Annotated in this window: 100 protein-coding genes and 2 pseudogenes; 53 read left to right on the top strand and 49 right to left on the bottom strand. The window is 64.5% G+C overall.

Annotated features, from left to right (window positions below; genetic code table 11):
* Positions 1-97: 97 nt before the first annotated feature.
* Positions 98-844 carry a carbonic anhydrase gene (locus AC0L3C_RS18875; protein ID WP_473408677.1) on the bottom strand — a complete coding sequence of 249 codons (747 nt, stop codon included), beginning with the start codon at positions 842-844 and terminating at the stop codon, positions 98-100.
* Between the two features lie 93 nt (positions 845-937).
* Positions 938-1591: a S24 family peptidase gene (locus AC0L3C_RS18880; RefSeq protein ID WP_473408678.1), complete on the bottom strand. Its 654-nt coding sequence runs from the start codon at positions 1589-1591 to the stop codon at positions 938-940.
* Between the two features lie 289 nt (positions 1592-1880).
* Here AC0L3C_RS18880 and AC0L3C_RS18885 point away from each other — a divergent pair, with 289 nt between their 5' ends.
* Both AC0L3C_RS18885 and AC0L3C_RS18890 read left to right on the top strand, forming a co-directional pair.
* Positions 1881-2225: a DUF952 domain-containing protein gene (locus AC0L3C_RS18885; protein WP_473261135.1), complete on the top strand. Its 345-nt coding sequence runs from the start codon at positions 1881-1883 to the stop codon at positions 2223-2225.
* Positions 2222-3319 carry a quinone-dependent dihydroorotate dehydrogenase gene (locus AC0L3C_RS18890; protein WP_473261133.1) on the top strand — a complete coding sequence of 366 codons (1098 nt, stop codon included), beginning with the start codon at positions 2222-2224 and terminating at the stop codon, positions 3317-3319. The genes AC0L3C_RS18885 and AC0L3C_RS18890 overlap by 4 nt, the downstream gene beginning before the upstream one ends.
* 91 nt (positions 3320-3410) lie before the next feature.
* Here the strand turns inward: AC0L3C_RS18890 and AC0L3C_RS18895 are convergent, their stop codons facing one another.
* From AC0L3C_RS18895 to AC0L3C_RS18915, 5 genes are all read right to left on the bottom strand, one after another.
* A complete protein-coding gene (locus AC0L3C_RS18895) occupies positions 3411-4793 on the bottom strand; it encodes an MATE family efflux transporter (RefSeq protein WP_473408679.1) in 1383 nt (460 codons plus the stop codon).
* 1 nt (position 4794) lies between these two features.
* On the bottom strand, positions 4795-5529 hold the full coding sequence (locus AC0L3C_RS18900; RefSeq protein ID WP_473261129.1) for an MBL fold metallo-hydrolase: 735 nt from the start codon (positions 5527-5529) through the stop codon (positions 4795-4797).
* Between the two features lie 22 nt (positions 5530-5551).
* Entirely contained in the window at positions 5552-5854 is a 303-nt protein-coding gene (locus tag AC0L3C_RS18905; RefSeq protein ID WP_473261127.1) for a DUF6460 domain-containing protein, read from the bottom strand.
* Between the two features lie 151 nt (positions 5855-6005).
* The gene (locus AC0L3C_RS18910) at positions 6006-7883 is read right to left on the bottom strand and encodes an ATP-dependent DNA ligase (RefSeq protein WP_473408680.1); all 1878 of its coding nucleotides are present in this window, start codon (positions 7881-7883) and stop codon (positions 6006-6008) included.
* A complete protein-coding gene (locus tag AC0L3C_RS18915) occupies positions 7880-8917 on the bottom strand; it encodes a ligase-associated DNA damage response exonuclease (RefSeq protein WP_473408681.1) in 1038 nt (345 codons plus the stop codon). Before AC0L3C_RS18915 ends, AC0L3C_RS18910 begins: the two co-directional genes overlap by 4 nt.
* Before the next feature lie 65 nt (positions 8918-8982).
* Between AC0L3C_RS18915 and AC0L3C_RS18920 the strand changes: the two genes are divergently transcribed.
* From AC0L3C_RS18920 to pdeM, 4 genes are all read left to right on the top strand, one after another.
* Entirely contained in the window at positions 8983-9909 is a 927-nt protein-coding gene (locus AC0L3C_RS18920; protein ID WP_473261121.1) for a class I SAM-dependent DNA methyltransferase, read from the top strand.
* A gap of 114 nt (positions 9910-10023) precedes the next feature.
* Positions 10024-11253: an ABC transporter substrate-binding protein gene (locus tag AC0L3C_RS18925; protein ID WP_473408682.1), complete on the top strand. Its 1230-nt coding sequence runs from the start codon at positions 10024-10026 to the stop codon at positions 11251-11253.
* 95 nt (positions 11254-11348) lie between these two features.
* On the top strand, positions 11349-13925 hold the full coding sequence (locus tag AC0L3C_RS18930; RefSeq protein ID WP_473408683.1) for a ligase-associated DNA damage response DEXH box helicase: 2577 nt from the start codon (positions 11349-11351) through the stop codon (positions 13923-13925).
* Positions 13926-13978: 53 nt separating this feature from the next.
* On the top strand, positions 13979-14650 hold the full coding sequence (gene pdeM / locus AC0L3C_RS18935) for a ligase-associated DNA damage response endonuclease PdeM (protein ID WP_473408684.1): 672 nt from the start codon (positions 13979-13981) through the stop codon (positions 14648-14650).
* Positions 14651-14891: 241 nt separating this feature from the next.
* Here pdeM and AC0L3C_RS18940 read toward each other — a convergent pair whose 3' ends face one another.
* On the bottom strand, positions 14892-15755 hold the full coding sequence (locus tag AC0L3C_RS18940; protein WP_473408743.1) for a LysR family transcriptional regulator: 864 nt from the start codon (positions 15753-15755) through the stop codon (positions 14892-14894).
* Between the two features lie 95 nt (positions 15756-15850).
* Here AC0L3C_RS18940 and AC0L3C_RS18945 point away from each other — a divergent pair, with 95 nt between their 5' ends.
* Together AC0L3C_RS18945 and AC0L3C_RS18950 are read left to right on the top strand one after the other, a co-directional pair.
* The gene (locus AC0L3C_RS18945; RefSeq protein ID WP_473408685.1) at positions 15851-16762 is read left to right on the top strand and encodes a DMT family transporter; all 912 of its coding nucleotides are present in this window, start codon (positions 15851-15853) and stop codon (positions 16760-16762) included.
* A 12-nt stretch (positions 16763-16774) separates the two neighbouring features.
* Positions 16775-17548, top strand: a complete 774-nt coding sequence (locus AC0L3C_RS18950; RefSeq protein ID WP_473408686.1) for an MBL fold metallo-hydrolase — start codon at positions 16775-16777, stop codon at positions 17546-17548.
* A gap of 174 nt (positions 17549-17722) precedes the next feature.
* Here AC0L3C_RS18950 and AC0L3C_RS18955 read toward each other — a convergent pair whose 3' ends face one another.
* The 3 genes from AC0L3C_RS18955 to AC0L3C_RS18965 all read right to left on the bottom strand — a co-directional run bounded on the left by AC0L3C_RS18955 (position 17723) and on the right by AC0L3C_RS18965 (position 23174).
* Positions 17723-18493 carry a TIGR02186 family protein gene (locus AC0L3C_RS18955; protein WP_473408687.1) on the bottom strand — a complete coding sequence of 257 codons (771 nt, stop codon included), beginning with the start codon at positions 18491-18493 and terminating at the stop codon, positions 17723-17725.
* Entirely contained in the window at positions 18490-19407 is a 918-nt protein-coding gene (locus AC0L3C_RS18960; protein WP_063994557.1) for a sulfite exporter TauE/SafE family protein, read from the bottom strand. The genes AC0L3C_RS18955 and AC0L3C_RS18960 overlap by 4 nt, the downstream gene beginning before the upstream one ends.
* Positions 19408-19742: 335 nt before the next feature.
* On the bottom strand, positions 19743-23174 hold the full coding sequence (locus AC0L3C_RS18965) for a tetratricopeptide repeat protein (protein ID WP_473408688.1): 3432 nt from the start codon (positions 23172-23174) through the stop codon (positions 19743-19745).
* Positions 23175-23810: 636 nt separating this feature from the next.
* Between AC0L3C_RS18965 and AC0L3C_RS18970 the strand changes: the two genes are divergently transcribed.
* From AC0L3C_RS18970 to AC0L3C_RS18980, 3 genes are all read left to right on the top strand, one after another.
* Positions 23811-24251, top strand: coding sequence for a winged helix-turn-helix transcriptional regulator (locus tag AC0L3C_RS18970; RefSeq protein WP_456766484.1), 441 nt, complete (start codon positions 23811-23813; stop codon positions 24249-24251).
* A 182-nt stretch (positions 24252-24433) separates the two neighbouring features.
* Positions 24434-25426: an NADP-dependent oxidoreductase gene (locus tag AC0L3C_RS18975; RefSeq protein ID WP_473408689.1), complete on the top strand. Its 993-nt coding sequence runs from the start codon at positions 24434-24436 to the stop codon at positions 25424-25426.
* A gap of 40 nt (positions 25427-25466) precedes the next feature.
* Positions 25467-26270, top strand: coding sequence for an enoyl-CoA hydratase/isomerase family protein (locus AC0L3C_RS18980; protein ID WP_456766482.1), 804 nt, complete (start codon positions 25467-25469; stop codon positions 26268-26270).
* Between the two features lie 12 nt (positions 26271-26282).
* Here AC0L3C_RS18980 and AC0L3C_RS18985 read toward each other — a convergent pair whose 3' ends face one another.
* Positions 26283-26873, bottom strand: coding sequence for a PadR family transcriptional regulator (locus tag AC0L3C_RS18985; RefSeq protein ID WP_007605045.1), 591 nt, complete (start codon positions 26871-26873; stop codon positions 26283-26285).
* Between the two features lie 215 nt (positions 26874-27088).
* Here AC0L3C_RS18985 and AC0L3C_RS18990 point away from each other — a divergent pair, with 215 nt between their 5' ends.
* From AC0L3C_RS18990 to AC0L3C_RS19010, 5 genes and pseudogenes are all read left to right on the top strand, one after another.
* Positions 27089-27475: a nuclear transport factor 2-like protein gene (locus AC0L3C_RS18990; protein WP_473261097.1), complete on the top strand. Its 387-nt coding sequence runs from the start codon at positions 27089-27091 to the stop codon at positions 27473-27475.
* A gap of 38 nt (positions 27476-27513) precedes the next feature.
* On the top strand, positions 27514-29304 hold the full coding sequence (locus AC0L3C_RS18995) for an acyl-CoA dehydrogenase C-terminal domain-containing protein (protein ID WP_473261094.1): 1791 nt from the start codon (positions 27514-27516) through the stop codon (positions 29302-29304).
* Positions 29305-29372: 68 nt separating this feature from the next.
* A complete protein-coding gene (locus AC0L3C_RS19000; protein ID WP_473408690.1) occupies positions 29373-30581 on the top strand; it encodes an acetyl-CoA C-acetyltransferase in 1209 nt (402 codons plus the stop codon).
* Between the two features lie 18 nt (positions 30582-30599).
* A pseudogene (locus tag AC0L3C_RS19005) lies at positions 30600-31076 on the top strand (enoyl-CoA hydratase/isomerase family protein); the annotation flags it as partial.
* A gap of 186 nt (positions 31077-31262) precedes the next feature.
* Positions 31263-32999, top strand: a pseudogene (locus AC0L3C_RS19010) (FAD-dependent oxidoreductase); the annotation flags it as partial.
* 70 nt (positions 33000-33069) lie between these two features.
* Here the strand turns inward: AC0L3C_RS19010 and gstA are convergent.
* Positions 33070-33684, bottom strand: a complete 615-nt coding sequence (gstA, locus tag AC0L3C_RS19015) for a glutathione transferase GstA (protein ID WP_473408691.1) — start codon at positions 33682-33684, stop codon at positions 33070-33072.
* A 126-nt stretch (positions 33685-33810) separates the two neighbouring features.
* Between gstA and AC0L3C_RS19020 the strand changes: the two genes are divergently transcribed.
* From AC0L3C_RS19020 to AC0L3C_RS19030, 3 genes are all read left to right on the top strand, one after another.
* On the top strand, positions 33811-34305 hold the full coding sequence (locus tag AC0L3C_RS19020) for a MarR family winged helix-turn-helix transcriptional regulator (RefSeq protein WP_007599417.1): 495 nt from the start codon (positions 33811-33813) through the stop codon (positions 34303-34305).
* 99 nt (positions 34306-34404) lie between these two features.
* Positions 34405-35775, top strand: a complete 1371-nt coding sequence (locus tag AC0L3C_RS19025) for a glutamate--cysteine ligase (RefSeq protein ID WP_473408692.1) — start codon at positions 34405-34407, stop codon at positions 35773-35775.
* Between the two features lie 111 nt (positions 35776-35886).
* Positions 35887-36471: a PAN domain-containing protein gene (locus AC0L3C_RS19030; protein WP_473261083.1), complete on the top strand. Its 585-nt coding sequence runs from the start codon at positions 35887-35889 to the stop codon at positions 36469-36471.
* Between the two features lie 41 nt (positions 36472-36512).
* On the opposite strand, the gene AC0L3C_RS19035 is transcribed toward AC0L3C_RS19030, so the two are convergent.
* The 4 genes from AC0L3C_RS19035 to AC0L3C_RS19050 all read right to left on the bottom strand — a co-directional run bounded on the left by AC0L3C_RS19035 (position 36513) and on the right by AC0L3C_RS19050 (position 39984).
* A complete protein-coding gene (locus AC0L3C_RS19035; RefSeq protein ID WP_473408744.1) occupies positions 36513-37070 on the bottom strand; it encodes a nucleotidyltransferase family protein in 558 nt (185 codons plus the stop codon).
* Between the two features lie 53 nt (positions 37071-37123).
* Positions 37124-37900 carry a signal peptidase I gene (gene lepB, locus AC0L3C_RS19040; protein WP_027515268.1) on the bottom strand — a complete coding sequence of 259 codons (777 nt, stop codon included), beginning with the start codon at positions 37898-37900 and terminating at the stop codon, positions 37124-37126.
* A complete protein-coding gene (gene tldD, locus AC0L3C_RS19045; RefSeq protein WP_473283159.1) occupies positions 37897-39324 on the bottom strand; it encodes a metalloprotease TldD in 1428 nt (475 codons plus the stop codon). Before tldD ends, lepB begins: the two co-directional genes overlap by 4 nt.
* A 114-nt stretch (positions 39325-39438) precedes the next feature.
* On the bottom strand, positions 39439-39984 hold the full coding sequence (locus AC0L3C_RS19050) for an invasion associated locus B family protein (RefSeq protein WP_473261073.1): 546 nt from the start codon (positions 39982-39984) through the stop codon (positions 39439-39441).
* Between the two features lie 448 nt (positions 39985-40432).
* On the opposite strand from AC0L3C_RS19050, the gene coxB reads away from it, so the two are divergent.
* The 9 genes from coxB (at position 40433) to AC0L3C_RS19095 (ending at position 47522) form a co-directional block, all read left to right on the top strand.
* Positions 40433-41272, top strand: a complete 840-nt coding sequence (gene coxB, locus AC0L3C_RS19055; protein ID WP_473261071.1) for a cytochrome c oxidase subunit II — start codon at positions 40433-40435, stop codon at positions 41270-41272.
* An 88-nt stretch (positions 41273-41360) separates the two neighbouring features.
* Entirely contained in the window at positions 41361-42986 is a 1626-nt protein-coding gene (gene ctaD / locus AC0L3C_RS19060; protein ID WP_007605061.1) for a cytochrome c oxidase subunit I, read from the top strand.
* A gap of 60 nt (positions 42987-43046) precedes the next feature.
* On the top strand, positions 43047-43991 hold the full coding sequence (locus AC0L3C_RS19065; protein ID WP_473261069.1) for a heme o synthase: 945 nt from the start codon (positions 43047-43049) through the stop codon (positions 43989-43991).
* Positions 43988-44164 (top strand): hypothetical protein, encoded by a 177-nt coding sequence (locus AC0L3C_RS19070; RefSeq protein ID WP_007599435.1) that lies wholly within the window; start codon positions 43988-43990, stop codon positions 44162-44164. Before AC0L3C_RS19065 ends, AC0L3C_RS19070 begins: the two co-directional genes overlap by 4 nt.
* Positions 44165-44169: 5 nt before the next feature.
* Positions 44170-44820: a cytochrome c oxidase assembly protein gene (locus tag AC0L3C_RS19075; protein ID WP_473261067.1), complete on the top strand. Its 651-nt coding sequence runs from the start codon at positions 44170-44172 to the stop codon at positions 44818-44820.
* Positions 44821-44898: 78 nt separating this feature from the next.
* A complete protein-coding gene (locus AC0L3C_RS19080; RefSeq protein ID WP_007599437.1) occupies positions 44899-45795 on the top strand; it encodes a cytochrome c oxidase subunit 3 in 897 nt (298 codons plus the stop codon).
* A 97-nt stretch (positions 45796-45892) separates the two neighbouring features.
* Complete coding sequence (locus tag AC0L3C_RS19085) at positions 45893-46294, top strand: DUF983 domain-containing protein (RefSeq protein ID WP_473283157.1); 402 nt, start codon at positions 45893-45895, stop codon at positions 46292-46294.
* Positions 46291-47043 carry an SURF1 family protein gene (locus AC0L3C_RS19090; RefSeq protein ID WP_473408693.1) on the top strand — a complete coding sequence of 251 codons (753 nt, stop codon included), beginning with the start codon at positions 46291-46293 and terminating at the stop codon, positions 47041-47043. Before AC0L3C_RS19085 ends, AC0L3C_RS19090 begins: the two co-directional genes overlap by 4 nt.
* A gap of 113 nt (positions 47044-47156) precedes the next feature.
* On the top strand, positions 47157-47522 hold the full coding sequence (locus AC0L3C_RS19095; protein ID WP_473261059.1) for a nuclear transport factor 2 family protein: 366 nt from the start codon (positions 47157-47159) through the stop codon (positions 47520-47522).
* Between the two features lie 94 nt (positions 47523-47616).
* On the opposite strand, the gene AC0L3C_RS19100 is transcribed toward AC0L3C_RS19095, so the two are convergent.
* Positions 47617-48957 carry a histidine kinase gene (locus AC0L3C_RS19100; RefSeq protein ID WP_473408745.1) on the bottom strand — a complete coding sequence of 447 codons (1341 nt, stop codon included), beginning with the start codon at positions 48955-48957 and terminating at the stop codon, positions 47617-47619.
* Between the two features lie 85 nt (positions 48958-49042).
* Between AC0L3C_RS19100 and AC0L3C_RS19105 the strand changes: the two genes are divergently transcribed.
* From AC0L3C_RS19105 to AC0L3C_RS19125, 5 genes are all read left to right on the top strand, one after another.
* On the top strand, positions 49043-49687 hold the full coding sequence (locus AC0L3C_RS19105; RefSeq protein WP_473261057.1) for a response regulator transcription factor: 645 nt from the start codon (positions 49043-49045) through the stop codon (positions 49685-49687).
* A 556-nt stretch (positions 49688-50243) separates the two neighbouring features.
* Positions 50244-51662 (top strand): threonine synthase, encoded by a 1419-nt coding sequence (gene thrC / locus AC0L3C_RS19110; RefSeq protein WP_473261054.1) that lies wholly within the window; start codon positions 50244-50246, stop codon positions 51660-51662.
* The gene (locus AC0L3C_RS19115) at positions 51659-52948 is read left to right on the top strand and encodes a M16 family metallopeptidase (RefSeq protein ID WP_473408694.1); all 1290 of its coding nucleotides are present in this window, start codon (positions 51659-51661) and stop codon (positions 52946-52948) included. Before thrC ends, AC0L3C_RS19115 begins: the two co-directional genes overlap by 4 nt.
* 41 nt (positions 52949-52989) lie before the next feature.
* Positions 52990-53577 (top strand): GNAT family N-acetyltransferase, encoded by a 588-nt coding sequence (locus tag AC0L3C_RS19120; protein WP_007605081.1) that lies wholly within the window; start codon positions 52990-52992, stop codon positions 53575-53577.
* Positions 53578-53702: 125 nt separating this feature from the next.
* A complete protein-coding gene (locus AC0L3C_RS19125) occupies positions 53703-54356 on the top strand; it encodes a hypothetical protein (protein WP_473408695.1) in 654 nt (217 codons plus the stop codon).
* A gap of 200 nt (positions 54357-54556) precedes the next feature.
* Here the strand turns inward: AC0L3C_RS19125 and AC0L3C_RS19130 are convergent, their stop codons facing one another.
* The 5 genes from AC0L3C_RS19130 to AC0L3C_RS19150 all read right to left on the bottom strand — a co-directional run bounded on the left by AC0L3C_RS19130 (position 54557) and on the right by AC0L3C_RS19150 (position 57196).
* On the bottom strand, positions 54557-55042 hold the full coding sequence (locus AC0L3C_RS19130; protein ID WP_473261048.1) for a F0F1 ATP synthase subunit B family protein: 486 nt from the start codon (positions 55040-55042) through the stop codon (positions 54557-54559).
* Between the two features lie 5 nt (positions 55043-55047).
* A complete protein-coding gene (locus tag AC0L3C_RS19135) occupies positions 55048-55614 on the bottom strand; it encodes a F0F1 ATP synthase subunit B family protein (protein ID WP_473261045.1) in 567 nt (188 codons plus the stop codon).
* A 60-nt stretch (positions 55615-55674) separates the two neighbouring features.
* Complete coding sequence (locus AC0L3C_RS19140; RefSeq protein ID WP_007599451.1) at positions 55675-55905, bottom strand: F0F1 ATP synthase subunit C; 231 nt, start codon at positions 55903-55905, stop codon at positions 55675-55677.
* A 53-nt stretch (positions 55906-55958) separates the two neighbouring features.
* On the bottom strand, positions 55959-56708 hold the full coding sequence (locus tag AC0L3C_RS19145) for a F0F1 ATP synthase subunit A (RefSeq protein WP_007605089.1): 750 nt from the start codon (positions 56706-56708) through the stop codon (positions 55959-55961).
* Positions 56709-56821: 113 nt separating this feature from the next.
* Complete coding sequence (locus AC0L3C_RS19150) at positions 56822-57196, bottom strand: AtpZ/AtpI family protein (protein WP_007599457.1); 375 nt, start codon at positions 57194-57196, stop codon at positions 56822-56824.
* 391 nt (positions 57197-57587) lie between these two features.
* On the opposite strand from AC0L3C_RS19150, the gene AC0L3C_RS19155 reads away from it, so the two are divergent.
* Both AC0L3C_RS19155 and AC0L3C_RS19160 read left to right on the top strand, forming a co-directional pair.
* Entirely contained in the window at positions 57588-58124 is a 537-nt protein-coding gene (locus tag AC0L3C_RS19155) for a hypothetical protein (RefSeq protein ID WP_473408696.1), read from the top strand.
* A 150-nt stretch (positions 58125-58274) separates the two neighbouring features.
* On the top strand, positions 58275-58754 hold the full coding sequence (locus tag AC0L3C_RS19160) for a secondary thiamine-phosphate synthase enzyme YjbQ (protein WP_473261041.1): 480 nt from the start codon (positions 58275-58277) through the stop codon (positions 58752-58754).
* A gap of 127 nt (positions 58755-58881) precedes the next feature.
* Here the strand turns inward: AC0L3C_RS19160 and AC0L3C_RS19165 are convergent, their stop codons facing one another.
* On the bottom strand, positions 58882-60507 hold the full coding sequence (locus tag AC0L3C_RS19165; RefSeq protein ID WP_473261039.1) for an MFS transporter: 1626 nt from the start codon (positions 60505-60507) through the stop codon (positions 58882-58884).
* A gap of 343 nt (positions 60508-60850) precedes the next feature.
* On the opposite strand from AC0L3C_RS19165, the gene AC0L3C_RS19170 reads away from it, so the two are divergent.
* On the top strand, positions 60851-61522 hold the full coding sequence (locus AC0L3C_RS19170; protein WP_473261036.1) for a response regulator: 672 nt from the start codon (positions 60851-60853) through the stop codon (positions 61520-61522).
* Between the two features lie 1076 nt (positions 61523-62598).
* Positions 62599-63630 (top strand): alpha/beta fold hydrolase, encoded by a 1032-nt coding sequence (locus AC0L3C_RS19175; RefSeq protein ID WP_473408697.1) that lies wholly within the window; start codon positions 62599-62601, stop codon positions 63628-63630.
* A gap of 4 nt (positions 63631-63634) precedes the next feature.
* Here the strand turns inward: AC0L3C_RS19175 and AC0L3C_RS19180 are convergent, their stop codons facing one another.
* The 6 genes from AC0L3C_RS19180 to AC0L3C_RS19205 all read right to left on the bottom strand — a co-directional run bounded on the left by AC0L3C_RS19180 (position 63635) and on the right by AC0L3C_RS19205 (position 73625).
* On the bottom strand, positions 63635-67144 hold the full coding sequence (locus AC0L3C_RS19180; RefSeq protein WP_473284251.1) for a PAS domain-containing hybrid sensor histidine kinase/response regulator: 3510 nt from the start codon (positions 67142-67144) through the stop codon (positions 63635-63637).
* Between the two features lie 305 nt (positions 67145-67449).
* The gene (gene hemA, locus AC0L3C_RS19185) at positions 67450-68679 is read right to left on the bottom strand and encodes a 5-aminolevulinate synthase (RefSeq protein WP_007599472.1); all 1230 of its coding nucleotides are present in this window, start codon (positions 68677-68679) and stop codon (positions 67450-67452) included.
* A gap of 201 nt (positions 68680-68880) precedes the next feature.
* A complete protein-coding gene (locus AC0L3C_RS19190) occupies positions 68881-69942 on the bottom strand; it encodes an MBL fold metallo-hydrolase (protein ID WP_473261028.1) in 1062 nt (353 codons plus the stop codon).
* A 95-nt stretch (positions 69943-70037) separates the two neighbouring features.
* The gene (locus AC0L3C_RS19195; protein WP_473261026.1) at positions 70038-72191 is read right to left on the bottom strand and encodes a methyl-accepting chemotaxis protein; all 2154 of its coding nucleotides are present in this window, start codon (positions 72189-72191) and stop codon (positions 70038-70040) included.
* 164 nt (positions 72192-72355) lie between these two features.
* Positions 72356-73081, bottom strand: coding sequence for an outer membrane protein (locus AC0L3C_RS19200; RefSeq protein WP_473261024.1), 726 nt, complete (start codon positions 73079-73081; stop codon positions 72356-72358).
* 223 nt (positions 73082-73304) lie between these two features.
* Complete coding sequence (locus tag AC0L3C_RS19205) at positions 73305-73625, bottom strand: hypothetical protein (protein ID WP_007599476.1); 321 nt, start codon at positions 73623-73625, stop codon at positions 73305-73307.
* Positions 73626-73760: 135 nt separating this feature from the next.
* Between AC0L3C_RS19205 and AC0L3C_RS19210 the strand changes: the two genes are divergently transcribed.
* Both AC0L3C_RS19210 and AC0L3C_RS19215 read left to right on the top strand, forming a co-directional pair.
* A complete protein-coding gene (locus tag AC0L3C_RS19210; protein WP_473261022.1) occupies positions 73761-74108 on the top strand; it encodes a hypothetical protein in 348 nt (115 codons plus the stop codon).
* A gap of 125 nt (positions 74109-74233) precedes the next feature.
* Entirely contained in the window at positions 74234-74527 is a 294-nt protein-coding gene (locus AC0L3C_RS19215) for a hypothetical protein (RefSeq protein WP_473408698.1), read from the top strand.
* A gap of 133 nt (positions 74528-74660) precedes the next feature.
* On the opposite strand, the gene AC0L3C_RS19220 is transcribed toward AC0L3C_RS19215, so the two are convergent.
* Together AC0L3C_RS19220 and AC0L3C_RS19225 are read right to left on the bottom strand one after the other, a co-directional pair.
* Positions 74661-74870 (bottom strand): hypothetical protein, encoded by a 210-nt coding sequence (locus AC0L3C_RS19220; RefSeq protein ID WP_007605116.1) that lies wholly within the window; start codon positions 74868-74870, stop codon positions 74661-74663.
* Entirely contained in the window at positions 74867-75031 is a 165-nt protein-coding gene (locus tag AC0L3C_RS19225) for a hypothetical protein (protein ID WP_473261015.1), read from the bottom strand. Before AC0L3C_RS19225 ends, AC0L3C_RS19220 begins: the two co-directional genes overlap by 4 nt.
* A 348-nt stretch (positions 75032-75379) precedes the next feature.
* Here AC0L3C_RS19225 and AC0L3C_RS19230 point away from each other — a divergent pair, with 348 nt between their 5' ends.
* Entirely contained in the window at positions 75380-75649 is a 270-nt protein-coding gene (locus AC0L3C_RS19230; protein WP_473261013.1) for a hypothetical protein, read from the top strand.
* 18 nt (positions 75650-75667) lie between these two features.
* Here AC0L3C_RS19230 and AC0L3C_RS19235 read toward each other — a convergent pair whose 3' ends face one another.
* From AC0L3C_RS19235 to AC0L3C_RS19255, 5 genes are all read right to left on the bottom strand, one after another.
* On the bottom strand, positions 75668-77287 hold the full coding sequence (locus tag AC0L3C_RS19235) for an ABC transporter ATP-binding protein (protein WP_473408699.1): 1620 nt from the start codon (positions 77285-77287) through the stop codon (positions 75668-75670).
* Positions 77288-77289: 2 nt separating this feature from the next.
* The gene (locus AC0L3C_RS19240) at positions 77290-78129 is read right to left on the bottom strand and encodes an ABC transporter permease (protein ID WP_473261009.1); all 840 of its coding nucleotides are present in this window, start codon (positions 78127-78129) and stop codon (positions 77290-77292) included.
* The gene (locus tag AC0L3C_RS19245; protein ID WP_473261007.1) at positions 78126-79097 is read right to left on the bottom strand and encodes an ABC transporter permease; all 972 of its coding nucleotides are present in this window, start codon (positions 79095-79097) and stop codon (positions 78126-78128) included. The genes AC0L3C_RS19240 and AC0L3C_RS19245 overlap by 4 nt, the downstream gene beginning before the upstream one ends.
* A 198-nt stretch (positions 79098-79295) precedes the next feature.
* A complete protein-coding gene (locus tag AC0L3C_RS19250; RefSeq protein WP_473408700.1) occupies positions 79296-80846 on the bottom strand; it encodes an ABC transporter substrate-binding protein in 1551 nt (516 codons plus the stop codon).
* Positions 80847-81064: 218 nt separating this feature from the next.
* Entirely contained in the window at positions 81065-81376 is a 312-nt protein-coding gene (locus AC0L3C_RS19255) for a hypothetical protein (protein WP_007599501.1), read from the bottom strand.
* 177 nt (positions 81377-81553) lie between these two features.
* Between AC0L3C_RS19255 and irr the strand changes: the two genes are divergently transcribed.
* The gene (gene irr / locus AC0L3C_RS19260; protein ID WP_473284243.1) at positions 81554-82036 is read left to right on the top strand and encodes a Fur family transcriptional regulator Irr; all 483 of its coding nucleotides are present in this window, start codon (positions 81554-81556) and stop codon (positions 82034-82036) included.
* A 7-nt stretch (positions 82037-82043) separates the two neighbouring features.
* Here irr and AC0L3C_RS19265 read toward each other — a convergent pair whose 3' ends face one another.
* A complete protein-coding gene (locus AC0L3C_RS19265) occupies positions 82044-83594 on the bottom strand; it encodes a winged helix-turn-helix domain-containing protein (RefSeq protein ID WP_473408701.1) in 1551 nt (516 codons plus the stop codon).
* 134 nt (positions 83595-83728) lie between these two features.
* Between AC0L3C_RS19265 and mddA the strand changes: the two genes are divergently transcribed.
* Both mddA and AC0L3C_RS19275 read left to right on the top strand, forming a co-directional pair.
* Entirely contained in the window at positions 83729-84514 is a 786-nt protein-coding gene (gene mddA, locus AC0L3C_RS19270) for a methanethiol S-methyltransferase (protein WP_473260999.1), read from the top strand.
* 229 nt (positions 84515-84743) lie between these two features.
* Positions 84744-85166, top strand: coding sequence for a GFA family protein (locus AC0L3C_RS19275; RefSeq protein WP_027515305.1), 423 nt, complete (start codon positions 84744-84746; stop codon positions 85164-85166).
* 43 nt (positions 85167-85209) lie between these two features.
* Here the strand turns inward: AC0L3C_RS19275 and AC0L3C_RS19280 are convergent, their stop codons facing one another.
* The gene (locus AC0L3C_RS19280; RefSeq protein ID WP_473408702.1) at positions 85210-86769 is read right to left on the bottom strand and encodes a winged helix-turn-helix domain-containing tetratricopeptide repeat protein; all 1560 of its coding nucleotides are present in this window, start codon (positions 86767-86769) and stop codon (positions 85210-85212) included.
* Positions 86770-87196: 427 nt separating this feature from the next.
* Between AC0L3C_RS19280 and AC0L3C_RS19285 the strand changes: the two genes are divergently transcribed.
* Both AC0L3C_RS19285 and AC0L3C_RS19290 read left to right on the top strand, forming a co-directional pair.
* Positions 87197-88558, top strand: coding sequence for a class-II fumarase/aspartase family protein (locus tag AC0L3C_RS19285; protein WP_473408703.1), 1362 nt, complete (start codon positions 87197-87199; stop codon positions 88556-88558).
* Between the two features lie 113 nt (positions 88559-88671).
* Complete coding sequence (locus AC0L3C_RS19290; RefSeq protein ID WP_473260991.1) at positions 88672-89928, top strand: aminopeptidase; 1257 nt, start codon at positions 88672-88674, stop codon at positions 89926-89928.
* Here AC0L3C_RS19290 and AC0L3C_RS19295 read toward each other — a convergent pair whose 3' ends face one another.
* Entirely contained in the window at positions 89929-90483 is a 555-nt protein-coding gene (locus tag AC0L3C_RS19295; RefSeq protein ID WP_473260989.1) for a hypothetical protein, read from the bottom strand.
* A gap of 235 nt (positions 90484-90718) precedes the next feature.
* Between AC0L3C_RS19295 and AC0L3C_RS19300 the strand changes: the two genes are divergently transcribed.
* Positions 90719-91174 carry a cupin domain-containing protein gene (locus AC0L3C_RS19300; protein ID WP_247432216.1) on the top strand — a complete coding sequence of 152 codons (456 nt, stop codon included), beginning with the start codon at positions 90719-90721 and terminating at the stop codon, positions 91172-91174.
* Positions 91175-91270: 96 nt separating this feature from the next.
* Here the strand turns inward: AC0L3C_RS19300 and AC0L3C_RS19305 are convergent, their stop codons facing one another.
* From AC0L3C_RS19305 to AC0L3C_RS19335, 7 genes are all read right to left on the bottom strand, one after another.
* On the bottom strand, positions 91271-92320 hold the full coding sequence (locus AC0L3C_RS19305) for an amidohydrolase family protein (protein WP_473408704.1): 1050 nt from the start codon (positions 92318-92320) through the stop codon (positions 91271-91273).
* Positions 92321-92438: 118 nt separating this feature from the next.
* Positions 92439-92960 carry a hypothetical protein gene (locus AC0L3C_RS19310; RefSeq protein WP_473408705.1) on the bottom strand — a complete coding sequence of 174 codons (522 nt, stop codon included), beginning with the start codon at positions 92958-92960 and terminating at the stop codon, positions 92439-92441.
* Positions 92961-93025: 65 nt separating this feature from the next.
* On the bottom strand, positions 93026-93841 hold the full coding sequence (locus AC0L3C_RS19315) for an MBL fold metallo-hydrolase (RefSeq protein WP_473284231.1): 816 nt from the start codon (positions 93839-93841) through the stop codon (positions 93026-93028).
* 71 nt (positions 93842-93912) lie between these two features.
* The gene (locus tag AC0L3C_RS19320; RefSeq protein ID WP_473284230.1) at positions 93913-94308 is read right to left on the bottom strand and encodes a type II toxin-antitoxin system VapC family toxin; all 396 of its coding nucleotides are present in this window, start codon (positions 94306-94308) and stop codon (positions 93913-93915) included.
* A complete protein-coding gene (locus AC0L3C_RS19325) occupies positions 94305-94559 on the bottom strand; it encodes an AbrB/MazE/SpoVT family DNA-binding domain-containing protein (RefSeq protein WP_473284228.1) in 255 nt (84 codons plus the stop codon). The genes AC0L3C_RS19320 and AC0L3C_RS19325 overlap by 4 nt, the downstream gene beginning before the upstream one ends.
* Positions 94560-94636: 77 nt before the next feature.
* Positions 94637-96163 carry a permease gene (locus AC0L3C_RS19330; protein ID WP_473408706.1) on the bottom strand — a complete coding sequence of 509 codons (1527 nt, stop codon included), beginning with the start codon at positions 96161-96163 and terminating at the stop codon, positions 94637-94639.
* Positions 96160-96909 (bottom strand): ABC transporter ATP-binding protein, encoded by a 750-nt coding sequence (locus tag AC0L3C_RS19335; RefSeq protein WP_063996784.1) that lies wholly within the window; start codon positions 96907-96909, stop codon positions 96160-96162. The genes AC0L3C_RS19330 and AC0L3C_RS19335 overlap by 4 nt, the downstream gene beginning before the upstream one ends.
* Before the next feature lie 263 nt (positions 96910-97172).
* On the opposite strand from AC0L3C_RS19335, the gene AC0L3C_RS19340 reads away from it, so the two are divergent.
* The 6 genes from AC0L3C_RS19340 (at position 97173) to AC0L3C_RS19365 (ending at position 104001) form a co-directional block, all read left to right on the top strand.
* Positions 97173-98048 carry a branched-chain amino acid ABC transporter permease gene (locus AC0L3C_RS19340; RefSeq protein ID WP_027570079.1) on the top strand — a complete coding sequence of 292 codons (876 nt, stop codon included), beginning with the start codon at positions 97173-97175 and terminating at the stop codon, positions 98046-98048.
* Between the two features lie 4 nt (positions 98049-98052).
* On the top strand, positions 98053-99204 hold the full coding sequence (locus tag AC0L3C_RS19345) for a branched-chain amino acid ABC transporter permease (protein ID WP_247283228.1): 1152 nt from the start codon (positions 98053-98055) through the stop codon (positions 99202-99204).
* Positions 99201-99959 carry an ABC transporter ATP-binding protein gene (locus tag AC0L3C_RS19350; protein WP_456766432.1) on the top strand — a complete coding sequence of 253 codons (759 nt, stop codon included), beginning with the start codon at positions 99201-99203 and terminating at the stop codon, positions 99957-99959. Before AC0L3C_RS19345 ends, AC0L3C_RS19350 begins: the two co-directional genes overlap by 4 nt.
* A 4-nt stretch (positions 99960-99963) precedes the next feature.
* Positions 99964-100752 carry an ABC transporter ATP-binding protein gene (locus AC0L3C_RS19355; protein ID WP_473261148.1) on the top strand — a complete coding sequence of 263 codons (789 nt, stop codon included), beginning with the start codon at positions 99964-99966 and terminating at the stop codon, positions 100750-100752.
* Positions 100753-100883: 131 nt separating this feature from the next.
* A complete protein-coding gene (locus AC0L3C_RS19360) occupies positions 100884-102722 on the top strand; it encodes an AMP-dependent synthetase/ligase (protein WP_473260972.1) in 1839 nt (612 codons plus the stop codon).
* A gap of 79 nt (positions 102723-102801) precedes the next feature.
* Complete coding sequence (locus AC0L3C_RS19365) at positions 102802-104001, top strand: ABC transporter substrate-binding protein (RefSeq protein WP_473408707.1); 1200 nt, start codon at positions 102802-102804, stop codon at positions 103999-104001.
* A 184-nt stretch (positions 104002-104185) separates the two neighbouring features.
* Here AC0L3C_RS19365 and AC0L3C_RS19370 read toward each other — a convergent pair whose 3' ends face one another.
* Both AC0L3C_RS19370 and AC0L3C_RS19375 read right to left on the bottom strand, forming a co-directional pair.
* Positions 104186-105310, bottom strand: coding sequence for a lysozyme inhibitor LprI family protein (locus AC0L3C_RS19370; RefSeq protein WP_473408708.1), 1125 nt, complete (start codon positions 105308-105310; stop codon positions 104186-104188).
* A gap of 96 nt (positions 105311-105406) precedes the next feature.
* A complete protein-coding gene (locus AC0L3C_RS19375; RefSeq protein WP_473408709.1) occupies positions 105407-106138 on the bottom strand; it encodes a transglutaminase-like cysteine peptidase in 732 nt (243 codons plus the stop codon).
* Between the two features lie 620 nt (positions 106139-106758).
* On the opposite strand from AC0L3C_RS19375, the gene AC0L3C_RS19380 reads away from it, so the two are divergent.
* On the top strand, positions 106759-109748 hold a 2990-nt coding region (locus tag AC0L3C_RS19380), incomplete at its 3' end, for a FecR domain-containing protein (RefSeq protein ID WP_473408710.1).

Raw genomic sequence — 109748 nt, forward strand, 5'->3', positions numbered from 1 at the left:
TCGAATACTTCCACGCCGTTGCAGCAGGATGGAGCCTTAGAGATATGTGCATGCCCTAGGGCCTTCGCCGGGACGACGGTGTTGATGGAGCCGCAGCTCAGATCGACCGCAGCACGTAGCGCCGGTTGTCCTTCTGCACCGGGCGCGCGTTCATCGGATAGAGCTTGGCGAATGCGGCGACGTCGGTGGCCGACACCTGGATCGGGTCGGTCAGCAGCAGCCATTCGACCACTTCCGAGCAGGGCGGCGTCGTCAGCGAGCCGGGATAGCGGAAGTAGCTGAGCCTCGTGGGCAGCATGGCGTGAGGATCGATGGCCGCGTCAGCTTTCACGGCGGGGCCTTCCGCGGCCGGCATCGTCTTGACGATCTTGCCGAAGGCCGGGTTCGGTTTGCCCTCGGCCATCAGCACGCCGACCACGGCGAGCCCGCCGGCGTCGTTGCGGTGGACGAAATGCGCCTCCATCGGAAAATTCTTGCCGCCGATCATGTGCTCGCTCGGCCGGTGGAAATGCACCTGGAGCAGCTTGTATTTGACGTGGCCGAGCGTGAGCGTGCTGCCCTCGGTGAAGTTGAGCTGGATCGTGTGCCCGTTGTTGACGATGGTGTCGGCGCTCTTGCCCCAGTTCAGCTTCAGCGCGGGCAGTTGCGATTTGACCGTTGCCTCGATGTCGATCGGCGATTGCTGCAGGCCGACCGCGCAGGCCTTGTTGGCCGCGTCGAGATCGCCCCATTTGGCGCCGGCGCCTTCATAGCTCCAATGCGTACCTTGGGCGGCGAAGGCCGGCTTGCAGAGCGGACAAAGCGCAAGGCCCGCGAGCGCCTTCAATGCGTGACGGCGATCCATCGTATTCCCCCTAACATGAATTTGCTCGGCAATGAGTGGCGGCAACCTATGCGAGAGAGATGCTGAGTCGCAAGGCTGGCAGGCGAGACGCGATCACTGGCTTGCCCACACGATCCGCGCGATCCAGCCGACCTCACTCGCCGCCATCCTGCGCTCGGCCTGGGAGGCATCGAGCGGCTGCAAGTCCAGAGTCTTTGCGGTGCGGCGCAGCAGCGTCGCCACCGTCACCTCGCCCGCCTTGGTCTTCACCACCACGCGATCCCCTTTGCGGATCGGCGCGCCGGGCGTGACCAGGATGATGTCGCCGTCGCGATAGGCGGGCGCAAGCGCTTCACCGGAAATCTGCAGCGCGAAGCTGTTGTTGTCCTCGGCGGCGGGAAGGGCAAATTCGGTCCAGCTCTTGCCGATGGGAAAGCCGGACTCGTCAAAGGCGCCGCTCGCGCCTGCCAGCGCGAAGCGGAGCAGCGGTACCGAGCGGCCGCCGTCTGCCTCGCCGCCGACCAGCCTGGCAAAAATGTCGATCGAGGAATCTGCCGCTGCCAGCGCTTTCGCGATCGATTCGGTCGAAGGCCAGCGCTCGCGGCCGTCGGAGGTGACGCGCTTGGACTTGTTGAAGGTGGTGGGATCGAGCCCGGCGCGCTTGGCGAGGCCCGACGGCGACAAGCCGGCGCGCGCCGCCAGCCGATCCAGCGCGCCCCAGATCTGGTCGTGAGTGAGCATCCTCTGCGCTTTGGCTTGCCTGACCATGGAAGGTCCAGCCCGTCGCAACTCAGGAAAACTATCCTCGAATCAACCGGTTTTCCGCTTTTTGCGCAAGGGGCGCGGTGAGCGTGTTTTCAAGCGAACCGGCTACCGGTTCGCGCCAGGAAATGCGTCAAAACAGGAATTTCGAACTCGCTTCGATTTCATCGGCACGGAAATGGCTCTAAGTCTTGAGTTCGGAGGGGGCGGCCATTACGGTCGCGCCCGGGTTTCAGGGACCCGCACGACCCAAAAACCCCAAAAGACTCAACGAGCAAACAGGGCTGCGTAAGCGGTGGTCAAGATCTACAAAATCTGTCCGGCCTCGGCCTGGCGCGAGGCGGAACGGCAGGGCGTCTACCGCGGCAGCGCGGACGATTCGCGCGACGGATTCATCCATTTCTCGACCGCGGCCCAGGTTCCCGGAACTCTGCAGAAGCATTATGTTGGGCAGCGCGCGCTGTTCCTGGTCGAGGTCGACGGCGATGCGCTCGGCAGCGCATTGCGCTGGGAGCGTTCGCGCAATGAGGAGCTGTTTCCGCATCTCTATGGCGAGCTCGATCTCGGCGCGGTGATGGCCGTGATCAACCTCAACACGCGCTCTGACGGCGGCCACGACGTTCCGGAGCTTGCCCCGTGATCCGCGCTTTTGACGCTCTCTCGCTGCCGGTGTTGCGCTGGCTCGATCCGGAAGATGCGCATCGCCTCGCGATCCAGGGCCTGCGCTTCCTGCCGCCGGGCAAGCCGCACGCTGACGATCCCAAGCTTGCGGTGCGTGCGTTCGGGCTCAACTTCCCCAATCCGATCGGCATGGCAGCGGGTTTCGACAAGAGTGCCGAAGTGCCGGATGCGCTGCTGCGGCTCGGCTTCGGCTTTGTCGAGATCGGCTCGGTGACGCCGAAACCGCAAAGCGGCAATCCGCGGCCGCGGCTGTTTCGTCTGGAGCGCGACGAGGCCGTGATCAACCGCATGGGCTTCAACAATGACGGCGCGGAGACAGCCCTGCGCCGGCTTGCGGCGCGCGCGCAGCACGGCGGCATCGTCGGCGTCAATGTCGGCGCCAACAAGGATTCGCCTGATCGCGTCAACGACTACGTCAAGCTGATCGAGACCTTTGCGCCGGTCGCGAGCTATTTCACCGTCAACGTCTCCTCGCCGAACACGCCGGGCCTGCGCAATCTGCAGGAAGGCGCGCTGCTCGACGATCTCCTCGCCAGGGTGATCGACGCGCGCCAGCGGGTGCGCGCGAGCGCCGGCGACACGCCGGTGCTGCTCAAGATCGCGCCAGATTTGAGCCTCGCCCAACTCGACGACGTCGTGCAGGTCGCGCGCTCGCGCCGGGTCGACGGCATGATCGTGTCCAACACCACGATCGCGCGGCCGAGCACGCTGCGCGAGGAGATGCGCGCCAAGGAGCAGGGCGGCCTGTCCGGCCGGCCGCTGTTCCGGTTGTCGACGCGGATGGTTGCGGAGACCTATGTGCGCGTCGAGGGCGCATTCCCCCTGATCGGCGTCGGCGGCGTGGACTCGGGCGGCGCCGCGCTGACGAAGATCCGCGCCGGCGCGAGTCTGATCCAGCTCTATTCGTCGCTGGTCTACAAGGGCCTCGGCCTCGTCGACGAAATCAAGCGCGACCTCACCTCGACCCTATTGCGCACCGGGCGGGATTCTCTCTCCGAGATCGTCGGCTCCGACGCCGCGACGCTGACGGCGGAAGACTGGCCGGGGATGTAGAGTTTTCTTCACCTCGCCCCGCTTGCGGGGCGAGGTCGGATTGCATCGAAGATGCAATCCGGGTGAGGGGGACTCTCCGCGAGTCCCACTCTCACCGTTCCTGCCGAGACTCCCCCTCATCCCGACCTTCTCCCCGCAAGCGGGGAGAAGGAGAAGAAAGAAACGTCTTCCTGTACAGCGCCGGATAGCGCGCGGCCTGCAAGCCGCCGCGCGAGACGTAGGAGGCGATCAGCGCGCTCCACAGTCCGGCATTGCCGAACGATTGCAGCGCCCACCATGTGGCGAGGAAGATCGCGAGCGAGGCCAGCATCAGATTGCGCATCTCGCGCGCCCAGGTCGCGCCGATATAGATGCCGTCGAAGCCGAAGGCGAACACGCCGGGAATCGGCGCAAGCACGACGAACGGCAGGAATTCCCGCGCGCCGCGACGGACGGCTTCGCTCGCCGTCATGAAATCGATCAAGTTCGGCCCAAACAGCGCGAACAGCGCGGACACGACCAGCGCGAAGCCGAGCCCCCATAGCAGCACCAGCCGGGTCGAATCCGCAAATCCCCTGGCGTCGCGTGCGCCGAGCGTACGGCCGCAAAGCTGCTGGGCTGCGTTGGCAAGACCATCGAGGAAGAAGGCGCTGACCAGCAGAAAGTTGTTGAGCACGGAATTGGCGGCCAGCGTGACGTCACCAGCCCGCGCGCCTTTGGCGGTGAAAAACAGAAACACGGCGATCAGCGCCGCGGTGCGGATCAGGATGTCGGAGTTCACCGCCAGCAGCCGCATCAGCTTGGCCCGGTCGAACAGCTCCGCGTACGGCACCGCGAACCCGCCCACCGCATAGCGGCGGCAGACGATCATGCCGAGCCCGAATCCGGCCGCTTCAGACAGCAGCGCCGCGATCGCAGCACCCGCGATGCCGGTGTCGTAGACCAGCACCAGCAGGATCGTCGCCGCCGCGTTGACGAGATTGATGACAACCTGGAGCGCGAGCGCCGGATTGGCGCGAGCCTGGCCGACCAGCCAGCCGAGGATGACGTAATTGGCGAGCGCCAGCGGCGCTGACCAGATCCGGATCACGAAGTAGGTTTTAGCCGCGCGCGTGACGCCTTCGCTGCCGCCCATCAGGTCGAGCAGCACGGCGGCCAGCGGCAGTTGCAGCGCGATCAGGGCGATGCCGATCAGGCCCGCGACGATGAAGCCGCGCACCAGGATCGCGGTCAGCTCGCGCGTCTCGCCGGCGCCGAGCGCCTGCGCCGTGAAGGCGAGCGTGCTCATGCGCAGGAAGCCGAATAGCCAGAACAGGCAATCGAAGATGACGGACGCGATGGCGACGCCGCCGAGCAGCGCGGCGTCGTCCAGCCGTCCGATCGCGGTGGTCGAGACCACCCCGATCAGCGGCGTGGTGAGATTCGCGACCATCGCGGGGCCCGCGATGGCGAAGACCTGACGGGAACCGATCTTCAAGTGAACGGGTGCGTGCATGTCAGAACACGAGCACCATGCCGTCTTCGGCGGCGAGGTGGGCGATGTCGTCGAGGCGCGACAGCACGTCGTCGCTCATATGGGTGAGCACGAGGCGTTTTGCGCCGATTTCGGGCAGGTGCTGTTCCAAGGTCTTCAGGCTGAGGTGATTCTTGACCACCTTCTCGTACATATAGGCTTCGGCAATGAAAAGGTCGGCGCCATGCGCCAGCGGAATGAGCGTCTCCGTCCATTCGGTATCGGCGCTGTAGGCCAGCGTGCGGCCTTCCGCTTCGACGCGATAGGCGAGGAACGGTCCGCCGGATTCGCCGTGCACGACCGGGTAGGGCGTCACCGTCACCGCGCCGAAACTTTGGCTTTGCTCGGGCGCGAGCTCGACGACGGACAGCTCGAAGCGCTGTTTCGTCTTGGAGGAGTGCTCGAACAGAGCCTCCATCACCGCACGCAGCCGCGTCTCGATGCCTTTGGGGCCGGCGATCGTGAGCGGCCGCGTCCGCCGCGAGAATTGTGCGTCGAGCAGGACAAACGGCAGCCCGGCAAAATGGTCGCCGTGGAAATGCGTGATCAGGATGAGATCGATCTCATTGCAGTCGATCTCGAGCCGCTTCAGCGCCGGCAGAGCCGACGCGCCGCAATCGATCAGGAAGTTGGCCTCGCGCCCCGAGACGTGGAAGCAGGTGTTGAGCCTGCCGCCGGATCCGAAGGCGTCGCCGCAGCCGACAAAACGCAATTGCATCGGCCGCGAACTCCCAAAATCCTTATCTGCGCGGCGTGCCGAAAACGCGCATCAGCAGCCAGATCGGGATCACGATGACAGCGCCGAGCAGGAAGTAGCGCCACAGCCAGTTCACGGTATCGAAGCCGAGATCCCACAACCGCTGGAACAGGAGACGAATGCTGTAGAGAATATTCCAGGGATCGAAGCCGATCGCCGCCAGCACGACGCCGACGAGGATCGAGAGCAGCACCAGGCGAAACGCGACCGCCAGCGGCGAGCCGCCGAGAAAGCGGTTCAGGCCATCACTGCGGCCGGCCGGCAAATCTCTGACGTCTTGGACCATCTCAAACTCCTCAGCGGATTCGACCCCATTATAGGGCACGGCGAGGCACATGGGGAACCCGCAACGGGCCGTCAATCAGCTTACGGGACTTTAATTCGGGCAATCACGTGCCGCGCGCCACCGTCTTGACTGCGCGCGGGCAATAATCCGGCTAGGCCTCAATCTCCGCCGCCTCCGCTTTCAGCATCTTTTCCAGCGTTTCCAGCCGGTCGGCCTCGCGCGGCGGCTTGTCCCAGCGCAGCCGGCTGATGCGGGGGAAGCGCATCGCGACGCCGGATTTGTGCCGCGGCGAACGCTGCAGCCCCTCGAAGGCGACCTCCAGCACCAAGCCCTTGTCGGGCTCGTGCACGACGTGGCGGACGGGGCCGAATTTTTCGGTGGTATTGCGACGCACGAAGCGGTCGATCTGGAGCAGCTCCTCGTCAGTGAAGCCGAAATAGGCTTTTCCGACCGGCACCAGCTCGTCACTGCCCGCGCCTGCGGTCCAGACGCCGAAGGTGTAATCGGAATAGTAGGACGAGCGCTTGCCGTGGCCGCGCTGCGCATACATCAGCACGGCGTCGATGATGTGCGGATCGCGCTTCCACTTCCACCATTGGCCCTTCGGCCGTCCCGGCAGATAGGGTGCATCGCGCCTTTTCAGCATCACGCCCTCGACGGCGTCCGCGTCTTCGCCCGCCCCGGCGCTCGCTGGATCGGCGCGTGCTGCGGTCAGTGCCTCCCAGCTTGCGAAGGGCACGGTGGGCGAGAGATCGATGCGGGGATCGTCAAGCTTGCCGATGAAGGTCTCCAGCCGCTCGCGGCGCTCCGCGAACGGCAGCTCGCGCAAATCGTTCTCGTCGTCGCCGAGCAGATCGTAGGCGCGCAGATGGATCGGAAACTCCTTGATCAGCTTCGGAGACACGACCTTGCGGTTGAGCCGCTGTTGCAGAACGTTGAAACTCTGCACGCGCCTTTCGCGCAGGATCAGAAGCTCGCCGTCGATGGCGCCGGGTAGCCGCAGCGACGGCACGAGGTCAGGAAAGCTGCCCGTGATGTCCTCGCCGGTGCGCGAATAGAGCCGCGCGGTGATGTGGCCGTGCTCGTCGCGGCCGGCGACCGCCTGCACGCGGATGCCGTCCCATTTCCATTCGGCGATGTAGTCGGCGGGATCGAGCGCGGCGAAATCGGTGTCCTCGATCGCATGCGCCAGCATCACGGGACGGAACGGCGCGGGATCACGATTGACCGGCTTGTCGCCGCGGCCTTCCAGCCAGGCGAACAGGTCGAGATAAGGCGGCGCGAGACCGGGCCAGATCAGCTCGACGTCATGCGGGTCCTTGTCGCCGAGCGCCGCGGCCGCAGTCTTGGCCAGGCGCGCGGAGATACCGATGCGCAGAGCGCCGGTGACGAGCTTCAACAACGCCCAGCGGCCGGTCTCATCGAGTTCGTCGAGCCAGCGTTCGAGCTGCTTCGGCAGCTCGGTCTTGCCGAGCGTGCGCAGCGTGGTGACGACCTCGGTCAGCGTCGGCGGCGGCGGGTTGTTGTGGTTGCGCGGGCGGAAGGACTCTCCAGCATCTCGCCCGGAGTACCCCCCTCCCTGACCCTCCCCCACAAGGGGGGAGGGAACGGAGAGAGCCGTGCGTCCATCACTTTGGGAATGGTTGTCAGTTGTCGCGCTCACTGACAGCGGCGCGCGCAACTGCGCTCCCTCCCCCCTTGTGGGGGAGGGCGGGGGAGAGGGGTGGCTCGGAAAAGACTCGCCGTTGTTTGCGCTGCGCTTCGGCCACATCAGCGCGATCGTCTCGGAGAGATCGCCCACATAGTCCCAGGATAGACCGAACAAGACCGGGTCAGTTCGCTGGGCGATAAGATCGCGCAGCAGAGAAGGTTTGGCGTGTTTGAAGCTGAGCGCGCCGGTCAGCGCCGCCAGGGCATAGCCGCGGTCGGGATCGGCGACCTCGCGAAAATAGCTGGTGATCAGCCGCAGCTTGTTGTTGCGGCCGGGCTCGTAGGCGAGGCGGTCGAGAAGCTCGGCGAAGCGGTTCATGCTTCGGCCTCGTCAGCGAGCGGCGTCTCGGTCTCCTCCTCGTCGCCATAGCCGACGAGATCGAGCGGTCGCGCCCGCAAACCCCTGCTTTGGCACCAATGCACCAGCGCGTCTTCCTGGCCGTGGGTGACCCAGATCTCGCCGGCGCCGGTCGCTGCGATCGTGGCGGTGAGGCCGTCCCAATCGGCGTGATCCGAGATCACCAGCGGCAGCTCGATGCCGCGTTGCCGCGCGCGGGCGCGCACCCGCATCCAGCCGGAGGCGAATGCCGTGACGGGATCGGGAAACCGGCGGGTCCAGAGATCGGATGTCGCAGAGGGCGGCGCCAGCGTGATGGTGCCGGCGAGCGCCGCCTTCTTCACCCCCTTCACCGGCCGCAGCTCGCCGAGCTCGATTCCGCGGCTCTGATAGTAATGCGTGATCTTCTCCATCGCGCCATGCAGATAGATCGGCGCGTCGTAACCCGCTTGGCGCAGCAGCGCGATCACGCGCTGGGCTTTGCCGAGCGAATAGGCGCCGACGAGATGCGCGCGCTCGGGAAACAGCGCCACCGACCCCAGCAGCTTCTTGACCTCGTCGGCCGCATCGCCATGGCGAAACACCGGCAGGCCGAACGTCGCCTCGGTGATGAAGACGTCGCATGGCACCAGCTCGAACGGCGTGCAGGTCGGGTCTGGCGCGTCCTTGTAGTCGCCGGAGGCGACGATGCAGGTGTCCTTGCAGCTGACCGCGACCTGCGCCGAGCCGAGCACATGACCGGCCGGATGAAACTTCACGCTGACATCGCCGAGCCGGATCTCCTCGCCATAGCGGATCGCCTGCGTCGAGCCGGCGAAATTCTCGCCATAGCGCAGCCGCATCATGTCCAGGGTTTCCTGCGTCGCCAGCACCGCGCCGTGGCCGGCGCGGGCGTGGTCGGAATGGCCGTGGGTGATCACGGCCCGCTCCACCGGCCGGACAGGGTCGACATGGAAGCCGCCGGGCTTGCAGCATAGGCCGGCGGCAACTGGCAGCAGGATGTCTTGCGGACGCATGCCTGTTATATAGGTTGCGACCCCGCATCTTCGAGTCATCACCGCTTCGTTCCCTGGTTCCCCCAATGCCCCTGCGCCTGTTCCTGACCTCCGGCGACCTCATGGCCGACCGCCGCTTCGAGTTCGCGCGCGATCTCCAGCTCAAGGGCGATCTGGCGGCCGCCGCCGACCTGCTGGAGCAGACCATCGAGCTTGCGCCGAATTTCACCTCGGCCTGGTTCACGCTCGGCGAAATCCGCGCGCAACTCGGCGAGCGCGACAAGGCCATTGCGGCCTTTCGCAAATCGCGCGAGTCCGATCCGAGCGATCAGCACGGCGCTCATCTGCATCTGATGCGCCTCGGCGACGCGCAATTGTCCGAGATGCCCAAGGCCTATGTGCAGGCCTTGTTCGATCAATACGCGCCGCGCTTCGAGCAAGTGCTGATCAACGATCTCGGCTATCGCGCCCCGTCGCTGATCTTCAAAGCCGTGGTGGCTGCCCGCGTCGCCGCGAAGAAGCCCGCCCTGTTCAAGCGCGGCATCGATCTCGGCTGCGGGACGGGGCTTGCGGCCGCCGCCTTCGCAAAACAGGTCGACCAGTTCATCGGCATCGATCTGTCGCCCGGCATGGTCAGGGAGGCGCGAGCCACCGGCCTCTATGCCGAGCTCGAAGTTGCCGACATGATCGAAGGCTTGCGCGGCAAGGGCGATGCGAGCGCGAACCTCGTCGTCGCCGCCGATGCGTTCGTCTATCTCCCCGATCTCGCGCCGGTGCTCAGTGAGGCCAGGCGCGTGCTCGCGCCCGGTGGCGTGCTTGCGTTCACGCTGGAGACCCATGACGGCAGCGGCATCGTTCTCGGCGAAGGCCTGCGCTATGCCCATTCGGCGGAATATGTGCGCGATGCGATGGCGCTGGCCGGCCTCAAGCTCCTCACGTTGGAGCGGGCCTCGCCACGCATCGAGAACAACGAGCCGGTGCGCGGCCTTGTCGTGGTCGCCGAGAAAACTTGAGTCTAGGCGCTATACGCGAGGCTTTAAGCGTCATTGCGTCGCAAAGCCGTGACTTCCCACTTGCGACACCTGCCGCGATGCCAGCACAATGTCCTGGCTAGGGAGAAACAAACAATGACGAAGAATCCATCGCGGCGCGATTTCAGCGCCGCCGCGCTCGCGACCATCGCGGCATCCACCTTGCCCGCGCCCTCCGTCTGGGCCGCGGAGAAGAAATACGATGCCGGCGCCAGCGACACCGAGATCAAGATCGGGCAGACCGTGCCGCATTCCGGCCCCGGCTCGCTCTACGGCGTGCTCGGGCGCATCGGCGAAGCCTATTTCCAGATGCTGAACGAGAAGGGCGGCATCAACGGACGCAAGGTTAAATTCCTCACCATGGACGATGCCTACAGCGCGCCGAAATGCGTCGAGGCGACGCGGCGCCTGGTCGAGCAGGAAGAGGTGCTCGCGCTCTACGGCTCGCTCGGCACCGCCCCGCAGACCGCCGTGCACAAATACCTGAACTCGAAGGGCGTGCCGCAGCTGCTGCTGAACACCGGCGCGTCGAAGTGGAATAACCCGAAAGAGTTCAAATGGACCATGGCGGGCCTGCCGCTCTATCCGACCGAGGCGCGCATCCTGGCGCGGCACGTCGTCAGCGTGAAGCCGAATGCCAAGGTCGGCATCCTCTACCAGAACGACGATTTCGGCCGCGACTTCCTCGGCCCCTTCAAGAAGGTCTTGGAAGACGCCGGCGGCACCGCCAAGGTGATCATGGAGCAGACCTACGATCTGACCGATCCGACGGTCGATTCCCAGCTCATCAACCTCTCGAAATCGGGTGCGGACGTCTTCTACAACATCTCCACCGGCAAGGCGTCGTCGCAGTCGATCCGGAAAGTGGCCGAGCTCGGCTGGAAGCCGTTGCAGCTGTTGTCGGCCGGCTCGACCGGCCGCTCGATCCTCAATGCCGCGGGCCTGGAGAACGCCGCCGGCATCGTCGCCATCCGCTACAACAAGGAGGTCGGCCTGCCCAAATGGGAGAAGGACCCCGACGTGATGGCGTTCGAGGAGCTGCGCAAGAAGTACACGCCGGCGATCGATCAGGACAACACCATCGCCTTCGCCGGCTACGGCCAGGCCGTCACCATGGGTGAGATCCTGCGCCGCTGCGGCGACGAGCTCACCCGCGCCAACGTGCTGAAGCAGGCCTCGACCCTCGCGGGCTTCCACTCGCCCTATTTCCTCGACGGCGTCACCTACAGCTACACGCCGGAGAACTACACGCCGATGAAGACGCTCTTCATCTCCACCTTCACCGGCAAGGACTGGGACATCTCCGACAAGCCGATGTCGGAGTAGGGGGGCGCACCGCTGTCTCTTCCCCTCTCCCCGGGCGGGGAGAGGGGAAGTACACCCCCTCGACGAACCCACCCCCACGGCTTACCTGTGCTGCCGTGCCGCCCCGCATCCGCAAAATCCCGGCCGAGCCTGCCGCGCTATTGCCCGACCGCTTCAAGGCGTGGTTCGCGGCCCGCGGCTGGTCGCCGCGCGCGCATCAATTGGCGCTGCTGGAGAAGGCGCGCGAGGACCGTTCCGCATTGCTGATCGCTCCCACCGGCGCCGGCAAGACGCTGGCGGGGTTTTTGCCGACGCTGGTGGAGCTGAGCTCTGCGCCCAAAGCTTCGGCGAAATCGGTGATCTCCACCGGCCGCACCCTGCAACGCACCGGCGGCCTGCACACGCTCTACATCTCGCCGCTCAAGGCGCTCGCGGTCGATATCGCACGCAACCTCGAGCGTCCGGTCGCCGAGATGGCGCTGCCGATCAAGATCGAGACCCGCACCGGCGACACGCCGACGTCCCGGCGGCAGCGGCAGCGGCGCTATCCGCCTGACATATTGCTGACGACGCCGGAACAGCTCGCACTGCTGCTGTCCTCCGACGACGCGCCATTCCTGTTCTCCTCGCTGAAGCGCATCGTGCTCGACGAGCTGCATGCGCTGGTGACGTCCAAGCGCGGCGATCTGCTGTCGCTCGGGCTCGCGCGGTTGTGGCGATTGGCACCGCAGATGCGCGCGATCGGCCTGTCGGCGACCGTGGCCGAGCCGGAATCGCTGGCGCGCTTCCTGGTGCCGCAGCTCGGCGGCAAGGAAGCGGCGGCCGACATCGTCCTTGCCGGCGGCGCGGCACCGCCGCTGGTCCAGATGATGGACACGCGCGAGCGCCTTCCCTGGGCCGGCCACAGCGCGCGCCATGCGCTTCCCGAGATCTACGAGCTGATCAAGGCCAACAAGACCACACTGGTTTTCGTCAACACCCGCAGCCAGGCCGAGATGCTGTTCCAGAACCTCTGGAGCATGAACGACGACAACCTTGCCATCGCGCTGCATCACGGCTCGCTCGACGTTGCCCAGCGCCGCAAGGTCGAGGATGCGATGTCGGCGGGCAGACTGCGTGGCGTGGTCTGCACCTCCTCGCTCGATCTCGGCGTCGACTGGGGCGACGTCGACCTCGTCGTCAATATCGGCGCGCCCAAGGGCTCCTCGCGCCTGATGCAGCGCATCGGCCGCGCCAACCACCGGCTCGACGAAGCCTCGCGCGCGGTGCTGGTGCCGGCGAACCGCTTCGAGGTGCTGGAGTGCCGCGTCGCGATCGACGCCATCGCCGAGAATGCGCAGGACACGCCGCCGCTCCGGATCGGGGCACTCGACGTGCTGGCCCAGCACGTGCTCGGCTGCGCTTGCGGCGAGCCGTTTTTCTCGGACGAGCTCTACGACGAGGTGCGCACCGCCGCGCCCTATGCCGATCTCACGCGGCAGGATTTCGACGACGTGGTCGATTTCGTCGCCTCCGGCGGCTACGCGCTGAAGACCTATGAGCGCTTCGCCCGCATCAAGCAGGACAAGGAGGGCCGCTGGCGCGTCGCCAATCCCAAGGTGCGGCAGAGCTACCGCATGAATGTCGGCACCATCGTCGAGGACGACATGCTGAAGGTGCGCCTGGTGCGCTCGCGCGGTGGAGGTCAAGGAAAAGCAGGCGGGTCGACAGGCGTGATCGCGCGCGGCGGCAGGTTGCTCGGCGAGATCGAGGAAGCCTTCATCGAGGGCCTCTCGCCCGGCGACACCTTCGTGTTCTCGGGCGAGGTGGTGCGCTACGAGACGCTGGTCGAGGACCAGGTCTATGTCTCGCGTGCCAACGACAAGGACCCGAAAGTGCCGTCCTATATGGGCGGCAAGTTTCCGCTCTCGACCTATCTTGCCGAACGGGTTCGCCGGCTGCTCGATGACGGGCGCGCGTGGGGCGCCTTGCCGGAGCAGGTGCGCGACTGGCTGTCGCTGCAAAAGGATGTCTCGCGCGTACCGGCGGTGCGCGAGCTGCTGGTCGAGAGTTTTCCCCGCGCCAACAAGCATTACATCGTCTGCTACCCCTTCGAGGGCCGTCTCGCGCACCAGACGCTCGGCATGCTGTTGACGCGCCGGCTGGAGCGTGCCCGCGCCAGGCCGCTCGGCTTCGTCGCCAACGAATATGCGATCGCGGTCTGGGCGCTCGGCGACATGTCCTCCATGATCCGGGACGGCAGGATCGACCTGGACGCGCTGTTCGACCCTGACATGCTCGGCGACGACCTCGAAGCCTGGCTTGCCGAATCCGCGCTCATGAAGCGCACGTTCCGCAATTGTGCGATCATCTCCGGCCTGATCGCGCGCCGTCATACCGGCGAGGAGAAGAGCCGCCGCCAGGTGCTGTTCTCGACCGATCTCGTCTACGACGTCTTGCGCAAGCACCAGGCCGATCACGTGCTGCTGCGTGCCGCCCGCGCCGATGCCGCCACCGGCCTGCTCGATCTGCGCCGACTCAGCGACATGCTCACCCGCATCCAGGGCCGCATCACGCACCGGGAACTCGACCGTGTCTCGCCGCTCGCCGTCCCCGTGATGCTGGAAATCGGCCGCGAGTCAGTCTATGGCGAAGCTGGAGACGAGCTCCTGGCCGAAGCCGCCGACGAGCTCGTCAAAGAGGCGATGGGATAACAGCAGGTTTTGACGTGACGGCAGGCGCGCTGGTTTCAGAGGATATCGAGGACATGCGCGTTTCGAATGTCTGCATCAGCAGCGTGACGTTCGCGGCCGATCTTTCCGGCGCGCTGTTCTGGGAAGAGCAGCGCCTGCTCGTCATCTCCGATCTGCATCTGGAAAAAGGTTCCAGCTTCGCCATGCGCGGCGTGCTGCTGCCGCCTTACGACACCATCGCGACGCTTGGCCGGCTCGCTGCTGTCATCTCCCGCCATAATCCGCGCGTGGTCATCGCGCTCGGTGACAGTTTTCACGATCGCACCGCGCATGGACGGCTGTCGGCGGAGGATCGCGACGCGGTCGCCGCCTTGCAGGCTGGTCGCGACTGGATCTGGATCTCGGGCAATCACGATCCGGCGCTGCCGCGTGATCTCGGCGGCACCGTCGCCGACGAAGTCGCGATCGGCCCGATCACCTTCCGCCACGAACCGACCGGCGCGAGCGGCGAGATCGCCGGCCATCTCCATCCCAAGGCTCGCGTCTCCGCGCGTGGCCGTTCGATGGAGCGGCGTTGTTTTGCCTGTGACGGGATGCGCGCCGTGATGCCTGCCTTCGGCGCCTATGCCGGCGGCCTCAGCATCCGCGACGCGGCGTTTGCAAAAATATTTCCGAAGAACGGTTTTGTCGCGCATTTGCTCGGCGACCGCCGCGTCCACGCGATTGCCGCGTCACGGTGTTATTGATTAGCTATCGCTTCAATCGGGGCTGAACACACTCTCACCACGCGCACGCTGCGCTCCCTCCCCCTTGTGGGGGAGGGCGGGGGAGGGGGGGTAGCCCAGGAAAAGGTCTATCCATCTGCGCTCGTGCGGCGCGCGCTCCTCGAGGGAGCCCCCGTGTGGTACCCCTCTCCCTAACCCTCCCCCACAAGGGGGGAGGGAACATGCCGGTCTCGCGGCCGCAGATCGCGACTATCGCAACGATTTACGCCGCCTTCGCCTGCACGTCGTCGCAGAACTCCGCCAGCCGATCGGCGAGCCGCAGGGTCGCGGGGCTCGCGCCCGGCGCGGCCATCAGCGCCACCTCGGTTCGGTTGATTGGCGCGAAGCCGTCCTTTGCGGTCAGCACGCGGTGGTCGGACTGGATCGCCATCTCCGACAGGATGCTCAAGCCCATGCCGGCGGCGACCGCAGCCTGGATGCCGGCGAGGCTCGATGACGTATAGGACATGTGCCAGGGCCGGCCCGCACTTTCCAGCGCGTGGATGGCGCCGGCGCGGTAGAGGCAGCCGAGCGGAAAGCCGATCAGCGGCACGGAGGCAACGTCGGCGTGGATCGGATGGCTCTTGCTGGTCACCCAGTGCACCTGCTCCGGCCATACCGCGATCGCGCCCTTCGCGCCGGCCTCGCGCTTGAACAGCGCGAGGTCGAGCTCGCCGCGATCGAGGTCGCGGGCGAGATTCTTGCTCTGGTCGGCGCGCACATCGAGCCGCAGGCCCGGATGCGAACGCGAGAACGTCCCCAGCAGCTTTGCCAGTTGATACGCCGCAAAATCCTCGGGAATGCCGAGCCGGATTGCGCCTTCGCCGTCCGGCTGGCGCAGCACGTCGCGCGCCTCTTCCGCAAGCGACAACAGCCGCCGCGCATAGGACAGCAGCCGCTCGCCGGCTTCGGTGGGGCGCAAATCCTTGCCGTCGCGGTGCAGCAGCACCTGGCCGACATCCTCCTCCAGCCGCTTGATCTGCTGGCTGACGGTCGATTGCGTCCGATGGACGCGCTCGCCGGCGCGGGTGAAGCCGCCGGCATCGACCACCGAGACGAAGCTGCGCAGGAGCTCCAGATCGAGCATGGCTGCCTCCATTCGAAAATCCACTGATTAGAAGTTAATCATTTAATTTCCAAATGACAAGCCGGCTCCCTAGATCGAGGGCTCAGGAGATTGTCATGTCGCTCACCCCCTCGCTCGCCATTCCCCGCAGCCGCTTCAACACGCTTCCGCTTGCGATCGGGCTGTTCTGCCTGCTCTGGAGCTACGCCTTCGTCGCCGGCAAGATCGGCGTGACCCATTGCCCGCCGCTGATCCTGCTCGCCGCGCGCTTCTCGCTGGCCGGCATCCTGATCCTCGGCGCCACGCTGGCCCGCGGCGACGACTGGTCGCTGTCCTGGCGCGATGCCGCGATCTTCGTCGTTCTCGGCGTCGCCAACAACGCGCTCTATCTCGGCCTCGGCTACACCGGGCTGCAATCGGTTTCCGCCGGCCTCGGCGGCCTGATCGTGTCGGCCAATCCGGTGTTCACGGCGGGCCTCGCGGCGCTGCTGCTCGGCGAAGGCATGACCTGGCGCAAGGCGAGCGGCCTCCTGCTCGGCATCATCGGCGTGACCTTGATCGTCTGGCACCGCCTGTCGGTCGGCACCGACTCGCTGCACGGCATCGTGTTCACGCTGGCCTCGCTCGCCTCCCTCGTCGCCGGCACTATCCTGTTCAAGCTGCTCGCGCCGAAGGGCTCGCTGTGGATCGGCAACGGCGTGCAGAATCTCGCCGCCGGCGTCGTGCTGACGCCGGTCGCGCTCACCTTCGCTGACGTCCATGCCATGGACTTCACGCCGGGCCTGATCGGCGCCTTCGCTTTCCTCGTGCTCGGCGGCTCGATCATGGCGTACTGGCTCTGGTTTCATCTCCTGAAAGTGTGTGGCGCGACGGCTGCCAGTGCCTATCATTTCCTGATGCCGCCGCTCGGCATGCTGTTCGCGTATCTCGTGCTCGGCGAGCATGTCGAGGCACGCGATCTGCTCGGCATCATCCCGGTCGCACTTGGCATCTACCTGGTGACGCGGCCCGCCAAATCCGTCGCGTAAGAGGAGCCCATCATGCCCATTTCCATCACCCTGATCGGCGGTCCCACTGCGCTGATCGAGATCGATGGCTTTCGCCTGCTCACTGACCCGACCTTCGATGCGCCAGGCGCCTATCAACTGCCGCACGTGAAGCTGGAGAAGACGATCGGCCCTGCGCTCAAGGCCGATGCGATCGGCCCGGTCGATGCCGTGCTACTCAGCCACGACCAGCATTCGGACAATCTTGACAATTCCGGCCGCGACTTTCTCAAAAATGTGAAGCGCGTGCTGACCACCGAGGCCGGCGCGCAGCGCCTCGGCGGGCATGTCGGAGGTTTGGCGCCGTGGGGCACGGCGCATCTGAAAGATCGTGACGGCAACTCGCTGACGATCACCGCGACCCCGGCGCGTCACGGCCCGGCCGGCATCGAGCCGCTGTCAGGCGATGTCATCGGCTTCGTGGTGACGTCGAGCCGCAAGGATACAACCTCGGTCTACATCAGCGGCGACACCACCTGGTTCGACGGCGTCGCCGAGGTCGCGCGCCGCTTCAAATGCGGCGTGGTGATGCCTTTCGCCGGCGCCGCGCAAACGCGCGGGCCGTTCCATCTCACCATGGACACCAACGACACCATCGAGACCGCGCGCGCGTTCCCCGATGCGGTGATCGTGCCTGTTCATACGGAAGGGTGGGCGCACTTCCGCCAGAACAGGGAGGATCTGCGCAAGACGTTTGATGTGCTGGGTTTTGGGACAAGGTTGCGATTGCTGGAGCCGGGAGTGCCCACGGTGGTGCAGGCGCCGTAGCTCTCCCCAGTGTCGTCATGGCGAAAGCCAGGACCCATTACCCCAGGGAGCAGTTTGACGCTTAGTGGTAACTCCGAATCCTCGTAACCACGACTGCCTGTGGTTATGGGTCCTGGCTTTCGCCAGGACGACGGCGGAGAATTCGTTGGGCTGCTGCGCTCGCAATGACGAAGGTCAATCCTTCCGAAACACAATCGACGCCATCCAGCCCGTCATCAGTGCCATCGCGGCGGTGACGAGGCCGTAGATCAGCCCGTTCTGCCGCGCCGTCGTCGCGACGAACTGCTCGAAGCCGACCTTGACGATCTCGAACGCGGTCTCGGTCTTGCCGATGAACGCGCCGTCGGCGAACAGCTTGATCTCGACCTCATAGGTGCCGATCGGCACCTCCGCCGGCAGCGGAATGCCGGTGCGGAACAACGTTGGCGTCAGGAACGTCACCGCGCTCGGATCCTCGCGGTAGAGACCGCGCTGGGTGCGCAGGCGGATGAAGGCGGAGCGGAACGCGTCGTTCGGCACCACGTCGGCATAGTCGCCGCTGACGCGTTGGGTCAGCAGCACGTTGTTGAGCCCGATCTGCTGGCGCCGCGCGATCTCGGGCGACGTGATGACGTCGAACGGGCGGTTGGCGAACAATGCGAGATAGCTCGGCACTTCCAGGAACTGGCGATAGTCGGTGTTGATCCAGATTCCGAACGTACGCTCCTTGCGCCGCGTCACCATGTCGGCGCGGGGGCCCATCACGGTGACGACGAGATCGTAGGTCTTGCGGTCGGCGGGCGTAGAGGCGTCCTTCTCGACCGAGCCGAACAGCACCAGCTCCTCGCCGGAATAGTTCGGCGTCACCGTGACGCGATGGTTGGAGACCGACACGATCAGCCGCTCGGCGCGCGCAGCGGAGCCGAGCAGCACAACGAGCAGGACCGCGAGAGCTGCGCGCATCATCCGTTCACTCCCAGCTCGCGGATGGTGAAGAGATCCTCTGGCCGGATCACCAGCTCGATGGCAAAGCGGACGCCGACCGAGAGGATCAAGAGGCCGAGCAGCAGCCGCAACTGTTCGCCGCGGATCTTCTGGCCGGCGCGTGCCCCGAACTGCGCGCCGGTGACGCCGCCGACCATCAGGATCAGCGCCAGCACGGCGTCGACCAGATGATTTGTCACCGCATGCAGCAGGGTGGCAAACAGCATCGTGACCAGCGTCAGGACCATCGAGGTGCCGATCACCGTCGAGGTCGGCACCCGCAGCAGGTAGATCATGATCGGCACCAGGATGAAGCCGCCGCCGATGCCCATGATGGCGCCGATGAAGCCGATCACGATGCCGACGATCACGACCGGAATCACCGAGAGGTAGATCTTGGAGCGCTTGAACCGCATCTTCAGCGGCAGGCCATGGATCCAGTTATGCGTGCGTCGAGGCGGCACCGCGCCACGCCGGGTCCGCATCAGGGCACGCAGGCCTTCGGAGAACATCAGGCTGCCGACGGTGGTGAGCAGCACGACGTAGGACAGTGCGATCATCAGATCGAGCTGGCCGAGCGCGCGCAGCTGCGTGAAGGTCCACACGCCGAGCGCGGTCCCGGTGACGCCGCCGCACAACAGCACGCTCGCCAGCGCGGGGTCGATGGCGCGCCGCCGCCAATAGGCGAGGGCGCCGGAAAAGGACGAGGCGGCGATGTGGCTTGCGACGGAAGCGACCGCGACCGCCGGCGTGATGCCGATGAAGATCAAGAGCGGCGTCATCAGGAAGCCGCCGCCGATCCCGAACATGCCGGAGACGAAGCCGACCGCCGCACCCATCGCCAGCACGAGGAAGACGTTGACCGGAAGATCGGCGATCGGGAGATAGAGCTGCATCGAGAGACCACGCTTCCGGCGAGACGGATCGATTGCGCGGAATGCTCGCGGGAGGGCAGAACGATTGCCGCGCCCCTCAATAGCGGAATTCGACGGCGGGCGGGACCGGGAATTTCGGGCGTGGTGAATGGCTGCGGTGAGGAGGGTGATCGAGGCGCCGTGGCTCCTCCCATGTCGTCCTGGCGAAAGCCAGGACCCATTATCCCGACTGGTCGTTATCGCGGCAGGCTGTGGCCACACCGTCCTCCAACAACGATCGCTTGTGGTAATGGGTCCTGGCTTTCGCCAGGACGACCAGTCCAGATTTTTCGTCAGAGACGGTTGAGTGACCGCTCTCAGCGCACCGCGGACGCCGCGCGCTTGGCGGCGACCGGCTTCGGCGCAGGCTTCGCGTTGGCCTGCGGGGCGCTGTCCCAGCCGCCGTTCGGGGCCGCAACGTTGACGGCGTCGTCGGGCTGCGGCTCGGCGCTGAAGGTCTGGATCGCGAGCTTGGCGGCCGCGAGCGATTGCGGGTCGAGACGCTTGGCGACGTCATCGCGCTTGGTTGCTGCGTCCGCATCGCCCTGGGCGGCGGCGAGGGTGAACCATTTGTAGGATTCGGCGAGGTTCTGCTCCACGCCGATGCCGCGGGCATAGAGGATGCCGAGATTGAACTGGCTGTCGGCGACGCCGCGGTCGGCGGCCTTCCGGAACCACAGTGCCGCGCTCTTGTAGTTGGCGCCGCGTCCGCCGCCATCGGCATCGAGCACCGCGAGATTGTGCATCGCCTTGGCGTTGCCGCGCTCGGCGGCTTGCGTGTAGTAGCGGCGGGCGATGTCGGCGTCCTTCTTCACGCCGAGACCCTTTTCGTAGAGTGTCCCGAGGCGGAAGGTGGCGGGTACCACGCCGGCCTGCGCCGCGCGGTCGTACCATTTGGCGGCTTCGTCGTAGTTTGCAGCGACGCCCTTGCCCTCGGCAAAGCGCACGCCGATCTCGTAGGCCGCGGTCGCATCGCCCTTCATCGCGGCGGTGCGCAAGCCGGGGCCACCGATGCCGTCAGGCAGCTTTTCGGTCGGCGGCACCTGGATCATCGCGAGTTTCGCGCGGCTCGTGCCCGACAGCGCGCCGGTGACGTCGCTGGAGGCCGGCTGCGGCGCTGCGGCAGGCACCGGCGGAATTTCGACCGAGGCCGAGTTGCCCGAACTGGCGGCGGGCGCCGGCGCGGCATTGTTCTGGGATTGCCGCCCGATCGGGGTCGGCGAGGTCATCGACGGCGTGACCTGCTCGGGCGTGGCGGGCTTGTTCTCGACCGGCGGCGGGGCCTGCGGCGCGGGTGCGGGCGACGAATTCTCCATCGCCTGCGGCGACGGCGACGGGCTGCCGCCATCGAGCAGGTTCATCGCCATCTTGAAGGTACCGAGCACGATTACGACCACGCTCGCGCCGACCAGCAGCGAGCGGATCTTCGAGGTGATGGTCGAGGCACCTTCCTGGCCCTTGTCTTTGGCGCGGGCGATTGCGGCCTTGGCGCCACGGGCCGGCTTCTCGGTCGGCTGCGCGGCGGCGGCCTGCGCGGCGCGGCGCGCGGCGGCGATGAAGCTCGACGACGACACCGGCTCCTTGGGCGCGGCCGGGATGTCGCTGATTACGCTTTCGGACGCAGCAATGCGCTCCGACGGCGTGGCGATGCGTGCACCCGGCCTTGTGCCCGGCTCGAGCGGATGATCCGGCGGCAGGTCGGGCGCAAGCGCGGCGCGCGGTGGCGCCGTATGCGGCTCCAGGATTTCGCTGATCGCGCGTGGCGGAACCGGCGGTGCCATCGGCATCTGCGGCGGCGCCGCCGGCGCGGCGGCATGGAATTCGCGCGGCGCGGCGGCGAAGGCGGCATGCGCCGCCTGCGCGGCTGCTGGATTGGGCAGCTCGGGCTTCGGATCGTATTTCGGGTGCTGCTGTTGCTGCGGCCGCGGCTCGCGCGCCATCGGCGCGGGCTCCATGGGAGCGGCCATCGACATCGGCATCGGCTGCGGCGCAGGGGCGGGCGGCGCGGTGCGCACATTGCGCAGATCGCCCTCGATCATCGAGAGACGATCGACGACGTGGCCAAGTGCGTTGTGGACGGCCTCCAGCGAGTCCTGGGTGGTCCGGTTGGTCTCGGCCTGGCTGAAGCGGATGTCGGAGAGCTCGCGCTTGACCAGATCGACCATGCCGGACTCGGCAGGCGGCGCGGAGCTGCGGCTCTCGGCCAGCGCGGAATAGGTCGCCTGCTGCCGCTCCAGGTGGCGCAGGATGTCGTGCAACCCGTCCTCGACGCGGCTGAAATTGCCGTTGCGCGGATCGGAGGCGGCCTCGAGCCGCTCCAGCAGATACGAGACCCGCTGTTCGAGATGAGCAAAGGTCGACGCCGAGTCGTTGCCGACCTGCATGCGGTCGAAACGGTCGGACAGGGCGCGGATCGCGCTTTCGAGATGCTCGCTGCTCTCGGATGGCTGAGGGCGCTCGCGCGTTTCCAAAGCGGCTGTGAGCGCCGCGATGCGCTGCTCCAGCACCGCAAAACTGTCGCCCTGGCCGGACGAACGGGTGACCTGGTCGACCTTGGACGACAGCAGCTGCACGTCGTCCGAGAGCCGTGCCAGCGCTTCGTTGGAGGCGACGTTGGAGACGATGCCGCGCAGTGCCGAGATCGCGCCTTCGAGCTGGCGGACTGTCGAGGGATCGTCATTGGCGCGCAGGATTAGATCGAGCTTGGCGCCGAGATTGCGGATCGCCTCGTCATAGCCGGTGAGCTGCTCGGCCGGCGTCAGCGTGCGGAGCACCTGCTTGATCTCGGAGAGCGCGTGCTCGATGCCGGACAGGACCTGACCGTCGGTGCCGTTGGAGCGGGTCTCGTCGATGCGCCGATGCAGCGAGCGGATCTCGTTCTCGATCGATTCGATCGCGCGGCGCGGCATCGCCTCGGTGATGGCGTTGCGGATCTCCGCAAGCTCGCTGCGGAAACTGTTGATCGCCTGCTCGGTATTGTCAGGCCGCTGCAGCGACTCGATCTGGCTCGTGATCTTGAGCAGATGGCGCTCGAGCGCAGAGAAATCCGGCCCCGGCTGCGGTGGCGGCGGAGCGTAGGCAGGGGGCGCGTAAGGAGCTGCCGCAGGCGCGATCGAGGGTGCTGCGCGCGGCGGCATCTGCCTGGGCGTAAAGCCGTCGAGCTCGCTCTGCCGTGCCGTGATCTCGGCGACCGCGACGTCGAACGAAGCGGGGCTCAGGGGCGGTGAGCTGCGATAGACCTGCGCTGCCGCACGCTCGACCGCATCGGCTTGGCGCTGGCGCGTTTCAACGGGTGCCTGTCGCGGTGCCGGAGCCTGCTGCGGCTTCGAAATTTGCGACAGCCGAGCATCGAGCCGCGAGATCGCGTCGTTGAGCTGACGCGCAACGCCCTGCTCCCGCGAGACGTCTTGTCGCGAAGAATCCTGCCGCGAAGTATCTTGCCGCGGCGCCGGCTTTGAAATTCGTTCGATCTGCTGGGTGATGGCGTCGAGCCGCTGGTGGATGTCGGCGACTTCGCGGCTTTCCTGGCTCGGCACGTGACTTGGTACGTGACTCGGGACTTGGCTCGGAACGTGCTGGGCTTGCGGACGCTGGTCGTAAAGTCCGCGAAAGTTCGGCGGGGCGGTCTCGCCGAGCGTGGAGTTGAGCCAATCGTTGAGTGACATGCCGGCGCGACGCGCAGCAGCTTCGGCCCGCTCCCGGACGGATGGATCGATGCCGTCAACACTCCACGATACGCGCGAATTCATGACTCTGTCCGGTTCCGACTCCGGCGCCCCACCCGGCGCCTCCAGTCTCCCCTCGCGTGCCGGTTGAAAGACAATCGGATTTGGCGCGGGTCGTCTGCCTCGAAAACCGACTTTTGTCTGTTACGGTAAATAACGGGTTAAGGAACCCGTTGACGGTGTCTTAAAGTTGGGCGGGGGCGCTGTGCTCCCCAGCCCGTCGGATGCGATCGGAATCTTGCATTGCCAGGAACTCTCCGGGTGCTAGCAGCTCGGAACTTCAGCGACCAAAGGATGGCTCAGAATGGCTGGTCTGACCGAAGAAGAAGTTCGCAAACGCGCTTATGAGATCTGGAGGGTGCCGGCGAGCCCAGCGGGAAAATGGACACCTTCTGGTACGAGGCCGAAAGCAACTTCTGGCCGAACGCTCGGAGCAAGGCGAGGTGCCGCCCGGAATGACTGACAATTTGCCGAGCTAGGTGCTGTACCCAAACCGTCAGCGGCATTGGACTTAGATCCCGATCGGCGTCCAAGGACACGCGGCAGGAGTTTGTGGCACCCTTGTCGGTTCTCGCATCGGGCCTTAATTCCTGCCCAGACGACACCGGCGAAGGAGATCAGTCCATGCAGCGGAAAAGTTGGGCCTCGTACGAGTGCCCCATGGCCCGCTCCGTTGACGTCATCGGCGACTGGGGCAGTTTGATGATCCTGCGCCAGGCCTTCGGGGGCACGACCCGATTCGACGATTTCCAGAAGGAGCTGGAGATGTCGCGGAATCTACTGACCGCCCGCCTGAAGAAACTCGTCGCCTCTGGCATTCTCGAACGCCGGCCCATCACCGAGGAAGCGCGGCGGCACGAGTACGTTCTGACCGAAATGGGCGAGGATCTCTTTGCGACCATCATCGCACTTCGCCAATGGGGCGACCGATGGCTATTCCGGCCCGATCCGCCCCCCATTCGAATGCTTGACGGCATCGACGGCAGCGAACTGGAGCCGATAAAGGTCCGCTCCTCCCTTGGGCGCGAGATCACGCTTGCCGATATTCGCTTGCGCCGGCGCGCCGCGGGCAAGCCGAAGGCTCGGGCCGGCAACCTCTAGAGCTTTATCGGTTCTAGAGTCTCGTTTGACGCGTTTTCTTCACGCAAACCGGCCTCCATTTCGCTCGAAAACGCTCTGGTTCACGCCGGCGCCGCGACGAGGGCTTGCCAACAACCATTCATGCCAGTAAAAGTTCAATAATGAGACTAATAGGTCGGGCGACCTAGCGCGAGGAGTATGAAATGCGGGCAGCGTACATCAACGGCTACGGCGACAATTCGGTGGTCACCTACGGGGAGGTCAGCGACCCCGTTGCGGGGGCCGACGAGGCAATGATCGAGGTTCGGGCCGCCGGTGCGAATCCCGTCGAGGTCGCCATGCGCCAGGGTCTGTTCCATGCCGCCTTTCCATTCACCTTTCCGCAGGTGATGGGCTACGACGTCGCGGGCGTTGTTGTCTCCGCGCCCTCGGGCGCGGCGTTCAAGGCAGGTGACGAGGTTTACGCCCGCCTGCCTAACCGGCGTCCCGGCGCCTATGCCGAGCGCGCAGCCGTTCCACTGAATCTCCTGGCCCACAAGCCGCGCACCCTTTCGTTCGAGGAGGCGGCGAGCCTGCCGACCGTCGCCTTGACCACCTGGCAGGCATTTGTGGAGCGCGCCCGGCTCAAGGCCGGCGAAAGCATCTTGATCCAGGCAGGGGCGGGTGGCGTCGGCGCCTTCGCCATCCAGCTCGCCAAGCACCTCGGGGCCTACGTCGTTGCGACGGGCGGACCGAACAGCCAGACGTTCATGGCCGGGCTCGGAGCGGACCGCACGATCGACTACACAACCGAAAGCTTCGAGGCTGCCGGCCCGTTCGATGTGGTCTATGACGGTGTGTGCGGTCCACTGACCGAGCGTGGCATCGACACCCTGCGCGAAGGCGGCCGCTATGTCGGTCTCGTGCGCACCGCCGACGCCCAGAGCTATCGCGAAATCGGCTTCCCGCCTCCCGAGGCCGAGCAAGCTTCGGCGGCCGTTCGACCGTTCATCGCGCGCGCCGCTGCCCGAAAGGCGGAGTTCCACGGCCCTCTCACCCGGCCGGACGGCGCTCAACTGGCGGAGATCGCGGCCCTGATCGACACCGGCGCCATCCGCGCTTCCGTGAGCGCGGCCTATGGCTTCGACCAGCTCGCCGCCGCCTACGAGCTTCTGGCCGGCCGACATACGCGCGGGAAGCTCGTCATCGTCCCCTGAGGCAAGGCTCCTTCAACAAGTCCGCGGAACGGAGGCAACCATGAGCGACATCCCCGCTAGGATCAGCATCGACAAGTCCACGCCGGGGTATTGGCGCGTGACCTTCAACAACCCGCCGATCAACGCGATCGACGATCGCACCTACGACGAGTTCTACGACCTGGTGGAGGAGATCGAAGCGGACGATGCGTTGAAGGTCGTGACCTTCGAGAGCGCCAACCCGGACTTCTTCATCGCTCACTACAGCACAGCCGAGCCCCACAGCCGGTTCGGCGCGCCACGCTGGATCGAACCGGCCACCAAGCTGGCTCAGAGTAACGTCCTCAGCATTGCAGTGATCCGCGGCCGGGCGCGCGGCGGTGGAAGCGAGTTTACCCTGGCCTGCGACATTCGCTTCGCCAGCAGGGAAAAGGCGATCTTCGGCCAGCCAGAGGTAGGATGCGGCCTCATCCCAGGCGGCGGGGCGCTTCAACGCCTGCCGATCCTGGTGGGCCGCTCTCGCGCCATGGAGATCATCCTCGGCAGCGACGATTTCGATGCGGAGACCGCCGAACGATACGGCTGGATCAACCGCGCCATCCCCGAGGCCCAGCTTGATGAGTTCGTCGCGAATTTCGTGCGGCGCATCCTGTCGTTCGACAAGCAGGCGCTGAGCACCTGTAAAGCGACGATCAACCAGCACGGGCTGCCGGACCCCGCTCAGCTGCAGGCGACGCAGGACACCTTCTTCACGACGTTCGGCTGGCCAGGCGCAGCAGAGCGCATGGCGAAGCTGCGCGCGCGAGGCATTGGATCCGCCGGCGACTTTGAGCTGAACCTCGGCCGCGAAGTCGGGAATCTTTAGCCGACAGCGGTCTCAGCCCTTGCCTTCCCGCTTGCCATCCTCCAGCGGCACCACGGTGCCGTTTGCGCTCATCGCCGACAGCGCCTCGAGCGCCTCTTCGCAGAAATCGGCCACCATCTGCTCGTGCCGGGCGCCGAGCTGAAGCAGCAGCAGGTTACCGAGGTCGAGCACGCCGGAGGCCGCGCCTTCCGGAAAGCGCTTCTTCAGGATGCGCTCGTAGTTCTCGTGGCGATCGCGGTGGTGCTCGAGCCGGGCCATCAGGTCGGTGCGCATGGGCTCGAGGCCGATGCTGTCCAGCGCATGCAGCCGCACCAGGAGGTCGTCCTTGATGGAAGGGGGCGTGCTTGGCCGCGCGGCCCAGTGCCGCAGCGCTGTTCGGCCCTCCGGAGTGAGCGTATAGATCAGCTTATTGGGCTTGCCGGTTTGCACGACCTCGCGGCCCTGGATGTAGCCGCGGTCACGCAGCTTGGAGAGCTCGCGGTAGATCTGCTGGTGGTCGGCCTTCCAGAAGAAGCCGATCGAGGAATCGAATGTCTTGGCGAGCTCGTAGCCCGTCATCGGACGTTCCGTCAGGCATGCGAGGATTGCGTCGCCCAAAGCCATGACCCGGTCCTCCTGTTCTCGACCTTAACCAATTGGCTTGACTTTATGCGCATCGGCGCATATGCGTCAATGTGCATATGAGGCGACCCAAGAACGAGGGCAAACACCGCCCCGAAAATCCTAGTGGAATCAACCTTCGCGCTACTGTGCATGGGGTTGTTTTCGCGTTTTTTGCCCAAGCCTTTAAGTTGCACTGCCTTTAGGGAGGCACCTGAATGACCGGCCTCGAGTCCTGGTACGGCTACATGAAGTCGCATGACCAGGCAGCGCTCTGGGACCTGCTCCATCCCGACGCAATCTTCGAAAGCCCCGTCGTGCACGCGCCGCAGCGCGGCCGCGACATCACCTTCAAATATCTCGCCAGCGCCGAGAAGGTGCTCGGTGGTGCCGGCTTCAGCTATGCCGGCGAATGGAAGAGTGAGAGCGGCGCCGTGCTCGAATTCAAGACCATCATCGACGGCATCGAGATCAACGGCGTCGACATCATCACCTTCGACGGCGAGGGCCGCATCACGCATTTCAAGGTGATGGTGCGGCCGCTCAAGGCCATCGACATGCTGCATCGCCTGATGGCGGAACAGCTCGCCGCCGCTCAATCCTAAGCCAGCATCATCGCTTCAAGGCCTGCCGGGAGACCACCATGCCGATCTACAAAGCCCCCGTCGAAGACGTGAACTTCCTGCTCAACGACGTCTTCCAGATCGACCGCTACGACAATCTGGCCGGCTTCTCCGATGCGTCGAGCGACGTGCGCGAAGCCATTCTCGGCGAAGCCGCCAAGCTTGCCGAAGAGGTGCTGCAGCCGCTCAACCGCGTGGGCGATCTCGAAGGCTGCAGGCGCGCCGATGACGGCAGCGTCACCACGCCCAAGGGATTCAAGGAGGCGTTCAAGCAGGTCGCCGAGGGCGGCTGGCTCGGCCTGTCGGCACCGACCGAGTACGGCGGCCAGGGTCTGCCGGTGACGCTCTCCCAGGCCGTCAACGAATTCCAGATCTCCGCCAACATGGCGTTCTCGATGTATGGCGGCCTCACCATGGGCGCGACTGCGGCGTTGATCGTCCACGGCACGCCGGAGCAGAAGCAGACCTACGTGCCGAAGATGGTGGCGGGCGAGTGGACCGGCACCATGAACCTGACCGAGCCGCATTGCGGCACCGACCTCGGCATGCTCCGCACCAAGGCGGTGCGGCAGGCCGACGGCAGCTTCAAGATCACCGGCACCAAGATCTTCATTTCGGCCGGCGAGCATGACCTCGCGCCCAACATCATCCACCTCGTGCTGGCCCGCATCGAGGGCGCGCCCGCCGGCATCAAGGGCGTGTCGCTGTTCGTGGTGCCGAAATTCCTGGTCAATGCCGATGGGTCGGTGGGGCAGCGCAACGGCGTGGTCTGCGGCTCGATCGAGCACAAGATGGGCATCCACGGCAATTCCACCTGCGTGATGAACTACGACAACGCCGTCGGCTGGCTGATCGGCGAAGAGAACAAGGGCATGCAGGGCATGTTCGTGATGATGAACGAGGCCCGCCTCGGCGTCGCCGTGCAGGGTCTCGCGCAGTCCGAAGTGGCCTATCAGAACGCGGTCGCCTATGCCCGGGATCGCATCCAGGGCCGCTCGCTCACCGGCGCCAAGGCGCCGGACAAGCCGGCCGATCCGATCATCGTTCATCCCGACGTGCGCCGCACGCTGCTGTCGATCCGCGCCTTCAACGAGGCCGCGCGCGCCTTCGTGATGTGGACCGCGCTGAAGAGCGACGTCGCCCATCGCTCCGAGGATCCCAAGGATCGCCAGGCCGCCGACGATCACATGGGCCTGATGACGCCCGTCCTGAAAGGCTTCCTCACCGATTACGGCTTCGCCAACGCGGTGCAGGCGCAGCAGATGTATGGCGGCCACGGCTACATCGCCGAGCAGGGCATGGAGCAGTTCGTGCGCGATGCGCGCATCGCCATGATCTACGAAGGCGCTAACGGCATCCAGGCGCTCGACCTCGTCGGCCGCAAGCTGCCGCGCGACGGCGGCCGCGCCATCATGGCGTTCTTCGGCGAGGTCATGGCCTTTGCCAAGGAGAACGGCGGCGACGAGGCGATGAAGCCCTTCATCACCCCGCTCTCGGCTTCGCTCGGCCATCTCCAGCAGGCCACGACGTGGCTGATGCAGAACGCGATGGCCAAGCCCGACAATGCCGGTGCCGCCGCGACCGATTACCTGAACCTCTTCGGTTTCGTCGCGCTCGGCTACATGTGGGCGAAGATGGCGAAAGTGACACAAGCCAAGATTGCCGAGAGCGGGGCAACTCCCTATCTCTCGACCAAGCTCGTCACCGGCCGCTTCTTCATGGAGCGGATGCTGCCGGAGACCGCCGCCAATCTCGCGCGCATCCAGGCCGGCTGCGCCACCATCATGGAACTGCCCGCGGAAGCGTTCTGAAGATTCCGCCCACCAATGATAGCGACCGCGCGGCGGTCGCGACCAATAACTGCAATCAGGAGGCTCCCATGGCAGATGCCTATATTTACGACCACGTCCGCACCCCGCGCGGCCGCGGCAAGGCGGACGGCGCGCTGCACGAAGTCACCGCGCTCGCGCTCGCGACCGTGCCGCTGAAGGCGCTGAAGGACCGCAACAACCTGCCGGAAGATTCCGTCGATGACGTCATTCTCGGCGTGGTCGATCCCGTCGGCGAAGCCGGCTCCGACATCGCGCGCTTTGCCGCGCTGAAGGCGGGCTTGGGCGAAGCGGTGCCGGGCGTGCAGATCAGCCGCTTCTGCGCCTCCGGCCTCGATGCCGTGAATTTTGCCGCAGCCCAGGTGATGAGCGGCCAGCACGAGCTGGTGATCGGCGGCGGCGCCGAATCGATGAGCCGCGTCGGCATCGGTGCGTCCGGCGGCGCCTGGCCGATGGACCCGTCAATGGCAGTGCCGGCGTATTTCATGCCGCAGGGTGTCTCGGCCGATCTGATCGCAACCAAATACGGCTTCTCGCGTGACGACGTCGACGCCTATGCGGTGCAGAGCCAGCAGCGTGCGGCGAAGTCCTGGGATGAAGGCCGCTTCGACAAGTCCGTCGTCCCGGTGAAGGACATCAACGGCCTCACCATCCTCGCCAAGGACGAGCATATGCGTCCTTCGACGACGATGCAGTCGCTGGCTCAGTTGCAGCCGGCGTTCACGATGATGGCGCAGATGGGCGGCTTCGATGGCGTCGCGGTGCAGTCGCATCCGGAAATCGAACGCGTCAATTACGTGCACCACGCCGGCAATTCGTCGGGCATCGTCGATGGTGCCGGCGCCGTTCTGCTCGGCAGCAAGGAAGCCGGCGGCAAGTACGGCCTGAAGCCGCGCGCCAAGATCCGTGCATTCGCTAATATCGGCTCTGAGCCCGCGATGATGCTGACCGGCCCGGTCGATGTCACCGAAAAGCTGTTCGCGCGCTCCGGCATGAAGAAGTCGGACATCGACCTGTTCGAGCTCAATGAGGCCTTCGCCTCCGTCGTGCTGCGCTACATCCAGGCCTTCGACATCGACAACGCCAAGATCAACGTCAATGGCGGTGCGATCGCGCTCGGCCATCCGCTCGGCGCCACCGGTGCGATGATCCTCGGCACCGTGCTCGACGAGCTCGAGCGAACCAACAAGGCGACCGCACTGGTGACGCTGTGCATCGGCGGCGGCATGGGCACGGCCACAATCATCGAACGCGTCTAAGGGTAGGGAACAACCAGCATGGCTTACAAGAACTTCAAGGTTGAGACCGATTCCGACGGCATCGCGCTCGTCACCTGGGACATTCCGGGCCGTTCGATGAACGTGCTCGACGAGACCTCGACCAGCGAACTCGACGCGATCGTCAAGGCGACCACGGCCGACGCCGCGGTGAAGGGCGTCGTCATCACCTCCGCCAAGGAAGCGTTCTGCGCGGGTGCCGATCTTTCCATGCTCGAAGGCATGAACCAGGCCTACGCAAAGGTCTTCAAGGAGCAGGGCGAGACCGCGGCGAACCAGATGCTGTTCGAGCAGAGCCGGCGCTTCTCACAGGTGCTGCGCTCCATCGAGACCTCCGGCAAGCCGTGGGCGGCGGCGATCAACGGCCTCGCGCTTGGCGGCGGTTTCGAGATCACGCTGTGTTGCCACTACCGCGTGGCGGCGGAGAATCCCAAGACGCGCCTCGGCCTCCCCGAGGTCAAGGTCGGCCTGTTCCCGGGCGCCGGGGGGGGGGGGGGCCGCCGGCCGCGCGGCCGGGGGGGGGCGGGCGGGGGGGGGGGGGGGGGGGGGGGGGGCGCGGGGGGGGGGGGTGCGGCCACCCGGGGGGGTGCCCACTCCCGCGGGGGGGGGTCCAACCCCAAGCCCCCCCCCGCCCCCCCCGAGGTAACGGCCGGCGTGTCCCGGGGCGCGGGCGGCACGCCGCGGGGCCCGCGCCTGGTGCCGCCGCAGGACGCGATGACGATCCTGCTCAAGGGCGATCCGGTTACGGTCGAGAAAGCCAAGGCGCTGAATCTGATTCACGCCGTCGTCCCCGCCGCCGATCTGATCAAGGCGGCAAAGGACTGGATCAAGGGCGGCGGCAAGGCTGTTGCGCCCTGGGACGAGAAGGGCTTCAAGCTGCCAGGCGGCCCGGTGTTCTCCAAGGCCGGCATGATGATGTTCCCGGCCGGCAATGCGATCTATCGCCGCGAGACCTACGACAATTATCCGGCTGCGCGCGCGATCATGAGCTGCGTCTACGAGGGCTTGCAGTTGCCGATCGACGCCGCATTGCGGGTGGAGTCGCGCTACTTCACCTCGGTGCTGCGCTCGAAGGAAGCGGCCGCGATGATCCGCAGCCTGTTCCTGTCGATGCAGGAGCTCAACAAGGGTGCGCGTCGTCCGAAGGACGTGCCGCCGACCAAGGTGAAGAAGATCGCCGTGATTGGCGCCGGCTTCATGGGCGCGAGCGTCGGCTATGTCTCGGCGCGCGCCGGCCTCGACGTCGTCCTGATCGATCGCGACCAGGAGAGCGCCGACAAGGGCAAGGCGCATGCGCAAAAGGTGATCGAGGAGCAGATCAAGAAGGGCCGCGCCAAGCCCGGCGACGCAGAAGCCCTGCTCGCGCGCATCACGCCGACCGCGGACTATTCCGCGTTGAAGGACGTCGATCTCGTCATCGAAGCCGTGTTCGAGGACCGCAAGGTCAAGGCCGATACCTTCGCCAAGGCGCAGGAGCATATGAAGCCGGACGTGATCTTCGCGTCCAACACCTCGACGCTTCCGATCACCTCGCTGGCGGAATCCTTCAAGGACCAGGGCAGGTTCGTCGGCATCCACTTCTTCTCGCCGGTCGAGAAGATGATGCTGGTCGAGATCATCCAGGGCAAGAACACCGGCGATCTCGCGATCGCGACCGCGCTCGACTACGTCCGGCAGATCGGCAAGACGCCGATCGTCGTCAACGACTCCAGAGGCTTCTTCGCCAATCGCTGCGTCGGCCGCTACGTCGCCGAAGGCAACGAGATGTTCCTCGAGGGCGTGCCGCCCGCGATGATCGAGAACTGCGCGAAGATGGCCGGCATGCCGGTCGGCCCACTCTCGCTGTCGGACGAGGTCGCGCTCGACCTCGGGCTCAAGATCATGAAGGCGACGGAAGCCGACCTCGGCCCCAACGCCATCAATCCTGATCAGAAGAAGCTGATGGTGGAAATGGTCGAGAAGCAGGGCCGCCTGGGCCGCAAGAACAGCAAAGGCTTCTACGACTACCCCGAGAAGGGCAAGGGTCAGAAGAGCCTGTGGCCGGGCTTGTCCGCGCTGCAGCCCAAGCAGCTCGATCCTGATACCCTCGACGTCGAGGAGTTGAAGCAGCGCTTCCTGGTGGTGCAGGCGGTGGAGGCCGCGCGCACGGTGGAGGACCACGTCATCACCGATCCGCGCGAAGCGGATGTCGGCTCGATTCTCGGCTTCGGCTTTGCGCCGTTCACCGGTGGCACGCTGTCCTACATCGACTTCATGGGTACGAAGAAGTTCGTCGAGCTTTGCCACAAGCTGGAAGCGAAATACGGCTCGCGCTTCACCCCGCCGAAACTCCTCGAGGAGATGGCCGCGAAGGGAGAAACCTTCTACGGCCGCTTCGCTCCGAACAAGGCGGCGGCGTGATTCTCTGAACCGGGGCCAAGATGAAAAAGACGAAAGGCCGGATTTCGATCCGGCCTTTCGCACGTGCGCCTCAGGTCGCCTGAATCAGTCCTTCCTTCTTCATCGCCTCCTGCACCTGCGGCCGCGCCGCGACGCGGGTCTTGTACGCGGCAAGGTTCGGCATCGCCGAGAGGTCGAACTTCATCCGGTCGGCCCAGGTCAGCATCGTGAAGAGATAACCGTCAGCCACCGTGAACTGCTTGCCCATGAGGTAGTCGCGGCCGGCGAGCTGACTGTCGATGTATTTCAGCTTGCCCATGACGCGGTCCTTGAAGAAGGCCTTGGCCTCATCGTTCAGCGTCGGCGCGAACATCGGGCCGAAGCTCTTGTGGACCTCCGAGGTGAGGAAGTTCAGCCATTCGAGCAGCTTGTAGCGCTCGGAGCTGCCGTGCCCCGGCGCCAGCGCCTTGGCTGAGGCCTGATCGGCGATCATCTGGACAATCACCGGGCCTTCGGTCACGATCTCTCCGCTATCGAGGCCCAGCGCAGGGACCTGGCCCTTGGGGTTCAGCTTCAGATAATCCTCACCGTTTTCGAGCTTCTTGGCCCGGATATCGACCTTGACCAGTTCATAAGGCAGGCCGGCTTCCAGGAGCGCGATATGGGGGGATAGCGAGCAGGCACCGGGCGAATAGTACAATTTCATGGAATTTCCTCCTCTTGTTGCTTGGTTCAGGCGAAAGAACGACTACATGCATCTGCTTGAAATAGTCAAGATTGATGCAGGTGCATCGAATAGGGTAAGAGACGGGCGACGAGCTTGAGCGGGACCATGAAACGCAAACCATCGACCGAGGCGACTTCCGCCTGGATCCGCTTGATGCGGGTGCAGAGCCGTGTGCTCAATTGCGTCGAGCAGGACCTGAAGAAGGCCGGCTTCCCGCCGCTGGCATGGTATGACGCGCTGCTCGAACTGTCACGGGCGCCCTCGGGCGAGCTCCGACCGGTCGAGCTCGAACGGCAGATGCTGATCCCGCAATATTCGACATCGCGGCTGATCGACCGGCTGGTGGACGAAGGCCTCGCCTCGCGGCGCGAATGCAAGATCGACAAGCGCGGCCAGTTCGTGGAGATCACCGAAGCCGGCCGCGAATTGCAGAAGCGGATGTGGGGCGCCTATTCGGCCGCGATCGAGAAATATGTCGGTTCGAAACTGTCCGATGCGGATGCCGTGAAGCTCAGCGGTCTGCTCGACCGTCTGGGCTGCTCGTGCGGCGAGATGAAACTGCCGCCTGCCCACGTCAACGAAACCACGCCGTTGCGATGATCGCGCGGCAAACCAGCTCGTCCGTGCAGCCGGTGGCTGCGCGGACCATCCCTGTCACCCACGCGCGTTCGATCGAAGCGCTTTTGATTAGAGTCTGATATGGCGCGAGACCAGATCGATATGACGCCGTTGCAATCGCGTGACGAGCTCGTCAAGTGGTTCGAGGAAGGCTGCAAGGACCCGTCCGAATTCCGCATGGGCACCGAGCATGAGAAGACGCCGTTCACGCTCGAAGGCCACCGCCCGGTGCCCTACGAAGGCCCGCGCGGTATCGGCGCGCTGCTCGAAGGCATGAAGCTCCTGCTCGGCTGGGAGCCGATCATGGAGAAGGGCAACATCATCGGCCTCTACGACGTCACCGGCGGCGGGGCGATCTCGCTGGAGCCCGGCGGGCAGTTCGAGCTTTCGGGCGCCCCCGTCGAGAACGTGCACCAGACCCAGAGCGAGCTGATGGCGCATCTGGCGCAGGTGCGCGAGATCGCAACGCCGCTCGGCATCGGCTTTCTCGGGCTCGGCATGACGCCGTCCTGGTCGCGCGCCGACATCCCGGTGATGCCCAAGGGCCGCTACAAGATCATGACCAATTACATGCCGAAGGTCGGCCAGTACGGCCTCGACATGATGTACCGGACCTGCACCGTACAGACCAATCTCGACTTCTCCTCCGAAGCCGACATGGTGAAGAAGCTGCGTGTCTCGCTTGCGCTCCAGCCAGCCGCAACCGCCTTGTTCGCCAATTCGCCGTTCACCGAGGGCAAGCCGAACGGCTTCCTGTCCTTCCGATCCGAGATCTGGCGCGACACCGACAACGCGCGCGCCGGCATGATGCCGTGGGCATTCGAGGACGGTATGGGCTTCGAGCGCTATGTCGACTACGCGCTCGACGTGCCCATGTATTTCGTCAAGCGCGACGAGGACTACATCGACGTCTCGGGCTCCTCGTTCCGCGCCTTCTTCGATGGCCGCAACAACAATTTGCCCGGGGAACGTCCGACGCTGTCGGATTGGGCCAACCATCTTTCGACGATCTTCCCGGAGGTACGGCTCAAGCGCTATCTCGAGATGCGCGGCTCCGATGGTGGCCCGTGGGGCCGACTGCCGGCGCTATCGGCGTTCTGGGCCGGGCTGCTCTACGACGATGTGTCGCTGGATGCCGCCTGGGACCTTGTGAAGCACTGGACTGCGCATGAGCGTCAGGCCCTGCGCGACGACGTGCCGCGCTTCGGTTTCAAGTCGCGGATCAAGGACCGCTATCTGTTCGAGATCGCCAAGGAGTGCCTCGTTCTGGCACATGCCGGCTTGCGCCGGCGCGGCCGGATCGACCAGCTCGGCCGCGACGAGACGCGGCATCTGGAGCCGCTCGATCGCATCATCGATTCCGGCCGCACGCCGGCTGAGGAGATGCTCGACAAGTTCAAGGGTCCCTGGAACGGCTCGGTGGAACCAGCCTACGCGGAATACGCCTTCTAGACACAAGGCCAGCGATCGGGACCCGAGCCGTTCATCGCCCGTACAGGTTTGCGGCGATCAAATGGCCGGCTGAAAAACCCGAGCGTCGTCAATAACTCGAAAGCTGTTCCGATGGGGAAGGGCCGCCTGGCCGTCATGGCAAGGGTCCTAGCAAGCGTGCTGGCAAGCGTCGTGGCCTGCGCCGCGCTGCTTTCGCTCGTGTTTGCGAGCTGGCCTGCGCGTGCCCAGACGGCGTTTGATCGGCCCGGCGGAGACTATTTCAGCACCCCCGTCACGTCGGGCGATCCGGAGGATTGCGCGCTGCTGTGCGAGCGCGACCGCCGTTGCCGCTCGTGGAGCTTCAGCTATCCTGACGTCGAAGGCGGCTCGGCCGTGTGCTGGCTGAAGAACACGGTGCCTGCGCGCGTGCCGGGAAGCTGCTGCATCTCCGGTGTGCGCGGCGCTGGCGTGATCGAGCCGCGTGTCGAAGGCGTGGAGACCTCGATCGACCGCCCCGGCGGCGATTTGCGCAATTTCGAGATGAAGGACGGCGAAGGCGAAGAAGCCTGCAAGGCCGCCTGCACCGCCGACAACAAATGCCGCGCCTTCACCTATGCCCGCCCCGGCTACACCGGACGCGAAGCGCGCTGTTTCCTGAAAAAGGAAATCAAGCCGCCGCGGCGGAAGGCAGGGTTCACGTCGGGCGTGGTGCGGTAAAGAGATTCCACGAGGGGTGAGGCACGCTTGTTTGGCCCGCTTCAATGCGCCGCGATCACCGTGATCTCGGGCCACAGCGTCTTCCAGCGTGCCGCCTTCGCCGCATAACTGGCGGCGGAAAAATTCGGCGCCCGATTGGGGCGCACGATCAGCTTCGCGACGTCGTCGAACCCGTGCGGCGCGTAGACGTCGAAATCCCCACCGGCGGGGCGAATGCCCACCTGCGTATTCTCCGTGAGGAAACGGTCGATACCGTCGGTCGCGCGCATCAGGGGCGGATAGGGCAGACCGTGCTTGCCGGGATACCAAAGGTGCACGCGCGCCTGGTTGCGGATTTCGACCTTGGCGCCGAGCTGCGCGTGCAGCTTGCGGATCACCGCGTCTTCCGCCTCCCATGAGGTGTCGGAATCGAAATAGAACACGTCGTAATCGGCGATGCCGTGATCGATCGGTCGGCCAGTGAGCACGTTCCACACCGTCTGCACCAGGCAGCCCGCGACGAGCCACGCATCCGGCAGCGCGCGGCGATGGACTTCACCGAGGATCGCTGCGTTGAACGGATTTCGCAGGGCGAGAGCCAGAAATTCGTCGCGGACCATCACTGTTGCGCTCCCTTTCCCGCGTGCAGGAGAGGGGTGAAGACATTCGGCCTTCAATGCACGGCGGTGAAAAACCGCGCCATGCGAAATCCGGACAGCCAGGTCCACACCGGCTGGCCCCGGATGCCGAGATCCCAGGATCCGAGCACGGCATCCGCGCGGCCGACCAGATTGTCGATCGGCAGCATGCCGACGCCGCCGGAGCGCAAGGGCACGCGGCTGTCGGCGGAGTTGTCGCGGTTGTCGCCGAGCACGAAGAGATGGCCTGCCGGCACCGTCACTTCCTGCGTGTTGTCGAGCGGACCGTTGTCGCGCATCTTGAAGATCAGATGCGAGACGCCGTTCGGCAGCGTCTCGACATAGCGATAGGCGGGTTCGCTGCCGCCATTGTCGTCCTCGGCGGCGCCAACGCCGTCCGGCTTCAGTTCGGCGGGGCGGTCGTTGACGAAGAGCTGGCCCTGGCGCAGCTGGATGCGGTCGCCGGGCAGACCCACGACGCGCTTGACCCAGGCCTGCGAGCGGTCGCCGGGCCAGCGGAAGACCACGACGTCGCCCTGCTTCGGCGTCTCCGCGAACACGCGGCCGCTCTCAGGCAGGTTGATCTGGATCGGCAGCGACGAGGTGCCGTAGCCGTAGGGGAATTTCGAGGCGATCAAGGCGTCGCCGATCAACAGCGTCGGCTCCATCGAGCCCGACGGCACGTAGAACGGCTCGGCCAGCGCACCCTTGGCGATGAACACCGCCGCGACGATGCCGGCGAGCTGCACCAGCTGGCCGGCCCAACCGCTGCTCTTCCGTTTGGTGGTGACAGTTATCTTTTCGACACTCATCCGCCTGTTCCACCCACCGTAATGCGTTCCATCAACAGCGACGGCTGGCCGACGCCGACCGGCACGCCCTGACCGTTCTTGCCGCAGGTGCCGATGCCGGTATCGAGCGCGAGGTCGTTGCCGATCATGCGGATGCGATGCAAATCGGTCGGCCCGTTGCCGATCAGCATGGCGCCCTTCAAGGGCGCACCGATCTTGCCGTTCTCGATCTTGTAGGCCTCGGTGCACTGAAACACGTATTTGCCCGAGGTGATGTCGACCTGGCCGCCGCCGAAATTCGCGGCGAAGACGCCGTTCTTCACCGACGCCAGGATCTCGGCCGGATCGCGGTCGCCCGCGAGCATGTAGGTGTTGGTCATGCGCGGCATCGGCACATGGGCATAGCCCTGGCGGCGGCCGTTGCCGGTCGGCTTCATGTTCATCAGGCGCGCGTTCTGACGGTCCTGCATGTAGCCGACCAGGACGCCGTCCTCGATCAGCACGGTGCGGTTGGTCGGCGTGCCCTCGTCGTCGATCGACAGCGAGCCGCGGCGCGAGGCAAGGGTGCCGTCGTCGACCACGGTCACGCCCTTGGCCGCGACCTGCTGGCCCATCAGGCCGGCAAACGCCGACGTCTTCTTGCGGTTGAAGTCGCCTTCGAGGCCGTGGCCGACCGCCTCATGCAGCATCACGCCGGGCCAGCCGGCCCCGAGCACGACGTCCATCTCGCCGGCGGGAGCGGGAATCGATTCCAGATTGACAAGGGCCTCGCGCAGCGCGCCGTCGGCGGCGTCGCGCCAATTCTTGCTTTCGATGAATTCGGCGTAGCCGGCGCGGCCGCCATAGCCCTTGCTGCCGCTCTCCTGGCGGTCGCCCTGACCGGCGACGACGGAGACGTTGACGCGCACGAGCGGGCGGATGTCGCGATAGCTCTCGCCGTCGGGCCGCAGGATCTCGACCACCTGCCAGGTCGCGCCCAGGCTGACACTGACCTGCCGCACCCGCGGATCCTTGTCGCGCAGATAGGCGTCGATCTCGGCGAGCAGTTTGACCTTGGTCTCGAAGCCGGGGGCATCGAGCGGATTGTCGTCACTGTAAAGCCGCACGTTGGTATGCGCTGGAGGCGCGGCGAAACTGCCGGAATAGCCGCCGCGCACGGCCGCGACCGCGTCCGCGGCACGAATCAGCGCCGGCAGCGACACGTCGGAGGAATGCGCGTAGCCGACAGCATCGTCCTTGACGGCGCGCAGCCCAAAACCCTGCGAGGTGTCGTAGGTCGCCTGCTTCAGCCGTCCATTGTCGAACATCAGCGCTTCGGTCTGGCTGTATTCCAGGAACAATTCGCCGTCGTCGGCACCGGCAAGCCCGCGCGCGAGCTCGTTGCGAACCTGGTCGCGGTCGAGATTGGCGCGGTCGAGCAGGGAGGTTGTGGCAGGGTTGGTCATGCGTCCGTCCATTATCGGGGGATGTGAGGCAAGATAATGGTTTTCCGGCAGTTCCGCGAGGGCGCCAAGTCTCACATTACGGAAACAATAGGATTCGCGGGACCGTCCTTCGCCCTACGGCAGTTTGTCATATCCCTCGCCGAGCCCATTCAGGCTGAGCGGGAAGCCGATGCCTTCTTCCGGGGTCTCGAAGATGATGAAGGTCGCGGTCTTGGCGGTGCGGAGCTGGCCGAGCAGCTTGTCGTCCATGACGACCTCGGCGACACAGCCATTGGGCAGGCAGCGGACAAAGCCGGCCCGGCCGACATCCTGGTTGTCGAGCTTGAGACCGAGGCCGGAGGGCAGGAGAACGCCGAGAGGGGCGACGACCCGCATCAGGCGGCTTTTCTGGTCGGCGGTCTTGAGGACGATCACGGTCAGGCCGGCGTTGGAGCGGTCTTCGGCCACCACGCTCTGGATCAGGGCGCATTGCTCGGACTGGGCGCCCGGCGGGGTGTCGCAGCGGATCTGCCAGTCGCCATGGACGGAGCGCACCGCGCCCTGCGCATGGGCGAGGCCCGGAAGCGCCAGGGCGACGACCGCCGCCAGCACGGCAGCCAGCATCGTGAGGCCGCCAGCCTGGCTTTTAGCCCGCCTTGCCATGGATCTCGAAAACCCCATCGGGTCGGTCCCTCTGCTCGCCTGGGTCGCTCGCGTCAGGCGGACTGATACGGGAATGACGGCGTCTTGAAGGCGATTCGCAAGCAAATTCCACGCCGCCACGGCCGCCGTCGCCCGCACGAATCAGGTTCCTGTGCGGCTGTCCGCCAGTGCCTACCGCGGGCAATTCCGCTGTCAAGCGGCAGCATCCCGGGAAATGGTATTTTTGTCTGATGTTACTAGGAAATATCTTGCGGGTGATGGCTGACAGACGAGGCTCAAGACTGCATTGCGATAGATCAAGAATTATGGTTTGAGAGGCTTGATTTCGGCGTTCTAGCGATCTGGCCCCAATTCCTCTTAGAGGTATTCTTGCGCGGCGGTTTGTCAGACGGGGGGATCGAATAAAGCGTTTCCCGAAAATAGGGGAATGCACTTGGGGTGATTTCGTTAGGGGAGCGCGAACGGCATGAAGATGTCGATGGGCCCGGTGGGCCGGCACTTGCTGGGATTGGCCGTAGCGGGTCTGACGCTGGCGACGGGCGGTGCGGCATTTGCCGAGCTCGGGCAACCGGCTGCGTGGGAGTGGACGCTTCAGCAGTCCGCTTCCCCGGTGATGGACAACATCGTCTGGTTCCACAATTTCCTGTTCGTGCTGATCACGCTGATCACGCTGTTCGTTCTGGCGCTGCTCGTGATCGTGGTCGTCAAATTCAACGCGAGAGCCAATCCGGTGCCGTCGCGGACCACGCACAACACGCTGATCGAGGTGGCGTGGACGCTCGTTCCGGTGCTGATTCTGGTCGGTATCTCGGTGCCGTCGTTCCGCCTCCTGTTCCTCGAACTCGACGTGCCGAAGGCGGATCTGACCATCAAGGCGACCGGCAAGCAGTGGTACTGGTCCTACGCCTATCCGGATAACGGCAAGTTCGAGTTCGACTCGCTGATGGCCCAGGACAAGCAGCCCCGTCTGCTCGGCGTCGACAACGAGATGGTGGTGCCCGTCAACAAGGTGGTTCGGGTTCAGGTGACCGGGGCCGACGTGATTCATGCCTTTGCGCTGCCGTCCTTCGGCGTCAAGATCGACGCCATTCCGGGCCGGCTCAACGAGACCTGGTTCAAGGCCACCAAGACCGGCATGTTCTACGGCCAGTGCTCGGAATTGTGCGGCAAGGACCACGCCTTCATGCCGATCGCCATCCGCGTGGTGAGCGACCAGGAGTTCGCCTCCTGGGTCGAGACCGCGAAGAAGAAGTACGCGAGCGGCGGCACCAGCACCTACGCCTCCACGGCCGGCCCGACGCAGTGAGCGCCGGGCGAACGGCTCGAGGAAACTGAAAGCGACATAAGGGCGGGACCTCCAGAGGTCCGATCGGGACGCAAGGCAGGATTAGAAAATGGCAACGAGCGCAGCGGCACACGGCGATCACGCGCAAGACCACGGACATGACGAGCACGCCCATCCGACCGGATGGCGGCGCTACGTCTATTCGACCAACCACAAGGACATCGGCACGATGTACCTGATTTTCGCGGTCATCGCCGGCGTCATCGGCGCCGCGATGTCGATCGCGATCCGCGCCGAGCTGATGTATCCGGGCGTGCAGATCTTCCACGAGACGCACACCTACAATGTGTTCGTGACCTCCCATGGCCTGATCATGATCTTCTTCATGGTCATGCCTGCGATGATCGGCGGCTTCGGCAACTGGTTCGTGCCGCTGATGATCGGCGCGCCCGACATGGCGTTCCCGCGCATGAACAACATCTCGTTCTGGCTGCTGCCGGCGTCGTTCGCGCTGCTGCTGATGTCGACCTTCGTCGAGGGTGAGCCGGGCGCCAACGGCGTCGGCGCCGGCTGGACCATGTACGCGCCGCTGTCGAGCTCGGGCCATCCGGGCCCGGCCGTCGACTTCGCGATCCTGTCGCTGCATCTGGCGGGCGCCTCCTCGATCCTCGGCGCCATCAACTTCATCACCACCATCTTCAACATGCGCGCGCCGGGCATGACCCTGCACAAGATGCCGCTGTTCGTGTGGTCGATCCTGGTGACGGTGTTCCTGCTGCTGTTGTCGCTGCCGGTGCTCGCCGGTGCGATCACGATGCTGCTCACCGACCGCAATTTCGGCACGACGTTCTTCAACCCCGAAGGCGGCGGCGATCCCGTGCTGTTCCAGCATCTGTTCTGGTTCTTCGGTCACCCCGAAGTGTACATCCTGATCCTGCCCGCCTTCGGCATGGTCAGCCAGATCGTCTCGACCTTCTCGCGCAAGCCCGTGTTCGGCTATCTCGGCATGGCCTACGCCATGGTCGCGATCGGCGGCATCGGCTTCGTGGTGTGGGCGCACCATATGTACACGGTCGGCATGTCGTCGGCGACGCAGGCCTATTTCGTCGCCGCCACGATGGTCATCGCGGTCCCGACCGGCGTGAAGATCTTCTCGTGGATCGCCACGATGTGGGGCGGCTCGATCGAGTTCCGTGCGCCGATGATCTGGGCGGTGGGATTCATCTTCCTGTTCACCGTCGGCGGCGTCACCGGCGTGGTGCTGGCGAATGCCGGCGTCGATCGCGTGCTCCAGGAGACCTACTACGTCGTCGCGCACTTCCACTACGTGCTGTCGCTCGGTGCGGTGTTCGGGATCTTCGCCGGCTGGTACTACTGGTTCCCGAAGATGTCGGGCTACATGTACAATGAAGGGCTCGCCAAGGCGCACTTCTGGGTCACCTTCATCGGCGTGAACCTGGTGTTCTTCCCGCAGCACTTCCTCGGCCTCTCGGGCATGCCGCGCCGCTATGTCGATTATCCCGACGCGTTCGCGGGCTGGAACCTGGTCTCGTCGGTCGGCTCTTACATCTCCGGCTTCGGCGTGCTGATCTTCCTCTACTGCGTGATCGACGCCTTCGCGAAGAAGGTGCCGGCTGGCGACAATCCGTGGGGTGCAGGTGCGACCACGCTGGAATGGACGCTGCCCTCGCCGCCGCCCTTCCACCAGTTCGAAGTGCTGCCCCGCGTGCAGTAAGCCAATGCTCGCGGCGCCCGTGACGGGCGCCGCGGCTCGACAACCAAGCGAGTCAGTCTAGTGTCCGTCCTCGACCACAACGCCATCGACATCAATCCCCGCATCTCCGAAGCGGAGGTTGGCGATTACATCGCGCTCCTGAAGCCGCGGGTGATGTCGCTGGTGATCTTCACCGCGCTGGTCGGAATGGCGATGGCGCCCGGGCATTTCCACCCGGTGCTGGCCATCACCTCGCTGCTCTGCATCGCGGTCGGCGCCGGCGCGTCCGGCGCGCTCAACATGGCGCTGGAAGGCGACATCGACGCCAAGATGTCGCGCACGGCGAACCGCCCCATTCCACGCGGCCGCATCACCCGTCCCGAGGCGATGACCTTCGGCATGACGCTCGCCTTCTTCTCGGTGATGACGCTTGGCATCCTCGTCAACTGGATCGCGGGCGCGCTGCTCGCCTTCACCATCTTCTTCTACGTCGTGATCTACACGATCGGCCTGAAGCGCTGGACCGCGCAGAACATCGTGATCGGCGGTGCCGCCGGCGCGCTGCCGCCGGTGGTCGCCTGGGCCGCGGTCACAGGCACGGTCGACGTCGAGCCGCTGCTGCTGTTCGCCATTATCTTCTTCTGGACGCCGCCGCACTTCTGGGCGCTGGCGCTGTTCCGGTCCGACGATTACGCGCGCGCCGGCATCCCGATGCTGCCCAACGTCGCCGGCCCCGACGCGACCCGGCTTCAAATCCTGCTCTACACCATTGTGCTGATCGCGGTCGCTGCTGCGCCCTGGGCGCTCGGCTATTTCGACGCCATCTACGGCATCGTCTCTCTGATCCTCGGCGCCGGCATGCTGGCGTTCGCCGTCAACGTCTATGTGCGTCGCGAGCGCAGCCAGTCGCTGCGGGCGACCCGCAAGCTGTTTGCATTCTCCATCCTCTATCTGTTTGCGCTGTTTGCGACCTTGCTGGCCGAGGTCGTGTTCCGGGCGCTCGCGCCGATGGTAGGGAGCGCATGATCGCAGGGATGGCCGACAAACCCGAGATAGATGGAATCGTCCTCACCGAGGCGCAGAAGAAGAGCCGTCGTCAGCGCTCGATCGCGATCGCACTCGCGCTCGGCGTGCTCGTGGTGCTGTTCTTCGCCGTGACCATGGTCAAAGGACCGGCCGTGCTCGTCCGGCCGATGTAGGAAACATGGATCAGAAGCCGACCATATCGCAGGATCAGAGCCGGACGGCCACCAAGGGGCGCAGGCCTGCCAAGGGGCTTGGCCGCGACGTGGTGGTCGCCTCGATCTGCGGCGGCGTGGTCGCGCTGATGGTCGGCGCCTCCTACGCGGCGGTGCCGTTCTACAACTGGTTCTGCCGCGCCACGGGCTTCAACGGCACGACCCAGGTCGCGACGTCGGCGCCGGCCAGCGGCCCGATCGCACGGAAGATCGCGGTGCGCTTCGATTCCAACGTCGCGCCCGGCCTGCCCTGGAAGTTCGAACCCGAGCAGAGCGAGATCGAGGTCAATATCGGCCAAGTCGTGACCGTCTTCTACACGGTGACGAACCAGGCCGCGCGGACCACCGCAGGCCAGGCCGCCTACAATGTCGCGCCGCTGACGGTCGGATCCTATTTCCAGAAGATCAACTGCTTCTGTTTCACCGAGCAGACCATGGCGCCCGGCGAGAAGCGCGAGATGCCGGTCGTGTTCTACGTCGATCCGTCGATTGCCGACGACCACGACAACGACGGTCTCAACACGATCACGCTGTCCTACACGTTCTATCCGGTGAAGGATCCGGTGGTGAAGCCGCTCGCGGCCAGCGAAGACGACAAACGCAAGGGAAATCTCTGATCTCCGGGCTCACGCGCCGGGGTTGGACATAAGGGGATAAGTGCCTGACAGGCACGGGATTGAGGAGCGAGACCGCAAATGGCAACGGCGCACACCAAGCATCACGACTACCACCTGGTCGATCCCTCGCCATGGCCCGTCGTCGGCTCCATCTCTGCCTTCATCATGGCGGTCGGCGCGATCACCTGGATGCACCACATGTTCTCGGCCGCGCCGATCATCTTCGGTGTCGGCACCGTCGGCGTGCTCTACACCATGGCGAGCTGGTGGGGCGACGTGATCAGGGAAGCCCAGTACAAGGGCGACCACACCCGCGTCGTGCAGCTGCATCACCGCTACGGCATGATCCTGTTCATCGCCTCGGAGGTGATGTTCTTCGTCGCCTGGTTCTGGGCCTATTTCAATGCGGCGCTATTCCCGGCCGACGCCGTCCACGCCACCCGCGATGCGGTGTTCGGCTGTGGTCTCGGGACCGCGGCCGGCGCCTGCGCCGTGCCGGGCACCTGGCCGCCGCACGGCATCGAGACCTTCGATCCCTGGCATCTGCCGCTCCTGAACACGCTGATCCTGCTCACCTCCGGCACCACGGTGACCTGGGCCCACCATGCGCTGCTCGAGAACGATCGCCAGGGCCTGAAATATGGCCTGATCCTCACCGTCGTGCTCGGCGCGCTCTTCACCTGCGTGCAGGCCTATGAGTACAGCCACGCGGCATTCTCCTTCGGCGGCAACGTCTACGGCGCAACCTTCTTCATGGCGACCGGCTTCCACGGTTTTCATGTGCTGGTCGGCACCATCTTCCTGCTGGTGTGCCTGTTCCGCGCCTATGCCGGCCACTTCACGCCGACCCAGCATCTCGGCTTCGAGTTCGCCGCCTGGTACTGGCACTTCGTCGACGTGGTCTGGCTGTTCCTGTTCCTCTGCATCTATGTCTGGGGACACGGTGCCGAGACCATGGCCCACGGCGCGCATTAAGCGGGCTGACATCGGATCGAGAAAGGGCGGCCCCGGGGCCGCCCTTTTGCTTTCTGCGCGCAGGGTTTCGGCAGAAACTGTGATAGACCCTTTGACCATGAACGAAGCCAGCGATACGTCCGAGCCGCAAGTCACCGTCCTGCAAAGCGCGCTGCGCGGGCTTGCCTGCAAATGCCCGCGCTGCGGCCAGGGCAAGCTCTATGCGGGCTTCCTGACGCTAGCGCCGTCCTGCGAGCGTTGCGGCCTCGACTACGCCTTCATCGATTCCGGTGACGGTCCGGCGATCTTCATCATCATGCTGGCCGGCGCGATCGTGGTCGGCTGCGCGCTCGTCGTCGAGGTCAAGTACCAGCCGCCGTACTGGCTGCACGCGGTGCTGTGGCTGCCGCTGATTCTCGCGACGACTCTGCTGCCGTTGCGCGCGATGAAGTCGCTGCTGATCGCGCTGCAATTCCACCATAAGGCGGCGCCGGGCCGGCTGGTCGACCGCGCGAAATGAACGAGACCGCGCGCAAGCCTCGCGTGGCCGGCTTCGCGCTGTTCACGCTGTTCCTGACTGCGGTCTGCGTCGTGCTCGGTGTCTGGCAATTGCAGCGCCGCCTCGCCAAGCATGAGCTGATCGCCGCCCTCACCGAGCGCCTCGCGGAAGCACCGGTCGCTCTGCCGCCGCCGGCACGATGGGCCGCGCTAAGTCCCGCGCGCGATGAATTCCGCCGTGTCAGCTTTACCGCGACCTATGCGCCGTTACCCGATGCGATGGTCTATTCCCCCGGATCCGCCGTACGCAAGGATGCGTCAGGCCCCGGCACCTGGGCGTTCCTGCCGGCGCGGCTGCCGGGCGGAGAGACGGTGGTCATCGATGCGGGCTTCGTCGAAAACACCATGCAGGATCGCAGCGTCGAGGATCGCGCGGTCAAGAAGCTCGTCACGGGCCAGGTGGTCTCATTCACCGGCTATCTGCGCTTCCCGGAGCCACCTGGCTGGCTGACCCCGGCGGCGAACCGCGACAAACGGCTGTGGTTCGTGCGCGATCACGTGGCGATCGCGAGCGCGCTGGGCTGGGGCGCGGTTGGGCCGTTCTATGTCGACCTCGAGCAGCCCGCCCCCGAGAACGGCATTCCGCGGCCGGGACCGCTCGACGTGCATCTCAAGGACGATCACCTGCAATACGCCATCACCTGGTTCACGCTTGCAGGCGCCGTGCTCATCGCCTTCGCCGTGTGGGCAAGAGGGCGGCGGCGGGGCTGAACTGCGCAATCCCTCCAGGGAACCCGGTATCGCCCGGGGTTTACCATTCAGCAGACATTCACGAGTGTGGTCCTAAGCCGCCATCGTTTTTCCGCGGCAGACAGGATTGCAGCGTGAGCGATTTCGACCAGATGGGAATTGTCGTCGACTGGGTGGATGCCTGCAGGAAGGGCGACCTCGCGACGCTCCTCGATCTCTACGCGGACGATGCCGAGGTCGAATGCACGTGCAACGGCACGCAGCACTATCGGGGCCGGAGCGAGCTCGAAGCCTATTGGCAGCCGCGTCTCAGCGCCTTCTCGTCGGCCGGTTTCGGGTTGGAGGAAATCCACCCTGCGCCCCACGGCGTCGATGTCGAATATTCCGTCGCCGGCGCGCTACGCATCCGCGCCTCGTTTTGTTTCAGTCCCGACGGCAAGATCCGCACCACGTTGTGCGAGCCGGCGCGACAGAACGCGCAGCTTGGCTGTGCGTGCTAGAGTTTCGGTTCTCATTAAATCAGAACCGAACTCTGGATTCTGTTTTGACTCCTTTTCTTCACGCGAACCGGTATCCACTTCGCTCGAAGACGTTCTAATCGTTGACCGGCGCCTCGCGTGCCGGTCCGGCGGGAAGGCGGCAGCGCACATAGGTCCTGTCGTCCACGCGCAGCAGTGACAGCGATCCGCTGAGTGCGCGCACGCGCTCATGCATGCCGGTCAGGCCGCGGCCGAACACATTGCCTTCGGGAAAGCCGCCGCCGTCGTCGGAAATCTCGATGGCGACCGTGTCGCCGGCGACGGTCGCCTGCACATGGGCATTGCTGGCACCGGCATGACGCAGCACGTTGGTCAGCGCCTCCTGAATCACGCGATAGACGGTCTGAGCCAGCGGCCCGTCGATCGCGTTGAGATCCGGATCGATCGTGTCCGTCAGGTCAATGGACGGCGCCTGCTTGCGAAAATTCCGGAGCAGCGTCTGCACGCTGGTATCCAGACCCAATTCCTCGATATAGAGCGGTCGCAACCGGTCGAGGATGCGGCGGTTGGTCTGCTGGAGCGCCTCGACCGATTGCAACACCTCCTGTGCCGAACTGCCGGGATTTCCCGCAGGAGGCGAGGCGTCGGCCAATGCGATCGTGCCGGCGCGGATGCTGAACAGCAGCGGACCGAGTTCGTCGTGCAGTTCGCGCGCGAGATCGCGCCGCTCGTCGTCCTGGAGCGACACCAGGCGGTGCAGCAGGTCGCGATTATCTTGGCTCAATTGCGCCAGCGTTTCGGCCAGCGCATTGGCCTCTTCACAGCTTTGCCGGATTTCCGGCGGTCCTCCGACCGGGATGGGCGTTGCATAGTGGCCGCTCCGCATCCGCGAGAGTCCTTCGCCGAGATCTTGCAGCGGGCGCAGGGCCGATCCCGCGAAAACATACGCAATGGTGCCGGTGAGCACCATCAGCACGGCAACGAGGATGGTCAGTGCGAGAAAGCCGATCCACTTCTCGAACAGGTCGGCCGACAGGTCCGGCAGGAAGACGAGATCGCCGACACGCTGGCCGTCGATCGTCACCGGAGCTGCCGCGTTCACGTCCGGAATAGCGAGCAGGTCGACAAACCATTGTGGTACGCCATGCGGCTTGCGCAGGCCGCCCCTCGCCGAGGAAGCTGGACCCGTCTCTACGGCACGGAATTGGATATCGGAGGAGGTGTCCAGAGAATGGACAAAGGCGTCCAGCGTCTGCCGCGGATTGTTTGAGGTGCGCAGGGTGTTGTTGAGCGCGGCGGCAAGGGTCTGGATCGAACGCCGCCCCGGCTCGTTCTCGTCCGCCAATTGGTCGGTGGCGAAGGTTTGGAGCAGCACGCCGCTCATGATCAGCGCGGCGAGGAAGCTCAAGCCGAGTGGCAGAAATAGTTGGGTCCTGAACGAGAAGCGGTGCCACATTAGGTCAATTCTAACGCGCATCAGGGGATTTTGCTCTTTCCATTTGTTCCCGTCGGTTTATGAGTCGAAAAACTAGAGAGTTACAATGCAAGATACTGCCAAGCCGGCGACCCGAGTCCTGATTGTCGACGACCATCCCGTGGTGCTGTCCGGTTGCCGCACCCTGTTCGCCTCCGACCATTCGATCCGGATCGACGAGGCGACCGACGCCAAATCCGGGCATCGCGCCTATGTCACCAAGCGCCCCGACGTCACTGTGATCGACATCAGCCTGCCCGACGTCTCCGGCTTTGAACTGATGCGGCGCATTCGCAAGGACGATCCCGACGCCAAGATCATCATGTTCAGCATGAATGACGATCCGGCCTTCGTGGTGCGGGCGGTCGAGCTTGGGGCGCAGGGCTACGTCTCCAAGGGCGACGATCCCCGGATCCTGCTCAAGGCGGTGCGCAAGGTGGTTGCGGGCGACAATTTCATCTCACCGCAGCTCGCGGAAGCCGTGACGTTTTCCGGCGCGGCGATCAAGGCCAATCCTGCCTCGCAGATGACGCCGCGGGAGCTCGAGATTCTTCGCCTGCTGGGTCGAGGCGACAAGATCGTCGAGGTCGCCGAGGCACTCGGTATCTCCTACAAGACCGTCGCCAACACCACCTCCCTGCTCAAGCAGAAGCTCGGTGCCAAGAACCATTCCGACCTGATCCGGATCGCGGTGGAAATCGGGATGAACTGACGCCCGGGGCGCCGAACCGGCTGCTCCAGGATGCTGCCGGTTCGGCGGGCGGACCGGTCTCGGCGCTCAGCCGGGCAATGCATGGATAGCGCCGATACCATCCGCCGACACAATGGGCCCAACCGACGTTCGTTCCCGAACTGTCCTGTCGCTTGGGATATAATGGCAATGCGTGACGCAGCGCCGCTGGCGAACGCTTGCCCGCGCCGAAACGCGTCGGGAAAAACAGGAACATTTTCTCACACATCCCGTTTTGTCCCTTGACGATGTCGTGACAGCCGACGAAAGCTTGCGCGAACGGTTTTTGCGGGTCGGTGACCCCAAGAGGCCAAACCGGTCTGCACACAACGACAGACCTTCCAAGAGAGGGCTGCGGCATTGCCGCAGCCCTTTTCGTTGGCAGCCTTTTTCCTTGGATGGCCCCAGCCGCGAAGCGGTTTCCTGATGCCGCAAAACACTTTATGGTGGCTCAAAGCCTCTGGCTGTTAACAAGTAATTTCGTAAAATCAAAGGCTTGCGGATCGAGCCCAGGCTCGGCCGGCCTTTGGAGGGCAGTTTGACTCGTTATATCTCGACCCGGGGCGAGGCCCCCGAACTCGGCTTCTGCGATGTGATGCTGACCGGGCTCGCCCGCGACGGCGGCCTGTATGTGCCGGCCACCTGGCCGCAACTCTCGCCTGACGCCATCGCCGGCTTCTTCGGTCGCCCCTATTGGGAGGTCGCGGTCGAGGTGATCCGCCCCTTCGTCGCCGGCGAGATCTCGGACGCCGAGCTCGGCCGCATGGCGAACGAGGCCTACGCCACTTTCCGCCATCCGGCGGTGGTGCCGCTGCGCCAGATGGCGCCGCACCAGTTCGTGCTGGAGCTGTTCCACGGTCCGACGCTCGCTTTCAAGGACGTGGCGATGCAGCTGATCTCGCGGCTGATGGACCACGTGCTCGCCAAGCGCGGCCAGCGAACCACCATCGTGGTCGCGACATCGGGCGACACCGGCGGTGCTGCAGTCGACGCGTTCGCAGGGCTCGAAAATGTCGATCTCATCGTGCTGTTCCCGCATGGCCGCATCTCCGAGGTGCAGCGGCGGATGATGACGACGACGGGCGCGGCCAACGTCCATGCGCTCGCCGTCGAGGGCAATTTCGACGATTGCCAGGCCCTCGTGAAGGCAATGTTCAACAACCATCGCTTCCGCGATGCGACGTCGCTGTCCGGCGTCAATTCCATCAATTGGGCGCGGATCGTCGCCCAAGTGGTCTACTATTTCACCTCCGCCGTTGCCGCCGGTGCACCCGCGCGCGCGGTGGACTTCGTCGTGCCGACCGGCAATTTCGGCGACATCTTCGCCGGCTATGTCGCCAAGCGCATGGGTCTTCCGGTGCGGACCCTGGGCATCGCCGCTAACGTCAACGACATCCTGGCGCGCACGCTGAAGACCGGGATCTACGAGGTGCGCGAGGTCCACGCGACGGCGTCGCCGTCGATGGACATCCAGATCTCCTCGAATTTCGAGCGGCTGCTGTTCGAGGCCGGCGGGCGCGATGCCGCCGGCGTGCGCCGTCTGATGGATTCGCTGAAGCAGTCCGGCCGCTTCGTGCTGCCCGATGCGACGCTGGCCGCGATCCGCGAGGGGTTCGACGCAGGCCGCGCCGACGAGACCGAGACCGCGGCCGCGATCCGCGCCGCCTGGCGCGAGGCGGGCGAACTGGTCGATCCTCACACAGCGGTCGCGCTTGCGGTCGCCGACCGCGACACCACGGACAGGACGGTTCCCAGCATCGTGCTGTCCACCGCCCATCCGGCCAAATTCCCCGATGCGGTCGAAGCCGCCTGCGGCCAGCGGCCGCAACTGCCGGCCTGGCTCGATGGCCTGATGACCAAATCCGAACACATGAAGGTGATGAAGAACGACCAGGCCGAGGTCGAGCGGTTCGTGCTGTCGGTCAGCCGCGCCGCGAAACAGGGAGTTGCCGGATGAGCGTCGAGATTTCCAAGCTTGCGTCCGGCCTGACCGTCGTCACCGACAAGATGCCCCATCTCGAGACCGCGGCGCTCGGCGTCTGGGCCGGCGTCGGCGGGCGCGACGAGAAGCCCAATGAGCACGGCATCTCTCATCTTCTGGAACATATGGCGTTCAAGGGCACGACGAAGCGCTCCTCGCGCGAGATCGTCGAGGAGATCGAGGCGGTCGGCGGCGACCTCAACGCCGGCACCTCGACCGAGACCACGTCCTATTATGCACGGGTGCTGAAGGCTGACGTGCCGCTCGCGCTCGACGTGCTCGCCGACATCCTGGCCAATCCGGCCTTCGAGCCCGACGAGCTGGAGCGCGAGAAGAATGTCATCGTGCAGGAGATCGGCGCGGCGCAGGACACGCCTGACGACGTCGTGTTCGAGCATCTCAACGAGCTCTGCTATCCCGATCAGCCGATGGGGCGCTCGCTGCTCGGCACTGCGAAGACCTTGCGTGCCTTCAGCCGTGACTCGCTGCGCGACTATCTGTCGACGCATTACCGCGGGCCGGACATGGTGGTCGCGGCAGCCGGGGCGGTCGATCACAAGCAGGTGGTCGCTGAGGTCGAGCAGCGCTTTGCCAGTTTTGAGGGGACGGCGGGTCCCAAGCCGCAAGCCGCGCAGTTCGGCAAGGGCGGCACCAAGGTGGTGCATCGCGAACTCGAGCAGGCGCATCTGACGCTAGCGCTGGAGGGCGTGCCGCAGACCGATCTGTCGCTGTTCTCGCTCCAGGTCTTCACCAACATCCTCGGCGGCGGGATGTCGTCGCGGCTGTTCCAGGAGGTGCGCGAGAAGCGCGGCCTCTGTTACTCGATCTACTCGTTCCATGCCCCCTATTCCGACACCGGCTTCTTCGGCCTCTACACCGGCACCGATCCGGCCGATGCGCCCGAGATGATGGAGGTCGTGGTCGACATCATGAATGATTCGGTCGAGACCCTGACCGAGGTCGAGATCGCGCGGGCCAAGGCGCAGATGAAGGCGGGGCTGCTGATGGCGCTGGAGAGCTGCTCCTCTCGTGCCGAGCAGCTCGCCCGGCATGTGCTGGCCTATGGCCGGCCCCAGACCGCCGAGGAGCTGGTGGCCCGGATCGACGCCGTCAGCGTCGAATCGACCCGGGATGCGGCGCGTGCGCTGCTTTCGCGTAGCCGCCCTGCGGTTGTCGCATTGGGCAGTGGCAGGGGTCTGGACACGGCGGTGTCTTTTGCGGAAGGATTGACCCGGGCACGCGCCAAGGCGCGGCTGCATTAGGGAGCCGCGCACGGGTTGATCCGTCCCCGGGAAGCATCACCATGGCCCTCTTCCGCCTGCCATCCAGTGGACCCGCCGCTCTCGCGCCGCGCGGCAACGGCCTGTTGCTACGCGCGCCGCAGATGTCGGATTTCCTGCAATGGGCCCATCTGCGCGAGTCCAGCCGCGATTACCTGACGCCCTGGGAGCCGATCTGGCCGTCGGACGATCTCACGCGCTCCGGTTTCCGCCGTCGCCTGCGGCGCTATTCCGAGGACATCGCCGCGGACCGGTCCTATCCCTTTCTGATCTTCCGGGAGCTCGACGGCGCCATGGTCGGCGGCATCACGCTCGCCAATGTCCGCCGCGGCATCGTCCAGGCCGGCACCATCGGCTATTGGGTCGGGAAGCCCCACGCCCAGCGCGGCTACATGACGGCCGCACTGCGGGTGCTGCTGCCAACGCTGTTCGGCGAGCTCAATCTGCACCGGGTCGAGGCCGCCTGCATCCCGACCAATGCGCCGTCGATCCGGGTGCTGGAGAAGTGCGGTTTCTCCCGCGAGGGGCTGGCGCGCCGCTATCTCTGCATCAACGGGATCTGGCAGGACCATTTGCTGTTCGGCCTGCTGCACGAGGATTTCCGCGGCTGAGTCCGTTCATTCATGTGACCAAAGTCTGCTGTGTGCCTGCCTTGGGTTCGCCGGTTTTGACGATATAACGGCGCAAGCCGGCCGGTGATCGGCCGGGATGTTGTCATGGAGTATGGGCGTTGAGGGTGCAGGAGCTTCGGTCATCGCGGAATGCGTTGCGGCGGGGGGCAGCGGTCGCGCTGGCGTTGTCAGTTGCGCTGGTCTCCATTTCGCCGGTCGCGGCGCAGTCGCTGACCGATCGATTCAAGGGCCTGTTCGGCGGCAAGTCGGACGAGCCGGCCCAACCCAAGCCGGCGCCTGCACCAGGCCAGCCGGCGGCTGATGACGATCTTGATTGCCCGCAGGTCACGGTGCGTGCCGGAGCCTCCACCTACGCGGTCGGTGCCACCGGCAAGCCGGCCGTCGGCAACGAGATCCGCTTCCAGGCCACCATCACCAAGATGGCGCGCGAATGCGCCCGCAATGGCGGCGACATCACGGCCCGGATCGGTATCCAGGGCCGCGTCATTGCCGGTCCCGCCGGCGCGCCTGCGAGCGTCGAGGTGCCGCTGCGCGTCGCCGTGGTGCAAGGCGGTGTCGGCGAGAAGGTGATCGCTTCCAAGGCCTACCGGACCACGGTCGGAATGTCGGAGGGCGGCAGCGTGCCGTTCACCTTCGTGGCCGAGGATCTGGTCTATCCGATGCCTCCGGCCAAGGACGCCGATAGCTACATCTTCTATGTCGGCTTCGATCCGCAGGCGCTGTCGCCCGAGCCGAAGGCGCGGGCGAAGAAGAAGTAGCCACGTAAAGATAGTCGTCATGCCCCGCGAAGGCGGGGCATCCAGTACGCCGCGGCTTCTCGATTGATCAGGACTGTCTCTGGAATACTGGATCGCCCGCCTTCGCGGGCGATGACATCAGATTTGCCGATGCCGTGCCCGACAAACAAAAAAGCCGGCGCTCATCGCGCCGGCTTTTTGATGGGTGAAGGCGAGGCCCCTCAGTTCAGCTTCTGCCTGACTTCGGTGATGCCCTTGGCGAGCAGATCGTCGGCGACCTGGCCCTTGACCGACTGCGACAGGATCGTGGAGGCGGCCTGGACGGCGGCTTCGGCGGCTGCGGCGCGCACATCGGCGACTGCCTGGGCCTCGGCGAGCGCGATCTTGCCCTCCGCGGTCTTGGTGCGGCGAGCGACGAAATCTTCCACCTTGGCCTTGGCCTCGGTTGCGATGCGCTCGGCTTCGCTCTTCGCGTTTGCGATGATGTCGGCGGCCTCGCGTTCGGCCGAGGCGGTGCGCGCCTTGTAGTCGGCGAGCACCTTGGCGGCTTCCTGCTTGAGGCGCGTCGCGTCGTCGAGCTCGGCCTTGATGCGATCGGCGCGATGATCGAGGGCAGTCATGGCCTTCTTGAAGACCCCGAGATAGCCGAACCCGACCATCAGGATCACGAAGGCGATGGCGACCCACGTTTCAGGATCGAAGAACATATCGATTAACCCTTCAAGGACGCATCAACGGCGGCATTGACCAACGCCGCGTCCGGAACCACGCCGGTGAGCTGCTGCACGATGCTGCCTGCCGCATCGGCCGCGATGCCGCGGACGTTGCTCATGGCGGTCGCACGGGTCGAGGCGATGGTCTTCTCCGCCTCGGCGAGCTTGGCCGCCAGTTGCTCTTCCAGCGCCTTGCGCTCGGCGTCCGCCTGCGCATTCGCCTTGTCGCGGGATTCGTTGCCGATGGCCTGCGCGCGCGAGCGTGCCGAAGCAAGCTCGCTTTCATAGGCCTTCAGCGCCGCTTCGGACTGGTCCTTCAGCTTCTGCGCTTCGGCGAGGTCGCCCTCGATCTTGTTCTGACGCGCCTCGATCGCACCGCCGACGCGCGGCAGAGCGAGCTTGGACACGATCACGTAAAGCGCGACGAAGAAGATCGCGAGCGACACCAGCTGTGAAGCATAAGTGCCGCTCTCGAACGGCGGAAAACCGCCACCGTGGTGACCACCGTCAGCCTCGGTGTGAGCGCCCGCCGCCGGACCTTTTGCGCCGCCATGACTTTCAGCCATGGAGTACTCCTGTTGCTGTCATGCGCGTCGCTTCGGTTGAAGCGGCGCGAAAAATCGTTCTCAGAGGGGAACGAACAGCAGCAGCAGCGCGATCAGCAGCGAGAAAATGCCGAGCGCTTCGGTCACGGCGAAGCCGAAGATCAGATTGCCGAACTGGCCCTGAGCGGCCGAGGGGTTGCGAACGGCTGCGGCGAGATAGTTGCCGAAGATCACGCCGACGCCGACGCCTGCGCCGCCCATGCCGATGCATGCGATGCCCGCGCCGATAAGTTTTGCTGCTGCCGGATCCATTTTAGACTCCTTGGAAGAAAGATTGGGTTTTGGGTGGAAATTCCCCGGACCGCTCAGTGTCCCGGATGAATGGCGTCGTTGAGGTAGATGCAGGTCAGGATCGCAAACACATAGGCTTGCAGGAATGCGACCAGAATCTCGAGAGCGTACAGCGCGACCGTGAGCGCCAGCGGCAGCACGCCGCCGACCCAGCCAAGGGCGCCGAGCGAGAAGCCGAGCATGGCGACGAAGCCCGCGAACACCTTCAGCGCGATGTGGCCGGCCAGCATGTTGGCGAACAGACGAACGCTGTGGGAGACCGGCCGCAGGAAGAACGACAGGATCTCGATGAACATCACCAGCGGCAGGATGTAGCCGGGGACGCCGTGGGGCACGAAGATCGAGAAGAATTTCAGGCCGTTCTTGGCAACGCCGTAGATCAGCACCGTGAAGAAGACCAGCAGCGCGAGTGCCGCGGTGACGATCAGATGGCTCGAGATCGTGAAGGTGTAGGGGATAATGCCGACCAGATTCGAGACGCAGATGAACATGAACAGCGAGAAGATCAGCGGGAAGAACTTCATGCCTTCCGCGCCGGCCGTCGAGCGGATGGTCGAGGCCACGAATTCGTAGGAGATCTCGGCGACCGATTGGAGTCGCCCGGGAACCAGCTGCGTGCCGCTGGCGAGCATCAGGATCGAGATGATCGCTACCGCCACCAGCATGTAGAGCGACGAATTGGTGAAGGCGATCGTGTGATTGCCGATATGGCCCAGGGTGAAGAGAGGCTCGATGTTGAACTGGTGGATCGGATCGATTTTCATCAGCGCGGCATCTCTTGGTCTGCCGGGCGATGCCGGCGGGTCTCGGTCTGCCGGTCAGGCCGGCCCGTACCGGCTCGAGCCGGCACGATCATTCCTCTCCTGGAGTGGATCGCTTAAGAACCACCGCGCCTGTTTTGACCCGCGCCTGCCGTTCTCACCACATTCACCACGCCGGCGACGAAGCCCAGCAGCAGGAACACGATGAATCCGAAAGGCGACGTCGACAGCAAGCGGTCGAAACCCCAGCCAATCCCCGCTCCGACAACGACCCCGGCGACCAACTCGGAGGATAACCGGAAACCAAGCGCCATCGCCGAGGCTCTGGCCGCTCTGTCTTCACCGTCACCTGCGGGTTGCTCGGTCTTGACGTGGCGGCCGCGAAATTCGGACAACCGCTGATCAAGATTTCCGAGCCGATCGGAAAGCGCAGCTTCCTCGGGCGATCTATCGCGATCTCCATTCTCGCCGTGTCCCGTGCCCTGTGTCATGCAACGAAGACTCGAAACGCCGCGGCTGAATGGAAATTACGCCCGCCACCCTCAAAAGCCGCGCGGACCATACTGATGGCCCATAATCAAGTCAAGCCAAGTCACGATTGTGTCCATTCCCGTTATGTGTCTGATTTATCTGGAAATATTGACGCGAGCGGTAGCGCTGCACACAGCGTGACGCCGCACCGCAGCAGGTCTCCGCTTGATCGGCGGACGCAGTCGCCATTTCGCCCAGTGGCAGGGATCAAAGGGGGCGCCGCGATCGTTCATCTCAGAGGCGCGTTTTGGGCGGCGGATCGCCTCGCCGGGGTGTAGAATTTGCGAGAAGTGCCACCTTTATGAGCGCCATCTTTGGAAGTGCTAGCGGCGCGTCGTGGCGGAGAATGCGATGAGAGCAGCGAATTCATCCACAGCATCATGGCTTGCGGCGGCGGCGTTCGCCGCGGCGATGGCCGTCAGCGCCGGCGGCCTGGCCGCGCAATCTGCGCCCGACAGCGAAAACGGCCGCTACAGCATGACCCCCATCCCCGAGGGCGTGCTGCGGCTCGACACCCGCACCGGGACGGTGTCGACGTGCACCAAGAGCAGCGCCGGCTGGGCCTGCTACGCGGTACCCGATGAACGTGCCGCGCTCGACGCCGAGATCGGCAGGCTCCAGGCCGAAGTCGAGACGCTGAAGGGACGGCTTGCGGCGGGGCCGACCGTGTCAGGCAAGATCGACGAGGCACTGCCGAAAACCGATCCGCTCAAGAAGGCGGAGCCGCAAGCACGAGAACCAAAGGCCGCCGAGGGCGACCGCAGGATCGAGATCCCGCTGCCGAGCGACCAGGACGTCGATCGCGTGATGTCATTCCTGGAAAGGGCCTGGCGTCGGCTGATCGACATGGCCAACCGCGTGCAGAAGGACGTGTCGGGGAGGATTTAGCGGGTCCCTCGGTGTCGTCCTGGCGAAAGCCAGGACCCATACGCCGCAGCCTCTCTGTTTTTCTCGGTGCGCGTGGCCAACTTCTCGTCATCACGAGCATTTGGGGTAATGGGTCCTGGCTTTCGCCAGGACGACGTAACGGGAGCCCTCATGACGTCAGCCAAATCCATCTCGCGCTCGGCGCCGCGGTCGGGGCCGGCCACCACCATCGCATCGTCGCTGCTGACTGTGCAGACGCCGGGGCGCGGCTTCAGCGACCTCACCGCCGAGGCGGCGCGGTTCATCGCCGACGTTCATGCGCGGGACGGCGTGCTCACGCTGTTCATCCGTCACACCTCGGCGTCTCTGACAATCCAGGAGAATGCCGATCCATCGGTGCTGGTCGATCTCACTACGGTGCTGACGCGGCTCGCGCCCGACGATGAAGATGCGGGCTGGACGCACGACACCGAAGGGCCGGACGACATGCCGGCGCATATCAAAACCATGCTGACGGGGACATCGCTCCAGGTGCCGGTGCTGAACGGCAGGCTCGCGCTTGGCACCTGGCAGGCGATCTATCTGATCGAGCATCGCGCCCGTCCGCACCGGCGCGAGGTGGTGCTGCAATTCCTCGGCAGCAATCAGTAGAGCGTTTTCGAGCGAAGTGGATCCCGGTTCGCGTCAAGAAAACGCGTCAATATAAAGAATCCGGAGTTCAAAACAAAACCGGCCGCGGAGACCGCGGCCGGTTGGCGTTGATCTGGATCTGCGTCGATCAGGTCGTCTTGATATCGACGTCCTTGGTCTCCGGCAGGAAGAACAAGCCGATCACGACGGTAATCGACGCGAAGATGACCGGATACCAGAGGCCCGCATAGATATCGCCCGTCGAGGCCACGATGGCGAAGGCGGTCGCCGGCAGCAGGCCGCCGAACCAGCCGTTACCGATGTGGTAGGGCAGCGACATCGAGGTGTAGCGGATGCGGGTCGGGAACAGTTCGACCAGCATCGCGGCGATCGGGCCGTAGACCATGGTGACGAAGATCACCAGGACGAACAGCAGTCCGACGACCGCCGCCACCTGCGGACGGAAGATGTCGAACGGATGCGCCATCTTCACGATGCCCGCATCACCGGCCTTCGGATATCCGGCTGCCTGCACGGCGGCGAGGACCGCCGGATTGCCGTCCTTGGCGTTGGCGTAGGCGACTTCCTTGCCGTTGACCATCACCTTCACGCCGGATCCGGCCGCACCTGGCGTGGTCCCGTACTTGACCGACGACTGCGACAGGTAGGCACGTGCGGTGTCGCAAGGCGAGGTGAAGACGCGGGTGCCGACCGGGTTGAACAGGTCGCCGCAACCTGCGGGATCCGCCACCACGTCGACCTTGACCGACTCGATCGCCTTTTCCAGCGCCGGGTTGGCGTTGGTGGTGATCATCTTGAAGATCGGGAAGAAGGTCAGCGCCGCGATCAGACAGCCGCCGAGGATGATCGGCTTGCGGCCGATCTTGTCGGAGAGCATGCCGAACACGATGAAGAAGCCGGTCCCGAGCAGGAGCGACCAGGCGATCAGCAGGTTGGCGGTGTAGCCGTCGACCTTGAGGATCGATTGCAGGAAGAACAGCGCGTAGAACTGGCCGGTGTACCAGACCACGCCCTGGCCCATCACGCCGCCAAGCAACGCCAGCAGCACGAGCTTGCCGTTCTGCCAATTGCCGAAGGCTTCCGTCAGCGGGGCCTTCGAGCTCTTCCCCTCGTCCTTCATCTTCTGGAAGATCGGGGATTCGTTGAGGCGAAGCCGGATCCAGACCGAGACGCCAAGCAGCAGCACCGAGACCAGGAATGGAATGCGCCAGCCCCAGGCTGCGAAGTCGGGTTCGCCGAGCGCGGAGCGCGTGAACAGGATCACCAGCAGCGACAGGAACAGTCCGAGAGTCGCCGTGGTCTGGATGAAGGAGGTGTAGTAGCCGCGCTTGCCGTTCGGAGCATGCTCCGCGACGTAGGTCGCCGCACCGCCATATTCACCGCCGAGCGCGAGGCCCTGGGCGAGACGCAGCGCGATCAGGATGATCGGGGCCGCGATGCCGATGGTCGCCGCATTGGGCAGCAGGCCGACGATGAAGGTCGACAGACCCATGATCAGGATGGTGACGAGGAAGGTGTATTTGCGGCCGACGATGTCGCCGACACGGCCGAACACGATCGCGCCGAACGGGCGCACCAGGAAGCCCGCCGCGAAGGCCAGCAGCGCGAAGATGTCGCGGGTTGCCGGCGGATAGGCCGAGAAGAACTGCGCGCCGATGATGCCGGCCAGCGAACCGTAGAGATAGAAATCGTACCACTCGAAGACGGTACCGAGCGAGGAGGCGAGAATGACGAACCGTTCGTCCTTCGTCATCCCTCCCGCGCCTGCTTGAGACACAGCCATTGTCGACATGTTGAGTCGCTCCCCGAAAAATCGTTTCCTCGCGCCCTGGATGTCCGGTCATGCCGGATCAACCCAAGCCTTGCCCCCAAGGTAACATTGGCGTGAAACCCGCCCCAATACGACTTTCGGCCTTTCGCACTGACGCGCACCTGACGCCGCGGGCGTTCCATCCGGCAACATAGTGCCGACCTGTGGATTAACCCCGTTGCCGCAAAGGGATAATGTCCACTTGCATGCCACGGCTGGTCGGGAAAGAATTGACCAGGGCCCCGCGCCGGCTTACTGGCCCGGTGCGATTGCCAGCAAGAGAACGATGAACGCTCCCTCGACCCATCTCGTCATTGCCGATGACCATCCATTGTTCCGCGACGCGCTGCGGCAGGCGGTGGCAGGCGTCCTGAGCTCGGCCAGGATCGATGAGGCTGGATCGTTCGAGGATCTGACCAAGCTTTTGGAACAGACCTCCGACGTCGACCTGATCCTGCTCGACCTCTCGATGCCCGGGATTTCCGGCTTTTCCGGCCTGATCTATCTGCGCGCGCAATATCCGGCCATTCCGGTGGTGATCGTCTCGGCTTCCGACGACAGCGCCACGATCCGCCGCTCGCTGGATTTCGGCGCCTCCGGCTTCATCCCGAAGCGCTTCGGCGTCGAGACCCTGCGCGACGCCATCCTCAAGGTGATGGAGGGCGACGTCTGGGTTCCCGCCGACACTGATCTGTCGGCGGTCGCCGACCCCGACATGACGCGCCTGCGCGACCGGCTGGTGACGCTGACGCCGCAGCAGGTCCGGGTTCTGATGATGCTGTCGGAGGGATTGCTCAACAAGCAGATCGCCTATGAGCTCGGCGTCTCCGAGGCCACCATCAAGGCGCATGTCTCAGCCATCCTGCAAAAGCTCGGCGTCGAAAGCCGGACCCAGGCCGTGATCGCCGCCGCGAAAATCGCCGGCGGCCAATGGAAGCAGGGCACCCCGACGGGGTGAGGCTGTAGCGAGCGGACGGCCCGTGGTCGTAGCCCGGATGGCTTGTCCGCCGCTGCTCTAAGAGCGAGGGCGGAAGCGTAGCGCAATCCGGGGCCGCTCGCCCCGCATCGGCACCTTCCCGGATTACGCTTCGCTCCATCCGGGCTACCGGACCTCCTCTGTGTCGCCTCTGTCAATCCGCTCACGCGAATATATTCCGCTTTACCGAAATTCGGAATTGGCGTATGTGTTGTTCATCCCGGCTCATTCTTGAGGGGCGATCTTGTGGTCGTCACGTTCGCGAGCCGGGCTTGCGGTGGACGCGGCAGCGTTCGGGTGCGAGAGGCGTGGGCAGGGCGGATTGCTCTCCGTGAGCCCAAGGCTTCGTTCCGACGAGCGGCGCTGTCAGGCTTCGTCTCGTCTGTAAGTTTCCGGCTCCGTCGACAGGGCTGGAAAAACTGCGGCGAAATGGCGGGCCGTGCGTACGGCAAAACCGTGTGGTCCTGGCCGTCGTTGCTACGGTCAAGCCCCGGCGAATGCGGCATCTGCGTCAACCGGCGCGGTGTCGGTGAATTTCGTTGGGACGAGGGAGGCCAGCAGGAACTCGGCTCCCGGGAGATCACGGCATAAGCCGTCCAACCATCGCGCAGGGAAGGCCGAGTGATTGGCTACACCTGTATGCTGCTGTGCGGTTTCCTTGCGCTACATTTTCGCGCAGCGGACCGCGGGTGCCAGCCGGCACCCGGCCTTCCCTGCGCCCTCTTGGTCAAGAAGGCGGAGTGACGAAGCAAAGCTCGGGCGAAACGCGCCGCGAGAAGGCGAGCGCATGTGCGTCGCCTCGCGCTCGGTGTCATCGTCCGCGCAGGCGGACGATCCAGTATTCCAGAGACGCCTGTGGTGGAATCGAGACGCCGCGGCGTACTGGATTCCCGCTTTTGCCGGGAATGACAGCGCTGGTTGGAGAACCAGTTTGCCGCCCCAGCAATCGGGCCGCAGATGCTGGAACCGGAACCTCACAACTTCTCACAACTCCAAACGGGTGTCTCGCGGTCGCCGCTGCTAGTCAGTGCACGACCGATCAACGAGGGAGCAGCATCATGAAACAGATCATCGATCAGCACCGGCGCCAGTTTTTCGGCGTCGCCGCGGGAACTGTCGCCGCCGGCCTCGGCGTGATCGGCCTCGCCCGCGCCGAATCGGAAGCGCCGCGCTCGGCCGCAACGAATGCGTCGTTCGGCGCGATCAAGCAGATCGATGCCGGCGTCCTCAACGTCGGTTACGCGGAGGCCGGTCCTGCGAACGGTCCGGTCGCGATCCTGCTGCACGGCTGGCCCTACGACATTCATGCCTTCGTCGACGTCGCGCCGATCCTGGCGAAGGCCGGCTATCGCGTCATTATCCCTTATTTGCGTGGCTACGGCTCGACCCACTTCCTCTCCGAGGAGACACCGCGAAACGGCGAGCCGGCAGCAATGGCTGCCGACATCATCGCGCTGATGGACAAGCTCGAGATCAAAAAGGCGGTGGTCGCCGGTTTCGATTGGGGCGCGCGCACCGCCGACATCATCGCCGCGCTGTGGCCGGAGCGGTGCCGCGCGCTGGTGTCGGTCAGCGGCTATCTGATCTCCAGCCAGGCCGCGGGCAACGCGCCGCTGCCGCCGTCGGCCGAGCTGCTATGGTGGTACCAGTTTTATTTCGCGACCGAGCGCGGCCGCGCCGGATACGAGAAATACACGCATGATTTCGCCAAGCTGATCTGGAAGCTGGCCTCGCCGCAGTGGAAGTTCGACGACGCCACCTTCGACCGGAGCGCGGCGGCGCTGGACAACAAGGATCACGTCGCGATCACGATCCACAATTACCGCTGGCGGCTCGGGCTCGCCCAGGGCGAAGCCAAATACGAGGAGCTCGAAAAGAAACTTGCGACAGCTCCGGTGATCAGCGTCCCAACCATCACGATGGAAGGCGACGCCAACGGCGCGCCGCATCCCGATCCAAACGCCTATGCCAAGAAGTTCTCGGGCCGCTACGACTATCGCCTGATTACCGGCGGCATCGGCCACAATCTGCCGCAGGAAGCACCGCAAGCCTTTGCCAAGGCCGTCATCGACGCCGACGGCGGTGCCTGACCCGCTACTCTGCCGCCACCATCTGCTGCGTGCGCCACTGGCCGAGCAGGGCGCGCAGCGAGGCCGGCTTGACCGGCTTGTTGAGCACCGCGACCTTTTCATCGCGCGCGGCCATTTGCACGGCGGGGCTGCGGTCGGCGGTGATCAGGATCGCGGGGATGCCGTCACCGAAGCGGCGGCGGATGTCGCGGATCGCGGCGATGCCGTTGCCGCGGTCGAGATGATAATCGACGAGCAGGCCGGTCACGCGGCGGCCGGCGGCTTCGATCGCGGCGATCGCGCCCTCGGGATCGGCGACCGCGATCACTTCGGCGTCCCACGCCTTCAGCAGCGTGCGCATGCCGTCGAGGATCGCGGCGTCGTTCTCGATGCAGACGATCAGGGTCCCCGAGATCGAGGTGCGTGCGAGCGGCGTTGCGCTGGTCACGGCCGCGGTGTGGGTGATCGCCTTCGCCGTCGGCGCCGTCACGGAAAACACAGAGCCGCCGCCGACATTGGAATCGATGGCGATGTCGTGCTTGAGCACGCGCGCCAACCGCTCGACGATCGACAGGCCAAGGCCGAGGCCGCGGGCGATCCGAGCGCCCTGCTCGAGGCGGTGGAATTCCTTGAAGATCTCGCCGCGCTTGACCGTCGGGATGCCGACGCCGGTGTCGTAGACGCAGATCTTGAGCGAGGCGCCATGGCGGCGGCAGCCGACCAGCACGCGCCCCCGCGGGGTATATTTGATCGCGTTGGAGATCAGGTTCTGGAGCAGCCGCCGCAGCAGGAGACGATCCGACTCGACGGGCAGCGAGCATGGCACGAAGACGAGCGCCAGATTCTTGGCGCGTGCGATCGGCGCGAATTCGATCTCCAGCGAGCGCATCAGATCGGCCATCTTGAAGCTCGAGATGGAGGTCGTCATCGCGCCGGCGTCGAGCCTGGAGATGTCGAGCAGCGCGCCGAGGATCTCCTCGATCGCCTGGAGCGATTCGTCGATGTTCTCGACCAGCCGCGTCTCCTCGCCGCTGTGCTGACGCTCGACCAGGCTCGTGACATAGAGCCGCGCCGCGTTCAGCGGCTGGAGAATGTCGTGGCTGGCGGCGGCGAGAAAGCGCGTCTTGGAGATGCTGGCGTCTTCGGCCGCGCTCTTGGCCAGCGCCAGCTCGGAATTCAGCCGGGTCAGCTCCTCGGTGCGGTCGCGCACCCGCTTCTCCAGCGTCGCATTGGCGCGCTCCAGCGCTTCGGCCGCCTCGAACGTGGGCGTGACGTCGGTGAAGGTGATGACGAAGCCGCCGCCGGGCATGCGGTTGGTCAAGATCTCGATCACCATGTGACGATCGGGCAGGCGCTCGAGATAGGGCTCGCCGTCGGTGGTGTAGGCCACCAGCCGGCGCTCCAGCATGGCCTCGCGCTCGATCGGATCGGCCGGCTCGCTCACGCCCATGAATTCCAGGATTTCACGCAACGGCGTGCCGAACTGGATGAAATGCGGGGGAACGTTGAGGAGATCGCCGAACTGCCGGTTGGAGCAGATCAGTTGCAGATCGGCATCGAACACCGCGATGCCCTGGCGCACATGGTTGAGCGCAGTCTGGAGGATCTCGCGGTTGAAATGAAGCGCCGCATGGGAATCGTCGAGCAGCTTGAGCGCAGCCTTCGCCGACACCGTCCGTTTGCGCAGCAGCAGCGACATCACCAGACGCGAGGAGGCCGCACCGATCGAGGACGCGATCAGGTGCTCGGCATGCTGCAGCAGCTCGAAATCGGCGGGCGCCCCGGACTCCAGCCGCACATTGCGCCGCGCGGAGAATGCCTCGAACGAATGCCGTGCGCGGTCAGGCCCGAGATATTGCGCCACCGTGGTCTGGATGTCCTGCACCGTGACGGTGGTGCGCCAACGGCGGAAGTTCGGGGAGATCGGCGCGAGCGTGTTGGGGACGAACAGATCGGCCTGCACCAGCTCGATCGACGACGGCCGGCGCGCCAGCGACAGCAGCACATAAGTGAGGATATTGAGCGACAGCGACCAGACCACCCCGTGCATCAGCGGCGGCAAATCGGCGCCGAACAACGCCTGCGGCCGCAGCGCCTCGATTCCGAACGGGCCGTGCTGGAGCAGCAGGATGCCGGCCGTCGAAGTATCCATGAAGCTCGGGATGAACAGCGTGTAGAGCCACACCGCGAAGCCGACCAGCATGCCGCCGATCGCGCCGCGCGCGGTCGCGCGCCGCCACAGCAGTCCGCCGAAGAAGCTCGGTGCAAGCTGGGCGATGGCGGCAAAAGACAGCAGACCGATCGCCACAAGCTGGGTGTTGCCGAGCGCGCGGTAGTAGAAATAGGCCATCACCATGATGGCGAAGATCGCGAGCCGGCGCGAACGCAGCAGGAAGTCGCTGAAATCGGCGCCGCCGGTGCGCCCCTCGGGCCGTCGTTGCAGCACCAGGGGCACCACGAGATCGTTCGAGACCATGATGGAGAGCGCGACGCATTCGACGATCACCATCGCGGTCGCCGCCGACAGGCCGCCGACGAAGACGGCGACGCTGAGCAGATCCGCGCCGCCCTCCATCGGCAGCGCCAGCACGTACATATCGGGATCGGCGGCGCCGAACGGGAAGCTGACGAGGCCGGCGAGCGCGATCGGGATCACGAACAGATTGATGGCGACGAGATAGAGCGGGAACAGCCAGCGCGCGCGGCCGACCTCGGCGTCCGAGGAATTCTCGACCACGCTGACGTGGAACTGGCGCGGCAGCAGCATGATCGCGCACAGGGACAGCAGCGTCATGGTCAGGAAGTTGCCGATCGACGGCGAATAGTTGATGACGCGCACCGCCTCCGGCGTCTTCATCGCGCGCTCGATCAGCTCGTGCGGCGAGAACATCCAGAAGGTGACGAAGATGCCCGCGGCGAGGAAGGCGACGAGCTTGATGATGGATTCGGTTGCGACCGCCAGCATCAGGCCGTGCTGGTGCTCGGTGGCGTCGGTCTGCCGCGTGCCGAACAGCACGGCAAAGGCCGCCATCGCCAGCGTCACCATCAGCGCCACGTCGCCGAAGATCGGGATGTGGGAGAAGGCCTGGTCTTCGCTCAGGATGGTTTCGAGCGAGGAGGCGACCGCCTTGAGCTGGAGTGCGATGTAGGGCACCGAGCCGATGATGGCGATCAGCGCGACGGTTGCCGCCACCGCCTGGCTCTTGCCGTAGCGCGCTCCGATGAAGTCGGCGATCGAGGTGATGTTGTGGGCCTTCGCGAGCTGGATCACGCGGCGGAGGACGCCGGCCCCTAACCCGATCATCAGGATCGGGCCGACATAGATCGCGAGGAAGTCGGTGGAGGTGCGGGTGGCGAAGCCGACCGAGCCGAAGAAGGTCCAGGAGGTGCAGTAGATCGCCAGCGACAGCGGATAGATCAGCCCCGAGGCGCGGCCGCGCCCGGCCGGCCTGCGGCGGTCGCCATGGCTCGCCACCAGGAACAGAAAGCCGATATAGCCGAAGGCGGCGGCGATCACGCCCCAATCGTGCAGCATGGCGAGCGTGCTTCTCCCGGGGGCGCGCTGGCCGCGCCCGATCTCATTTTCGCTGTAAATCTAGCGCGTTGGACGGGTGGAGGCGACAGCGAAATGCCGTGTGGGTGCGGGAACCGGGGTTGTCGTTAAGCGGTGGGGCGAGCTGCCCGCTCACCCTCGCCCCGCTTGCGGGGAGAGGGTGGGGTGAGGGGACTCTCCCCGGTGACGGTGATAGTTGGATTCGCGGAGACTCCCCCTCACCCGGAATCCGCGCTTCGCGCGCATTCCGGCCTCTCCCCGCAAGCGGGGAGAGGCGAGGGAAACGCCTACTCCGCCGCCAGCGACTTCTCGCGAAGCGGCAGGCCCAGGCGGTCCCACACCTGCAGCAGGGCTTCGGCGAGTTGATCGATCAGGCCGTCGTCGTGATAGGGCGAGGGCGTGATGCGCAGGCGTTCGGAGCCCTTGGCAACCGTCGGATAGTTGATCGGCTGGATGTAGATGCCATGCTGTTCGAGCAAGAGGTCGGAAGCCTGCTTGCACTTCTCCGCGTCGCCGATGAACAACGGGACGATGTGGGTGTCGCTCGACATCACCGGCAGGCCGGCGGCGTTGAGGATCGCCTTGACCCGGGCGGCGCGATCCTGGTGACGCTCGCGCTCCCAGCTTGATGTCTTCAGATGCTTGATCGCGGCGGTCGCGGCCGAGCAGATCGCCGGCGGTAGCGCGGTGGTGAAGATGAAGCCCGGCGCATAGGAGCGCACGGCGTCGATGATCTGACCGTTGGCGGCGATGTAGCCGCCGAGGCAGCCGAACGCTTTGGCGAGCGTGCCTTCGAGAATGTCGATGCGATGCATCACGCCGTCGCGCTCGGCGATGCCGCCGCCGCGCGGGCCGTACATGCCGACGGCGTGGACCTCGTCGACATAGGTCATCGCGCCGTACTTCTCGGCGAGGTCGCAGATCTTGGCGAGCGGGGCGATGTCGCCGTCCATCGAATAAAGGCTCTCGCAGGCGATCAGCTTGGGCCGGCTCGGGCCCGCAGCCTTCAACAGCGCTTCGAGGTCGGCGAGGTCGTTGTGGCGGAACACGACCCGCTCGCATCCGGACTGGCGGATGCCCTCGATCATCGAATTGTGGTTGAGCTCGTCGGACAGGATCAGGCAGTTCGGAATGAGCTTTGCGATGGTCGCGATGCCGGTCTGGTTCGAGACGTAGCCGGACGTGAAGAGCAGCGAGGCTTCCTTGCCGTGGAGATCGGCGAGTTCGGCCTCGAGCTGCACAAGCGGATGATGCGTGCCGGCGATGTTGCGGGTGCCGCCGGCGCCGGTGCCGACGCGGGTCGCGGTCTCGACCATCGCGCCCACCACCTTCGGGTGCTGGCCCATGCCGAGATAGTCGTTGGAGCACCAGATCACGACGTCGCGCTTGCCCTTGGGCGAGTGCCAGAGCGCATGCGGGAACCGGCCGGCGATGCGCTCGAGATCGGCGAACACGCGGTAGCGCCGCTCGGAGTGGAGACGATCAAGGGCGGAATTGAAGAACTGGGCGTAATCCATCGTCAAACCTGCAGCGGAACCGACCAAAGACCCGCATATCCTTAGAGCTTTTCCAGCTCCAATGTCTATGCGCTATCCCACATTTGGACCTGCGGGGCATTTGGGCAAAATGCCCTATCATGCGATTTGAAACTTGATCCGGATCAAGTTCACGCGAGATGCAATGTTGCTCTGCACCATCCGGTGAATTGAGCGCAGCCCTCAGGTCGTCCTGAACTGCAACACGCCGTCTTTCATCTCAGCCGTCAGCCGGCCTTCCACGATCATGTAGTTGACGTGGGCGACCAGTTCGCCGGCGGCGAAACCCATCTGGTGTTCGTCCAGCACGTGCTTGTTGAACACCACGGGCACCAACGCGCGCGAGGTCTGCGGCACCTCGCGGCAGGCTTCCGCGATCAGGCGGCAGCGCTCCTCGTGGTGATCGGCGAGCTGCTTGATGCGGGTCTTCAGTCCGTAGAACGGCACGCCGTGGCCGGGCAGCACCAGCACGTCATAGGGCAGCGTGGTGGTGAGGCTGGCGAGCGAGGCCAGATATTCGCCGAGCGAGTTCTGGTCGGGTTCGACCGCCCACACGCTGACATTCGGCGAGATCTTGCTCAGCACCTGGTCGGCCGAGAGGAACAGCTTGTCGTCGGCGCAATACAGCATCACCTGGTCGAGCGCGTGTCCGCCGCCGGTGATCACCTTGAAGCGGCGCGTGCCGATCACGACGTCCTCGCCATGCGAGATGCGCCGGTAGGACGGCGGCAACACCGAGACGCGCTTGAGATAGTCCTGGCCGCGGCCGAGCAGTTTTTCGGTGAGCGAATCGTCCATGCCGTGGCGGCGGAAGAACAGCCGCTGCGCCTCCTTCCGCTCCTCGGTGCCGCGGTTCTGGTGATAGACCGATTGCAGATATTCGACCTGCGACATCACCAGCGGGCAGTTGAACCGCTCGACGATCCACCCGGCCAGACCGACATGATCGGGATGGGAATGGGTTACGATCAGGCGCGTGATGTTGACGCCCTTCAACGGCCCGTCGAACAGCTTCGTCCAGGCTTCGATGGTCTCCTCATTGCCGAAGCCGGCGTCGATCATGGCGTAGCCGTCGCCGTCGGCGAGCAGGTAGATGTTCACATGGTTGAGGCGGAACGGCAGCTTCAACCGCGCCCACAACACGCCCGGCTTCACCTCGACGACCTCTTCGGGGCCGGGATGCTGTTCCCAGGGATAGCGCAGGGCGTCGGCGGAGGACTGCACGGTGTCGGTCTTTGCATTCATGCTACCGGCTTAAACCCGCTCGTCACGGCGCGCCAGCCGAAAAAGGACGCTGGCGCGGCCCGCATAGCGGTCATTCCGGGCTACGGAACGACCCCTTACGCCGCCCGCATGTTGTTGAGGAACGCGTCGATCTCTCCGCGCAGCATGTCGGCCTCGCGGCGGAGCGCGTCGGAGGCGCCGAGCACTTCGTTCGCCGCCGCGCCGGCTTCCGCCGAAGCCGTGGAGACGCCGACGATGTTGCTGGAGACCTCGCTGGTGCCGCCGGCGGCATGCTGGATGTTGCGGGCGATCTCGCGTGTCGCCGCGCCCTGTTCCTCGACCGCGGCGGCGATCGTCGTGGTGACGTCGTTGATCTCGCCGATGATCCGGCCGATGCCCTGGATGGCGCCGACCGCCGAAGTCGTCACCGACTGCATGCTGGCGATCTGGCTGCGGATCTCCTCCGTCGCTTTCGCGGTCTGGCTTGCGAGGCTCTTCACCTCGGAGGCGACCACCGCGAAGCCACGGCCGGCTTCGCCCGCGCGCGCCGCCTCGATGGTGGCGTTGAGCGCCAGCAGATTGGTCTGCGAGGCGATGGTCTGGATCAGATCGACCACCACGCTGATGCGGCTCGCGCTGTCGGCGAGGCTCTGTACCGTGGCATCGGTCGCGCCGGCTTCGTCGACCGCCTTCCTGGCGATCGCGGCCGAGGTGACGACCTGCTTGCTGATCTCCTCGATCGAGGACGAGAGCTGCTCGGTGCCTGACGATACGGTCTGCACGTTGACCGAGGTCTCTTCGGCTGCGGATGCAACCGCGTTCACCAGCGCATTGGACTGATCTGCCGTGTTCGACATGCTCTGCGCGGTCGATTGCATCGAATTGGCTGATTGCGCGAGATTGTCGAGTGCGGAGCGGACCGTGCTCTCGAAGTCTGCAATCTTCGCCTCCATCTGCGCCGCACGCTCGGCCTTGGCGACGCGATCCCTGTCCTGCTCGCTCGCAAGCGCCCGGGCTTCGATCATGCTGTCGCGGAACACCGTCAGCGTTTCCTTCATCGCGCCGATCTCGTCGTTCTGCCGGGAGCGGACGATCTCGGTATCGAGGTCGCCGGCAGAGAGCAACTGCATGGCGCGTTGAAGCTCGCGAATGCGGCGCAGGATGTTGCGGCCGACATAGAGCCAGACGAACAGCGCCGAGCCGACCAGCGTCAATGCGCCGAGTGCCAGCATCGCGGTGGTCGCAAGCGAAATCTCCTGCCGCGCCTGGAAGGTCGACGCGTTGGTCTCCTTCTGCACGCCTTCGACGAGCTGCTGCACGCTGATGCCGAGGCCGACATTGAGCTTGCGGGTCTCGTCCAGAATGGTCTGGCCGTAGTCGATGGCGTCGAGCTCCTTCTGGCGGATCTTGAAAACGCCAGACTTGCCTTCGCCGAAGGCGAACAGCTTTTGCACGGTGTCGCGCACCGCTTGCATCGAGGCCATGTTCGGAAGGTCCTCGAGGTTCGACTTGACGCGGTCGCGAGTCGCCTTGAACTCCTTCTCGATCGCCTCCAGCGTATCGCTGTTGTTGGCCGACAGCGCCGCCATCATGTCGGCGGCCATCAAATTGCCGTTGGCGGAGATGGTCGCGACCTGGGAGACGGTGCGGGCAGCTTCGGTGGCATCGTCGGCGGAAACTTCCGCCGCGCCGAGGATCGCGTTCAGGCGCGTCTGCGCGTCCAGCATGGCAGGACCGGCCGCACCGACGAAGGTGAGCTGCGCCTTGCGGAGCGCTTCATATTGCTTGTCATGCAACGCGCCGGTATCGAGCCGCTCGCGCGCTGCCGACACCAGACTCTGGGTCGCCTCGTCGATGCTCTTGGCGGTGTCGCGCAACGCGGTTGCGACCTGCTTGTCGGCGCCGAGCTCGATGATCTCGCCGAGCTTGGCCATGGCGAGCTGCTGGATCTCCTGCACCTTCTTGGTGCGTTCGTTCAGCGCCTCGTCGGACGGCGACGCCAGGAGGCCCGGCCCCTGCGCCGCGAGCGTTGCGCTTTGCGATGCGAGTTGAAGGCTGGCGGAAAGGCGCGGGATGTCGCGGCCGCTCAGGTCCATCATGGTGCTGCCGAGATGGTTGAAGACGAAGCCGGCGCCGGCTGCAATCACGAGGCCCATGCCCGCGATCACCGCGAAGGCCGTGAACAGGCTGCCGCGCACGCCCCATGTCGGCATTTTGAAACGAGGCCGGATACGACCAAGCAAACGGCCAAGGCCCAGACGGATTGCCATCAAAATTCCCCCACGCGTGATCTTTATGTTTTCGCCGCGGAGTATCCTTGGGACGGGTTAAAAAATCGCAAGTTGCTCAATCGGTTGCGTGCGTTCCGCACAGCGAAAAAAGAAGGGCCGGCAACGATGCCGGCCCTTCATCATGATAAGGTCTTGGTAACCGTTTAGTAGCGCGCGACCGCCGAGTTGGCCCAGTTGAAGCGGTAGTTGACGCCCGCCTTGATGGTGTGGTCGTCGGTGGTGAAGTTGCCGGTGCCCGCCAGCGGACCACCGGTGAAGTGCGCGTCGCCGAAATTGTAGTACTGGTACTCGGCCTTGGCCGACCAGTTCGGGGCGAACATGTATTCGAGGCCGGCGCCGACGGTGTAGCCGTTGCGGTGGTCGCCCGTGATGACGAAGGCAGCCGGCACGCCGCCGACAGTGACCTTTTCGTTGTTGTCCGAATAAGCGTAGCCGCCCTTCACATAGAGCAGGCCCGGACCCCAGGTGTAGCCGACGCGGCCGGTGATCGAGCCGAGACCGCGCTGGTCGTTGGTGTAGGCGACGCCACCCGGGAACACCGCGCCGACGCTGCCGGAGAGCCAGGAATACTGGCCTTCGACGCCGACGACGAAGTTCGGGTTGAACTGCCAGTCCGCACCGGCCTGCAAGCCGCCGAGGAAACGGCCGTTGCCGTTATTGCCGGTGGAGAGGCCGCTGAAATTGTTGTCGCTGGAGAACGCGCCGCCGACATGGCCGCCGATATAGAAGCCGGTCCAGTTGTAGATCGGCGCGGCATAAGCGGGCGCGGGCGCCTTATAGTAATTGCGGTTACCGAGATCGGCACCGACCGCCGGTGCGGCAGCGCCCACCACGAGCAGCGCAACGGTCGCAAACAGAAACTTCTTCATCGTCCAAACTCCAACACTTAGGTCCCCGGCAGGCGCGCTTTCCGCGCCGTCGTTGGTTTTGCAGATAGCTCGCTTTTGACGAAAATGCTGTCACATCCGTGGCACAGCGGCAGCCAACCTAACGTATTGGGCTGTAAATGATTTTCGTGCTTAATGTCGACTTAAGAAGCGGTGAAGAAAGGCTTAACTCAGCGTTGTCCCGGTAACTTGCGCGCGCATCTCATTAACCAAGACGGCGCCGCGCCTCATCGCGCATCTGTTCGCGGAATGCAGCGCGCTTTGCGGGCCGGTCTTCCTCGCGCACGTCATGGCGATCGAAGACGTCGAACTTCTCCAGGATCGGATAGCGCTCGCTCGCCATCGCGAGCACGCGCAGCACCTTGGTCGCCGACGGTGTCGGGCCGCTCACTTCCCAGCGCCGAATGGTGTCGGCGCCGCCCTTCTCCGGCAATCCGCAAAGCCGGGCCATGTCGGCCGCGGTGAGCTTGCGTTCGAGGACGTCTGAGAGATCGTTGCGGAGTTGCTTCAGTTCGGGACCGGTCATGTCGCCTCAATACGCGCAGTCGATGAGGTGAATGCACTAGCGCTGATTCGGGTCCATCCGAAGGCGAGCCGCGCGTCAGAGGCGGGGCGTGCTAGTCTCGCGCCCGCCGGGCTCAGCAAAGGAAAGGATAGCCGCATGCCCGTGTTCAAGCTGCCTCTGTCGGGGGACGTCGTGCAGTCCATCAATCCGATCACGTCGTTCTTCAGCCCGACCGGCGGCCAGTTCGGTCTCGTGAACATCACGGTGGGCCAATCCTCGGCGCCCGATGTCGAGAAGGACCTGCTGTCGGATGTCGGCAGTTACGGCAAGCAGATCGGCCAGGTCGCGGATGCGCTGCTCGTGGTCATTGAGCATCTGGAAGCGCTCGGTGACAGCGCACTCGGCGACGACAAGGCAATCACGGCTTTCAAGGAGTTGATGCACTCGGTCGCGACCGTCAAGGAGCGCCACAACCGCAAGGCGTGTCGTCCGCGGCGGCGCTGATCAAGCCGTGCAACCGCTCCCCGGCACCTTCGCCCGCGCACGGAGTTATGAACGGGACCGCTATGGAATTCTTCCGAACAATGAACACTTGGCGCAAAGGGTCCACGGCGACCAAAGGATCAGCCATGACAAGCCTCAAATTCGCAATTGCCGCACTTATCACGGTTGGCCTAACTACGGCCCCCTCCGTTGTCGAGGCGAAGAAGCACAGATCCGCCAGACACTACAGCTCCGGTCCCGCGGCCCCGAACTATGGCAGCGCTGGAGGGGCGATGGCCGCGCCGTCGAGGGCTTACGGTAGCTCAGGACAGTCGGTCGGGACGGTCACGGCGCCGTCGATCGGCACGTATAATTGGCCGTCGGTCGGCGTGACCAACGCAGTCCCGACCTGGAGTAACACAAACCCGCCCGTCCGGTAGGCGCGCCTGTTCGGCGAGCCAATCCCGGTCTCCGCCTGCCGGTCGCAATGCCAGAGAAGATGGAGCGCGACCAGTAATGATCATGGCGGTGGACCAGGCATTTCGGATCGTTCAGGGACAGCGCAGCTCGATCCTAAATTCCCCGGCCGGCCTGTTGGCCGATCACGCAACGCCATCCGGCGAGACGCTCGGCCGGATGCTGGTTCATCCATTCGGCGAGCTGTGGCGCACCCATCAGGCACGATTGCATCGAGACGTCGGCGAAGTCGGATGTGGTGACGGTCTGCTCGTGACAGTTCGCTGGAGAGGCGAGGTTGCAGAGCACGGCGATGATCTTGATCACGCGAGGTTGCCTCCGTCGCCGCGACGCGCGGAGGCTCCGCTCGACGATTCGCTTGCCGGATCAGCCGGCGGGAAAATGCTGTCGTAGATCGCGCGCGCTTCCTGGATGAGGCGAATGCGCTCGCGCTCGGATTTCGAGACAAACTCAATAACCTGGCCCATGTCGGCTCCAATAGATCCTCGATCCATCATCACATGATGGAAATCATTTCATCCGGATGTGGGGTGCCGGCTCCGGCTTTGCAGCCGTGCGGGCGGTCACGAGGGATAAAAAGCCCGTGAGTATTCCGTTCCTGAGGTGGAGCAGGATACCTTCAACGATGCGCCCGATCTCACGGCGCATCTGTTCGGTGGGGACCGCTTCGCTTCATCGTGATGAAGAGTTGAGCCCCGCGGGATGATGGCACGGCGGCACATTTTGTCGCGCGTGGAGTTGTAAGGTCACTCAGTGCACGGGTTGCCTCGACGAACGGCATCGCGATTGAGAGACCGCGCCCGAAAGGATCAGCCATGACAAGAACGAAACGCTCCATTGCTGCACTTATTGCTCTCGGATTGTCTGCAACGCCACTCGCTGCAAACGCACAAACGTCGGGGACGGGGACACCAAACAGCACGAGCGGACGCTCCGGAGCACCGGTACAGCAAGGGACCATTGGAAGTTCCGGGCAGACCGTCGGAACCGTGACAGCGCCGTCGATCGGAACGTCCAACCAGCCCTCCGTCGGCGTAACAAACTCAGTCCCCACCTGGAACAACACGAACCCCAGAACCAAGTAGAAGCCGCGATCGGCTGATTTAAGCTGTCGGCGCGTGCTCTCTCTGCCCGGGGACGGCCGCGAGCAGTTCGCGCGTATAGGCATGCTCGGGCGCGGCGAACAGCTGAGCGGTCGGTTTCAGCTCGACGATGGCGCCGCGCTGCATCACCGCAATGCGGTCGCAGATTTGCGCCGCAACGCGAAGGTCGTGGGTGATGAACAGCATCGAGAGGCCGAGGCGAGCTTTGAGGTCTTCGAGCAGCCTCAGGACCTGCGCCTGCACGGAGACGTCGAGCGCCGAGACGGCCTCGTCCGCGACGATGATCTCGGGCTCGAGCGCGAGCGCGCGCGCAATGCCGATGCGCTGGCGCTGGCCGCCGGAGAATTCATGCGGATAACGCTCGAGCGCGCCGGCATCGAGCCCGACCATCTTGAGGAGATCGCGAGCGCGGTCCAACGCCACCTTCGGATCGGTGCCGGCCGCGATCGGGCCGTCGGCGATGATGTGGCCGACCTTGCGCCGCGGATTGAGCGAAGCGAACGGATCCTGGAAGATCATCTGGATGCGATGGCGCTCGGCGCGTAGTGCCTTGCCCGCGAGCTTTGTGAGATCGGTCTCGCCGATCCGCACGGTGCCGCGATCGGCTTCGATCAGCCGCATCACCAGGCGGGCCACCGACGATTTTCCGGAACCGGATTCGCCGACGAGGCCGAGCGTCTCGCCCTTGAGAATCGTGAAGTTGACTTCGCTCGCGGCATCGACGCGGCGGTCCTCGCGAAACCAGCCGCCCGAGGTGACGTAGGTCTTGTCCAGTCCGATCACCTCGACCGCCTTGGCCTGGTCGTCGAGGGGGCTGCGGGCGGGCGGGTCCATCGTGGGCACGGCGGCGAGCAGCGCCTTGGTATAGTCGTGCTGCGGCGCGTTGAAGACCGCCGAGGCGGGCCCTTCCTCGACCACCTTGCCATGGCGCAACACGACGACCTGGTCGGCGATGTCGGCGACGACGCCGAAATCATGGGTGATGAACATCACCGCCATGTTGCGATTGCGCTGGAGGTTGCGGATCAGCTTCAGGATCTGCGCTTGTGTGGTGACGTCGAGCGCGGTGGTCGGCTCGTCCGCGACCAGCACCGCCGGTTCGAGCGCGAGCGCCATCGCGATCATGGCGCGCTGGCGCTGGCCGCCGGACAGCTGGTGCGGATAGGCGCGCACGATGCGTTCGGGGTCGGGCAGGCCGACTTCGCGCGCCAGCGACAGCGCCTTGGCGCGCCGCTCCTTCGGCGTGAGCAGGCCGTGCGCCTCGAACATCTCCGCCATCTGGTCGCCGATCCGCATCAACGGATTGAGCGCGGTCATCGGCTCCTGGAAGATCATCGCGAGCCGTCGGCCGCGCAGATCGCGCCAGCCGTCGTCGTCGAGTTTGAGCAGGTCGCGGCCTTCGAACTGGATCTCGCCGGAGGTGACGGTGACCGTGTCAGGCAACAGGCCCATCAGCGCGTGCGCGCACATCGATTTGCCGGAGCCGGATTCGCCGACGACGCAGACGATCTTGCCGGGCCTCAAATCGAGCGAGACGCCGTCGACCGCGAATGGCCGTTCCGCCCCCTTGGGCAACGCGATCCGCAGATTCTTGATGGAGACGGCGGGCGGTGCGGTCATGATCAGCGGCCCTCCCGCGACAGTCGCGGATTGAGCGCGTCGTTGAGGCCTTCGCCGATCAAATTGAGGCCGAGCACCGAGATCAGGATGGCGACGCCGGGAAACACGGTGATCCACCAGGCCTGGCGGATCACGGTGCGGCCGGCGCCGACCATGTAGCCCCAGGAGATCAGATTGGGATCGCCGAGGCCGAGGAATGCCAGCGAGGATTCCAGCAGGATCGCGGTTGCCACCATCAGCGAGGCCAGCACGATCACCGGCGACAGCGTGTTCGGCAGGATTTCGCGCAGGATGATCCAGGTGTTGCTCTGGCCCGTGACCACGGCGGCCTGGACGTATTCCCGCGTGCGCAGCGACAGCACCTCGCCGCGGACGAGGCGCGCGACCGGCGGCCAGCTTACCAGCGCAATCGAGGCGACGATCGAATAGATCGAGGGCTGCAGGATTGCGACAAGCACGATCGCGAGCGCAAAGCTCGGAATGGTCTGGAAGAACTCGGTGAAGCGCATCAGGGCGTCGTCGACCCTGCCGCCGAAATAGCCGGACATGGCGCCGATCGGCACGCCGACGACCAGCGCCACCAGGGTGGAGACCATGCCGACGAGCAGGGAGACGCGTGCGCCAAAGATCATGCCGGCGAACACGTCGCGGCCGAGCGCGTCAGTGCCGAGCGGCACGGTCGCGAGCGTGAACGGCGGCAGGAACGGCCGCTGAACCATGCGCCAGGGCGAGTTCGGGAACAGCATTGGACCGAACAAGGCGACCGAGATCGCAAGCAGCAGGATGATCAGCCCGATGACGCCGCTCGGGCTCCTCATCATCGATTTCCAGAACTGTTTCATGTGGTGAATTCGATGCGCGGGTCGACCAGGCGATAGACCAGGTCGGTGATGAGGTTGAAGATCAGGACCATGGCGGAGCAGATCACGAAGACGCCGAGCAGCAGATTGTAGTCGCGCTGGAGCAGGGCGTCGTACATCAAGCGTCCGATGCCGGGCCAGGCGAACACGGTCTCGGTGATGACGGCGCCGCCGATCAGGGTGCCGGAGTGGACGCCGGCGAGCGTCACGACGGGCAGCAGCGCATTGCGCAGCACATGACGGCGCTGGATCACGGCGTCGGACAGACCCTTCGCGCGCGCCGTCTTGACGAAGTCGAGACGCTTCACCTCCAGCATCGAGGCGCGCGTCATGCGGGTGTAGGTCGCCATGAAGAACAGGCCGAGCGTCATCGCCGGCATGATCAGGTGCCTTGCGACGTCGACAGCATGAGCGAAGCCGGTGAGGTTGGCGCCGACCGTTTCGTAGCCGAAGCTCGGCAGCCAATCCATGGTGACCGAAAACAGCAGGATGCTCATGAGCGCCACCCAGAAGATCGGCATGGCGTAAAAGATGAGCGCAAAGACGGTGATCGCGGTGTCGAGAAAGGTTCCGGCAAAGCGCGCGGCGAAGGTGCCGAAGAGAATGCCGAGCACGAGCGAGATCGCGAAGGCCGTCAGCGTCAGCAGCAAGGTCGCCGGCAGCCGCTCGCCGATCAGCTTCGCGACCGGTGCCTGCTGGCGGAAGGAGAAGCCGAGGTCGAGGGTAGCAATGCCCTTGACGTAGATGAAGAGCTGCTCGGGCAGCGGCTTGTCGAGGCCGAACTTCTCCCTGAGCTGCTGAACGAAGATCTGGTCGCTGGCGCCGGCCTCGCCCGCCATCACCACGGCGGGATCGCCGGGCGCAAGCCGGATCAGGAAGAAATTGAGGACGACGATCGCAAGCAGGACGATCACGCCCTTCGCGACACGCTGAGCGACAAAGGAGAGCATTGTTGGATGGCGATCAGATCAGGTTGAACACACGGCAGTTGCGGTGCGCCCCCTCTCCCGCTTGCGGGAGAGGGTAGGGGAGAGGGTATTTCCGCAGAGAGATTGCCAAGTGGAGAGAACCCTCACCCGCTACGCTCTTCGAGCGTAGCGACCTCTCCCGCAAGCGGGAGAGGTAAGGGGAGCTTGGAACGCCTGTCATTACTTGTCGAGCCATGCGTCCTTGAAGCCGTCATTGACCCCGATGCCGGTCGTGATCAGGTTCTTGACCTTGCAGCGCATGATGGTCGGGAATTGCAGCTCGAGCATCCAGGCCACCGGCACGTCCTCGACCAGGATCTTCTGCGCCTTCTCGTAGATCTCCTTGCGCTTGGAGTCGGGCGTTGCCACCGCGCCGTCGGCGAACAGCTTGTCGATTTCCGGGTTGGAGTAGCCCTCGACGTTGTTGAACACCTGGCCCTTGGCGATGGCGCTGGAGACGTAGTTGCGGCCGACGCCGAGCGCGGGATCGCCGTATTGGTAGAGATAGGTGAAAGCGATGTCGTAGTCCCAGTCGCCGATCTTCTGGTTGCCGCCGGCAACGTCGGTGGCGATGGTCTCGATGTTCATGCCGACGTCCTGGAGGTTCTGCTTCACGGCTTCACCCCAGCGCTGCCAGGTCTCGCCATAGGCGAGCGGCAGAAGGCGGATCTTCTCGCCCTTGTAACCGGCTTCCTTCAGCAGCGCCTTGGCCTTGGCCGGATCGTACGGATATTTCGGCACGTCGCTGGTATAATATTTGATGGTCGATGCGGACGGGCCGGTCGCGACCTTGCCGAGCCCGTTCCAGATCACGTCCTTGGCGAAGTCGCGGTCGATCGCATACATGACCGCCTGCCGCACCCGCTTGTCGGCGAGCGGACCCTGGCGGTTGTTGAGCCACAGCCAGGCCAGCGGTGAGAAGAACTCCCAGCCGGCACCGGTGACGCAGGTATCCTTCAGCTTGGACAGCCGCGGCACGTCGAAATTCTCGACCGAACCGCCGGGCAGCACGTCGACCTTGCCGGTCTCATACGCCACCGAGCGCGCCGCAGCGTCGGGAATGATCTGCCAGTAGATCTCGTCGAGATAGGGCTTGCCCTTCTCGTAATAGTTCGGGTTCTTGACCAGGCGGATGAAGGAGCCCTTCTGCCATTCCTTGAACATGAAGGGGCCGGTGCCGACAGGGGCGTTGTTGTAGGGATTGGTCTTCCAGTCGGTACCTTCATAGAGATGCTTCGGCACCATCGGCATCGAGCCGACCTCGAAGATGCCGAGGAACGGACCGAACGGCTGCTTCAGCGTGAACACCACCGTGTAGTCGTCGGGAGCCTCGACCTTGTCGACCTGCGCGAGATTGTTGCGGGCGCGCGCATGCGTCTGTTTCAGCATCTCGAGCGAGAACAGCACGTCGGCGGCAGTGAAGGGCTTGCCGTCATGCCAGGTCACGCCCTTCCTGAGCTTGAACGTATAGGTTTTTGCGTCCTCGCTGACGCTCCAGCTCTCGGCGAGCTCCGGCTGCGGTTCGAGCTTGGGGCTGTAGCGAAGCAGGCCCTCGAAAATGTTGCCCGACACCATCTGCACCGGGCCGTTCTGGACCATCGCCAGCATCAGGCCGGGCGGCTCGGGCTGAATCACGGCATTGATCGCTCCACCCGCTTTCGGCTCTTGCGCCAGCGCAGGAGCAGCGAGGCCGCAAGCCAGGAGGACACCAAGCAACACTCGTTTTGACATGTCGTATCTTTCTCAAGCGAGACCAGCCGCAAACGCTTCGCACGTCATGGCGCGCAAAGCTACGGCCGGCCCATCCCAGTCCCCATCCGGGATCGAGGCTCACACGGTCTCATTCGGCGCCGCAAGATGAAAGTCTCGACAATGTTCGCACAAAAAATGTACAGCGCGTCCTGTTATGGCGTTTGGCGGCCAAGCCGGCGCCGCCGCGCCGCCCGGCCTCAGGAGGGCCGCAGCACCCGTTGCAACTCGGCGAGCGCGTCCGCGAGTTGCTCCCGGTGCGCGATGTCGTCCTTGGGGATGGCCGCGACACTGCCCGCGAGTTCGCGCAGGATCCCGGCGAGCAGGCCGAAATTGAGGTGCAGGTGCACCGATTTGCGTTCGTCCGCGGTGCCCGGATGCTGCAGCACCAGCGCAACGCCGCTGCCGTCGAGACGTGCCTCGAACCGCGACGAATGCCCGAAGGTGCCGACATAGAACTTGTCGGGATATTCGAGCGCGATCTCTGCCTTGTCGGGAACCGGCTTGGACATGTGAGCCTCATTTGTGTGGGGCTATTCTGGCCGGGAATAAACTCGGCCGCCTTGCGATAGGTCAGAGGCGGGCTCGTTCCGGATTTGATTCGGATCAAAGCCGGGCTGCCGCTTCTGCGATCTGATGGTAGGACGGGTGAAGCCCCGCGTGCCTGGTCAAATGCGAGTGCATCGGCGATGAACGTCCGTTCCACCCCATCCGAAGCGGATTCAGACGATATCTTCATCTCCTTCGCGGACGAGGCGTCGGCACGTTGCGCGCAATTGCTCGGCAATGCCGGCCTCAGGCTGACGCGCCATCGTCTGGCGCTGGGCCAAATGCTGTTCCTCTGCCCCCATCGTCATGTGACAGCGGAGGGGCTTTATGAAGAAGCGACGGCCGCCAATCTGCGGCTGTCGCTCGCGACCGTCTACAACACGCTGAACCAGTTCACCGAAGCCGGCCTGTTGCGCCGGATCGCGGCCGACGGCATCAAGTCGTTCTTCGACACCGACACGTCCGTGCATCCGCATTTCTACCTCGAAGGCGAGGATGTGCTGGTCGACGTCACCGACGGCCTGACCTTCACCAGGATGCCCGAGGCGCTCCCGGGCCACGAGATCGCGCGGCTCGACGTCGTCGTCCATCTGCGCCGCAAGCGCGACGCAGACTCGACATGAGGATCGTCTAGCGCAAGCCGGCCCGCCGGAATCCTTCCAGATAGTGCTCGCGGTCGGCCTCGTTGGCCCATGGCAATTGCGTCGAAATCCAGTGCAGCGAGATGTTGGGCTGGGTACGGCGGAGCTCGCCCAGCGCCATCTCCGCAAGCACGCCGTCGCCGGTCATGCCGGCAGAAACCGCGAGCACGCGGTAGGCGCCGGTGAGGTCGCCCCGGTGGCGGATCGCCTCGCGCGCGAGCGCGATGGCCTCGCCATAGCGCCGCTCGGTGAAGCGGGCATAGCCGGCGATGCCGTGATAGATCGCCAGGGATGGATCGCGCGGCGAGAGCCGCATTGCCCTCTGCGCTGCCTCGAATGAATCCTTCGGTCGCCCGGCATAGGACAACGCCAGTGCGTAATAGCCTTGCGCCAGCGAGAAGTTCGGATTGAGCGCGAGCGCCTGCTCGAACTCGGACAGTGCGTCCGCAAGCCTTCGCGTCGAGAAGTAGACGCTGCCGAGCGCGGCGTGCGCCCAGGCATCCTCATGATCGCAGCGCACCGCGACGAGCGCGGCGGCTTCCGCCGCTGGCGCCACCACGGCAAGCTCGGCCCAGCCGAGATGCACGCCGAACATGTGGTTCGCCGCGAGCACCGACAGCGCTTGGCCGTAGTTCGGATCGATTCCGACCGCACGTTCCAGCAGCGCCCGCGCGGTCTCGTGATCCCGCCGCGTCACGCGCCAGTAATGCGACAGCCCCCGCATCAGGAGATCCCAGGCATCCAGGCTCGCGGGGGGCTTGCGATGGGCGCGAAAACTTTCCGCCGCATGAATCTGCGGCTCGATCGCCGCGGCGATCGCGTTGGTGATTTCGTCCTGCACGGCGAACACGTCGACCAGCTCGCGGTCGTAGCGCTCGGCCCAGAGATGGCTGCCCGACGTGGCGTCGTTGAGCTGCGCGGTGATGCGCACCCGGTTGTCCGACTTGCGCACGCTGCCTTCGACGACGTAGCGGACGCCGAGTTCCTCGGCGATCTGCCGGATGTGGACAGCGCGGCCCTTATAGGTAAAGGACGAGTTGCGGGCGATCACCATGAACCAGCGCTGCTTCGATAGCGCGGTGAGGATGTCCTCGCTGATGCCGTCGCCGAAATAGTCCTGTGCGGGATCGCCGCTCATGTTCTCGAAAGCGAGCACCGCGACCGCCGGACGGTCCGCCAGGGCGCGCGGCAAAGCAGCGACGGCTTGCGTGGGGGCGGTCGCGGCTGCCACTTCTTCCCGGACTTCGCCGACGAAACGAAAGCCCTTGCGCGGAATGGTCTTGATCAGCCGCTGGCTCGCACCGTCGTCGCCGAGCGCCTTGCGGGCGGCGTTGATCCGGCTGTTCAGGGCGGAATCCGAGATGATCCGGTCGCTCCAGATCTGACTGATCAGGTCATCCTTGCTGACCACGCGGGTGCGCTGCGCCACCAGATAAAGCAGGAGATCGAACACCTGCGGCTGCAACGGCACGGCGGCTCCGCTGCAGGTGAGTTCCCGCAGGTCGCCGTCGAGCACATTGTTTTCAAAGCAAAATCGCACGTTTCTGTCGTCTCAAGCAAAAATCAAAGTCGTCTCAGGCGAAAATCAACCGTCCGCGAAAGTCTTGGGACCTTGGGTGCGCCATGGTGGAGCGACCAATGAAGTGCCGGCGTTTTGGCACAACGGAGCTGTTTATGACCCAAATTGATCATCAGGTTCATCCCATCGGCCCGGTTGCGGGCTCACGCATTTTCAAGTTCATCGCCTTTCTGTACGGAATTGCGGCGTATCTCGTGTTTTTCGTCACCATTCTCTACGCCATCGGCTTCGTCATGGGGCTGGTGGTGCCGAAGACCATCGACACCGGGACCGATACGCCCGCGGCCGAGGCCGTCATCATCAATCTGCTCGTGATGGCCCTGTTTGCGGTCCAGCACAGCGTGATGGCGCGCCGGCAATTCAAGGCCTGGTGGACGCAGTACGTCCCCAAGCCGGTCGAGCGCAGCACCTATGTGTTGTTTGCGAGCCTGTCATTGCTCCTCCTGTTCTGGCAGTGGCGCCCGCTGCCCACGGTCATATGGGATGTCGCGAACCCGGATCTTGCTGTGACGATCGTCACGCTGTCGCTGGTGGGCTGGGTGCTGGTGTTTACCTCGACCTTCATCATCAATCACTTCGAGCTGTTCGGATTGCATCAGGTGACCAATCATCTCGTTGGCAAGGAGGCGTCGCCGCCGCGCTTCAAGACGCCACTGCTCTACAAGTTCGTCCGTCATCCGATCTATCTCGGCTTCATCATCGCGTTCTGGGCGGCGCCGGTCATGACCGCGGGCCATCTGCTGTTCGCCGCCGTGACCACGCTCTACATCTTCGTCGGCATCGCGCTGGAGGAGCACGATCTCATCGACCTCTTCGGCGACGAGTACCGGCAGTACAAACAACGGGTCTCGATGCTTATTCCCTGGCGCAAGTCGGTATAGCTTACGCGTCGTTCGGCCGCGTCCGCCGAAAGGAGGACGCGCGGCGGCGCCGAGGCGCGTAACGGATCCTGCCGGACGCAACCTTCAACGCTTCTCGGGGTGATCCCCCGTCACCCTGACGCTATCAGTGCGAGCAAAGCTCGTCGCGACCCCGCATTCGTTTTTGCCGAGTTCTCGGCAAACAGGAGCGGGGAGAGGAATCTCAACAATCATCAACGGAGACGACCTAATGAAACATGTTGGAAACTGCTTCTGTGGCGCAGTCACGATTGAGGTCACGGGTGCGCCGGAGGCGATGGGCTATTGCCATTGCAGCTCGTGCCGCTCGTGGTCGGGCGGTCCGGTGAACGCCTTCAGCCTTTGGAAGCCCGAGGCCGTGCGCATCACCGAAGGTGCTCAGAATGTCGAGACCTTTGCGAAGACGCCGCTCAGCCAGCGCAAATATTGCAAGAAGTGCGGCGGCCATCTCATGACCAACCATCCGCCGCTCGGCTTGGTCGACGTCTTCACCGCCACCATCCCCACGCTCGCCTTCGCGCCCGGCGTCCACGTCAACTACGCCGAGACGGTGCTGCCAATGCGTGACGGCCTGCCCAAGCTCAAGGATTTCCCGGCCGAGTTCGGCGGCAGCGGCGAGATGATGCAGGAGTAGCGGCCCCCATCTCCTCTCCCGCAAGCGGGAGAGGAGAAATTCGCTACCTCATCCCCGCGCGCCGCAATCCGTCAAGGTAATGCTCGCGATCCTCGTCCCGCAGCATCGGCAGCTCACGCGTGATCCAGGCGAGCGAGATGCCGGGTTGGGCGCGGCGCAAGCCTTCCAGGGCGGACGCCGCGCGCGCGGAATCCCCCGACATGCCGGCGGCGGCCGTCAGCACCCGATGCGCGCCGACGAAATCGGCGCGCTGCCGCATCGACTCGCGCGCCATCTGTGCGGCTCCTTCGTAATCGCGGCCGATGAACCGGGCATAGGCGGCAACGCCGCAATAGATCGCCGCGAGCGGGTCGCGCGGGCTCAGCCGCAGCGCGCGGCGCGCGGCGACATCGCCGTTCTGCCATCGTCCCGCGTAACACAGCGTCACGCCGTAGAAGGCATGCGCCATCGCAAAATTCGGATTGAGGTTTAGCGCCAGTTCGAACTCCGCAAGCGCGTCGTCGAAGCGGCGGCGGAATAGATAGGTATAAGCCAGGCCGTGATGGGCCCAGGCATCCTCACGATCGGCCTCCACCGCCGCGAGCGCCGCGCCCTCGGCGATCGGCACGGTCGAGGCCATGTCGGACCAGCCCATATGCGCGCCGAAGATGTGGCTGGTCGCGAGCAGGCCGAGCGCCTTGCCATAGGTGGGATCGAGCGCGACGGCCTTTTCGAGCAGTCCTTGCGCGGCGGCATTGTCCTCGCGGGTGATGCGCCAGTAATGCGACAATGCGCGCATCACGAGGTCCCAGGCATCCAGGCTTCCCGGCGGCTTCTGCTGGGCGCGAAAACTCTCGGCGGTATAGAGCTGCGGCTCAATCGCGGCGACGATCGCCTCGGTGATCTCGTCCTGCACGGCGAAGATGTCGGCAAGCTCGCGGTCGTAGCGTTCGGCCCAGAGATGGCTGCCGGTCGAGACGTCGTTGAGCTGCGCGGAGATACGCACGCGATCGCCGCTCCGCCGCACGCTGCCTTCGAGCACGTAGCGCACGCCGAGCTCGCGCGCGACCTCGTTCATATGCACTGCGCGGCCTTTGTAGACGAAGGAGGAGTTGCGCGCGATGACGAAGAACCAGCGCAGCTTCGACAGCGCGGTGATGATGTCCTCGCTGATCCCGTCGGAGAAATAATCCTGCTCGCGGTCGCCGCTCATGTTGGTGAAGGGCAGCACCGCAATCGCCGGCCGGTCCGGTAGCGGCAGCGGGGCCTGCAGAAGGTTCGCTCCGAAGTCGGATTCCGGCGCGGTCGCCCCACGCTTGGTCTCGACGTCGCCGACGAAACGAAAACCCTTGCGCGAGATGGTGCGGATCAGCGCCTGGCTCGCGCCGCTGTCTCCGACCGCCTTGCGTGCCGCATTGATCCGGCTGGTCAGGGTGGATTCGGAGACGCTGCGCCCGTGCCAGATCTTGTCGATCAGCTCGTCCTTGCTGACCACCCGGTCGCGGTTCTCCATGAGGTGGACGACGAGATCGAAGACCTGCGGCTCCACGGCAACGGGAACCTGCTCGCGGCTCAGCTCGCGCAAGTCGGTATCGAGCAGGTGATCCCGGAACAGAAACTGCACGTCGAAAACTCAGACCTCACGACATCGGGCAACGATGAAATCAAAGACGGATTTCGGCTGATGCCCATGAGTCCACCGAGGGGCCTGCCCGGTTCACCACGATCGCGTGATGGCAGGCATGCAGTTTACGGCGAGGAATGCAGCCTTGGTTAGAACATAGCCGGTTCGGCCGGATTGTCAGGGTCTCCTCACGTCATTGCGACCGCAGCGAAGCCATCCAGGCTGTCGCCGTGGAGACAGCGTGGATTTGCTTCGTCGCAAGGGATCCTCGCAATGACGGTGTTGAGGCAATGGCGCGCGGGAGCTTCCCATTTTGTCCTGGCCTTCGCGACGACATCGAATGTGTGGCAAGCAATGAATGTCCATTGCCGAACAGTTCCGTGTGCGTAAGCTGCCCCCACACAAACGCAAACACGAAGATGCGCCCATGCCCGCTTTTCATGCCTCGACCACCGTGCTGGATTCCATGTTGTTCCGCGATGCCTTCGGCACGCCGCAGATGCGGGAGGTGTTTTCCGATATCGCGACGGTCGCGCGCTATGCCGAGGTCGAGGTCGCCCTGGCGAAGGCGGAAGCGAAGTGCGGGGTGATTCCGCAGGATGCCGCCGATCAGATAGCGGCTCGGACCGACGCTGCCGCGCTGGATTTCGACCTGTTGCGGCAGGAGACCGATGTCGTCGGCTATCCGATCCTGCCGCTCGTGCATCAGATTGTGAAGCAATGCGGCGATGCCGGCCGCTATGTGCATTGGGGCGCGACCACGCAGGACATCATGGACACCGCCGTGGTGCTGCAACTGCGCGCCGGGCTCGAGATCGTCGAGCAGGACATCGCGAGCTTGCGCACAATCCTCGCCGACCTCTCGAAGCGCTACCGTGACACGCCGATGGCGGGCCGCACCCATCTTCAGCAGGCGCTGCCGGTCACCTTCGGCTACAAGACAGCGATCTGGCTCGCTATGTTCGACCGCCATGCCGAGCGGATCCGTGAATTGAAGCCGCGCGTCCTGGTCGGCCAGTTCGCCGGCGCCGCCGGCACGCTGGCCTCGCTCGGCGACAAGGGGTTCGAGGTGCAGGAAGCGCTCTGCGCCGAACTGAAGCTTGGCGTTCCCGCCTCGACCTGGCATGTCGCACGCGACGGTTTTGCCGAGGCCGTGAACTTCCTGGCGCTCGTCACCGGCTCGCTCGGCAAGATCGCGCTCGACACCATGATCATGGCCTCGACCGAATTCGCCGAGGTCTACGAGCCCTTCGTCAAGGGACGCGGTGCTTCCTCGACCATGCCCCAGAAGCGCAACCCGATCTCCTCGGAACTGATGCTCGCGGCGTCGAAGGCGGTGCGCCAGCACGCCGGCCTCATGCTGGATGCCATGGTGCAGGACTTCGAGCGCGCCACCGGGCCCTGGCACGCCGAATGGATGGCGATCCCCGAGAGCTTCGTGCTGACCGCCGGCGCGTTGCACCAGGCGAAGTTTGCGCTCGCCGGCCTCATCGTGGACGAAAGCAAGATGAACGAGAATCTCGCCGTCAGCCGCGGTCTGATCGTGGCCGAAGCCGTGATGATGGGGCTCGCGCCGCAGATCGGGCGGCAGGAGGCCCATGACGTGGTCTACGACGCCTGCCGGCTCGCCCATGAGAAAGGTCTTACGCTGGCGGACGCGCTATCGTCCGATTCCCGCGTCTCTGTCAGAATCGACCGTGCCACGATCGAGGCGTTGACATCACCGAAAAATTACCTCGGCCTTGCTCCCGCCATGGTCGACCGGGTGCTGAAATCGGCAACGCGTTGAAAACCAAAATGCGCGAAACCGCGTATCTTTGGGGTGTCGCAAGGCACTCGCGCACTTGTGTCCCGCGATGCTAGACTTAAATTGAGCAAGAGACGTTCGGCAGAGGATCCGACATGACTGGTCAACGCATCACTTCCACTCCCATCGATCCCGTGAAGCTCGACCGGCTGGCCGAGGTGGCGGTGAAGGTTGGTCTGGGCTTGCGGCCGGGCCAGGATCTGCTCTTGACGGCACCTGCGATCGCGTTGCCGCTGGTGCGGCGGATTGCCGTGCATGCCTACAAGGCCGGCGCCGGCATCGTGACGCCCATTCTCTCCGACGAAGAGATGACGCTGGCGCGCTATCGCCACGGCCACGACGACAGCTTCGATCGCGCCGCCAACTGGCTCTACGAGGGCATGGCCAAGGCGTTCTCGAACAACACCGCGCGTCTTGCCATCGTCGGCGACAATCCGATGCTGCTCTCGGGCGAAGATGCTTCCAAGGTCGCGCGCGCCAGCAAGGCCAATTCCATGGCCTATCAGCCGGCGCTGGAAAAGATCGTCAATTTCGACACCAACTGGAACATCATTGCCTATCCGAGCCCGTCCTGGGCGAAGCAAGTCTTTCCGAACGATCCTGAAGAGGTCGCGATCGGCAAGCTCGCGGACGCGATCTTCGCGGCGTCCCGCGTCGATCGCGAGGACGCGCCGGCCAATTGGGCGAGCCACAATGCGGTGCTGCGGGAGCGCACCAACTGGCTCAACGGCCAGCGTTTCCGCGCGCTCCAGTATTCGGGCCCGGGCACCGACCTCACCATCGGCCTCGCCGATGGTCATGAATGGGAGGGCGGCGCCTCGCTGTCCAAGAACGGCATCAGCTGCAACGCCAACATCCCGACCGAAGAGGTCTTCACCACGCCGCATTGCCGGCGCGTCTACGGCCATGTCGTGAGCTCGAAGCCGCTGTCCTACCAGGGCACGCTGATCGACAACATCGCAGTGCGTTTCGAGGACGGCAGGATCGTCGACGCCAAGGCCTCGCGCGGCGAGGAGGTCCTGAACAAGGTGCTCGACACCGACGAGGGCGCGCGGCGTCTCGGCGAAGTGGCGCTGGTGCCGCATTCCTCGCCCATCTCGCAGAGCGGGCTGTTGTTCTACAACACGCTGTTCGACGAGAACGCGGCCTCGCACATCGCGCTCGGCCAGTGCTATTCGAAATGCTTCGTCAACGGCGCGCAGCTCACGCCGCAGCAGATCGCGGCGCAAGGCGGCAACCAGAGCCTGATCCATATCGACTGGATGATCGGCTCGGCCGAGACCGACATCGACGGCATTCTGGCCGACGGCAGCAAGGTGCCGGTGTTTCGCAAGGGCGAATGGGCGAAGTAACTACGCCGCCGCGTTGCGCAGCATCGGGCTGTTGTCGATGCTGAAGCGGTTGAACAGCGTCGTGAACGGGCTGCCGTCGGTGGCCCGCACGACGGCGTCGGAGGCCGCCACCGCGTCGTAGAGCGCACCGACCGGATCATTCGCCTCGGGCAGGTCGAGACCCCCGCGGATTTGCTCGCGGGCCTCGTTGACGTCGTCCTCGTCGTCGAGTGTCGCCTCCAGCGCGTCCGCCGCCCGCCGCATCTCATGGAGGTCACCGCCGGCGGAAAATTTGAGGATGTCGAGCCAATAGGGGCGCGCCACAACGAGCTGGACGAAAGCCTCGAAACTCTCCGCGACGATTCCCGCGCGGCCTTCCGACGAGACGTAGAGTACGTTCTGAGAGGGCAGCAGCACGAACGCGCCGCCGGAGCCGTCACTGCCGATCTGCCAGGGGCTTTCGATGCCGTCGACGGTGAACCAGGGCTCCTCGTCGGTTGCGAAGGAGACATCAAGGCTGCCGAGCCAGGCGACGACCTCGCCTTGAGCTGCGAGAACCTCCGGGGTGAGGGGCATCGGTATGGCTCCTTTCAGATAGCTTCGCGCACTTTGTCGCACCCCGAAAAAGAAGGGTTCATGTGTGCGAAATTGCAGGGAAATTGGGACGTTAACCGTTTCGCGTCTGCAACTTGCGGCTGATTGTCGGGCCCTGCGTAAGAAAGAATTAAAAACCGGCTACTAGCGTTCCCGCCATCTTTGAACAATCCGGGCCGAGACCCGGCGGATCATATTTTATCCCCTGGGGGAACAGATGTCGCGCACATTGATTGAAATCAGTAGTTGCAATGTAGAGCTTGAGCTGCGGCCGATCGAGCCGTCCTGGATCATCGAGGGCAATCCGGTGTCGCGCTCGCACATCCTGTCCACCAGCGCCGACGGCACCGCTTCGACCATCATATGGGCCTGCACCGAAGGCCGATTCAACTGGTACTACGACATCGACGAGACGATCATGATCATGGAAGGATCGATCGTGCTCGAAAGCGACGGCATGCCGCCGAAGCGCTACGGCCCGGGCGACGTCATCTTCTTCCGCAACGGTGCGCACGCCAAATGGCATGTCGAAGGCCACGTCAAGAAGATCGCCTTCTGCCGCAAGACCAATCCCGTGATGATCGGCTTCCTGATCCGCGTCGTCAACAAGCTCAAGAAGATATTCGTCTCCACAGGCGAGCGCCGTCCGGCCTCGCTGATGGGCGCCGGTTAGAGTTCAATCAGTTTCAAGGACGCTTCCCAGCGGTCACGACGGAAGAGGGGCCGGGATCAACATCCCGGCCCCCTTCTCGTCATGGCGCCAATCCCTTTAAGGCAAATCGAGCCGGTAGAAATTGCTCGCGGTCTGCGAGAACAACGCCGTCTTCTCGGTCTCGCTCAAGGGCGCCGCGATACGCTTGAAGGCGTTGAAGATCACCTGGTAGCTGCACTGGCCCTTGTCCGGGGGGAAATTGCTCTCGAACATCGCGCGCGCGGGTCCAAACGCCTCGATGCAGGTTTCGATGTAAGGCCGCCACGCCGCGGCAAGCTCCTCGGATGACGGCGGCCTCTCGCGCAAATGGAAGTCGTAGCCGAGCAGGCACATCGCGAGCCCGCCGAGCTTCACCACCACGTTCTCGCATTTAGCGATCTCCTGGATCGAGGCGCGCCATTGCGGAAACACCGCCTCGCGCCGTCCGGCAAAGCGGCCGATTCCGGCCGGGCCGCCGCAATGGTCGAGCACGATCCTGGTGTCGGGAAATGCGCGGGCGAGCTCGGTCAGCTCGCCGATCTGCGGATGGAACAGCCAGGCGTCGAAGCTCAGGTTCAGCGGCGAGAGACAGGCAAAGCCCTTGCGGAAGGTCGGGTCCTGCAGCAATCCCTGCGGTCGGCTCGCATACATGCCGGCGACAGCAGGATCCTGGTCCCAGGCCGAGGAATGCCGGATGCCGCGGAAGCGACCATTGCCTGCCGCGATCTCGGCCTCCAGCACCGGTTCTGCGGCATCGCCGAGCAGCAGATTGACGTGGCTGACGATGCCGGCGCAAATCGCGGCCTTGCCGTAACCGCCGCTGGCGCTCATCGCGGCGACGCCATTGGCGAATTCGACTTCGCCCACCGGCCGGAACGCCTCGGGCCCGTGCGCACGATACATCGAGCGGCAGTCGACATAGACGGTGGCGGTGACGTTGTGGCCGGAGGCGATATCGGCCGCCATCTCCTCGATCAGATAGCGGTGCCCGCGATTCCAGAGATGGTGATGGGGATCGACGATCGGCCGCGAGGGATCGATGATCTCCTCCCGATGCAGCGCGAGCCAGTCCTCGCGCGGCTCGACGAATAGCCCGCTCGTGTTGGCGGGCAGACCGCTTGCTGCCATCGGTGTTCGCTCCCCTTACGTATGCTTCTTGTTCGGGGGAGCCTAGCACCTCGTCATCGCGCGCAGCAGCGCGCGTTGCGCAACCGCACCCGTCATCGCGGGCACAGCGGCGCCGTCATCAACCCTTGCGCCGCTTCGCCCTCACATCGACCACCAGCCGCCAATCGGTTGCGCTGGCCGGCTTGACCTCGCCGAGCCAGTGGAAGAAATCCTCGGTGATTTCCGTAAAACTCCAGCGCGTCAGGTCGCCGGCTTCGGTCGTGCCTTCCTGCGCGATGTCGGCATTGCGTGGACGGCCGATCTGCTGGCGGAATATGCAGCGGCCGGGATCGAACCAGGAGATCCGCCAGGCATCGATGGTCGGATCGTAGACCCGCAGCGTCGTGCCGTACCAGTTGCCGGCGATCGGCAAGGCCGGGCTGCCGGTTGGGCGCGGAATGATCCAGACGTCCTGCACGGCGCGGCCCTCCAGTACCCAGCCGAAATGGATTTCGCCGGGGGCGGTATGCTTCGTTCCATCGGGTCCATGGGCGGTGATCTCGGCGTCCCAATCTCCGACGAAGCGGCCATAAAGCTGGAGCGCCGCCGCGTGCTCGGGGTTCGGTCCCTCCGCGTGCAATAATCTCGCAAAGTCGGTCATGTCGATCTCCTATGCTCAGGAGATCAGCACGATCGGGCGGCAGCCGACTTGGAGAAAATTGCGCGTCAGACGCCGTCGAGAATGATCACCGTCGGCTTCGAGGGCAACGCATCCCTCGAGATCCGGAAACTTCGTTCCATGCGGCGCTCGATCTCGAACTGCTGGCCGATGCGTTGCATGAAATCGTCGAGCGGGGTGGCGAAGCGGTGCATCGGCAGCACCACCGAGGCGCGCAGCCGCTTGGTGATCTCGGAGACGCCGTCGAGCGACATGGTGTAGGTGCCGTCGATCGGCACCATCACGATGTCGAGCCGCCCTATCTGGGCAAAGTGGCTGTCGTCGAGCTTGTGGTGAAGATGGCCGAGGTGGCCGATGCAGAGGCCCGCGACCTCGAAGATGAAGATGGAGTTGCCGTCGCGGATCATGTCGGCGCCGGAATCGTCGCCGAAGTAGCGGCGGATGTCGGTGGTGACGTTGCGGATGAAGGTGTCGCCGATGCGCTCCGATACGATGGCCGGCTTGCCGTCCTCGCCCCAGCCATGCAGCACACGAGGAATGCGCTTGTCGGGATATAAAGAGTAGTGCGTGCTGTGGGCCCGATTCATGGTGACGACATCGGGCAGCCGTCCCACCTGGTAGGCCCCGCTATAGTCGGTGGCGATGCGCAAGCCGCCGGGCGTGTCGATGAAATAGGTGGAATGTCCGGCATAGGTAATCTGGACTTCAGCCGAAGCTGCGGCCTGCCGGAACGCGACCGGCGTCGCGCGGGGTGCCGCATTCGCCATCGCCAGGCATTCGCTGCGCTGAGGTGATTGCTGCGCGAGGGCAGGTGAGAGGAACAAGCCGAAGAAGGCAAAGATCGTCAGGACCAGTTGAGACATAACGCGATCATCCGTTGCGCACCCGGCGGCCCGAAGAGTGTATCGTCGAATTTGCACGACGTCATGCGTCGCTACGGCAGCCGCGCCATTCCGCCGCTTGCTTCCACTAGCTTCACTGCCACTTTATCGAATGAAACGAAGGTCTCGGCGCCAAGCCAATAACCCTCATGAGCAATGACACCATCGGCAAAATCGCCGCCAGCATCGAGGAGTGCCAACCCGGCCTCTGCCAAAGGCCGGTTGACGACCACATTGGAGGCATTGATCAAGTGCCGGATCGAAGCGGCGATATTTCCAGCAGAGGTCTTGTAGCCTCGTGAGAGGACCCAAGCTAACTCGCACAATGCGGGGATCGAGATGGCTATGAGGTCCGCGTTGTCGAGAAGGGCTTCGGCCACCTTGCTCTGTTCGGCATCATCTTCGACTAGCACCCGTACCAAGACGTTGGTGTCGGGTGTTATCTTCATCGCTTGCCGGCCCAGCCGTCAGCAATGACCGCGTTCATCTCCTCGATCGAGAGCGATCGGCCGTTCGTCTTTCCCTTCAGGAAGCCAAAGGCATTCGAGATCTTCCCGGTAGGCCGAACTGCCTTCACCTCAACTCGTCCCCCAGGAAGCTTTTCTATCGAGATTTTGTCGCCCGGGTGCACGCCGAGATGTTCCAGGAGGTCCTTCCGCAACGTGACCTGTCCCTTTGCCGTGACGGTAAGCGTACCCATGGAAATCCTCGCTCGCTGATAAGCTTAAGTAAGGCAATACCGCCTTACTTTCAAGTGAGCGCTAGGCGGAGCCGGCTCTACTCCCGCCGCGGGCTGAACTTCCAGGTGATGGCGACGAGGCCCGCGGTGATCAGGCCGCTGACGAGACCGACGATGGGCAGCGTGAGCACCAGTGCGGCGCTGGCAGCCCAGCCGATCGAGGAGAACGCCTCGGCAAAAGTCGCAAGCCGCGACGAGGTCTGGCGGCGGCGAAATTGGCTGCGCCGGGCCTGCACCCGGAACCAAAGCTGGATTGCGGTGGCTGAGGCCGCGCTGACGATGACCGCACCGGCGCTGACCGCGGCCTGGGACGGCGAGGCGAAAGCGAGCGCCGCGATCAGCGGGCAGAAGATGACGGCGATCGCGATCAGCACCACCTCGATCTTGGCGCGGATGACGCTGGACGGCGTCAATGGCGCGGTCGCAACCAGGTCGGGCGCGTCCTCGCCCGAGATCGTCAGCCAGGCAAGCCCGCCGGCGAGTTGACCCGCCGCCATGACGATGACGGGCGTGATCAGTGTCAGCGCCGCGGAGCTGTCGGCGAAGTTGCGCCAGAGCAGCAGCGCCGGCGGGACCAGATAGAGCAACTGCATCAGCGTCTGCGAGATCAGCCAGGGATCGCGCCAGAGCAGCAAAAATTCCTTGCGCCGCAGGGCATGCTGCCGCGATCCGCCGCGGAACGGGCGTACCTTCGCGCGTCGACGACCGGACGCGCCATAGGCGGCGGCATCGATCGCCGTATCCGCGAAGCGGCCCGAGAAGATCGCCATGACGCTTCCGAGCAGCACGAGCCCGAGCGCCAGGAGCAGCAGCAGCGCTTCGGGGTCGCCCATCGCCGCTCGCGCCGGCCACCACCAGATGCTATCGACATCGGGCGCGCAGTTGGCGATCGTGCCCGAGGTCAGGATGGTGAAGCGCGACAGCGTGCCGTAGGATATGATTGCGGCCACCTGGAGCGCGATCACGAAGCCGGCGCCGATGATGGCGGCGAGGATCTGGGCGACGAACCGTGTCCGCGCCGGACCGATCAGGCGGAACAGCAGGATGGTGACGGCGATCGCAATCGCTGCGGCCGACAGGCCCATTGCGACGACGACGCCGAACGCTGCGAGCCAGCGCGCGCCGCCCCCGAATACCAGCACGTCGATGAAGGGCGTCGAGAACAGCAGCGCCATCACCGTGACGGTGAGCGCGATCGCGGCGATGCGCACCGAGAACAGATTCGCCAGTGTCGCGGGTGAGGACATGATGAGGTCGAGATCGGCGCGTGCGTAAAAAACCCGGGTCACCGATTCGATCGCCTGTGACAGCATCAGCGTCCAGGCGAGAAAAATCGTCGCCGAGATCACGATCAGCGAGGATTTGTCGAGCGGCAATTGCAGGTCGGCGAAGCGGCCGATCACCGCCCAGGCCGGCACGTGCAGGAGGGCCGCGAAGAACAGCAGGCCGATCACCGCGGCACGCGTTCGTTTGCGCCGCCCGCCGGTCATCATGGCGAGCCATTCGCGCCAGGCGAGCCGGAACTCGTGGCGCGCGAACCAGGACAGCGCGGTGGCCGAGCTCATGCGGCTTCCTGGAGTGTCACCAGCGCGATGAAGAGATCTTCCAGACTGGTATCGGCGTGCCCGTTTTGCTGGCGCAGCTCGGTCAGCGTGCCCTCGGCAACCAGGCGGCCGGCTGCGATCACGCCGATGCGGTCGGCCATGCGTTCGGCGACCTCGAGGATATGCGTGGTCATGATGACGGTGCAGCCGGCGCGGACGCGCTCGCTGAGGAGTCCCTTGACATGGCGGGCGGAGACGGCGTCCAGTCCCGTCAGCGGCTCGTCGAGGATGATGAGGCGGGGATCGTGCACCAGTGCGCCGGCGAGGGCGACCTTCTGGCGCATGCCCTTGGAAAATCCCTCGCAGCGTTCGTGCCGGTGCGGTTCGAGCCCGAGCGAGTTCAGGAGCTCCGCGGCAACCGGTTCCGAGGCCGATGGTGCGATGCCCCACAGACCGGCCACGAATTCGAGATATTCGAGCGGCGTGAGCTTGTCGTAGATCATGGGTTCGTCGGAGACCCATGCCATCACCTGCTTGGCGGCGACGGGATTTTGGAGCGCATCGACGCCGAAGATGGAGACCGCGCCGGCATCGGGCCGTAAAAGGCCTGCAACCATGCGCAAAGTGGTGGTCTTGCCGGCGCCGTTGGGGCCGACCAGCGCATAGAATTCGCCGGCATGGATGGTGAGATCGAGGTTATCGACCGCCAGACGGTCAAAACACTTCGTTAACCCCAGGACTTCGAGCGCCGAGTCGTCCCGCTTCATCACGGCCACACCTTGCGGTTTTGCATCGCTCGCGACCATGCCCCGAAGATGTTTCGGCACCGTGAATCGCGCTGCCGTAAATTCCGTCATCCGGATTGGACTAATGGCAAGTCACCGTTTGTTGACAGCGCTTGGCGGTTCAGGCTGAATTGGCGAAGGGACGAATGGCGCGAACGCAGCGAAACGACTGCGTAGCGACTGAACACAAGATGCGGCAAGGCGGTCAGGAAGAACCGCCGGTTGTATCGGGAGGATGCGCGACGATGCTGGATTTCGTTCAGCAGCTGGTCAGCGGTGTTGCGCTCGGCTGCGTCTACGGCCTGATCGCGCTCGGCTTCGTGCTCGTCTACAAGGCCACCGAGGTCGTCAATTTCGCCCAGGGCGATTTGATGATGCTGGGCGGCTTCTTTGCCTTCACCTTCATCGGCATGATGGGGCTGAACTACTGGATCGGCTTTGCCGGCGCGGTGGCGGCGATGGCGCTGTTCGGCATGCTGGCCGAGCGCGTGGTGGTGCGGCCGATCCTCGGCTATCCGCAATTCTCCATCATCATGGCCACCATCGGGCTCGGCTATTTCCTGCGCTCGGTCTCCGGCATGATCTGGGGCACCGATGATTTCAAGATCGACACGCCATTCAGCCAGGGCGTGCTGCGGATCGGTTCGCTGGTGCTCGCCCATGACAAGCTCTCGGTGATCGCGGCGACGGTCATCCTCTGCGCGCTGCTCTGGCTGTTCTTCAACAAGACCACGCTCGGCACCGCGATGCGCGCAAGTTCCGAGAACATGCTGGCGGCCTATTACATGGGCATCCCGGTCAAGCGCGTGGTGTCGATCGTCTGGGCGATCAGCGCGGCGGTTGCGACCTGCGCCGGCGTGCTGCTGGCGCCGATCACCTTCATCCATTCCAATGTCGGTCTCGTGCTGGGCCTGAAAGCGTTTCCGGCCGCCGTGCTCGGCGGCTTCGGCTCGATCCCGGGCGCCGTCGTCGGCGGCGTCCTGATCGGCGTCATTGAGAGTATGGCCGGCTTCTATCTGGCCGAGGGCTGGAAGGACGTCGCGCCCTACATCGTGCTGCTCGCCGTGCTCTTGCTCAAGCCCGAAGGCCTGTTCGGCCTTCACGTCCGCAAGAAGGTCTGAACGCATGCGCTTCCTGTTCAAGACCGACTACGAGGACGACATCAGGCTGTTTCCGCATTCGGGCTATTACGTCTCATACGGTCTCCTGCTGGCCGTGCTGCTGATCGCGCCCTATGTGCTCTCCAGCTATCTGATGAGCCAGCTCGTCTTCGTCTGCATCTATGCGACCGTCGGCGTGGCGCTGTTGATCTTGACGGGTTTCACTGGGCAGGCCTCGCTCGGGCATGCGGCGTTTCTCGCGATCGGTGCGTATACGGCGGCCTATTTGCAGAAATATGGTGTGCCGTTTCCGGTCTACTTTCTCGCCGCCGGGCTCCTGACCGGGCTGATCGGTGCGCTGGTCGGCTTCCCCGCGCTGCGGCTGCAAGGCATCTATCTCGTCATCGCCACCATCTCCTTCGCCTTCATCGTCGAGGAGATTCTGGCGCGCTGGGAGAGCGTCACCAACGGCAACGAGGGCATGCGAATCAAGGCGGTGTCGCTGTTTGGGGTCGCCGTCTCGCGCGACAGCCCCACTTTCTATTTCCTGTGCCTCGCCGTGCTGGTGCTGACCATCGTCGGCACGCTCAACCTGTTGCGCTCGCCGACGGGGCGCGCCTTCGTCGCGATCCGCGACAGCGAGACGGCGGCGCGCAGCATGGGCGTCAATGTCGCGCTGTACAAGGTGAAGTCCTTTGCGATCTCCGCGGCGATCACCGGCTTCGCGGGCGTCCTGTTCGCGCACAAGCTCTCCTTCATCTCGCCGGAGATGTTCACGCTCCAGCTCTCGATCGAGTTCATCATCGTGATCCTGATCGGCGGCACCTTCAGCCTGCACGGCGCGGTGCTGGGAGCGATCTTCATCGTGATGATCGATCCGTTCCTGACCTACCTCAAGGACGACATGCCCGGCATCATCGCCGGCATTGCCGCGACCTTCGGAGCGGGCACGCAGACCGCCGCCAATGTCCAGTCCAAGGTCGCGGCCTTTGCCTCGCTCAACGGCCTGAAAGGCGCGATCTACGGCATCATCATCGTATTGTTCGTGCTGTTCGAGCCGCTCGGGCTTTACGGCCGCTGGCTCAAGATCAAACTCTTCTTCCAGCTGTTCCCGCTCTACAAGCGCGCCACCTTCAAGCGGCAGAAGATCTACGTGAAGTCGGAGCGCAACCGATGAGCTATTTTCGCGCCGAGAGCTTGTCGCTGCATTTCGGCGGACTGAAGGCCGTCGATGCGGTGTCATTCGCGGTCGAAAAGGGCGAGATCCTCTCGATCATCGGGCCCAACGGCGCCGGCAAGAGCTCGATTTTTAACCTGATCTCGCGGATCTACCGGCCGACCTCGGGGCGCATCTTCTTCGAGGACCAGGACATCACGGAGCAGCCGCCCCATGACATCGCAAGGCTCGGCATCGCGCGCACGTTTCAGAACATCGAGCTGTTCGAGAATGCGACGGTATTGTCGAACCTGCTGGTCGGCCGCCACCGGCATTCGACCACGCAGCTTTGGCAGGAACTGTTGTTCCTGCCGGGCGTACGGGCCGACGAGAAGGTGCATCGCCGCAGGGTCGAGCAGGTCATCGAATTCCTCGATCTCGAACCCTACCGCGACAAGCTGATCTCGGGTCTGCCTTACGGCGTGCGCAAGGTGATCGAACTGGCGCGCGCACTATGCTCGGAGCCGAAGCTGATCCTGCTCGACGAACCGTCCTCCGGCCTCAACGTGGAGGAGACCGACGACATGTCGTTCTGGATCCGCGACCTCAAGAGCGAACTCGGCGTCACCGTGCTCATGGTCGAGCACGACATGTCACTGGTCAACCGCGTCTCCGACCGCGTCATCGCCCTGAACTACGGCCGGGTCCTGGCGATGGGCTCGCCCGCCGAAGTGCAACAGCACCCCGATGTCGTCGCCGCCTATCTGGGAGCCTGACGCGATGGATGCCGTGGTGACACCAGACATCATCCTGAAACTCTCCAACATCGAGAGCTATTACGGGCCGATCATGGCGATCCGCGGCATCTCGCTCGAAGTGCCGCGCGGCCGCATCGTCACGCTGCTGGGCGCCAACGGCGCCGGCAAGACCACGGTGCTCAAGACGATCTCGGGCATTCTCGATCCGCAGAAGGGCGCCATCGAGTTCATGGGCAAGTCGATCCAGCGCATGGAGGCGGACAGGATCGTGCGGCTGGGCCTCAGCCACGTGCCGGAGGGACGCGAGGTGTTCCCGTTCCTCTCCGTGCGCGAGAACCTGATGATGGGCGCCTATCCGCGCAGCGATCGCGATGGTGTCGCGGACGATCTGGAGCGCGTCTACGGCTATTTCCCGCGGCTGAAGGAGCGCATCAACCAGCCGGCCGGACAGCTCTCCGGCGGCGAGCAGCAGATGCTTGCGATCGGCCGCGCGCTGATGAACCGGCCGACGCTGTTGCTGCTCGACGAGCCCTCGCTCGGGCTGTCGCCGATCCTGGTGAAGGAGATCTTCGCTATCATACGCCGCGTCAACGAGGAGCAGGGCATGTCGATCCTGCTGGTCGAGCAGAACGCCAAGGTGGCGCTGGAGACGGCGCATTATGGCTATGTGCTGGAGATCGGCCGGATCGTGATGAACGACAGCTGCGACCGTTTGATGCATTCGAAGGACATCCAGGAATTCTATCTTGGCGCCAAGGAAGCGGGCGCACGAGGCGAGCGGCGCTGGAAAAAGAAGAAGACTTGGCGTTGAAGCAAGACTTGGCCCTGAAGCAAGACTTGGCGTTGAAGGAAGAATTGGCGTTAGATCGGGAGACCCGTCCGGAACAATAGACCGCCGGCAAGGCAGGCAGCGGAGGGGAACGCGACAAGGAGGAGACTTGCATGGCCCGACCGGCGGTGCTGACGGTCGCTGACACCATCGCGAAGAGCTTTTTGCGCGCCGCGGAAACGCGGGGCGACAGGCCGGCTATACGCGAGAAGAAATTCGGGATCTGGCAGCCGACCAGCTGGCGCGAATGGCTGGAGATCTCGAAGGAGATCGCCTACGCGCTGCACGCCATCGACTTCAGGCCCGGCGACGTTGCTTCCATCATCGCCAACGCCGTGCCGGAATGGGTCCATGTCGACATGGGCATTCTGTGCGCCGGCGGCGTCTCTTCCGGGATCTATCCAACCGATGCCTCATCCCAGGTCGAATATCTCGTCAACGATTCCCGGACGAAAGTGATCTTCGCCGAGGACGAGGAGCAACTCGACAAGGTCCTGGCCTGCCGCGCACGCTGTCCGTCTCTGCGAAAGATCATCGTGTTCGACATGGAGGGCCTCAGCGGCTTCTCCGATGAGATGGTGATGTCGCTCGACGAGTTCCGTGCGCTCGGGCGCAACCACATGGCCGGCCGTGAGGCGCTGTGGCAGGAGATGATCGACAGTCGCAGCGGGAGCGATCTCGCGGTCCTCGTCTATACATCCGGCACCACGGGCCCGCCCAAGGGCGCCATGCACGCCAACCGCAGCGTCACGCACCAGATGCGGCACGCCAACGATTTCATTCCGGCGCGCGAGAACGAGGACCGGCTGATCTTCCTGCCGCTCTGCCACGTCGCCGAACGGATCGGCGGCTACTACATCTCGGTCGCGCTCGGCTCGGTGATGAATTTTGCCGAGAGTCCGGAGACCGTGCCGGATAATCTGCGCGAGGTGCAGCCGACCATCTTCCTCGCGGTGCCGCGGATCTGGGAGAAATTCTATTCCGCGATCACCATCGCCCTGAAGGATGCGACGCCGCTGCAGCAATGGGTCTACCGCCGCGCCATCGATATCGGCTATCGCATGGTCGATTGCAGGATGGAAGGGAAGCCGCCGCCGCTGTTGTTGCGGCTCGCCAATGGCATCGCTTACCGGCTCGCCTTCCGCAACATCCGGCGCATGATCGGGCTCGATCGTTGCCGCATCGCCTTCACCGGCGCGGCGCCGATCGCGCCGGAGCTGATCCGCTGGTATCTCGCGCTCGGGATCGACATCCACGAGGTCTACGGCCAGACCGAGAATTGCGGGGTCGCCACCATGATGCCGGCGGAGCGGATCAAGCTCGGCTCGGTCGGCAAGGCGGTGTCGTGGGGTGAAGTGGCGCTGTCGCCCGACGGGGAAATCCTGATCAGGGGCGACTTCCTGTTCATGGGCTATCTGAACCAGCCGGAGAGGACAGCAGAGACCATCGACCATCGCGGCTGGCTGCATACCGGCGACGTCGGCACCATCGACAATGAGGGCTTCGTCCGTATCACCGACCGAATGAAGGACATCATTATCACCTCCGGCGGCAAGAACATCACGCCGTCCGAGATCGAGAACCAGCTGAAATTCTCGCCCTACATCTCGGACTCCGTGGTGATCGGCGACAAGCGGCCATACCTCACCTGCCTCGTGATGATCGACCAGGAGAATGTCGAGAAATTCGCGCAAGACCACGACATCCCCTTCACCAATTATGCCAGCCTGTGCCGCGCGACGGAGATCCAGGACCTGATTTGGCGCGAGATCGAAGCGGTCAACGCCAATTTCGCCCGTGTCGAGACCATCAAGAGATTCTATCTGATCGAACGCCAGCTCACTCCGGAGGACGAGGAGCTGACGCCGACCATGAAACTGAAGCGCGGCTTCGTGAACAAGCGTTACGCCGCCGAAATCGACGCGATGTACCCGGCGCGGGCGGTGGCTTGAACAATCTTGTTTGAACAACAGCGAAGGAGTGATGGCCCCACCCTTCGCACCATAAGGGCCCCAAGGAGAGGAGACGTCAATGTTGAGATCGTTGAGAACGTTCGGCTTTGCGGCAGGCGCGGTGGTGCTCACCTGTTTGCCGGCCGTCGCGCAAACCAAGGTCACCAATGAAGGCATCTCGGCCTCCGAGATCGTCATCGGCACCCATCAAGATCTGTCGGGGCCGATCAAAGGCTGGGGCGTGCCGGTCTCGAACGGCATGAAGATGGCGGTCGAGGAGATCAACGCCGCCGGCGGCGTCCAGGGGCGAAAGATTCGGCTTGTGGTCGAGGACAGCGGCTACGACCCGAAGAAGGCTGTGCTCGCATCGCAGAAGCTGATCGAGCGCGACAAGATCTTCGCGATGGTGGGGCCAATGGGTTCGCCGACTGTCCTGGCGGCGCAGGATATCCTGCTCGACGCCGGCGTGCTTCAGCTGTTCCCGCTGACGGCGGCGGAGTTCACGTTCAAGTTCGATCCCGCCAAGCCGCAGGAGCGGCTGAAGTTCAACAATCTGCTGCCCTATGTGGAGAGCACGCGGGCGGCGCTGAAATACATGATGGAGTGGAAGAACTTCAAGAAGCCATGCATCATGCATCAGGACGACGAGTACGGGAAGAACGTGCTCGACGGCTTCAACCAGCAGCTCACTGCCATGAAGGTCCAGCCGGCCTCGATCACGAGCTACAAGCGCGGTGCCTCCGACTTCAGCGCGCAGGTCGCCAAGATGAAGTCCGACAGCTGCGACCTCGTCGTGCTCGGCGCTGTGCTCCGTGAGCCCATCGGCGCGATGACGGAAGCCAAGAAGCTCGGCTGGGACGTCACCTTCCTCGGCGCGACGCCAACCAATGTGATGGAGGTGCCCATGCTCGGCAAGGAGGCGGTCGAAGGGCTCTATGCGGCGTCCGGATTCGAGATCCCCTACGAGGACACCGCAAAGGGCAAGGTGAAAGACTGGCTGGTCAATTACAAGAAGATGTTCAGCACCGATGCCAACACGCAGGCCATCATTGGCTACAACGCGGTGATGACGTTCGCGTTCTACGCCAACAAGGCGGGCAAGGATCTGACCGGCCAGAAAATGCTGGACGCGCTGGAATCGGGCGACAAGTTCCTCGACATCTTCAACTCGCCGCCGACCAAATTCTCCAAGACCGACCACCTCGCCAACACCATCACCCAGGTGCAGCAGGTCAAGGGCGGCCGCTGGGTTCTGGTGAAGGACAATCTGATGTTTTGATTTCTTCGCCTCTCCCCGCATGCGGGGAGAGGCCGGAATTTACGCAGCAAATTCCGGGTGAGGGGGCTCTCCGCGAGTCGAACTGTCGCCGGATCCGCTGAAGCAGCCCCTCACCCCAACCCTCTCAGCGCGAGCGAAGCTCGTCGCGACCCCGTAAGAACGGGGCGAGGGAGAGGACACAGCCCTACGATCCCCCACCCGCGGTGCCTGAATTCACCGGGGCCAACTCGTCTTCCCGGCAGCGCCAGCCATCGGCGGCTTTGACAAACGCAAACGTGCGCTGGATCCGTAGGCGGCGCGTGACATTGAAGGCGTCTGCGGAGCGCTCCTTGGTGCCGACGCCTGGCTGCGGACGGCCCGTTCTGGCGTCCCAGCAGGTGCCCGTGCACGTCGTGGCGATCTTGCTACAGGTGGCGAAGGGTGCCAGCACGGCCATCTCGATTTCGCCCGTGACCTGCGCCTCCTGCTCGCCCACCTGGCTGTCGAGCGCGTAGACGCGGTTGATGCGTAGGAAGTTGCCGCAGGAATTGGCCGCGTGGATTCGCGCGGCGCAGAAATCGACGGCATCGGTATCGGGCGCGCGGGCTGCGACCTGCCGGCCGAACACCTTCTTCGGGTCGCCTTTCGCAGCGCCAATCTCGTCGGCCTTGTGCTTCAGATAGCCGGCGAGACAGTCCTCCGCCGACTCGAGCTCCCCGAGCGGCACGTTCTCCTTGCCGACCAGATTGCATTTGCGATCGCGCTCCCGCGTCCACCGGCCATATTCGGCGAAGGCAAAGCGTGCCGCGGTCGGATCGAGCTTGCCGATCAGGCCGAGGACCTGGCTGTTCAACTCGGTCTCGGCCAGCGCCAGCGACGGGTCCGCGCAGATCAGCGCGCCCGCGGCGGTGTTGGCGGCGAGACAGTCGAAATCCGGATCGCGCACGATCGCGGCGCGCTCATCGGTCACCTTGAGAAGACATGCCTTCACCCGGTCGAAATCGTCGGTGCGGATCGCGGTCTGGCCGACGATGCCGCAACCGAGATTGCGCTGGCGAACCCAGATCGCGTTCTCCTCGATCCCAGGCAGGCGATCGGGCAGGCGGGCAAGCCGCGCCTCGATTCCCGTGCTCAGCTTCTCGGCGGCGGCGGCAAGCTCGGCATCACCGCAGAACAATTGATTGCCGGGATCGCGGATCTGCTGGCAGTTGTTCCTGACGAACAGCGGCAGCCTGTCGGCGACGGAGCGGTCGGCCGGGCCGGATTGCGCGAAGCCTGGGGTCGCGGGCAAGCCCAGCAGCGCAAGCACAGTCAGCACGATGAACCGCATTCCAGTCGCCCCCGCATAGCCGCGGCCATGCTAGCGTCCGGGATCGCGCGGCGAAATGGTTTTGTGATGGGCGGTTGGATTATGAGACCAGTACGATCAACGCGCCTCGGCGGCGATCATCGAGAACCGCACGGGTTCGTCGACATATTTCAGCACGGCCGATTGATAGAGCACGAACAGCGGCTGATAGCTCCGCGCGGCGTCGTCCTCGACCATTGCCATGCGGCGATTGTCGAGCATCAGCCAGTGGCCGTCGAGCCGTGCAGCGGCAACCGCATGCTCTTCACCGGCCCTGATGTCGCGCACGACGACGATGCGGAGATCTTCAGCGGCGACGCCCGCTAGCTTAAGGGCGGCGAGCTTGGCAATGGCATAGTCCTCGCAATCTCCGGCGCCACGCGCGAAAGTCGCGAGAGGTGAGCTCCAGACGTCCTCAGGACCGTCATCGGCGGCACGGATGGCGAGGTTGATGGCGCGATTGGTTTCGCCGAGCAGGGCGCGGCCGTCACGGCTGCGGGCCTGGTCGACGATGGCGAGCAGTTTCAGCGCAGCGGGCGAAGCGCAATTGTCCCGGTCGCCGTCGCACAGCGCGAGCTGCACCATGTCATCGTCGAGCCTGGACCTCAGCGCGAGCCATTTCTGTTGCAGGCTGCCGGCGGAGATGGCGAAGGCGAACACGCCGAACGGCTCGGCGGATTTGCGCACGAGGACGCCGGCTCCCGGCGACAGCAGAGTGCCAGCGCGAAGCTCGGCGGCCGATCCGAGCAGGATCAATCCGCACAGCACAAGGATTGCGCGCCAAGCGCGCGAGCGAGCAGCGGTCTCCATCTGACATCCCCTTCCGGCTTCGCCAGGTCCCCCTCGACCTGTACGTGCCGGGCTTTGTTGCTTTCGCGGAGATAGTGCGAGGCAGGCGGTTTTGTTCTGCTTAACGCGCCCGGCCGGGGTCCCAAAACCGGGCAACAGGCTGAAACGGGCCTGCTTAAATTGCGTAAAATTTTACGATTAGCCGGCTAGGAGGGCGGCAGTTGCCGCGAAGAAGGACCAATTGCAGGCACAAGTTGTCGCGGAACTGATTCTGCGCCTTATGGCTAACGGCCCGCTATTTCACGAGTTCTGTTAGCTGGATCACAGATTTGGCTCCGTATTTGCCGCAGGGTGGTGCGGGGCACCACGAACAAAAGATGACAGAAGTATCTATTGTAGAATTTCTACAATGGAATACATGGGGTTACTGGAAATGAGCGGAAATAAGCGCTACTTTACTTATGAGTATTTCAAAAATTACTTTGGCTTCTCTGCGGACGCCCAGCCGCCTGAGAGCATCGACCGCTTGGTGATGCCAAATCACACAAGCAATAGGTGGTTTCGCTAAGGACTTGGTAATGATATGCAAGTTTAGGCGAGCGATACTTACTTAGATTTTAACTCCTTTTTTGGTGCCCCGATTGAATTACGCTGGCAAATTTGACGCCGCGATTTCCTTGGACGGCTTGGGTTCCCGATCGCCCGCCGATGGCCACGTCGATTCCTTTACCGCCAAGGCACACGGCCACGTGCCTGACGGCGCTTTCGTCGTTCCCGACCCGAACCTGATCTTCAACGGCGATTTCAAGCGCGCCGGTCTCGACCTCGTGCTGTCCCATGACGGGCACGATTTCGTCGTTCACGATTATTTCAGGGGCGACAAGCGCGCGGCGATCGCCTCGCCCGACGGCGCGCATCTCACCGGCGACGTCGTCAACGCACTCACCGGCCATGTGCAATACGCGCAGGCCGCCTCCGGCATTGCCGCCGCGCAGGTCATCGGTCACGTCACCAAACTCTCCGGCAGCGCGACCGCGGTCCGTAACGGCGTCTCCGTCATCCTGAACAACGGCGACAACGTCGAGAAGGGCGACGTGGTCTCGACCGGTGGCGACTCGACGCTCGGCATCACGTTCATCGACGGCACGGTGTTCGGCCTGTCCTCTAACGCGCGGATGGTGCTGAACGACATGGTCTACGACCCCAACGGGTCGAACAATTCCTCTCTGCTCAGTCTGGTCGCGGGCACCATCACCTTCGTTGCCGGTGAGACCGCCAAGCATGGCGACATGAAGGTCGACACGCCGGTCGCCACCATGGGCATCCGCGGCACGGCGGTGCTGAGCCAGATCAACTTCGTCGTTCCCGCCGGCGGCGGCGATCCGCAGCCGCAGGCGAGCTTCCAGGTGCTGGTCGAGCCGAACGGCACGACGGGCTCCTACATCCTGTTCGACAAGGTCACGCTGCTGCCGATCGCGACGGTCAACCAGGCCGGCCAGATGATCCAGATCAGCGGCGGCAACGTCTCGATCTCCAATGCCCTGATGTCGCCGGACATCCAGAAGCTGATCACGGACGTGTTCACGCTGAAGTTCACGGACAACAACAGCAACACCAAGCTGACCCAGAACTTCACCGACTCGATCACGCAGACCGGCAACATTGTCTTCATCAAGACGGATACCGGTGCCACCGCGACCGCGACCTTCACGCATCTCCCTGACCCGGGATCGCCGGCGTCCGGCCATGATCCGTCGACCAGCACCCGCATTCCGGGCCCGCCCGTTCGTCAAAGCCTCGATCTCAACGGCAATGTGAAGACGGCGTTCGGGTTTACCGAGCGCGCGGACACGACCGGCGACACAACTCATTACGATACCATCTCCGGTCGCATCACCTTCGTCGATCAAAACCTGGCCGATCTGCCGACGGTGAGCATAGACCTCGGCGATACGCCGAACTTTGTCTACAAGAACGCCAGCCAGCAGGATGTCACCGGCGCGCTCTCTGCACTCCAGAAGCAAGACATCGCGGCAACGCAGATCCAGATCAGCGTCGCCGCAGCCGCCGGTAACAACAACAACGGCTCGGCGGTCTGGACCTACACGATTCCCGACCACGTCTTCGACTTCCTTGCGGCGGGCGAAACGTTGACGCTGACCTACAAGGTCCGCGTCAACAATAATTTCTCGGTCAATCCCGAAACGTCGACCATCGACATCACCATCACGATCACCGGCACCAACGACAAGCCGGTGATCACCACCAGCGTTCCGACCATCATCTTCGAAGGCGGCACCAGCGTGCCGGGTGGCCCGCTCACCAGCGATGTTCCGACGACAGGCACGCTGAGCTTCGACGACGTTGATCTCACCGACAAGCATACGGTGTCGGTGGCGTTGACCAGCGCGACCTTGCCTGATGGCACCGTTCCGCCGGGGCCGCTTGCGGCGTTCCAGAGCGCGATGTCGGTCGCGATCGCGGCGGGCGCCGACAGCACCGGAGACGGAACCGGCACCATCAACTGGTCGCTGGCTGACCTGCCGGTCTATCTCGCCGACTTCATCCCCAAGGGTGAGGTGCTGACGCTGGTCTACACCGTGACGCTCAAGGACGCGCAAGGCGCCACCTCCCAGCAGACCATCACCGTCACGATCACCGGCACCGACGCTCCCGCCGTGGTGTGGATCGCGACCGACAAGCCCGGCGCTCCCTCGGGCGGCTTCTGGAAGGATGCGGCCAACTGGGCAACCGGCACGGTCCCGACCATCAATGATGACGTCATCGTCATCACCGACCAGCTGCATGGGCTGACGCCGTCCTATCCGGTGACGATCGACGCGGCTGCGTATGCCAAGTCGATCACGATGAACGACTACGACACCACGGCCGGCCACACGGCACCAGAAGTCATCAACAAGAGTGCGCTGACGATTGCGGGCGAGATCAGCCTCAAGGCCGATTCGAAGCTCACCAATTTCACGGCAAGCACGATCTCGGTTGGTGGCAAGGCCGAGTTCCTGGATAGTAGCGTACTCACCAGTGCCGGTTATCTGACGCTTGCGGCCGGTGGCGATTTCGCTGGCGGTACCACGATCACCAATTCCGGCATGATTGAGCTGTCCGGCGGCACGCTGAAGACGCTCGCCGCAATTAACAATGCCGGCGGCACGCTGAAGGCCGATGCCGGCACGACGCTGATCGTCGATACCGCAACCATCAGCGGCGGCACGGTCACCATCGCCGGCACGCTGGAACTCGACGGCACCAGCGTCCTCAAGGACGGCACGCTGAACAATTCAGGAGCGGTCAACGTCAAGGGCACTGCGGAGTTCGCCCACGAGACCGTCGCAAACACGTCCGGCGGCACGATCAAGGTGCTGGCGAATGGCTGGCTGACGATCGACCAGGGTTCGACGGTTGCGAATGCCGGCAACGTCACGGTCGATGCCAACGGCAAGCTGACAGTGAACGGCGCGACGATCAGCGGCGGTACGATCGACGGTCTCGGCACGATCGACGTCGCCGGTGCCAGCACGATCGATGGCGGCGCCACGCTGAGCACGAGCACGGTCACTGTCGGGAACGGCATCGCGCTGACGCTCGATGGCATGACGGTGTCGGGCTCGAC

This window comes from Bradyrhizobium sp. WSM4872, from assembly GCF_055811715.1.

Bases quoted from the DNA above. Each gene is read 5' to 3' on its own strand.
- AC0L3C_RS18985 (WP_007605045.1), bottom strand. From the start codon at position 26,873: ATGGCTTTGGGCGACGCAATCCTCGCATGCCTGACGGAACGTCCGATG.
- AC0L3C_RS19160 (WP_473261041.1), top strand. From the start codon at position 58,275: ATGACGTCAGCCAAATCCATCTCGCGCTCGGCGCCGCGGTCGGGGCCG.
- AC0L3C_RS19320 (WP_473284230.1), bottom strand. From the start codon at position 94,308: ATGAAGATAACACCCGACACCAACGTCTTGGTACGGGTGCTAGTCGAA.
- irr (WP_473284243.1), top strand. From the start codon at position 81,554: ATGAACGTCCGTTCCACCCCATCCGAAGCGGATTCAGACGATATCTTC.
- AC0L3C_RS18960 (WP_063994557.1), bottom strand. From the start codon at position 19,407: ATGCAGCTCTATCTCCCGATCGCCGATCTTCCGGTCAACGTCTTCCTC.
- AC0L3C_RS19115 (WP_473408694.1), top strand. From the start codon at position 51,659: ATGAGCGTCGAGATTTCCAAGCTTGCGTCCGGCCTGACCGTCGTCACC.
- AC0L3C_RS19255 (WP_007599501.1), bottom strand. From the start codon at position 81,376: ATGTCCAAGCCGGTTCCCGACAAGGCAGAGATCGCGCTCGAATATCCC.
- AC0L3C_RS19080 (WP_007599437.1), top strand. From the start codon at position 44,899: ATGGCAACGGCGCACACCAAGCATCACGACTACCACCTGGTCGATCCC.
- AC0L3C_RS19355 (WP_473261148.1), top strand. From the start codon at position 99,964: ATGGATGCCGTGGTGACACCAGACATCATCCTGAAACTCTCCAACATC.
- AC0L3C_RS19230 (WP_473261013.1), top strand. From the start codon at position 75,380: ATGACAAGAACGAAACGCTCCATTGCTGCACTTATTGCTCTCGGATTG.
- AC0L3C_RS18975 (WP_473408689.1), top strand. From the start codon at position 24,434: ATGCGGGCAGCGTACATCAACGGCTACGGCGACAATTCGGTGGTCACC.
- AC0L3C_RS18875 (WP_473408677.1), bottom strand. From the start codon at position 844: ATGGATCGCCGTCACGCATTGAAGGCGCTCGCGGGCCTTGCGCTTTGT.
- AC0L3C_RS19170 (WP_473261036.1), top strand. From the start codon at position 60,851: ATGAACGCTCCCTCGACCCATCTCGTCATTGCCGATGACCATCCATTG.
- AC0L3C_RS19350 (WP_456766432.1), top strand. From the start codon at position 99,201: ATGAGCTATTTTCGCGCCGAGAGCTTGTCGCTGCATTTCGGCGGACTG.
- AC0L3C_RS18905 (WP_473261127.1), bottom strand. From the start codon at position 5,854: ATGGTCCAAGACGTCAGAGATTTGCCGGCCGGCCGCAGTGATGGCCTG.
- AC0L3C_RS19075 (WP_473261067.1), top strand. From the start codon at position 44,170: ATGGATCAGAAGCCGACCATATCGCAGGATCAGAGCCGGACGGCCACC.
- AC0L3C_RS19180 (WP_473284251.1), bottom strand. From the start codon at position 67,144: ATGCTGCACGATTGGGGCGTGATCGCCGCCGCCTTCGGCTATATCGGC.
- AC0L3C_RS18965 (WP_473408688.1), bottom strand. From the start codon at position 23,174: ATGAATTCGCGCGTATCGTGGAGTGTTGACGGCATCGATCCATCCGTC.
- mddA (WP_473260999.1), top strand. From the start codon at position 83,729: ATGACCCAAATTGATCATCAGGTTCATCCCATCGGCCCGGTTGCGGGC.
- tldD (WP_473283159.1), bottom strand. From the start codon at position 39,324: ATGACCAACCCTGCCACAACCTCCCTGCTCGACCGCGCCAATCTCGAC.
- AC0L3C_RS19145 (WP_007605089.1), bottom strand. From the start codon at position 56,708: ATGAAAATCGATCCGATCCACCAGTTCAACATCGAGCCTCTCTTCACC.
- lepB (WP_027515268.1), bottom strand. From the start codon at position 37,900: ATGAGTGTCGAAAAGATAACTGTCACCACCAAACGGAAGAGCAGCGGT.
- AC0L3C_RS18925 (WP_473408682.1), top strand. From the start codon at position 10,024: ATGACGAAGAATCCATCGCGGCGCGATTTCAGCGCCGCCGCGCTCGCG.
- AC0L3C_RS19335 (WP_063996784.1), bottom strand. From the start codon at position 96,909: ATGAAGCGGGACGACTCGGCGCTCGAAGTCCTGGGGTTAACGAAGTGT.
- AC0L3C_RS19245 (WP_473261007.1), bottom strand. From the start codon at position 79,097: ATGCTCTCCTTTGTCGCTCAGCGTGTCGCGAAGGGCGTGATCGTCCTG.
- AC0L3C_RS19340 (WP_027570079.1), top strand. From the start codon at position 97,173: ATGCTGGATTTCGTTCAGCAGCTGGTCAGCGGTGTTGCGCTCGGCTGC.
- AC0L3C_RS19165 (WP_473261039.1), bottom strand. From the start codon at position 60,507: ATGACGAAGGACGAACGGTTCGTCATTCTCGCCTCCTCGCTCGGTACC.
- AC0L3C_RS18895 (WP_473408679.1), bottom strand. From the start codon at position 4,793: ATGCACGCACCCGTTCACTTGAAGATCGGTTCCCGTCAGGTCTTCGCC.
- AC0L3C_RS19150 (WP_007599457.1), bottom strand. From the start codon at position 57,196: ATGACACAGGGCACGGGACACGGCGAGAATGGAGATCGCGATAGATCG.
- AC0L3C_RS18995 (WP_473261094.1), top strand. From the start codon at position 27,514: ATGCCGATCTACAAAGCCCCCGTCGAAGACGTGAACTTCCTGCTCAAC.
- coxB (WP_473261071.1), top strand. From the start codon at position 40,433: ATGAAGATGTCGATGGGCCCGGTGGGCCGGCACTTGCTGGGATTGGCC.
- AC0L3C_RS18900 (WP_473261129.1), bottom strand. From the start codon at position 5,529: ATGCAATTGCGTTTTGTCGGCTGCGGCGACGCCTTCGGATCCGGCGGC.
- AC0L3C_RS19030 (WP_473261083.1), top strand. From the start codon at position 35,887: ATGGGGAAGGGCCGCCTGGCCGTCATGGCAAGGGTCCTAGCAAGCGTG.
- AC0L3C_RS18940 (WP_473408743.1), bottom strand. From the start codon at position 15,755: ATGCTCGATCTGGAGCTCCTGCGCAGCTTCGTCTCGGTGGTCGATGCC.
- AC0L3C_RS19310 (WP_473408705.1), bottom strand. From the start codon at position 92,960: ATGACCGACTTTGCGAGATTATTGCACGCGGAGGGACCGAACCCCGAG.
- AC0L3C_RS19375 (WP_473408709.1), bottom strand. From the start codon at position 106,138: ATGGAGACCGCTGCTCGCTCGCGCGCTTGGCGCGCAATCCTTGTGCTG.
- AC0L3C_RS19365 (WP_473408707.1), top strand. From the start codon at position 102,802: ATGTTGAGATCGTTGAGAACGTTCGGCTTTGCGGCAGGCGCGGTGGTG.
- AC0L3C_RS19120 (WP_007605081.1), top strand. From the start codon at position 52,990: ATGGCCCTCTTCCGCCTGCCATCCAGTGGACCCGCCGCTCTCGCGCCG.
- AC0L3C_RS19345 (WP_247283228.1), top strand. From the start codon at position 98,053: ATGCGCTTCCTGTTCAAGACCGACTACGAGGACGACATCAGGCTGTTT.
- AC0L3C_RS19295 (WP_473260989.1), bottom strand. From the start codon at position 90,483: ATGCCCCTCACCCCGGAGGTTCTCGCAGCTCAAGGCGAGGTCGTCGCC.
- AC0L3C_RS19190 (WP_473261028.1), bottom strand. From the start codon at position 69,942: ATGAATGCAAAGACCGACACCGTGCAGTCCTCCGCCGACGCCCTGCGC.
- AC0L3C_RS19175 (WP_473408697.1), top strand. From the start codon at position 62,599: ATGAAACAGATCATCGATCAGCACCGGCGCCAGTTTTTCGGCGTCGCC.
- AC0L3C_RS19370 (WP_473408708.1), bottom strand. From the start codon at position 105,310: ATGCGGTTCATCGTGCTGACTGTGCTTGCGCTGCTGGGCTTGCCCGCG.
- AC0L3C_RS18920 (WP_473261121.1), top strand. From the start codon at position 8,983: ATGCCCCTGCGCCTGTTCCTGACCTCCGGCGACCTCATGGCCGACCGC.
- AC0L3C_RS18970 (WP_456766484.1), top strand. From the start codon at position 23,811: ATGGCCCGCTCCGTTGACGTCATCGGCGACTGGGGCAGTTTGATGATC.
- AC0L3C_RS19300 (WP_247432216.1), top strand. From the start codon at position 90,719: ATGTCGCGCACATTGATTGAAATCAGTAGTTGCAATGTAGAGCTTGAG.
- gstA (WP_473408691.1), bottom strand. From the start codon at position 33,684: ATGAAATTGTACTATTCGCCCGGTGCCTGCTCGCTATCCCCCCATATC.
- AC0L3C_RS19330 (WP_473408706.1), bottom strand. From the start codon at position 96,163: ATGAGCTCGGCCACCGCGCTGTCCTGGTTCGCGCGCCACGAGTTCCGG.
- AC0L3C_RS18990 (WP_473261097.1), top strand. From the start codon at position 27,089: ATGACCGGCCTCGAGTCCTGGTACGGCTACATGAAGTCGCATGACCAG.
- AC0L3C_RS19285 (WP_473408703.1), top strand. From the start codon at position 87,197: ATGCCCGCTTTTCATGCCTCGACCACCGTGCTGGATTCCATGTTGTTC.
- ctaD (WP_007605061.1), top strand. From the start codon at position 41,361: ATGGCAACGAGCGCAGCGGCACACGGCGATCACGCGCAAGACCACGGA.
- AC0L3C_RS19070 (WP_007599435.1), top strand. From the start codon at position 43,988: ATGATCGCAGGGATGGCCGACAAACCCGAGATAGATGGAATCGTCCTC.
- AC0L3C_RS19090 (WP_473408693.1), top strand. From the start codon at position 46,291: ATGAACGAGACCGCGCGCAAGCCTCGCGTGGCCGGCTTCGCGCTGTTC.
- AC0L3C_RS19275 (WP_027515305.1), top strand. From the start codon at position 84,744: ATGAAACATGTTGGAAACTGCTTCTGTGGCGCAGTCACGATTGAGGTC.
- AC0L3C_RS19205 (WP_007599476.1), bottom strand. From the start codon at position 73,625: ATGACCGGTCCCGAACTGAAGCAACTCCGCAACGATCTCTCAGACGTC.
- AC0L3C_RS19240 (WP_473261009.1), bottom strand. From the start codon at position 78,129: ATGAAACAGTTCTGGAAATCGATGATGAGGAGCCCGAGCGGCGTCATC.
- AC0L3C_RS19155 (WP_473408696.1), top strand. From the start codon at position 57,588: ATGAGAGCAGCGAATTCATCCACAGCATCATGGCTTGCGGCGGCGGCG.
- AC0L3C_RS18950 (WP_473408686.1), top strand. From the start codon at position 16,775: ATGCCCATTTCCATCACCCTGATCGGCGGTCCCACTGCGCTGATCGAG.
- AC0L3C_RS18915 (WP_473408681.1), bottom strand. From the start codon at position 8,917: ATGCGTCCGCAAGACATCCTGCTGCCAGTTGCCGCCGGCCTATGCTGC.
- AC0L3C_RS19200 (WP_473261024.1), bottom strand. From the start codon at position 73,081: ATGAAGAAGTTTCTGTTTGCGACCGTTGCGCTGCTCGTGGTGGGCGCT.
- AC0L3C_RS19100 (WP_473408745.1), bottom strand. From the start codon at position 48,957: ATGTGGCACCGCTTCTCGTTCAGGACCCAACTATTTCTGCCACTCGGC.
- AC0L3C_RS19360 (WP_473260972.1), top strand. From the start codon at position 100,884: ATGGCCCGACCGGCGGTGCTGACGGTCGCTGACACCATCGCGAAGAGC.
- AC0L3C_RS19305 (WP_473408704.1), bottom strand. From the start codon at position 92,320: ATGGCAGCAAGCGGTCTGCCCGCCAACACGAGCGGGCTATTCGTCGAG.
- AC0L3C_RS18945 (WP_473408685.1), top strand. From the start codon at position 15,851: ATGTCGCTCACCCCCTCGCTCGCCATTCCCCGCAGCCGCTTCAACACG.
- AC0L3C_RS18910 (WP_473408680.1), bottom strand. From the start codon at position 7,883: ATGAACCGCTTCGCCGAGCTTCTCGACCGCCTCGCCTACGAGCCCGGC.
- AC0L3C_RS19050 (WP_473261073.1), bottom strand. From the start codon at position 39,984: ATGGGGTTTTCGAGATCCATGGCAAGGCGGGCTAAAAGCCAGGCTGGC.
- AC0L3C_RS19085 (WP_473283157.1), top strand. From the start codon at position 45,893: ATGAACGAAGCCAGCGATACGTCCGAGCCGCAAGTCACCGTCCTGCAA.
- AC0L3C_RS19250 (WP_473408700.1), bottom strand. From the start codon at position 80,846: ATGTCAAAACGAGTGTTGCTTGGTGTCCTCCTGGCTTGCGGCCTCGCT.
- AC0L3C_RS19195 (WP_473261026.1), bottom strand. From the start codon at position 72,191: ATGGCAATCCGTCTGGGCCTTGGCCGTTTGCTTGGTCGTATCCGGCCT.
- pdeM (WP_473408684.1), top strand. From the start codon at position 13,979: ATGCGCGTTTCGAATGTCTGCATCAGCAGCGTGACGTTCGCGGCCGAT.
- AC0L3C_RS19105 (WP_473261057.1), top strand. From the start codon at position 49,043: ATGCAAGATACTGCCAAGCCGGCGACCCGAGTCCTGATTGTCGACGAC.
- AC0L3C_RS19215 (WP_473408698.1), top strand. From the start codon at position 74,234: ATGACAAGCCTCAAATTCGCAATTGCCGCACTTATCACGGTTGGCCTA.
- hemA (WP_007599472.1), bottom strand. From the start codon at position 68,679: ATGGATTACGCCCAGTTCTTCAATTCCGCCCTTGATCGTCTCCACTCC.
- AC0L3C_RS18955 (WP_473408687.1), bottom strand. From the start codon at position 18,493: ATGATGCGCGCAGCTCTCGCGGTCCTGCTCGTTGTGCTGCTCGGCTCC.
- AC0L3C_RS19140 (WP_007599451.1), bottom strand. From the start codon at position 55,905: ATGGATCCGGCAGCAGCAAAACTTATCGGCGCGGGCATCGCATGCATC.
- AC0L3C_RS19315 (WP_473284231.1), bottom strand. From the start codon at position 93,841: ATGTCTCAACTGGTCCTGACGATCTTTGCCTTCTTCGGCTTGTTCCTC.
- AC0L3C_RS19235 (WP_473408699.1), bottom strand. From the start codon at position 77,287: ATGACCGCACCGCCCGCCGTCTCCATCAAGAATCTGCGGATCGCGTTG.
- AC0L3C_RS19130 (WP_473261048.1), bottom strand. From the start codon at position 55,042: ATGTTCTTCGATCCTGAAACGTGGGTCGCCATCGCCTTCGTGATCCTG.
- AC0L3C_RS19210 (WP_473261022.1), top strand. From the start codon at position 73,761: ATGCCCGTGTTCAAGCTGCCTCTGTCGGGGGACGTCGTGCAGTCCATC.
- AC0L3C_RS19000 (WP_473408690.1), top strand. From the start codon at position 29,373: ATGGCAGATGCCTATATTTACGACCACGTCCGCACCCCGCGCGGCCGC.
- AC0L3C_RS18880 (WP_473408678.1), bottom strand. From the start codon at position 1,591: ATGGTCAGGCAAGCCAAAGCGCAGAGGATGCTCACTCACGACCAGATC.
- AC0L3C_RS19135 (WP_473261045.1), bottom strand. From the start codon at position 55,614: ATGGCTGAAAGTCATGGCGGCGCAAAAGGTCCGGCGGCGGGCGCTCAC.
- AC0L3C_RS19290 (WP_473260991.1), top strand. From the start codon at position 88,672: ATGACTGGTCAACGCATCACTTCCACTCCCATCGATCCCGTGAAGCTC.
- AC0L3C_RS18980 (WP_456766482.1), top strand. From the start codon at position 25,467: ATGAGCGACATCCCCGCTAGGATCAGCATCGACAAGTCCACGCCGGGG.
- AC0L3C_RS19035 (WP_473408744.1), bottom strand. From the start codon at position 37,070: ATGGTCCGCGACGAATTTCTGGCTCTCGCCCTGCGAAATCCGTTCAAC.
- AC0L3C_RS19325 (WP_473284228.1), bottom strand. From the start codon at position 94,559: ATGGGTACGCTTACCGTCACGGCAAAGGGACAGGTCACGTTGCGGAAG.
- AC0L3C_RS19025 (WP_473408692.1), top strand. From the start codon at position 34,405: ATGGCGCGAGACCAGATCGATATGACGCCGTTGCAATCGCGTGACGAG.
- AC0L3C_RS19225 (WP_473261015.1), bottom strand. From the start codon at position 75,031: ATGGGCCAGGTTATTGAGTTTGTCTCGAAATCCGAGCGCGAGCGCATT.
- AC0L3C_RS19020 (WP_007599417.1), top strand. From the start codon at position 33,811: ATGAAACGCAAACCATCGACCGAGGCGACTTCCGCCTGGATCCGCTTG.